The sequence below is a fragment of the Aeromonas sp. PI_26 genome (genome assembly GCF_027854445.1).
GTDB lineage: Bacteria > Pseudomonadota > Gammaproteobacteria > Enterobacterales > Aeromonadaceae > Aeromonas > Aeromonas veronii.
The window spans coordinates 57,672-173,014 of record NZ_JAJNOE010000004.1 but is presented as its reverse complement, the minus strand read 5'-3'; the positions used below and the strand labels follow the sequence as shown (position 1 = coordinate 173,014).

The 115,343-nt window shown below is 56.8% G+C and carries 96 protein-coding genes, 1 tRNA gene and 1 other RNA gene (1 of these 98 only partly in view); 39 read left to right on the top strand and 59 right to left on the bottom strand.

What is annotated here, in order from left to right; genetic code table 11:
- The 5 genes from hxsB to gcvT all read right to left on the bottom strand — a co-directional run.
- On the bottom strand, nucleotides 1–1,334 hold the 5' portion of the coding sequence (gene hxsB / locus LRL22_RS06860) for a His-Xaa-Ser system radical SAM maturase HxsB (protein WP_270905027.1). The gene continues 112 nt to the left of window position 1, outside the view; the window shows 1,334 of its 1,446 coding nt (coding positions 1–1,334); its start codon is at nucleotides 1,332–1,334; the stop codon falls past the left edge of the window.
- The gene (hxsD, locus tag LRL22_RS06855) at nucleotides 1,327–1,614 is read right to left on the bottom strand and encodes a His-Xaa-Ser system protein HxsD (RefSeq protein WP_270905026.1); all 288 of its coding nucleotides are present in this window, start codon (nucleotides 1,612–1,614) and stop codon (nucleotides 1,327–1,329) included. Before hxsD ends, hxsB begins: the two co-directional genes overlap by 8 nt.
- A gap of 322 nt (nucleotides 1,615–1,936) precedes the next feature.
- Complete coding sequence (gcvP, locus tag LRL22_RS06850) at nucleotides 1,937–4,813, bottom strand: aminomethyl-transferring glycine dehydrogenase (protein WP_270905025.1); 2,877 nt, start codon at nucleotides 4,811–4,813, stop codon at nucleotides 1,937–1,939.
- A gap of 298 nt (nucleotides 4,814–5,111) precedes the next feature.
- Complete coding sequence (gene gcvH / locus LRL22_RS06845) at nucleotides 5,112–5,501, bottom strand: glycine cleavage system protein GcvH (protein ID WP_270905024.1); 390 nt, start codon at nucleotides 5,499–5,501, stop codon at nucleotides 5,112–5,114.
- Between the two features lie 84 nt (nucleotides 5,502–5,585).
- Complete coding sequence (gene gcvT / locus LRL22_RS06840) at nucleotides 5,586–6,683, bottom strand: glycine cleavage system aminomethyltransferase GcvT (RefSeq protein WP_005346577.1); 1,098 nt, start codon at nucleotides 6,681–6,683, stop codon at nucleotides 5,586–5,588.
- Here gcvT and LRL22_RS06835 point away from each other — a divergent pair.
- Nucleotides 6,660–6,887, top strand: a complete 228-nt coding sequence (locus LRL22_RS06835; RefSeq protein ID WP_040067241.1) for a hypothetical protein — start codon at nucleotides 6,660–6,662, stop codon at nucleotides 6,885–6,887. The two genes, gcvT and LRL22_RS06835, sit on opposite strands and share 24 nt — an antisense overlap.
- Nucleotides 6,888–7,099: 212 nt before the next feature.
- On the opposite strand, the gene LRL22_RS06830 is transcribed toward LRL22_RS06835, so the two are convergent.
- From LRL22_RS06830 to LRL22_RS06820, 3 genes are all read right to left on the bottom strand, one after another.
- Nucleotides 7,100–8,368: an FAD-dependent 2-octaprenylphenol hydroxylase gene (locus tag LRL22_RS06830; RefSeq protein WP_270905065.1), complete on the bottom strand. Its 1,269-nt coding sequence runs from the start codon at nucleotides 8,366–8,368 to the stop codon at nucleotides 7,100–7,102.
- A 108-nt stretch (nucleotides 8,369–8,476) separates the two neighbouring features.
- Complete coding sequence (ubiH, locus tag LRL22_RS06825; protein WP_270905023.1) at nucleotides 8,477–9,727, bottom strand: 2-octaprenyl-6-methoxyphenyl hydroxylase; 1,251 nt, start codon at nucleotides 9,725–9,727, stop codon at nucleotides 8,477–8,479.
- Nucleotides 9,728–9,904: 177 nt separating this feature from the next.
- A complete protein-coding gene (locus tag LRL22_RS06820; RefSeq protein ID WP_033116025.1) occupies nucleotides 9,905–10,474 on the bottom strand; it encodes a UPF0149 family protein in 570 nt (189 codons plus the stop codon).
- 173 nt (nucleotides 10,475–10,647) lie between these two features.
- On the opposite strand from LRL22_RS06820, the gene zapA reads away from it, so the two are divergent.
- Together zapA and ssrS are read left to right on the top strand one after the other, a co-directional pair.
- Complete coding sequence (zapA, locus tag LRL22_RS06815; protein ID WP_041209342.1) at nucleotides 10,648–10,980, top strand: cell division protein ZapA; 333 nt, start codon at nucleotides 10,648–10,650, stop codon at nucleotides 10,978–10,980.
- Between the two features lie 16 nt (nucleotides 10,981–10,996).
- Nucleotides 10,997–11,178, top strand: a non-coding RNA gene (gene ssrS, locus LRL22_RS06810) — 6S RNA.
- Between the two features lie 165 nt (nucleotides 11,179–11,343).
- On the opposite strand, the gene LRL22_RS06805 is transcribed toward ssrS, so the two are convergent.
- Both LRL22_RS06805 and fdhD read right to left on the bottom strand, forming a co-directional pair.
- Nucleotides 11,344–13,635, bottom strand: coding sequence for an FdhF/YdeP family oxidoreductase (locus LRL22_RS06805; RefSeq protein WP_270905022.1), 2,292 nt, complete (start codon nucleotides 13,633–13,635; stop codon nucleotides 11,344–11,346).
- Complete coding sequence (gene fdhD / locus LRL22_RS06800) at nucleotides 13,622–14,419, bottom strand: formate dehydrogenase accessory sulfurtransferase FdhD (RefSeq protein WP_270905021.1); 798 nt, start codon at nucleotides 14,417–14,419, stop codon at nucleotides 13,622–13,624. Before fdhD ends, LRL22_RS06805 begins: the two co-directional genes overlap by 14 nt.
- Nucleotides 14,420–14,580: 161 nt before the next feature.
- On the opposite strand from fdhD, the gene LRL22_RS06795 reads away from it, so the two are divergent.
- Entirely contained in the window at nucleotides 14,581–15,489 is a 909-nt protein-coding gene (locus LRL22_RS06795; protein WP_270905020.1) for a LysR family transcriptional regulator, read from the top strand.
- Between the two features lie 84 nt (nucleotides 15,490–15,573).
- Here LRL22_RS06795 and emrD read toward each other — a convergent pair whose 3' ends face one another.
- From emrD to LRL22_RS06780, 3 genes are all read right to left on the bottom strand, one after another.
- On the bottom strand, nucleotides 15,574–16,770 hold the full coding sequence (emrD, locus tag LRL22_RS06790) for a multidrug efflux MFS transporter EmrD (RefSeq protein WP_042030002.1): 1,197 nt from the start codon (nucleotides 16,768–16,770) through the stop codon (nucleotides 15,574–15,576).
- Nucleotides 16,771–17,031: 261 nt separating this feature from the next.
- Nucleotides 17,032–17,694 carry a glutathione S-transferase family protein gene (locus LRL22_RS06785; RefSeq protein ID WP_005333923.1) on the bottom strand — a complete coding sequence of 221 codons (663 nt, stop codon included), beginning with the start codon at nucleotides 17,692–17,694 and terminating at the stop codon, nucleotides 17,032–17,034.
- Between the two features lie 168 nt (nucleotides 17,695–17,862).
- Nucleotides 17,863–18,318, bottom strand: a complete 456-nt coding sequence (locus LRL22_RS06780; RefSeq protein WP_058056647.1) for a hypothetical protein — start codon at nucleotides 18,316–18,318, stop codon at nucleotides 17,863–17,865.
- A gap of 199 nt (nucleotides 18,319–18,517) precedes the next feature.
- Between LRL22_RS06780 and suhB the strand changes: the two genes are divergently transcribed.
- On the top strand, nucleotides 18,518–19,321 hold the full coding sequence (gene suhB / locus LRL22_RS06775) for an inositol-1-monophosphatase (protein ID WP_005352992.1): 804 nt from the start codon (nucleotides 18,518–18,520) through the stop codon (nucleotides 19,319–19,321).
- Nucleotides 19,322–19,727: 406 nt separating this feature from the next.
- Here suhB and LRL22_RS06770 read toward each other — a convergent pair whose 3' ends face one another.
- Entirely contained in the window at nucleotides 19,728–21,359 is a 1,632-nt protein-coding gene (locus LRL22_RS06770; RefSeq protein ID WP_270905019.1) for a methyl-accepting chemotaxis protein, read from the bottom strand.
- A gap of 388 nt (nucleotides 21,360–21,747) precedes the next feature.
- Between LRL22_RS06770 and LRL22_RS06765 the strand changes: the two genes are divergently transcribed.
- The 8 genes from LRL22_RS06765 (at nucleotide 21,748) to asnB (ending at nucleotide 30,569) form a co-directional block, all read left to right on the top strand.
- Nucleotides 21,748–22,680, top strand: coding sequence for a ZIP family metal transporter (locus LRL22_RS06765; RefSeq protein WP_270905018.1), 933 nt, complete (start codon nucleotides 21,748–21,750; stop codon nucleotides 22,678–22,680).
- Between the two features lie 169 nt (nucleotides 22,681–22,849).
- Nucleotides 22,850–23,542, top strand: coding sequence for a 5'-methylthioadenosine/S-adenosylhomocysteine nucleosidase (mtnN, locus tag LRL22_RS06760; protein ID WP_270905017.1), 693 nt, complete (start codon nucleotides 22,850–22,852; stop codon nucleotides 23,540–23,542).
- Complete coding sequence (locus LRL22_RS06755) at nucleotides 23,539–24,501, top strand: cobalamin biosynthesis protein CobD/CbiB (RefSeq protein WP_270905016.1); 963 nt, start codon at nucleotides 23,539–23,541, stop codon at nucleotides 24,499–24,501. The genes mtnN and LRL22_RS06755 overlap by 4 nt, the downstream gene beginning before the upstream one ends.
- Nucleotides 24,494–25,315, top strand: coding sequence for a cobalamin-binding protein (locus LRL22_RS06750; protein WP_270905015.1), 822 nt, complete (start codon nucleotides 24,494–24,496; stop codon nucleotides 25,313–25,315). The genes LRL22_RS06755 and LRL22_RS06750 overlap by 8 nt, the downstream gene beginning before the upstream one ends.
- Nucleotides 25,316–25,459: 144 nt before the next feature.
- The gene (pseB, locus tag LRL22_RS06745) at nucleotides 25,460–26,464 is read left to right on the top strand and encodes a UDP-N-acetylglucosamine 4,6-dehydratase (inverting) (RefSeq protein ID WP_167572082.1); all 1,005 of its coding nucleotides are present in this window, start codon (nucleotides 25,460–25,462) and stop codon (nucleotides 26,462–26,464) included.
- Nucleotides 26,461–27,594 (top strand): UDP-4-amino-4,6-dideoxy-N-acetyl-beta-L-altrosamine transaminase, encoded by a 1,134-nt coding sequence (gene pseC, locus LRL22_RS06740; RefSeq protein WP_270905014.1) that lies wholly within the window; start codon nucleotides 26,461–26,463, stop codon nucleotides 27,592–27,594. The genes pseB and pseC overlap by 4 nt, the downstream gene beginning before the upstream one ends.
- 21 nt (nucleotides 27,595–27,615) lie before the next feature.
- On the top strand, nucleotides 27,616–28,539 hold the full coding sequence (locus tag LRL22_RS06735) for a class I SAM-dependent methyltransferase (protein WP_270905013.1): 924 nt from the start codon (nucleotides 27,616–27,618) through the stop codon (nucleotides 28,537–28,539).
- 164 nt (nucleotides 28,540–28,703) lie between these two features.
- Nucleotides 28,704–30,569: an asparagine synthase (glutamine-hydrolyzing) gene (gene asnB, locus LRL22_RS06730; RefSeq protein ID WP_270905012.1), complete on the top strand. Its 1,866-nt coding sequence runs from the start codon at nucleotides 28,704–28,706 to the stop codon at nucleotides 30,567–30,569.
- A gap of 108 nt (nucleotides 30,570–30,677) precedes the next feature.
- Here asnB and wecC read toward each other — a convergent pair whose 3' ends face one another.
- The 20 genes from wecC to LRL22_RS06645 all read right to left on the bottom strand — a co-directional run bounded on the left by wecC (nucleotide 30,678) and on the right by LRL22_RS06645 (nucleotide 49,063).
- Nucleotides 30,678–31,922: a UDP-N-acetyl-D-mannosamine dehydrogenase gene (wecC, locus tag LRL22_RS06725; protein WP_270905011.1), complete on the bottom strand. Its 1,245-nt coding sequence runs from the start codon at nucleotides 31,920–31,922 to the stop codon at nucleotides 30,678–30,680.
- An 85-nt stretch (nucleotides 31,923–32,007) separates the two neighbouring features.
- On the bottom strand, nucleotides 32,008–32,373 hold the full coding sequence (locus tag LRL22_RS20415; RefSeq protein WP_336296638.1) for a UDP-N-acetylglucosamine 2-epimerase: 366 nt from the start codon (nucleotides 32,371–32,373) through the stop codon (nucleotides 32,008–32,010).
- Nucleotides 32,324–32,509 (bottom strand): hypothetical protein, encoded by a 186-nt coding sequence (locus LRL22_RS20410; RefSeq protein ID WP_336296639.1) that lies wholly within the window; start codon nucleotides 32,507–32,509, stop codon nucleotides 32,324–32,326. Before LRL22_RS20410 ends, LRL22_RS20415 begins: the two co-directional genes overlap by 50 nt.
- 40 nt (nucleotides 32,510–32,549) lie before the next feature.
- A complete protein-coding gene (gene wecB / locus LRL22_RS20405) occupies nucleotides 32,550–33,134 on the bottom strand; it encodes a non-hydrolyzing UDP-N-acetylglucosamine 2-epimerase (protein WP_336296637.1) in 585 nt (194 codons plus the stop codon).
- Nucleotides 33,135–33,290: 156 nt separating this feature from the next.
- Entirely contained in the window at nucleotides 33,291–34,430 is a 1,140-nt protein-coding gene (gene rffA / locus LRL22_RS06715; protein WP_270905010.1) for a dTDP-4-amino-4,6-dideoxygalactose transaminase, read from the bottom strand.
- On the bottom strand, nucleotides 34,427–35,308 hold the full coding sequence (locus LRL22_RS06710; protein ID WP_270905009.1) for a methionyl-tRNA formyltransferase: 882 nt from the start codon (nucleotides 35,306–35,308) through the stop codon (nucleotides 34,427–34,429). Before LRL22_RS06710 ends, rffA begins: the two co-directional genes overlap by 4 nt.
- Nucleotides 35,309–35,500: 192 nt before the next feature.
- The gene (locus LRL22_RS06705) at nucleotides 35,501–36,478 is read right to left on the bottom strand and encodes a TDP-N-acetylfucosamine:lipid II N-acetylfucosaminyltransferase (RefSeq protein ID WP_270905008.1); all 978 of its coding nucleotides are present in this window, start codon (nucleotides 36,476–36,478) and stop codon (nucleotides 35,501–35,503) included.
- 402 nt (nucleotides 36,479–36,880) lie between these two features.
- Nucleotides 36,881–36,997: a methyltransferase domain-containing protein gene (locus tag LRL22_RS20440; RefSeq protein ID WP_219925286.1), complete on the bottom strand. Its 117-nt coding sequence runs from the start codon at nucleotides 36,995–36,997 to the stop codon at nucleotides 36,881–36,883.
- 42 nt (nucleotides 36,998–37,039) lie between these two features.
- Entirely contained in the window at nucleotides 37,040–37,267 is a 228-nt protein-coding gene (locus tag LRL22_RS06700) for a hypothetical protein (protein ID WP_270905007.1), read from the bottom strand.
- 94 nt (nucleotides 37,268–37,361) lie between these two features.
- Entirely contained in the window at nucleotides 37,362–39,059 is a 1,698-nt protein-coding gene (locus LRL22_RS06695; RefSeq protein WP_270905006.1) for an asparagine synthase-related protein, read from the bottom strand.
- A 26-nt stretch (nucleotides 39,060–39,085) separates the two neighbouring features.
- Complete coding sequence (locus LRL22_RS06690) at nucleotides 39,086–40,252, bottom strand: glycosyltransferase (protein WP_270905005.1); 1,167 nt, start codon at nucleotides 40,250–40,252, stop codon at nucleotides 39,086–39,088.
- Nucleotides 40,252–41,616 (bottom strand): glycosyltransferase family 2 protein, encoded by a 1,365-nt coding sequence (locus LRL22_RS06685; protein WP_270905004.1) that lies wholly within the window; start codon nucleotides 41,614–41,616, stop codon nucleotides 40,252–40,254. The genes LRL22_RS06690 and LRL22_RS06685 overlap by 1 nt, the downstream gene beginning before the upstream one ends.
- 43 nt (nucleotides 41,617–41,659) lie before the next feature.
- Complete coding sequence (glf, locus tag LRL22_RS06680) at nucleotides 41,660–42,820, bottom strand: UDP-galactopyranose mutase (protein WP_270905003.1); 1,161 nt, start codon at nucleotides 42,818–42,820, stop codon at nucleotides 41,660–41,662.
- A complete protein-coding gene (locus LRL22_RS06675; RefSeq protein WP_270905002.1) occupies nucleotides 42,817–43,788 on the bottom strand; it encodes a glycosyltransferase family 2 protein in 972 nt (323 codons plus the stop codon). The genes glf and LRL22_RS06675 overlap by 4 nt, the downstream gene beginning before the upstream one ends.
- 168 nt (nucleotides 43,789–43,956) lie before the next feature.
- Complete coding sequence (locus LRL22_RS06670) at nucleotides 43,957–45,162, bottom strand: acyl-CoA reductase (protein ID WP_270905001.1); 1,206 nt, start codon at nucleotides 45,160–45,162, stop codon at nucleotides 43,957–43,959.
- Nucleotides 45,141–46,196, bottom strand: a complete 1,056-nt coding sequence (locus LRL22_RS06665; protein WP_040067207.1) for a LuxE/PaaK family acyltransferase — start codon at nucleotides 46,194–46,196, stop codon at nucleotides 45,141–45,143. Before LRL22_RS06665 ends, LRL22_RS06670 begins: the two co-directional genes overlap by 22 nt.
- Nucleotides 46,193–47,551: an AMP-binding protein gene (locus LRL22_RS06660; protein WP_216950529.1), complete on the bottom strand. Its 1,359-nt coding sequence runs from the start codon at nucleotides 47,549–47,551 to the stop codon at nucleotides 46,193–46,195. The genes LRL22_RS06665 and LRL22_RS06660 overlap by 4 nt, the downstream gene beginning before the upstream one ends.
- Nucleotides 47,548–48,297 (bottom strand): SDR family NAD(P)-dependent oxidoreductase, encoded by a 750-nt coding sequence (locus LRL22_RS06655; protein WP_204383489.1) that lies wholly within the window; start codon nucleotides 48,295–48,297, stop codon nucleotides 47,548–47,550. The genes LRL22_RS06660 and LRL22_RS06655 overlap by 4 nt, the downstream gene beginning before the upstream one ends.
- Entirely contained in the window at nucleotides 48,297–48,530 is a 234-nt protein-coding gene (locus LRL22_RS06650) for an acyl carrier protein (RefSeq protein WP_120413983.1), read from the bottom strand. The genes LRL22_RS06655 and LRL22_RS06650 overlap by 1 nt, the downstream gene beginning before the upstream one ends.
- Complete coding sequence (locus tag LRL22_RS06645; RefSeq protein WP_270905000.1) at nucleotides 48,527–49,063, bottom strand: GNAT family N-acetyltransferase; 537 nt, start codon at nucleotides 49,061–49,063, stop codon at nucleotides 48,527–48,529. Before LRL22_RS06645 ends, LRL22_RS06650 begins: the two co-directional genes overlap by 4 nt.
- Nucleotides 49,064–49,226: 163 nt before the next feature.
- Between LRL22_RS06645 and pseF the strand changes: the two genes are divergently transcribed.
- The 5 genes from pseF to LRL22_RS06620 are packed head-to-tail and all read left to right on the top strand — an operon-like array spanning nucleotide 49,227 to nucleotide 53,748.
- Nucleotides 49,227–49,922: a pseudaminic acid cytidylyltransferase gene (gene pseF / locus LRL22_RS06640; protein WP_270904999.1), complete on the top strand. Its 696-nt coding sequence runs from the start codon at nucleotides 49,227–49,229 to the stop codon at nucleotides 49,920–49,922.
- Nucleotides 49,912–51,168, top strand: coding sequence for a UDP-2,4-diacetamido-2,4,6-trideoxy-beta-L-altropyranose hydrolase (gene pseG / locus LRL22_RS06635; RefSeq protein WP_216961998.1), 1,257 nt, complete (start codon nucleotides 49,912–49,914; stop codon nucleotides 51,166–51,168). The genes pseF and pseG overlap by 11 nt, the downstream gene beginning before the upstream one ends.
- Before the next feature lie 6 nt (nucleotides 51,169–51,174).
- Entirely contained in the window at nucleotides 51,175–52,221 is a 1,047-nt protein-coding gene (gene pseI / locus LRL22_RS06630; RefSeq protein WP_120413980.1) for a pseudaminic acid synthase, read from the top strand.
- Nucleotides 52,214–53,506 carry a motility associated factor glycosyltransferase family protein gene (locus tag LRL22_RS06625; RefSeq protein ID WP_216961994.1) on the top strand — a complete coding sequence of 431 codons (1,293 nt, stop codon included), beginning with the start codon at nucleotides 52,214–52,216 and terminating at the stop codon, nucleotides 53,504–53,506. Before pseI ends, LRL22_RS06625 begins: the two co-directional genes overlap by 8 nt.
- A complete protein-coding gene (locus tag LRL22_RS06620) occupies nucleotides 53,503–53,748 on the top strand; it encodes a hypothetical protein (RefSeq protein ID WP_021230845.1) in 246 nt (81 codons plus the stop codon). Before LRL22_RS06625 ends, LRL22_RS06620 begins: the two co-directional genes overlap by 4 nt.
- A gap of 177 nt (nucleotides 53,749–53,925) precedes the next feature.
- Here the strand turns inward: LRL22_RS06620 and LRL22_RS06615 are convergent, their stop codons facing one another.
- From LRL22_RS06615 to flaA, 7 genes are all read right to left on the bottom strand, one after another.
- Entirely contained in the window at nucleotides 53,926–56,007 is a 2,082-nt protein-coding gene (locus LRL22_RS06615; RefSeq protein ID WP_158109318.1) for a motility associated factor glycosyltransferase family protein, read from the bottom strand.
- A gap of 6 nt (nucleotides 56,008–56,013) precedes the next feature.
- Nucleotides 56,014–56,313 (bottom strand): hypothetical protein, encoded by a 300-nt coding sequence (locus tag LRL22_RS06610; RefSeq protein ID WP_019446038.1) that lies wholly within the window; start codon nucleotides 56,311–56,313, stop codon nucleotides 56,014–56,016.
- Nucleotides 56,310–56,732: a flagellar export chaperone FliS gene (gene fliS, locus LRL22_RS06605; RefSeq protein WP_019446039.1), complete on the bottom strand. Its 423-nt coding sequence runs from the start codon at nucleotides 56,730–56,732 to the stop codon at nucleotides 56,310–56,312. The genes LRL22_RS06610 and fliS overlap by 4 nt, the downstream gene beginning before the upstream one ends.
- 25 nt (nucleotides 56,733–56,757) lie before the next feature.
- On the bottom strand, nucleotides 56,758–58,167 hold the full coding sequence (gene fliD / locus LRL22_RS06600; RefSeq protein ID WP_158112304.1) for a flagellar filament capping protein FliD: 1,410 nt from the start codon (nucleotides 58,165–58,167) through the stop codon (nucleotides 56,758–56,760).
- A 27-nt stretch (nucleotides 58,168–58,194) separates the two neighbouring features.
- Nucleotides 58,195–58,635 carry a flagellar protein FlaG gene (locus tag LRL22_RS06595; protein ID WP_019446041.1) on the bottom strand — a complete coding sequence of 147 codons (441 nt, stop codon included), beginning with the start codon at nucleotides 58,633–58,635 and terminating at the stop codon, nucleotides 58,195–58,197.
- Between the two features lie 33 nt (nucleotides 58,636–58,668).
- The gene (gene flaB / locus LRL22_RS06590; protein WP_019446042.1) at nucleotides 58,669–59,580 is read right to left on the bottom strand and encodes a flagellin B; all 912 of its coding nucleotides are present in this window, start codon (nucleotides 59,578–59,580) and stop codon (nucleotides 58,669–58,671) included.
- Between the two features lie 583 nt (nucleotides 59,581–60,163).
- A complete protein-coding gene (gene flaA / locus LRL22_RS06585) occupies nucleotides 60,164–61,078 on the bottom strand; it encodes a flagellin A (protein ID WP_019446043.1) in 915 nt (304 codons plus the stop codon).
- Between the two features lie 373 nt (nucleotides 61,079–61,451).
- Between flaA and LRL22_RS06580 the strand changes: the two genes are divergently transcribed.
- Both LRL22_RS06580 and LRL22_RS06575 read left to right on the top strand, forming a co-directional pair.
- On the top strand, nucleotides 61,452–62,084 hold the full coding sequence (locus LRL22_RS06580; protein ID WP_219263700.1) for a trimeric intracellular cation channel family protein: 633 nt from the start codon (nucleotides 61,452–61,454) through the stop codon (nucleotides 62,082–62,084).
- Between the two features lie 100 nt (nucleotides 62,085–62,184).
- Entirely contained in the window at nucleotides 62,185–62,577 is a 393-nt protein-coding gene (locus tag LRL22_RS06575; protein ID WP_182963612.1) for a hypothetical protein, read from the top strand.
- Between the two features lie 75 nt (nucleotides 62,578–62,652).
- On the opposite strand, the gene thiI is transcribed toward LRL22_RS06575, so the two are convergent.
- Nucleotides 62,653–64,101, bottom strand: coding sequence for a tRNA uracil 4-sulfurtransferase ThiI (thiI, locus tag LRL22_RS06570; RefSeq protein WP_270904998.1), 1,449 nt, complete (start codon nucleotides 64,099–64,101; stop codon nucleotides 62,653–62,655).
- Nucleotides 64,102–64,278: 177 nt separating this feature from the next.
- Between thiI and LRL22_RS06565 the strand changes: the two genes are divergently transcribed.
- Nucleotides 64,279–65,244: a hypothetical protein gene (locus tag LRL22_RS06565; protein WP_270904997.1), complete on the top strand. Its 966-nt coding sequence runs from the start codon at nucleotides 64,279–64,281 to the stop codon at nucleotides 65,242–65,244.
- A gap of 426 nt (nucleotides 65,245–65,670) precedes the next feature.
- Here the strand turns inward: LRL22_RS06565 and pbpC are convergent, their stop codons facing one another.
- From pbpC to LRL22_RS06545, 4 genes are all read right to left on the bottom strand, one after another.
- Complete coding sequence (gene pbpC / locus LRL22_RS06560; protein WP_270904996.1) at nucleotides 65,671–68,103, bottom strand: penicillin-binding protein 1C; 2,433 nt, start codon at nucleotides 68,101–68,103, stop codon at nucleotides 65,671–65,673.
- Nucleotides 68,069–72,931: an alpha-2-macroglobulin family protein gene (locus LRL22_RS06555; protein ID WP_270904995.1), complete on the bottom strand. Its 4,863-nt coding sequence runs from the start codon at nucleotides 72,929–72,931 to the stop codon at nucleotides 68,069–68,071. The genes pbpC and LRL22_RS06555 overlap by 35 nt, the downstream gene beginning before the upstream one ends.
- Before the next feature lie 165 nt (nucleotides 72,932–73,096).
- Nucleotides 73,097–73,756, bottom strand: coding sequence for a DedA family protein (locus LRL22_RS06550; RefSeq protein WP_005353037.1), 660 nt, complete (start codon nucleotides 73,754–73,756; stop codon nucleotides 73,097–73,099).
- A gap of 215 nt (nucleotides 73,757–73,971) precedes the next feature.
- Complete coding sequence (locus LRL22_RS06545; protein ID WP_270904994.1) at nucleotides 73,972–75,660, bottom strand: FAD-dependent oxidoreductase; 1,689 nt, start codon at nucleotides 75,658–75,660, stop codon at nucleotides 73,972–73,974.
- A 135-nt stretch (nucleotides 75,661–75,795) separates the two neighbouring features.
- Between LRL22_RS06545 and LRL22_RS06540 the strand changes: the two genes are divergently transcribed.
- The 3 genes from LRL22_RS06540 (at nucleotide 75,796) to LRL22_RS06530 (ending at nucleotide 80,324) form a co-directional block, all read left to right on the top strand.
- Nucleotides 75,796–78,732 carry a sensor domain-containing phosphodiesterase gene (locus tag LRL22_RS06540; protein ID WP_270904993.1) on the top strand — a complete coding sequence of 979 codons (2,937 nt, stop codon included), beginning with the start codon at nucleotides 75,796–75,798 and terminating at the stop codon, nucleotides 78,730–78,732.
- Nucleotides 78,733–78,797: 65 nt separating this feature from the next.
- On the top strand, nucleotides 78,798–79,595 hold the full coding sequence (gene pflA, locus LRL22_RS06535; RefSeq protein WP_204382982.1) for a pyruvate formate lyase 1-activating protein: 798 nt from the start codon (nucleotides 78,798–78,800) through the stop codon (nucleotides 79,593–79,595).
- 87 nt (nucleotides 79,596–79,682) lie between these two features.
- Nucleotides 79,683–80,324, top strand: coding sequence for an energy-coupling factor ABC transporter permease (locus LRL22_RS06530; RefSeq protein WP_270904992.1), 642 nt, complete (start codon nucleotides 79,683–79,685; stop codon nucleotides 80,322–80,324).
- A gap of 82 nt (nucleotides 80,325–80,406) precedes the next feature.
- Here the strand turns inward: LRL22_RS06530 and LRL22_RS06525 are convergent, their stop codons facing one another.
- The gene (locus tag LRL22_RS06525; protein ID WP_019445491.1) at nucleotides 80,407–81,699 is read right to left on the bottom strand and encodes an NAD(P)/FAD-dependent oxidoreductase; all 1,293 of its coding nucleotides are present in this window, start codon (nucleotides 81,697–81,699) and stop codon (nucleotides 80,407–80,409) included.
- A 74-nt stretch (nucleotides 81,700–81,773) separates the two neighbouring features.
- Nucleotides 81,774–82,313: an alpha/beta hydrolase YcfP gene (gene ycfP / locus LRL22_RS06520; RefSeq protein ID WP_005334000.1), complete on the bottom strand. Its 540-nt coding sequence runs from the start codon at nucleotides 82,311–82,313 to the stop codon at nucleotides 81,774–81,776.
- 505 nt (nucleotides 82,314–82,818) lie between these two features.
- Between ycfP and LRL22_RS06515 the strand changes: the two genes are divergently transcribed.
- Complete coding sequence (locus tag LRL22_RS06515; protein ID WP_270904991.1) at nucleotides 82,819–84,225, top strand: nucleobase:cation symporter-2 family protein; 1,407 nt, start codon at nucleotides 82,819–82,821, stop codon at nucleotides 84,223–84,225.
- Between the two features lie 63 nt (nucleotides 84,226–84,288).
- Here LRL22_RS06515 and LRL22_RS06510 read toward each other — a convergent pair whose 3' ends face one another.
- Together LRL22_RS06510 and LRL22_RS06505 are read right to left on the bottom strand one after the other, a co-directional pair.
- Entirely contained in the window at nucleotides 84,289–86,085 is a 1,797-nt protein-coding gene (locus tag LRL22_RS06510) for a M3 family oligoendopeptidase (RefSeq protein WP_270904990.1), read from the bottom strand.
- Nucleotides 86,086–86,208: 123 nt separating this feature from the next.
- Nucleotides 86,209–87,129 (bottom strand): DUF808 domain-containing protein, encoded by a 921-nt coding sequence (locus LRL22_RS06505; protein WP_270904989.1) that lies wholly within the window; start codon nucleotides 87,127–87,129, stop codon nucleotides 86,209–86,211.
- Between the two features lie 251 nt (nucleotides 87,130–87,380).
- Between LRL22_RS06505 and LRL22_RS06500 the strand changes: the two genes are divergently transcribed.
- Nucleotides 87,381–87,983 (top strand): DUF924 family protein, encoded by a 603-nt coding sequence (locus LRL22_RS06500; protein WP_270904988.1) that lies wholly within the window; start codon nucleotides 87,381–87,383, stop codon nucleotides 87,981–87,983.
- Nucleotides 87,984–88,051: 68 nt separating this feature from the next.
- On the opposite strand, the gene LRL22_RS06495 is transcribed toward LRL22_RS06500, so the two are convergent.
- From LRL22_RS06495 to LRL22_RS06475, 5 genes are all read right to left on the bottom strand, one after another.
- Nucleotides 88,052–89,671, bottom strand: coding sequence for a methyl-accepting chemotaxis protein (locus LRL22_RS06495; protein WP_270904987.1), 1,620 nt, complete (start codon nucleotides 89,669–89,671; stop codon nucleotides 88,052–88,054).
- A gap of 104 nt (nucleotides 89,672–89,775) precedes the next feature.
- Complete coding sequence (locus LRL22_RS06490; RefSeq protein WP_043819404.1) at nucleotides 89,776–91,035, bottom strand: dicarboxylate/amino acid:cation symporter; 1,260 nt, start codon at nucleotides 91,033–91,035, stop codon at nucleotides 89,776–89,778.
- A gap of 204 nt (nucleotides 91,036–91,239) precedes the next feature.
- Nucleotides 91,240–91,671, bottom strand: a complete 432-nt coding sequence (locus tag LRL22_RS06485; protein WP_041202117.1) for a CC0125/CC1285 family lipoprotein — start codon at nucleotides 91,669–91,671, stop codon at nucleotides 91,240–91,242.
- 216 nt (nucleotides 91,672–91,887) lie between these two features.
- Nucleotides 91,888–91,964, bottom strand: a tRNA-Pro gene (locus LRL22_RS06480).
- Between the two features lie 112 nt (nucleotides 91,965–92,076).
- Nucleotides 92,077–93,420 carry a dihydroorotase gene (locus tag LRL22_RS06475; protein ID WP_042053202.1) on the bottom strand — a complete coding sequence of 448 codons (1,344 nt, stop codon included), beginning with the start codon at nucleotides 93,418–93,420 and terminating at the stop codon, nucleotides 92,077–92,079.
- 80 nt (nucleotides 93,421–93,500) lie between these two features.
- Here LRL22_RS06475 and LRL22_RS06470 point away from each other — a divergent pair, with 80 nt between their 5' ends.
- Nucleotides 93,501–94,376, top strand: a complete 876-nt coding sequence (locus tag LRL22_RS06470) for a 6-pyruvoyl trahydropterin synthase family protein (protein WP_043819396.1) — start codon at nucleotides 93,501–93,503, stop codon at nucleotides 94,374–94,376.
- Between the two features lie 71 nt (nucleotides 94,377–94,447).
- Here the strand turns inward: LRL22_RS06470 and LRL22_RS06465 are convergent, their stop codons facing one another.
- On the bottom strand, nucleotides 94,448–96,460 hold the full coding sequence (locus LRL22_RS06465; RefSeq protein ID WP_270904986.1) for a methyl-accepting chemotaxis protein: 2,013 nt from the start codon (nucleotides 96,458–96,460) through the stop codon (nucleotides 94,448–94,450).
- Nucleotides 96,461–96,712: 252 nt separating this feature from the next.
- Here LRL22_RS06465 and hinT point away from each other — a divergent pair, with 252 nt between their 5' ends.
- The 12 genes from hinT to tyrA all read left to right on the top strand — a co-directional run bounded on the left by hinT (nucleotide 96,713) and on the right by tyrA (nucleotide 109,164).
- On the top strand, nucleotides 96,713–97,063 hold the full coding sequence (gene hinT, locus LRL22_RS06460) for a purine nucleoside phosphoramidase (RefSeq protein ID WP_005334033.1): 351 nt from the start codon (nucleotides 96,713–96,715) through the stop codon (nucleotides 97,061–97,063).
- Nucleotides 97,063–98,499 (top strand): COG3014 family protein, encoded by a 1,437-nt coding sequence (locus LRL22_RS06455; protein WP_270904985.1) that lies wholly within the window; start codon nucleotides 97,063–97,065, stop codon nucleotides 98,497–98,499. Before hinT ends, LRL22_RS06455 begins: the two co-directional genes overlap by 1 nt.
- An 83-nt stretch (nucleotides 98,500–98,582) precedes the next feature.
- A complete protein-coding gene (locus tag LRL22_RS06450) occupies nucleotides 98,583–98,981 on the top strand; it encodes a YcfL family protein (RefSeq protein WP_005334038.1) in 399 nt (132 codons plus the stop codon).
- Entirely contained in the window at nucleotides 98,981–99,577 is a 597-nt protein-coding gene (lpoB, locus tag LRL22_RS06445) for a penicillin-binding protein activator LpoB (protein WP_005302153.1), read from the top strand. The genes LRL22_RS06450 and lpoB overlap by 1 nt, the downstream gene beginning before the upstream one ends.
- 10 nt (nucleotides 99,578–99,587) lie before the next feature.
- Entirely contained in the window at nucleotides 99,588–100,412 is an 825-nt protein-coding gene (locus LRL22_RS06440) for a phosphotransferase (protein WP_270904984.1), read from the top strand.
- A 3-nt stretch (nucleotides 100,413–100,415) separates the two neighbouring features.
- On the top strand, nucleotides 100,416–101,273 hold the full coding sequence (locus tag LRL22_RS06435) for a DUF6279 family lipoprotein (protein ID WP_005353080.1): 858 nt from the start codon (nucleotides 100,416–100,418) through the stop codon (nucleotides 101,271–101,273).
- Nucleotides 101,274–101,369: 96 nt separating this feature from the next.
- Nucleotides 101,370–101,804: a hypothetical protein gene (locus tag LRL22_RS06430; protein WP_043819384.1), complete on the top strand. Its 435-nt coding sequence runs from the start codon at nucleotides 101,370–101,372 to the stop codon at nucleotides 101,802–101,804.
- A gap of 158 nt (nucleotides 101,805–101,962) precedes the next feature.
- Nucleotides 101,963–103,765, top strand: a complete 1,803-nt coding sequence (secD, locus tag LRL22_RS06425; RefSeq protein ID WP_270904983.1) for a protein translocase subunit SecD — start codon at nucleotides 101,963–101,965, stop codon at nucleotides 103,763–103,765.
- 151 nt (nucleotides 103,766–103,916) lie between these two features.
- The gene (gene secF, locus LRL22_RS06420) at nucleotides 103,917–104,834 is read left to right on the top strand and encodes a protein translocase subunit SecF (protein WP_236302434.1); all 918 of its coding nucleotides are present in this window, start codon (nucleotides 103,917–103,919) and stop codon (nucleotides 104,832–104,834) included.
- Nucleotides 104,835–105,116: 282 nt separating this feature from the next.
- Nucleotides 105,117–106,418, top strand: coding sequence for a glucose-1-phosphate adenylyltransferase (gene glgC, locus LRL22_RS06415; protein WP_270904982.1), 1,302 nt, complete (start codon nucleotides 105,117–105,119; stop codon nucleotides 106,416–106,418).
- 409 nt (nucleotides 106,419–106,827) lie between these two features.
- Complete coding sequence (locus tag LRL22_RS06410; RefSeq protein WP_110302379.1) at nucleotides 106,828–107,901, top strand: 3-deoxy-7-phosphoheptulonate synthase; 1,074 nt, start codon at nucleotides 106,828–106,830, stop codon at nucleotides 107,899–107,901.
- 135 nt (nucleotides 107,902–108,036) lie between these two features.
- Nucleotides 108,037–109,164, top strand: a complete 1,128-nt coding sequence (gene tyrA / locus LRL22_RS06405) for a bifunctional chorismate mutase/prephenate dehydrogenase (RefSeq protein ID WP_110302380.1) — start codon at nucleotides 108,037–108,039, stop codon at nucleotides 109,162–109,164.
- A 160-nt stretch (nucleotides 109,165–109,324) separates the two neighbouring features.
- On the opposite strand, the gene LRL22_RS06400 is transcribed toward tyrA, so the two are convergent.
- The 3 genes from LRL22_RS06400 to carA all read right to left on the bottom strand — a co-directional run bounded on the left by LRL22_RS06400 (nucleotide 109,325) and on the right by carA (nucleotide 115,159).
- A complete protein-coding gene (locus LRL22_RS06400) occupies nucleotides 109,325–110,476 on the bottom strand; it encodes a DUF1615 domain-containing protein (RefSeq protein WP_100646200.1) in 1,152 nt (383 codons plus the stop codon).
- A gap of 301 nt (nucleotides 110,477–110,777) precedes the next feature.
- Nucleotides 110,778–114,002: a carbamoyl-phosphate synthase large subunit gene (gene carB, locus LRL22_RS06395; protein ID WP_005337626.1), complete on the bottom strand. Its 3,225-nt coding sequence runs from the start codon at nucleotides 114,000–114,002 to the stop codon at nucleotides 110,778–110,780.
- A gap of 20 nt (nucleotides 114,003–114,022) precedes the next feature.
- Nucleotides 114,023–115,159: a glutamine-hydrolyzing carbamoyl-phosphate synthase small subunit gene (carA, locus tag LRL22_RS06390; RefSeq protein ID WP_005337628.1), complete on the bottom strand. Its 1,137-nt coding sequence runs from the start codon at nucleotides 115,157–115,159 to the stop codon at nucleotides 114,023–114,025.
- Between the last annotated feature and the right edge of the window lie 184 nt (nucleotides 115,160–115,343).

The window sequence follows — 115,343 nt, the reverse complement described above, 5'->3', positions numbered from 1 at the left end:
CCACACATATCCCCTGTACGGGAATAGTTTTGAATGGGGTTGGATCCGCAGTAGGGAAGGTAAGCGCAATAGGCACAGGCTGGCAGAGATTCAGCAACCCCGCTCAGCAAAATCCCAGCCATCACATCAGATGAAATCAGCTCAACATAGGGGGTATCTACCGAGCCCAAACAGAACTTATTGTCACCCATGTCATAGAGCATTCTGGCTTCATCTGAGGGGTAAACGTAGCCGTTGTAGTGATAGACCAGCACCCCAGTACCATCTCCACATGGAGAACGCAGATCAACATAACCTACTGCACGCCCAGTTAGCATATTATTCAATGCCAAAGAAGCAGTAACTTCATCGAGGTAGTAGCCAGAGTTATTGATATCGATGATATATTTCAGACTTTTTTTGTAAAATTCAAAATACTCACTTGATGTATAGCTGACTTTGCTTTCCTTTTTGACGGCAAAGCCATACATATTAAGTGGGCGCAAGAAGATGGAATGAAAGCCATGCTTTACATACTCATCAACAATTTCTTCGTGAAATGGCAGACTATCTTTGGTGATTGTAGTCATAGCAGCAATAGCATCATCACCAATGGCGTCTCTCACTTTCCGAATACCCGCAAGGGTACTTTGATAGCTATTACCACAAGTAGATGGCCGATTTTTATTATGCAGCCATTCTGGACCATCTAATGATGTAGATATCTGTATTTTATTAATCTTGATGAAATCAATCATCTCGTCTGTGATACATTGAAGGCTAGTCGCAATCACAAATACAATGCTCTTGCCATGAAAATGGTTTTTCTCGTGGGTGTAATCAACGACACTTTTAATTACATCGAAAGCTAGAAGAGGCTCACCGCCCTGAAATTCAATGGTGATATATTTGTTAGGTGATTCAAATACCCGATCTACCGCATGCCTAGCCGACTCTTGTGACATATCATATTGTGATGAGATAATTGATTTCCTGCTCGCTTGACAATACTCGCAGGAATTCCCACATCTCAGCGTCACCACAAATATATGCAGACCAGGCCCACCGCCCAAGAAGGATTTGCGCTGCCTGTATTTAGCAGATAAGCTTCGTAGCGCATAAGAATCTTCTGAGCCTGATAAGAAGCTTTTTCTTTTTAACTCATTATAAAGCGCAGTATCAGTTGGTAACTTACCTGCAACTAAATCTTGTAACTCGGAATATTTAACAAAGGAATATTCGCCCACCATATTGACGATTAATGTATCATCATTATTCAGCCGCTCAAAATTGAATGGTAGTAGTGAATAATTTTTGTCCGTGAAGCATTCTTTATTTCTAATTTTATTATTCATCTGACTGCACACCCCATGCCTCACGCAGCGCAGCACAAACTAAAGCATCTTTCACTACTTTTGTTTTCTCCTCAATCACCACCCGTAGCTCATGATCAACTAGCGCATTTTTAAATTCAGCCTCAAAACTGCGTGATACCGGTGTGGCATCTAATTTAGAAATGGTAATGGAATACATTCCATCATTCATTTTAATATCGAATTGAAAATCACCCGCAAAACCATAACAAGTCCGCAACAATGCATCTTTACTAAAAATGGGATCAATAACTAGATTCATGACAACGCTCAAGAAATATACGATGAGGGCAAATTTTATATTTTTATACCACAGCTAGAGGATAGTTAACTGAAAACTTGGGGTTCAGTTGGAAATATCTGACCATTACTTGCGATAGCTCAATATTTTGATGGATTTCCTATGGCCAAGCATCACACATAACGCATTACATATTGAGTCTTTATCCCTCCCTTGTTTATTTTCTATCTAGACAAATACGCAGATATGCCAAATCACTCACAACATTGCTCAGCAATACAAAAGAAAAATGCCCTGCGTTTGCAGAGCATTTTTAGTTTACCGCTTACGCTCAGTACGCCACTTACTTGGCGTAATCCTCAGTCGGGATACAGGCACAGAACAGGTTGCGATCGCCGTAGACGTCGTCGATGCGGTTCACAGAGGGCCACAACTTGGCGGCGCGCACGGCGTCCGACGGGAAGACCGCCTCGGCGCGGCTGTAGCCACGGGACCACTCTGCATCCATCACGTCATCCTGAGTGTGCGGCGCATGGACCAGCGGGTTGTCGGCGAGGCTCCACAGCCCCTCCTGCACCTTGGCAATCTCGGCGCGGATGGACGTCATCGCCTCGACGAAGCGATCCAGCTCGCGCTTGGATTCCGACTCGGTCGGCTCGACCATCAGGGTGCCCGCCACCGGAAAGCTCATGGTCGGTGCGTGGAAGCCGTAGTCCATCAGCCGCTTGGCTACGTCCATCTCGCTGATGCCGGAAGCCTCCTTGAGCGGGCGGATATCCAGAATACACTCGTGGGCCACCCGACCGTTTCGGCCGGAATAGAGCACCGGGAAGGATTCACCCAGCTTCTTGGCCAGATAGTTGGCGTTGAGGATGGCTACCTGAGTGGATTTTTTGAGCCCCTCATCACCCAGCATGGCGATATACATCCAGCTGATGGGCAGGATGCTGGCCGAGCCGAACGGTGCAGCCGACACGGCGCCATTGTCACGGCTCTCCTTGTCGGTCTTGACCACTGCGTGGCCAGCCACGAACGGTGCCAGATGCTTCTTCACGCCGATGGGGCCCATGCCCGGGCCGCCACCACCGTGAGGAATGGCGAAGGTCTTGTGCAGGTTGAGGTGAGAGACGTCCGCCCCGATAAAGCCCGGTGCCGTCAACCCGACTTGCGCGTTCATATTGGCACCGTCCAGGTAGACCTGACCACCGTGCTGGTGAACGATGTCGCACACCTCCTTGATGGTCTCCTCATACACCCCGTGGGTGGAGGGGTAGGTCACCATCAGACAGGAGAGTTGATCCCCCGCCTCAGCCGCCTTGGCCCGCAGGTCGTTGAGATCCACGTTGCCGGACTTGTCACAGGCGGTGACGATCACCTTGAGCCCCGCCATCTGGGCAGAGGCCGGGTTGGTGCCGTGGGCAGAAGCCGGGATCAGGCAGATGTCGCGATGCCCTTCGCCGCGGGACTCGTGGTACTTCTTGATGGCCAAGAGACCAGCGTACTCGCCCTGCGCACCGGAGTTGGGCTGCATGCAAACCGCATCGTAACCGGTCACCTTCACCAACCAATTTTCGAGGTCGGCCAGCAGCAACTGGTAGCCCTTGGCCTGGGCCAGCGGGGCGAACGGGTGCAACTTGCCAAACTCGGGCCAGGTCACCGGGATCATCTCGGCGGTGGCGTTGAGCTTCATGGTGCAGGAGCCGAGCGAAATCATGGCGTAGTTAAGGGCCAGATCTTTCGCTTCGAGACGGTGGATATAACGCAGCATCTCGGTTTCAGAGTGGTACTTGTTGAACACCTCGTGGGTCAGCACGGCATCGCTGCGCAGCAGATCCTGCGGGATGGCGTGATAGGCCTGAGCCGCCTTGTCGAGGGCCTCGATATCCAGTCCATGGCCTTGACCGAGGAAGAGATCAAACAGCTCGACCACATCGCCGCGGGTGGTGGTTTCAGAGAGGGAGATCCCTACCGCACCGTCGAGATCGGCGCGCAGGTTGATGCCATTGGCTTCAGCCTTGGCAATAAGTGCTGCTTTATCTGCCGTCAGCACGGTCAGAGTATCGAACCAGCTGGCATGCTTGAGGGCGACCCCCTTGGCCTTGAGGCCGAGCGCCAGAATGGTGGTGAGACGGTGCACGCGGGAGGCGATGGTTTTCAGCCCTACCGGGCCGTGGTAGACGGCGTAGAAGCTCGCCATGTTAGCCAGCAGCACCTGTGCGGTACAGATATTGGAGTTGGCCTTCTCGCGGCGGATATGCTGCTCGCGGGTCTGCATCGCCATGCGCAGTGCAGCCTTGCCGCGGGCATCCTTGGAGACACCGATGATGCGACCCGGCATGGAGCGCTTGTAGGCATCGCGGGTAGCGAAGAAGGCGGCGTGGGGGCCACCGTAACCCATGGGCACACCAAAGCGCTGGGCGGAGCCCAACACCACGTCGGCGCCCAGCTCGCCCGGGGACTTGAGCAGCAGCAGGGAGAGCAGATCGGCGCTGACGCAGGCCAGCCCTTTCTGGGCCTGTACCGCGGCAATCAGGGCGCGCAGATCTTTCACCTCACCTGTGGTGGTGGGGTACTGGAACAGGGCACCAAACACCTCTTCGCTCACTGCATCGCTCGCGGCACCAACCGCCACGTCGAAACCGAAGTGAACCGCGCGCTCCTTGACCACGTCGATCACCTGCGGGTGCACATCATCGGCCACGAAGAAGAGGTTGGATTTGGACTTGGCCATCCGCTTGGCCAGCGCCATCGCCTCGGCAGCGGCAGTCGCTTCATCCAGCAGGGAGGCGCTTGCCAGATCCATGCCGGTCAGATCCAGCGTCAGCTGCTGGAAGTTGAGCAGGGCTTCGAGACGGCCCTGTGCCAGCTCGGGCTGATAGGGGGTGTAGGCGGTATACCAACCCGGATTTTCCAGCACATTGCGCAAAATGACGTGGGGCACATGGGTATCGTGATAACCCATGCCGATGTAGCTCTTGGCAATCTTGTTCTGAGCGGCATAGCCCTTGAGCTTGGCCAGCGCCTCCACTTCGGTCATGCCGGCACCGATCCCCAGCGGACCCGGCAGGCGAATGGCGGCGGGCACGGTCTGTTCAATCAAATCGTCCAGGCTTTCGGCCCCAACGGTCGCCAGCAGCTGGCGCAGCTCTTCCTCGCCCGGGCCGATATGGCGGCGGACAAAATCGGTTTTTTGCTCGAGTTCAAACAGTGACTGGGTCATTTCCCTATTTCCTGATAAATAAGTCCTGGCATGACATCCTGATAACCAAGACCTGATGTTCCTGATCGTCGGTTGATACCGACTCCACTGATGTTCTGGGTCCCGCAGACAGGGTGCGGCACCGGATGCTGCGGCAGCATCAAGAGGGGATCGCCTTGTTGCGAACCGGCCCGTTTGCCCTGGCAAAAGCAGGCAAGCAAACGGCAGGCGCGGACGATTTCACCCTTCCACCGGCTGGCGCTTGCCCGGCTAGCGGTCATACAAAGGGGCCCTGCTGTGTTAGCAGGGCCCGGGGGCATTACTCTTCGTCCACCACGTTCTGGTAGCCTTCGGCATCCAGCAGGCTGGCCAGCTCGCTCTCGTCATCGAGCTTGATGCGGAACAGCCAGCCAGCGCTGTAGGGGTCGGAGTTGACCAGCTCGGGGCTCCCTTCCAGCTCTTCGTTGACGGCAATGATCTCGCCGCTCACCGGGCTGTAGATATCGGAGGCCGCCTTGACCGACTCGGCCACGGCGCAGTCGTCACCGGCGCTGACCTGCTTGCCCACTTCCGGCAGCTCGACAAACACCATGTCACCCAGCAGCTCCTGGGCGTGCTCGGTGATACCGACCACGGCCTCGCCGTTGGCTTCAACACGGATCCACTCGTGGGAAGTGGCATATTTCAGTTCGCTCGGGATATGGCTCATTTGTGCTTCCTTTGATCTTTGAGTCGCGTTTAAAAACGAATATGAAAAGGGATGGGGGAGGCACTGCCCTCCCCCAAAACGGTATTAAACCAGCTTCTGGCCGTTACGGACGAAAGCGGGCTTGGTGACCTTCACGGTGACCAGCTTTTTGCGGATCTCCACCTCGGCCAATTCACCGATATCGCGGGGCACCCGCGCCAGGGCAATACTGTAGCCCAGGGTGGGGGAGAATGAGCCGGAGGTGATCACACCTTCCCGCTTCTCACCGTTTGCCGCGGTGAAGGTGACCGGCATACCGGCACGCAGCACCCCTTTCTCTTCCATCACCAGACCCACCAGCTTGGGCTGGTTGCCCGCCGCTTTCTGTGCTTCCAGCACGTCGCGGCCGATGAAGTTGCGATCGCTCGGCTCCCAGGCGATGGTCCAGGCCATGTTGGCGGCCAGCGGAGAGACTGACTCGTCCATATCCTGACCGTAGAGGTTCATCCCCGCTTCGAGGCGCAGGGTATCGCGGGCACCGAGGCCGCACGGGGCGACGCCGTTATCCAGCAGTGCCTGCCACAGCTCGCAGGCTTTCTCTTGCGGCACCACGATTTCATAACCATCTTCGCCGGTGTAGCCGGTAGTGGCGATAAAGAGATCGCCAGCCTGCACGCCGAAGAAGGGTTTCATCCCCACTACGGCAGTGCGCTGGGCGGCGCTCAGCACGGCTGCGGCCTTGACCTTGGCGTTGGGGCCCTGCACCGCGATCATCGCCAGCTCGGGACGCTCGGTCACTGTGATGTCGAAATCGATGGCGTGATGGCGGATCCAGGCCAGATCCTTCTCGCGGGTAGCGGAGTTGACCACCAGCCGGTAGAAGGTATCGGTGAGGTAATAGGTAATGAGGTCATCGATCACGCCGCCTTCCGGATTGAGCATGCCGCTGTAGAGGGCCTTGCCGGGGGCAGTGAGTTTGGCCACATCGTTGGCCAGCAGGTGTTGCAGAAAGGCTTTGACCCGTTCGCCGGTCAAATCGACGATGGTCATGTGGGAGACATCGAACATACCGGCATCGCTGCGCACCGCGTGGTGCTCTTCCAGCTGGGAGCCGTAGTTGATGGGCATTTCCCAACCGTGGAAGTCCACCATCTTGGCGCCGGCTTCCAGGTGTTTGGGATGCAGTACAGTAGTCTGGATCATCGCATTCTTTCCTTAGCAAAAAGCCTTTTCGCTTTGGCGACCACCCTTGCGACCCGCGCCACCGCTCTGACTGCACAGCGTGCAGCAAAAAGCGACCGGATCCAAAAGTGTGTGCTCGCTCCTGCCCTTGCCAGGCAAGAGGGATTCCTTGAACGGAGCGGATTATATGATAAGCAGGCGAGCGTGCCGCTCAAAAAAAACTAATCCCCTCCTGTAAAACTGACTCCAGACACTAAGATAAATGCAGTGATAAAAACAGCCATAAGCCGACTCAGGCGAGATTAAATTTTGATTTTTACCGTTTCGTCACAATTTGCAGAAAAACGTTTCGCTCCAGAGCAAAATTAAAGGCTGACACCCAGAACGGGTCATCAGCCTTGTCGGATTACTTTTGTTGTCAAAAAGCGCGAGTAATATTAGTTTTTTTCACCCTTGGCCTGCATGGCACTGCCCTTGGTCGCCGCAACTGCCCAGTCAGGACGGGCCAATGCGGGCAACTCTCCCTCCAGCCCCATGGCTGCGCGGATTACCCCCTCCTTGAACGGCGTCAGCAGGTTGGCCGCGCGCAATCCCACGCCCCGCACCAGCTTCTTGAGCGGGTTGGCCCCGCTGAACAGCCGCTTGAGCCCCTCCATCGCAGCGAGCATGCGAGCCGCTTCGCTCTTGCGCCAGCGCTCGTAGCTTCGCAGGTTGGCAAGCAGACCGATATCCTCGCCCGTGGCATGGTTTTGCAGGATCTGCTCGGCCAGCGCGGCCGCATCCAGCAGGCCGAGGTTGACCCCCTGCCCTGCCAGCGGGTGGATGGTGTGAGCGGCATCACCCACCAGCACCAGCCGCTCGCGGGCAAAATCGCGGGCATAGCGGGCGGTGAGCGGAATCGCGCTGCGCGGCCCTTCCACCTTGCACAGACCGAGGCGGGCATCGAAGGCGGTGGTGAGCTGGCGGTTGAACTGCTCGTCGTCACAGGCGCAGAGCGCCTCGGCACGAGCCGCAGGCAGCGACCAGACGATGGAGCAGAAGTTCTCCTGCCACAGGGGCAAAAAGGCGAGCGGGCCATCCGGGGTGAAGATCTGGCGTGCCACCGCCTCGTGGGGCTCGGCACAGCGCACCGTTGCCACCAGCGCGTGGTGACCATAATCCCAGCTGGTGAGCGGAATATCGGCCTGACGGCGCACCCAGGAGTGGGCACCATCGGCAGCCACCACCAGCTTGGCCGAGATGGCCTGACCATCTTCAAGGAGCAACAAGGCGCCCGCCGGGCCGCTCTGCAGACTCTTGGCTCTGGCGGGGGTCAGCAGCTGGATATTGCTGGCACCTTCAATGGCTTCGAGCAGTGCCAGCTGGATCACCCGGTTCTCGACAATATGGCCGAGGTTGGCCTGACGCAGGCTGGCGGCATCGAAGTCGATATGGCCGAAACTGTCCTGCTCCCACACCGCCATCTTGTCGTAGGCCTGCAGGCGACGCGCTTCAATACCGTCCCAGGCGCCAACATGGCGCAGGATCTGCTGGCTGGCGAGGCTCAGGGCGCTGACCCGATTGTCGGCCACCTCCCCCAGCTGCGGGTCGGGTAGTTGTCCCTCGACCACCACCACCTTGAGGACACTCTCCTTGAGGGCGGCAGCGAGCCCGAGGCCCACCATGCCACCACCGACAATCACCACATCGACACTTTGCATCTGCATCATCTCATCCTTTCATGGCTGGCCATCGGCCAGCAGAGGGAGGCAGCCAGGCCTCCCCGTTTGCAACTGTTGGACTCTTTGCTGGGCTCTTTGTTGAACTCTGGCGATTTATTGCCGCCGATTATTGCTACAGAGATCGGCGACGAACCCCAGAGTTCGCGCAGCGAGCGGCGCCTTGAGACAAGGCAGGCGCCCCATCAGGGAGAGCGCCAGATTGCGGCCCGCCACCAGCGGATCGTGGCTGTTGGAGAAGAGCTGAGCCAGCGAGGAGGTGAGCCAGACGGTCTGCTCCTGATCGCGCTGACGCTGCTGCCAGTAACCGCTCAGCACCTTGAAGCAGCCGATATCCTCCCCCTCTGCCAGCGACTTGGCCACCGCCCCGGTGAGCAGGTCGAGATCCCGCATGCCGAGGTTGAAACCTTGTCCGGCAATGGGGTGCAGGGCATGCGCTGCATTGCCCACCAGCACGGTACGTTGGGCCAGCGGGTAGTCACAGGCGGTCAGGATCAGCGGATAAACGTTGCGCACGCCACATCGCTCAAAGCGACCGAGTCGCCAGCCAAAGGCCTGCTGCAAGCGGGCAAGGAAGACGGCATCATCGAGCGCCATCAACTCATCGACCTCGTCCCGTCTGACACTCCACACCAGCGAAGAGAGGCCGCCCTGCATCGGCAGCAGCGCCAGCGGCCCGCTCTCGGTAAAGCGTTCGAATGCACGGCCCGCCGGATCCTGCTGGGTTTTAACAGTGGCGATGATGGCGCTCTGCTCATAGTCGTGACGGCTCACCGGCAGCGTTAACTGCTGGCGCACGAAGGAGTTGCCCCCGTCCGCCGCCACCAGCAGTCGGGTATCAATCTGTTCACCGCTCTCGAGGGTGAGAGTCACCCCCTCCTCCCGTGGCGCTACCTCGCGCAATTTGGCCGGACAGATCACCTTGATGTGCGAAATGGCGGCCATCGCCCGCTGCAACTCACTGCCCGCCGCCGCCAACTCGATCACCTGACCGAGCGCAGGCAGCCCATACTCCGCCGCCGAGAGACGGGTCTGACCGCTGTGGCCGCGATCCGAGACATGGATCTGGGTAATGGGGGCACAATGGGGCGCAAACAGGGGCCAGAGTCCGCGCCGTTCGAGGGCTTCGCTGGTACCGGCCGATAGCGCAATGGCGCGCGCATCAAAACCGGGGTGAGCAGGGGTTGCGGATGGTTGCGCCTCGGGGGCACTCGCCTCCAGCAGCAGGATGTCGAGGGGCGAGCCGTCCGGCTTGCGCAGGGCCGCCAGCGAGAGGGCCAGCACGGCACCACTCATTCCACCACCGACCAGCGTCACATCGACCTGTCGCACATCAGATTGGGGCATAAGCAGAGAGGGAGAAGTGAAAAACGTGGCCTCATGCTACCACAAAGGCGACCGGCGGATGTGCGCTAGAGGGCAAAAAAGCGGTTATGGCTCACAGGGTTAGCCAGAATATGGCCGACAAAAAGAGCGCCTGTTGGCGCTCTTGCAAAAGGAGGCTGGCTTGCCTGCAACAATCTATCAGTGCAGGGTCGGCGGTGCGCTCGGGGTATCGGGGCGCTTGCCAAACTCTTCAAAGGCCATCATGACCCCCAACTTGACGTGTTCGTAGAGCACCAGGAAGGAGGCTTCGTTCTCGTCATCTTCCTGATCGAACTCGGCAGAGACCTGAGTGATGCTGGCGATATCCTGGATCATCTCCTGCAGCTCTTCCGACGCGCGGGAGAGCTCCTGCTGCACCACGCCGAAACCGGCCAGAAACGCCTGGGACCAGTCAACCAGCGCATCGATCCGCTCATCGAGGGGGGCATCATCGCTTGGCAACAGCAGTTCAACCCCTTTTTGAGCCATCAGGCTCTCGACCACATTGTGATAAAGATCGGTCATCACCTGGCGCACCGGGGCCGGCAGACCGAAACCGTCGTTCACCAAATCGTTGAAATGGGGGACCCAGCTCTTCTCATCCAGTGCCACACCACCACACACCAGACCGCAGATCACACCATGGGCCTCGACTGCACTGGCCATCAGCTCATGCTGCTCCATGATGTCGGCCACAGCCGCATATTTAAGGGGGTTTGTTTTGCTCATAGAGGATCCGCTCAAAGTTCAGGCAAATTTGCAGAATTAATGGTCAGGATCCTAGCATTCTCCCTCTTGCAGAGCCAGCAAGGCCTTGAAACTTATGCATCTGCGCTATATAGTCCCGCCCAGTTGTCCACGTGGATAAAGGCGGAAATCAGCTCCGCCGTATTGAGGAAGGCATGAGCACAGAGGCCGTAGAAATCGTCATTTTGGGACGTCCCTACAAGGTATCCTGTCCCTTGGGACAGCAGGATGCCCTGCGCCAGGCCGCCGAGCAGCTGACCGACAAGTTGATCGACCTGCGTCAACGCTCCAAAGTCTCCAGCAACGAGCAATTGGCGGTCATGGCGGCGCTTAATTTCTGCCATGAGCTCTGCCTTGAAAAAGAGAAGAACCACCAATACTCTGAGACCATGGACAAGCGGATCAAGATGCTGCAGCGCACCATCGAAGCGGCCCTGATCGAGCACGGACAATATGGTGATTCCAGCGAAGAGGGGCAACAGCCCTAATCGCAAACCGTTTTAAAATTCCCTGGGATGTTTGTCAGCCGGTTCAAGTCCCCGAGCCGATATTCATACCAAACAGGGGATCTGCCTTCTGGCTATTGCGCATGCTCGGCACGACCGAGAAGCCTGCGGTCAGATCCGATCCCCGCCTTGAACCGACGGTTCAAGGGCCCAAACCGGCAACGGCATCTCGGGGTACCAACAGCAAAAGCCCGTCACCAGCGTGACGGGCTTTTTCTTTGCCTGATGATCAACGCCCCCTACCCCTTTCAGAGCTGAAAAAATGCCCCGGATGAAAAGCTCACCCGGGGCATCACCGCATTCACAGTGCATGCTGTGTTAGCGCAGCCAGTCGCGTTAGCGCGTCTATTTGACCAGCAACAAATTCTCCTGCTGGCGGGAGGCCGTCACCAGCACCGGGATGGACTTGGAGGTAGGGGTAAACGACCCGACCCCGATACTGTCGATGGGCACTAGCGGGTTCGTCTCCGGATAGTAGGCCGCGATGTTGCCACGCGGGATCTCGTAGATCACCACCACAAAACCGGTCACGTAGCGCTCGCGCCCATCGTTGCAGATGGCCGCCATGTCGACCCGATCCCCTTCGGCAAAGCCAAGCTGGCGAGCATCCGCCTCGTTCATGAACACCACGTTGCGCTGGCCCTTGATGCCGCGATAGCGGTCATCCATGCCGTAGATAGTAGTGTTGTACTGATCGTGAGAGCGCAGGCTCTGCAGCAGCAGTACCGGCTGATCCGCCATCTGTTCGGCATGGCGAGTACACTCCGGCAACACTGATTGCGGCAGGGTGCTGGCACGAAACTCGGCGCAGCCGCTGGCGGTATTCCAGGTCAGCAGCGCCGCAGAGTTATCGAGATGAAAACCGCACGGCTGCTGGATGCGGGCATTGAAATCGGCAAAGCCGGCGATGGTCTGCTCGATAAGATCGCGAATACGAGCATAGTCATCGCGCAGAGCTAGCCAGTCGACCCGCTCGCTGCCCACGGTGGCATGAGCCATCCGCGCGACTATGTCGGTCTCGGAGAGGCAGAGCGGCGATACCGGCTCGGCTGCGCCGGTCGAGGCGTGCACCATGCTGAAGGTGTCCTCCACCGTGATCTTCTGGTTGCCGCTGCGCTGGATATCGAGCTCGGTACGGCCGAGACAGGGCAGGATCAGCGCCGCCTTGCCCACCTGCAGATGGCTGCGGTTGAGCTTGGTACTGATCTGCACATTGAGCTCGGCTTTTTTCATCGCCCCGTAGGTGAAGTCGGTGTCGGGCGCAGCTGCAGCCAGGTTGCCGCCCAGGCAGATGAGCACCTTGCTCTTGCCTTCGTCCAACGCCTTGAGCGCTTCGTACACGTTGTGGCCACGGGCCCGCGGCAGGCTCACCTGCAGGTGACGCTCGAGCCGGTCGATAAAGGAGGCGGTGGGTTTTTCGTTGATCCCCATGGTGCGGTTGCCCTGCACGTTGCTGTGGCCCCGTACCGGACAGAGTCCCGCACCCGGCTTGCCAATCTGGCCGCGCATCAGGTGCAGGTTGACGATTTCACGGATGGTATCGACCGAGTGCAGATGCTGGGTCACCCCCATAGCCCAGCAACTGATGATGCGCTGGCTGGCGGCAAAGACCCGGGCGGCCTGCACGATCTCGGCGCGGGTCAGGCCGGATTGCTGCTCGATCGCCGCCCAGTCGGTGGCACGCACCTGCGCCTCATACTCGGCAAAGTGGTGGGTGTGGCGGGCGATAAAGTCGCGATCCACCGCCTCTGGCGCCTCTTCCAGGATGTACTTGGCCATGCCGCGGATGGCGGCCATGTCGCCACCCAGTTTCGGCGTCAGATATTGGTGGCTGATGGTGGTGGCCGCCGGGGTCAGCAGTTCAAGCGGGCTCTGCGGGCTGGCGAAGCGCTCGAGGGCCACCTCTTTCAAGTTGTTGAAGCTGACGATCTTGCAGCCGCCGCGCGCTGCCTGGCGCAGGGCATTCATCATGCGCGGGTGGTTGGTACCCGGATTCTGGCCATAGACGAACACCGCATCCGCCTGATCGAAATCATCCAGCACCACAGTCCCCTTGCCGATACCGACCGACTGGATCAGCGCTACCCCGCTCGCCTCATGGCACATGTTGGAGCAGTCGGGGAAGTTGTTGGTGCCAAACAGGCGACCAAACAGCTGATAGAGGTAGGAAGCTTCGTTGCTGGCACGCCCCGAGGTGTAGAACTCCACCTCATCCGGGCTATTCAGCCCCTTGAGGGTGTCGGCAATCATCGCAAAGGCATCGTCCCAGCTCACCGGCTCATAGTGATCGGTCGCCAGGTTGTAGCGCATCGGCTCGGTCAGCCGCCCCTGATACTCGAGCCAGTAGTCGCTCTGGGTGACCAGCTGGCGCACCGAGTGGGCGGCGAAAAACTCGGCCCCCACCGTCTTGCCGGTGGACTCCCAGGCCACCGCCTTGGCGCCGTTCTCACAAAACTGGAAGGTGCCGTGGTCGTTGTCACCCCAGGCACACCCCGGGCAGTCGAAACCGTCGGTCTGGTTGACCCGCAGCAGGTTCTTGATGTTCTGACGGGTCTTCTGGCTGCGCAGCACCTGTTTCATGGTGGATTGCAGGGACGAAAAACCGCCGGCTTTGGCGGGCTTTTCAATATGACTCATGGCACTCTCCGATGGGATCCGCCGGGCGATAGCTCGAATAGCTGACCGGGGGATCAAACTTGGGAATATGAACGACGTTGAGGTTGTATTTGAGGGCCAGCCTGACCGCCAGCTGGCTGGGCGATGCCAGGCAGATGAGGTGACGGGCACCAAAGCGGGCGGCTTTTTGCACCAGCTCGCTGCCGCAGCGGCTGGTCACCACCAGGGTGTCGCACGCACTGTGCTGACGCAGCAGCAGGCCGATCAGCTTGTCGAGGGCATTGTGGCGCCCGATATCTTCCCGGCAATGCAGGATCCGGCCCTCGGCATCCAGCGCCAGCGCTGCATGCAGGGCGCCGTGCTGCTGACCCTTGAGCTGCCACTGGGCGATCTGCGCACGCAGCCCCGCCAGCAAGGCCCCATCCAGCGGCGGCGTCAGCGGCAACACCGGCAATGCGGGCAGCGCCTGCTCCACCGCCGCTACGCCGCAGATGCCGCAGCCGGTCACCCCGGTCAGCCGACGCTTGTTCTCAGCCAAAGCAGCCAGGGAGCGGTTGGCAATGGTCACATCCAGCACAATACCCTGTTCGGCTGGCGCGACCTGGATGTCGTGGACTTCGTGGTTATGCCGGATGATCCCCTCGCCAAACAGAAAGCCGACGGCAAAGTCGTCGAGATCGTCCGGGGTCGCCATCATCACCGCGTGGTTGATGCCATTGATGTTGATGGCGACGGCTACCTCTTCTACCAGATGATCCAGTGACGGCAAGTTGGCGGGGGTTGCGACGGGAGAATGGGCAGGCATGCAGGTTGGCCTAAAAATGCAAACTGCATTCAAGTTTAGAGAGGCGACTGACGCAAAACCAATGAAATAAATCTATATCCTGATAGAGTTGCTCTATCAAAGATGTTTTTTCAATTGATTAATTTTTCAATAGCCGGTTCCACTGCCTCCACTACAACCAGATGAATATCAAGCAACTTCACTACTTTCACGAACTGGCCAAACACCGGCATTTTGCCAAAGCGGCCAAAGCCTGCCACATCACCCAACCGACCCTCTCGGCCAGCATTACTGCCCTGGAAAAGAGTGTCGGCACCGATCTGGTGGTACGCACCAGCCAGTTTGTCGCCCTGACCGAGGCTGGCGAGCTGGTACGCCAGTATGCCGAACGGATGTTGCTGGAGCAGGAGGCGCTCAAGCAGGAGCTGGCCCTGTTTCAGGGCGAGCTATCCGGTACCCTGCGCATCGGCATCGTGCCCCAGTCCAATCTCGACATCATGCCGTTTATCGCCCGTTGCAAGCAGCGCTATCCCGATATCGTCATTCGCCTGTCGGTGCTCAGCAACGAAGCCCTGCTATCACAGCTGGAGCTGCATCAGTGCGATATCGGACTGGGATTTGATGAACCGGTTGGCGGAGCTGGCCGACGCGCCTTTCATGTCTACCCGCAAGGCACCAATCAGATGGCGGTGCTGATGAACCGTGACGAAGCGGATCAGTACCCGCGCAACAGCGACATTGCGCTTGCTGAACTTCAGCAACAGCCGTTGGTGCTGCCCAGCCGCACCATGCAATTTCGTCAGTATCTGGATCGCGCCGCCGAGCAGGGGGGAACCTCGCTCAACGTGGTACTGGAGACCGACTCGTTGTTCCATCTGGTCAGCGCCGTACGCCACCGGCTGGGCTGGGCCATCGTCAGCGCCGGCCTCGCCCGCTCTGCCAGCAAACTCTCGGATCTCGTTTGCCTGCCACTCGCTCCGCTGGAGAATATCGGCCATACCGCCTTTCTGACCCGCCAGCAGAGCATCACCCCCGCCATGCGTGCCTTTCTTGAGCTGGTGGCCGAGGGTGAACCGGCAAACGCGCCTTGACGCAGGCCGAGCGGCAAACCTCATCCGGTTCTGGTAAAGAAAAAGCCCGCCAGAAGGCGGGCTTTCAGAGAGCAAGCGCGGGCATCAAATCGCCATCTGCTCGTGCGGCGAGCCATGGTGGCGCAGCCAGACAAAGCTCAGTGCCACGATCAGCACCATCAGGGTCATGATGGCCCCCAGGGTCACCTGCCCGGTCATCGGGAAACCGGCCGCCAGCAGGGTCACCACACCGGCTCCCAGATTCTGCATCCCGCCGAGAATGGCACCCGCGGTGCCGGCCTGACCCGGGAAGGGCTCGATGGCACAGGAGGTGGCGGTCGGGTAGAGAATACCGCTACCGATGAAGTAGACGGCCGCACCACCGACCAGCGAGGCGGCACTCACCACCCCGAACAGCCCCGGCACCAGAATGATGAGAGAACCGAGCGCCAGAAAGGCGATGCCAAGACGCATCAGTTTGCCCTGAGTCAAACGGAAGCTCAGCTTGGCAGAGAGCCAGGCCCCGAACAGATAGCCGGGCAGCGGCAGCACGAACAGCACGCTCACGGTACGGGCGCTCAGTTTCAGCACATCGCCGAGCAGCACACCAGCCGCCGCTTCAAATACCGCGAGTCCCGCAAAGGTCGCCATCAGGCAGAGCAGGTTGCCCTGAAACTTGGGGTTGCCCAGCACATGGCGATAGGCAGCACCGACGCGCAGTGGCTGACGGGCAGCAGCAGGCAGCGTCTCACCAAACCAGGCCATGATCGCCAGAGTGGCTACGGCACCAAAACCGAACAGGAACCAGTAACCGGCACGCCAGTTGAACAGCTCGGTCAGCCAGCCACCCAGCACCGGGGCCAGCAGCGGGGAGAAGATCACCCCCATGCTCACCAGACTATTGGCGCGGTTGAGCTCGGCGCCATTGTAGCGATCGCGCATCACGGTACGGCTCATGGCGCCACCGGCACCGGTACCCAGCCCCTGAACAAAGCTGCCCACCAGCAGGGCGGCGAAATGGGGGATGACCTGAATGATCAGGGTGCCCACCAGAAACACCATCATGCCGACGATCAGCACCGGACGACGACCGATGCGATCCGACAGCGGCCCGTAGACAAACTGGGAGAGGCCATAGGGGATCAGGTAACAGGCCATCACCGCCTGCAACTGGCCCGAGGCCACATTGAAGTCCCCCGCCATCATGGGAATGGAGGGGACATAGAGGGTCTGGGTCATCTGGCCCACAGCGACCATCAGAATGGTCAGTAAAAACAACGGATAAAAACTGTGCCGATCCATATCAGTCCCAAAAAATCGAAAAAAAGCTGCCGCCCTCTGGCACAAAATGGCCCAGAGGAATCTGATCACAGAGGCTGTGATGCAATCAAAAACAGTGTTGGAAACAGTAGGCGGGGAGCCCGCCAGACCACCGCACAGGACGTTTGGAGGTATGGGGGCATCATAGTGATTCAGCTCACAAAAAACGAACGAATCTTTATAATCGGCTTGCCTTAGTTTTTCTAATATTACGGGGCAGCACGCCCCGTCGGCAGTTAAAAATCAACGTGTTACCATCTGTTGTGCCTGCTTGATCAGCTCATCGGGCTGCTCCTTGCGCGGCGGTATGGTGATCCCCTTCTGGCAGGCAGGTTTCTCTGCCATGCGATCCATCCAGGCTTGCAGATGGGGTAACCCCTCGATGGAGATACCGCTCCAGTCATAAATACGCACCCAGGGCCAGGTGGCGATATCGGCGATGCTGTACTCGTCCGCCAGATATTCGTGATGGGCCAGATGGCTGTCGAGCACCTCGAACAGACGGCGCCCCTCCTTCTGGTAACGTTCGATGGCGGCGGGGATCTTCTCGGGGAAATAGCGGTAGAAGACGTTAGCCTGCCCCATCATGGGCCCTACCCCGCCCATCTGGAACATCAACCACTGAATGGCCTGAGAGCGGCGTTTGGGATCAGCGGGCAGCAACTTGCCCGCTTTCTCCGCCAGATAGATGAGGATGGCGCCCGACTCGAATACGGCGAAATCGTCGTTATCCCGATCGACGATAGCCGGAATACGGCCATTTGGGTTGATGGCGAGAAACTCGGGCTTCTTCTGATCCAGTGCTGAGAGATCGAGAGGAATGACCCGATAAGGCAATCCCAGCTCTTCGAGGGCGATCGCCACTTTGAAACCATTGGGGGTCGCGGCGGTGTAAAAGTCGATCATGATTCACTCCTTGTTGGTCATAGCCAGATTGCACGGTTGGAACAGGGTGCAACACCATAGCCGCCTCATCTTGCAACAAGTGACCGGCTCCAGACCATTAAAAAGCGGCGCACCGTAGGCCAAACAAGGCCACGGTGCGCCGCTGGTGCGCTCTGGCAATGGTAGATATTAGTTGATCATGGCAACCGGCTTGCGCTGGCGCAGCATGATCAGGCGGGAAAGCAGCGGGAAGTAGGACTCCAGCTTGCGCAACAGCACCCGGCTGCAGGCAGGCTCGGCCAGCTCCGACTCATCCAGCACGATGCCGTTTGAGACAAAATAGAAACGGGGGTCACGCACATCCGGCCCGCAGACCGTCAGCTCCTTGTCTCCCTTGCGGATCAACAGCGGCAAGACCGGCAAACCGATCGTCTCATCCTCTCCCCGGGCAAATCCGGCATCCTGCCAGGGCGCATCGCCGTCGATCAGTAGGATCGCCGCCTCCGTCTTGGCCGGTTGCCACTGGGCCAGGGGGGTCACGGTGATGTGGGCAAAGTGATCACCATACTCGGGTGATGACCGCAAGATGGCCAACAGTCCCTCGCTGGCAGTAGACACATTTTGACTCACTAATGACAAATTCATGGTTCACATCCCTATGCTCATGACAGCCTGTATCCGGCTGCTGGGATAAGACTAGCGCAGATCTGGTCTATATTGGAGCCGTCAAATCTGGCAGTGGTAATCAATTGGTCGTAGGGGGATAACAGTTGCCATCGCACAAAATACTGGTATCATACCGCGTCCTTTTATCCCCCGTTCTTTAACATCCAGTGGTGAACCTATGCATCCGATGCTGAATATCGCCGTGCGCGCTGCGCGCAACGCCGGTCAAGTTGTAGTAAAAGCCTTCTCCCAGCCTGAGAACATTGAGGCTATCCAAAAAGGCAGCAATGACTTCGTGACCAACGTTGACCGTGAAGCCGAAGCGGCCATCATTCACACCATCAAAAAATCTTACCCGGAGCACAGCATTGTTGCTGAAGAGTCTGGTGAGATTGCCGGTACCAATCCGGACTACCAATGGATCATTGACCCACTGGATGGCACGACCAACCTTGTAAAAGGCATTCCGCACTTTGCCGTTTCCATCGCCCTGCGTGTGAAAGGCAAAACCGAACAAGCCGTTGTTTACGATCCCATCCGTGACGAACTGTTTACTGCTACCCGTGGTAGCGGCGCCCAGCTAAACGGCTACCGTATCCGTGTCGGGAAAGCCAAAGAGCTGGCTGGCACCGTACTGGCCACAGGTTTCCCCTATAAGCAAAAGCACCACATCGAGTCCTACCTGAAGATGTTCCAGAGCATGTTCATCGAATGTGCCGACATCCGTCGCTCCGGCTCTGCCGCACTGGATCTGGCCTACGTGGCTGCCGGTCGCGTCGACGGTTTCTGGGAAATCGGCCTGAAACCCTGGGACACCGCTGCCGGTGAACTGCTGGCCAAAGAAGCTGGCGCCATCGTCACCGACTTCGTAGGTGGTCACAACTACGAAAACTCCGGCAACATCGTGGTTGCCAACCCGCGCGTCCTGAAAGAGATGCTGGGCAAGATCCGTGAAGAGCTGCCGGAGTCCTTGGCGAAATAAGCCAGCCTTCGAGCAGACAGATAACAAAACCGGTGCAAGCCGGTTTTTTTATTGCTGCGATATGCCCTGTTCGGGCATTCCAACCAACTGCTTATGCTCTTCTTCCCCGTAGCGCACACCCCAACCGCTCGCCCCGTTCCCCACCCCCAAAACCGTTCGTCGCCCTTCTCTCGTTAACAAATACGCTTTAACCAACCTTCTTGAATATCACCGCGCACAGGCCGGGATAATCATCTGCCCCCTGTTTGTTGCCCTGACCTTCATCCCCTTGCGAAGAACCCCGACCATCTGGCCTCGTCCCTATCGCCAGATACAAAAACACCCGGGACATGGCCGGGTGTCGTGAGGGCATGTAAAGCGCCCCGACTTTTATGAATGAAGAAGTCGGCGTACGCCAGCCCCTTTATCAGGCAAGGCGGAAGCGACCGATGGTCTGCTTCAAACCCACCGCCAGCTGGCTCAGCTCCAGACAGGCACGGGCAGTATGATCCGCCCCCTGCGCCACCTCATTGGCGGATTCGTTGATCCGCTCAACATTGCGACCCAGCTCATCAGACACCGCATCCTGCTCACCACAGGCGCTGGCAATCTGGATCGCCATGTCGGCAATCTGGGCTACCGCCTCTTCAATCTGCTGAATGCCGTTGCTGGTCTGCTCGCTCTGATCCACACACTGGCGGATCATGTCACAGCTCAGCCCTGTCACCTCTTTCGCCTGATTGGCACGCGCCTGCAGGGTTTCGATGATGGCCACGATCTCGCCGGTCGAGGCCTGGGTACGACCCGCCAGGGTGCGCACCTCGTCGGCCACCACGGCAAAGCCACGGCCTTGCTCGCCAGCGCGGGCTGCTTCGATGGCCGCATTGAGGGCCAGCAGATTGGTCTGCTCGGCGATGCCGCGGATCACATCCACCACTACGTTGATCTGGGCAGATTCGCGCTCCAGCTCGGTCACCAGCGTACCGGCCTGCTCAATCTCTTCAGCCACACGGGTGATGGCCACCAGCGAACGCTGCACATCCTGGTTGCCTTTGCGGGCCAAAGTATTAGCTGCACTGGCAGACTCAGAGGTGTGCTCTGTATTGCCCGCCACATCAGCAACGGTCGCCTTCATCTGGGTCATGGCCGTCGCCACCAGCGAAATCTCTTGCTGCTGGCTCTGAATACCCTTGGCAGACTGTTCGGAAACCGCACTCACTTCGTCAATCGCTGCACCCAACTGGGTAACCGCAGCCACTACCTCTTCAATCAGACCGCGCAGGTTGTCCTGCATCTTGAGAGAGGCTTTGGCCAGCATGCCCAGCTCGTCGCGGCCAATATGCTGACGCTCCAGCTGATGAGTCAGATCGCCGGCTGCAATGGCGTTGGCCTGAGCCACTACCGCTTGCAGCGGCAGGCAGATCTGGCGGGTCAGGAACCAGGTCATGGCCACCATGAAAATCAACAGAGCACCGATGCTCACCATGGCGAAGGTGGTCACCATGCTGACGCTGCCAAGCAAGCTGCTGCGGTTTTCTTTGACGAAACCGAGGTTCACCTGGATCAGCGAGTTGACCGCCTGCTCCAGTGCCCCGAAGAGCGGGTTGGAAGCAAACAGCTGGGTTTTGGCCTGCTCGTGCTGACCCTGCACCAGCAGCATATCAAACTCGTTTACCGAACGTTGATAAGTGAGCCACTGTTGTTTGGCTTGGTTAAACACTTGGCGCTCGTTGTCGGCACCCACAGTCGCCTCGTAGGCACGAAATGCCTCGTCAACTTTGCGAATATTCTCCTGAATACGGCCACGACGGGCCTGCAAGTCGGCGGCATCATCCACCATCAGCAGGGCAAACTGGGCCCGACGTACATAAGAGACGTCGTAGAGCAGGGTTTCGACCGAGAGCACGCTCGGCAAAGTGGAGTCGGTAAAATTCAGCACCCGATCGCGCACGCCGCGCAATTCATTGGAGAGAAAAACACCGAAGACAACGTTGACTGCGGCAATAACCGCAAAAACCACGGCAATCTTTTTGCCGATGGAGAGATTCTTGTAAAACATGATTGGCTGTTGATCCTCAACTGCTGACAAGCAGGTAAACAGTAGCGATCACATCCGTATGAGCTGATCCCGGCCATTCCTGACGGGAGATGGAAGGTTGCGAAAGCGGGGGGAAGGACGATTTCGCGAGGCGCGCACTCTATCACAATATCGCCTAATCCTTCACCGGATTTCACCAAATGAATGCAAGCTGGTTTCCTTCACAACCCGACATTCATCACAAAATATTTATAGCGACCAAATCATTTCAAATAGTTAACCGATAAATGCAATCGAGGCAGTGGCATGGACAAGAGACCATCAACTCGTTGTAATGACCAACATGACCCGATGGCGGAGCGCCATCCCCCTTCGTTGTAACCATTTGCTGTAACAAGAGGCCCTGTTTATGGATAACAGCTCGTATCTGCCTGCTTCAACCTGGCCTGCCCAGCTGCGTGAACAACTGCAGGCGCGGCCACTCACCGCCCTCGGTCTCTTTATCGCGCTGGCTGCCGTCTTGCTGCTGCTGTTGCAGAGTCTCATCATGCTCGCTACCGGCGAGGTGACCAGCGGCGTGCGCTATGGCCTGATCGGTGGTGCCGCCGGGTTTGCCGCCACCGCCATCGGCGCCCTGCCCGCCCTGTTTCTGCGCTCGGTACCGCAAAAGGTAGAGGACACCATGCTGGGCTTTGCCGCCGGTATGATGCTGGCGGCCAGTGCCTTCTCCCTGCTGCTGCCGGGGCTGGAGGCCGCCGAGGGGATTGCCGGCAACGGCTTTAGCGCCGCCGCCGTGGTGGTGGTCGGCATGACCCTCGGGGTGCTGTTGATGCTGGGGCTGGATCAGTTCACCCCGCACGAGCATGACAAAACCGGCCCCTGCGGCCCCGGCCATGAGAGCTGCTCCCGGGTCTGGCTGTTCGTCTTTGCCATCGCCCTGCACAATCTGCCGGAGGGGATGGCCATCGGGGTGAGCTTCTCGCAGGGGGATATGTCGGTGGGGCTGCCGCTCACCACCGCCATCGCACTGCAGGATATTCCGGAAGGACTGGCGGTGGCACTGGCCATGTGCGCCGCCGGTTTTCGCCCCTCGGTGGCGGTGCTGGTTGCCATCGCCAGCGGCCTGCTCGAACCGGTTGGCGCCCTGCTCGGGGTGGGACTCTCCAGCGGCCTTGCCATCGCCTACCCCATCGGACTTGGGCTCGCCGCCGGCGCCATGCTGTTTGTGGTCTCGCACGAGGTGATCCCGGAGACCCACCGCAACGGTCACCAGACCTATGCTACCCTCGGCCTGATGGCGGGCTTTGCCCTGATGATGACCCTCGACACCGCGCTCGGCTAAAGGCTCTCTCTCCTCTCTCATCAATGCTTTTTGTCGCCTGCGGCGCTCCCATATGGAGCGCCGCGTTTCATCTCTCCTTTCGCTTGTGCCTCTCGGCGCCGACGCCATCTTTTGTTATGATCTACAGCAACTTAAATTCAGCCACACGGCTATCAAGACGAGGTCAGCAATGAAAGTAGGTATTATCGGCGCCATGGAGCAAGAAGTGGCCCTGCTGCGCAGCCAGATGAGCAACCCCACCACCCTGCAACTGGGCGGCTGCGAGTTCTATCAAGGGAGGCTGGCAGGCAAAGAGGTGATCCTGACCCGCTCCGGTATCGGTAAGGTCGCCGCCAGCGTGGCCACCAGCCTGCTGCTGGAAAAATTCGCCCCCGACTGCGTCATCAATACCGGCTCTGCGGGCGGCTTTGCCCAGGACCTGCACATCGGTGATGTGGTGATCGCCAGCGAGATGCGTTTCCACGATGTCGATGTGACCGCCTTTGGTTACGAGATGGGCCAGATGGCGCAGCAACCCGCCGCCTTCCCCTGCGACGAGAATCTCATCGCGGTCGCTCAGGATTGCATCGCCGAGCAGGGCAAGCACCAGACCAAGGTTGGCCTTATCTGTACCGGCGATCAGTTCATGTGCAAACCGGACGCCATCGCCAAGGCTCGCGCCAACTTCCCGCAGATGCTGGCGGTCGAGATGGAAGGTGCTGCCATCGGTCAGGTGTGCCACATGTTCAAAGTGCCCTATCTGGTGGTACGCGCCATGTCCGATATCGCCGGCAAGGAGCAGGTTGAATCCTTCGATGCCTTCATCGAAGTGGCCGGCAAGCACTCCGCCGAAGTGATCATCAAGATGCTCGGCAAGCTGTGATCGAAATCAGCTCGCTTGATTTGATGGCCGACGCCTTCCTCTCGACGACGGCGGCCATTCTGGTAGGTGCTGCCCTGCTGGAGGCGGTGATCCCGTGGCCATCCCATCTGCGTCTTTCGGCCGTGACGCCCCTGCTGACCAGGCTGGGGCACAAGGTACACAGACCCGATGGTTCACCCGGCCAGCAAATGCAGGCCGGCCTGCTGGCAATGCTGGTAGTCTGGGTGCCCTGCGCCGCCGGGCTCTGGTCGTTGCGCAATCTGGCCTTGAGCGAGCCGCTGTTTGACCTGCTGTTTCTGCTGTTGATGATCGAATCTCGTCCACTGCGCGAACTCGCCCATGCCACCCGATCGCTCGCCACGCAGGAGACCCTGCCGCTGGCGAGATTGCAGGCCACTCCCTGGCTCAAGCGGGAGACAGGCAAACTCTCGGCCATGGGGCTCGCCAAAGCGGTGACGGAGAGCTGCGCCCTGCGTATGGTCGGCCAATGGGCTGGCCCGCTGCTGGGATATGCTTTGGCTGGCGTACAGGGCGCCCTGCTCTGGCGGCTGGTGCAGCTGATGAATCAGTGCTGGAGTCGCAAAGATCCCGCCTTCGACCACTTTGGTCGCGCCGCCAGCGCGCTCTATCAGGGGCTCAATGCCTCCGTCATTTTGCTGCTGGGGCTGCCACTGCTGGCAAGCCGTCTCAAACAGGCCGCACAGCTGCTGCGAAGTGGCGCGCTCTGGCCCTATCCCGCCATGGGGATGCTGCTCACTCTGCTGGTAGACAAGTGCCGGATCCGTCTTGGTGGCCCTCGCTACTATCAGGGGGCTCTCCAGCGCTGGCCAGTCATCGGCACTGGTGCTGAGCCAGATAGCGAGACACCGCGCAAGGTGCTCAACATTCTGCAAGGGTGCGGCTGGGGCTGGTTGATACTGGCGCTGGTTGTCACGGTAGCGGGGTTATTTCATGGGTAGAGTGTTGCGCTTGCCTGTCTGGCTGCCCTGCGTGCTGCTGGCCTGGTTGCCCGGTGCCCTGCTGGCCGCCACGCCGACCCGGGTGGTGAGTGTTGTTCCCCACCTGACCGAACTGCTCTACGAGATTGGCGCCGGCGACAAACTGGTGGCCATCGACGATGCCTCCGACTATCCCCCCGAGGTCAAAACCAAGCCAAAGATAGCGAATTATCGCAGTATCAACGTCGAGGCAGTGCTGGCGCAAAAGCCGGATCTCATTCTCGGCTGGCACTCGGCTCAATCACGGATGCTGGCCCCGCTGGCACAGCTCGGGATCCCGGTTTTCTACTCTGAGCCCACCGATTTTGCCTCGCTGGCGACCGAGATGCGGGCGCTGGGCAAATTACTGGGGGTGGAAAAGAGCGCCAACGAAGCCGCCGATCGCTATCTGGCACGCCTGCATTCCCTGCAACAGCGCTATGGCCAACCAACCGGCGTCAAAGTGTTCTACCAGCTCTGGTACCCGCCGCTCACCAGCGTGAGCGGTAACGCCTGGCCTGCTCAGGCCATCGAGCTCTGCGGTGGAGTCAACGTCATGAGCAATGCCAGAACACCCTATCCTCAGGTGAATATTGAACAGGTCATCAGGGCCAACCCCGCTCTGATCCTGGCTGGGAGTCAAGATCCTGACGCCCTGCGTCACTGGCAGCAGTGGCCAAACCTTGATGCGGTGAAACATCACCGACTGATGCTGGTCAACTCCGATGAGCTGCACCGATTCACCCCAAGAGCCCTCAATGCAGTGGAAGATATATGTAGGGCGATCAGAAAGTAACAAAAGCCAAAGAGACCAAGACCTGAGTGATGCCCTTGGCTTTAAAACCGTTTTTATGAATTGATCACACTCTTTACAGAAAAAGCTGGTACTTTATTTGCTAGCATATGATTCATCTACTGTTTTTGAGACGAGATGCCCACAATGTTCAACGATAAAACGCTACTCATAACTGGTGGCACTGGCTCGTTTGGCCAGCGATTGGTCAAGACAGTACTGGAACGTTATAAACCCAAACGCCTTATCATCTATTCTCGCGACGAGCTGAAGCAGTTCGAGATGCAGCAAGAGTTCAACGACCCCTGCATGCGCTATTTCATTGGGGATGTCAGAGACGCCAACCGCCTTACTATGGCAATGCGCGGTGTGGATTACGTGGTTCATGCAGCAGCACTCAAGCAAGTGCCCGCCGCTGAATACAACCCCATGGAGTGCATCAAAACCAATATCCATGGTGCTGAGAACGTCATCCAGGCAGCCTTGCTCAATCAAGTCAAAAAGGTTATCGCCCTCTCCACTGACAAAGCCGCCAATCCGATCAATCTCTATGGCGCCACCAAGCTCGCATCAGACAAACTCTTCGTGGCGGCCAACAACATTGCGGGGCAAGACCCCACCCGTTTTGCAGTCGTTCGGTACGGCAACGTCGTTGGTTCCCGCGGTTCTGTTGTTCCCTTCTTCCAAAAGCTGATTGATCAGGGTATTGATGCCTTGCCCATCACCCATGAAGAGATGACTCGTTTCTGGATCACCTTGCAACAAGGGGTGGATTTCGTCCTGGATAATTTTGGGCGGATGAAGGGGGGGGAAATATTCGTTCCCAAATTGCCATCTGTTCGCATCACAGATTTGGCCAGTGCCATGGCACCAAACCTGCCACACAAGATCATCGGCATTCGTCCGGGAGAGAAGCTCCATGAAGTGATGTGTCCTGCCGATGACTCTTATCACACCTTTGAATTTGATGACTTCTTCGTGATCGGCCCAACAATCAACTTCAATAATCGCAACAACGACTTCTCCAAGACAGCTGCGGGCGAAAAAGGAAAGATGGTCGAGCAGGGATTTGAATACAACTCTCGAAGCAACCCTGACTTTTTCTCCATTGAACAGCTGCAGAAGATGAACCAGAGCAAGGTAGCAGAATGATCCCCTACGGCCGTCAATCTATCAGCCAGGCAGATATCGATGCTGTCGTGGAAGTTCTCAAGTCCGACTTCCTGACCCAAGGGCCGGTCGTTCCCCGCTTCGAGCAAGCGGTTGCCGACTACTGTGGAGCTAAATTCGGGGTGGCGGTCAATTCAGGTACTGCTGCACTCCATATCGCCTGTATGGCGCTGGGCGTCGGCCACGGGGATTGGGTCTGGACATCGCCCATCAGCTTTGTGGCATCGGCCAATTGCGCTCTCTATTGCGGGGCACAAGTCGATTTCGTCGACATTGAACCCGATACAGGGAACATGTGCGCAGTGGAACTGGAGAGGAAGCTGATTGCCGCCAAGGCGGAAGGGAAACTACCCAAGGTGGTCATACCGGTGCACTTTGCCGGCCTCCCCTGCGATATGAAAGAGATCCATCGGTTGGGGCAAGAATATGGCTTTCGGATCATCGAAGATGCCTGTCACGCCCTAGGGGCTCGCTATCACGATGAACCCACCGGCAACGGCCGCTACAGCGACATCACCGTCTTCAGCTTCCACCCGGTGAAGATCATCACCACCGGTGAAGGGGGGATGGCCATGACCAACAGCCCTGCGCTTGCCAAGACGATGCGCATGCTCCGCAGCCACGGCATCACCCGTGAACCGGAAGACTTTATCAATGAGCCGGATGGCCCTTGGTACTATGAGCAGCAGATGCTCGGCTTCAACTACCGCATGACGGATATTCAGGCAGCACTGGGATTGAGCCAGATACAGAATCTGGAAAGCTGGATCGCCAAGCGAGGCGAGATTGCCCGTCGTTACTTTGAAACTTTGTCTCCTGAGCGTCTGCGCCGTTACTTCGGCGAAGAACGACGCAGCGCATTTCACCTGTATGTACATCATGTGGCACCCGAACAACGCTTTAACCTATTCCAGCTACTACGGGATCATGGGATTGGGGCCAACGTGCACTATATGCCAATCTACAAGCAGTCTTGGTATCAGCACAAACAGCAAACATCATTGCCGCAGGCCGAACAGTTCTATGCCAGTGCCATCACCTTGCCGCTTTTTCCAAGCTTGAGCTCTGCCCAGCAAGACCTCATTCACGCCCATTTGTTGTCAATGATCTGATCTCGATCCGCGGAGCGCCTTATGCACATTCTGATCTACGGAACCTCGACCCAAGCGCTGCATTTCTTACCGGCCTTGGCATTGAACTATACGCTCCTTGGCTTTGTCGATAGTGACCCAGCCAAACAGGGCTCGTACTGGATGAACAAGCCGGTATATCACCCCAGTCAGCTTTCAGGCGTCCAATTCGACAAAATCTTGATCGCCAGCTCTTTTGTCAGCGAGATCAACCAGACGCTGGTAAGTTATGGAATCGAGCCGGGCACCCCCGTCGTAGAGTGTGACGAGATACTGCAGACCAGTCGCGAATATGAGAATGCCCTGCAAGCAGAGCGTTCCAAACGCGAGGATATGCTGCCGAAGATCCCCCTGCTGCAGCAGCATATCGAGGGCACAACCTTGTTGACCAATCGATTGGCTCTGCTCGAGAAGTTACCCACCCAGGGCGTCGTAGCCGAACTGGGCGTGGCGGCGGGTGATTTTAGTCGCCAGATCATGGATATCTGTGCTCCGGCGCAGCTACATCTGGTGGACATATGGGGTTCGGATCGCTACGGCGAAGAGTTGTACCTGAGTGTGAACAACCATTTTCAGCAGCAACGACAGCGCGGAGAGGTGACCATTCACCGCAAACCTTCGCTGGAGGCACTGGAGAGTTTCCCGGATCAGACCTTCGATTGGGTATATATCGATACCACCCACAGTTATGAATTAACCCGAGATGAGCTCCGAGCCTGTGCCAGAAAAGTAAAATCAACCGGCATTATTGCCGGACATGACTATATGCAGGGCAATTGGCGCACTCAATATCGCTATGGCGTCATCGAAGCGGTGCATGAGTTTTGCGTGGAATATAACTACCGAGTGCTTTATTTGACGATGGATATCGCTGAGTGCCTGAGTTTTGCATTGATTAAGAATAACGATGACGGATTAGCACAATAATACCTGTCCGGGCGGTCGTATTCTGCCTGAGGTGTCGTTCAGTGATTGTTGAACGCATCAGGCTCGATAACCTCACAGGATCGTGCGAGCCTACGAACCACAGCCAAGGGTATTTCAGGGATGCTTTTTAAAAAGCAGACGTAACGGAATCAGGCGGAAATCATATGTGTGGAATTTACTGCAAACTCTATAAATCAGAAGATGTTCAGCCAAATACGCGTTATGAAGATAAAACGACGTTATTAAAGCACCGAGGCCCGGATTGCCAGCAAGTCGTCTATCGAAAAAATGTCGTAATGGGACACACCAGACTCGCCATCCTCGACACACGTAACGCCGCGGCACAACCCTATAAAAATGACCGCGCCATGCTGGTTTTTAATGGCGAAATTTATAATTACAGGGAATTAGCCACACAATATCTTACAGATATCGAATTGCAAACCACCTCTGATACCGAGGTGTTGTTTGAGCTGCTAAATAGAATGGGAACCAGCGCGATTGCCAAACTGGATGGTATGTTTGCGTTTGCATATATGAATTTTGTAACGCAAGAACTGATTGTCGCTCGCGATATCAGTGGAATTAAACCGCTGTATTATATCGAAACCGACGATGCCATCGAAATTGCTTCCGAAATCAAAAGCCTTGATTATGTAATCTCGCGGGAAAAATTAAAGGATCAAATCCGGGTAGGAGCGTTTCAAGATAGCAACCTGCCGCATCAGAATGTCACGATCCTCGAGGGCGGTACCCAGCTCACTTATTCGTGCTACCAAGCCAAGTCTCAATTAAGTGCCTTTGCCAATCCATTATTTTTTATCGATAACAGTGTCTTTCAACGGCGCAAAACGCAATCCCTTTCCAGCCTTGTGGATGAGCTGGAAAAGCTGGTGGTTAACAATGTTAACTCCCATCTGGTCAGCGATGCGCCGCTGGCTACCCTCTGTAGCGGCGGAGTGGACTCTAGCCTGATCTCCGCCATTGCATCCCAAGCGGCGCCACTCGACCTCTATCATGCCGGCGTGGATGGCGGCGGCGGGGAAGAAGAATATGCCGAGATGGTATCCAAACATCTGGGCAAGAATATTATTTACGAAAAAATGACGGCCGAAAAATATTGGTCTGCTTTTCCATACCTGACCTATATTTCTGATTTACCCATTTATCATCCCAACGATGTCAGCCTGCACTGCATCGCCAGCAAAGCTCACTGCAATGGCATAAAGGTCATGTTATCGGGTGAAGGCGCAGATGAATTATTTGGCGGTTATTCGTGGCATCAACGCCAGATGAAGCAATATCGACTGGCCAGAATATTTGCTAGCAAAAAATCGCTGCTAACGCGGCTTTCAGGTGATTACGCGAAAACATTGCGTAGTGGGTTTGAACAATTCACCCTGAAAGATATCACAAATTACATGCCGCTGGGTCTAGGCTATTTTGATATGTCTAATGACCTGATAATGCGATCTTTCCTGTTCGAGAGCCAAGATTTCTCCAATTGGAAACGCCTAGCGATTATTCATGAAAAATATAATACTCTGATAACCTCTGAGTTCGAAAAACATATGCTGAGCGCGATCCACTTTAACTATTATGGTCATCTAGGTAGCATATTACATAGAACTGATAGAATATTGATGGCCAACTCAATTGAAGGCCGGGTACCATTTCTAACCAAAGACATCATTGACTTTTCGATGAATATACCTCTCAATCTAAAAATTCATCGACGCTTCCGAAAAGACGGTAAATATTTATTAAAAAAACTGGCTGAACGTTATCTACCAGATAGCGTCATTTACCGCCCCAAAGCTGGTTTTCCGGTCCCTATGGATGAATATATTCAGCCAATTGAACGAATATTCGAGAATGGCTATGCTATGGAATTTACCGGGATGTCTCTTCGTATGCTAAAAGACTTTTATGCGGCCAATCCATTATTGAAATTCCGCTTATTGGCACTAGAAGTATATGGTCGGATTTTTGTCCGGCATGAAGATTATCGACATATTCATATTGAATAAATAAAAAGGCCTTGATAGGTCAACAAACTATCATGGCCTTCTGCCTTCTAATCACAGAAAGTAAGAGATAAAAAATAACAAAGATGTTCATTCTTTATCGCCCCCCCCTCAACAAAACTTCATATACCTGACCTGCTTTACACACGTAGTAGCCACATCGGAGAATTGGTTATGTTTCACCAACTGCACGACCACATCGGCCTGGTCGAGCGCCTGCTCCAACGTCACCAACTGGACATTCTTTAGGCCAGATAACTCGAGCGGCAATGCGAAAATATGCGGTTCAACCACCAGAATTTCATTCTGGGTACAACGAGCCAGAATACGCGTGATGTTCAAGGCCGGACTTTCACGCAAATCATCGATGTTCGGCTTGAAGGACAAGCCCAGACAGGCAATCCGGCGGCTGGACTGTTCAGGTAACGCCTTCTCGATTTGCTCAACCACATAGAGAGGTTTGTAATCATTCACCAGTCTGGCCTGCTGGATCAGTTTCGCCAGATCCGGATTCTGATTGACGAGAAACCAAGGATCTACCGCGATGCAATGGCCGCCAACACCGCAGCCGGGTTGCAAAATATTCACCCGCGGATGGCGATTTGCCAAAGAGATCAACTCCCACACATCGATCCCCTGCCGGTCGCAAATCAGCGATAGTTCATTGGCAAAGGCAATATTGACATCACGAAAGGAGTTTTCCGCCAGCTTGCTCATCTCAGCAGTGCGCGCTGATGTGGCAATGCACTCTCCATTTTTCACAAAAAGACGATAAAACGCCATGGCTGCTTCAGTACTAGCGGCATCCAAGCCACCGATGATTCGATCATTATCAACCAATTCACGAACTACATGACCAGGCAAAACCCTCTCAGGACAATAAGCCACCAACACATCAGGACATGCCCCCGGCTTGACCGTGTGCGGAAACGTCAAGTCGGGACGCGACTCAGCCAACCAGGAGGCTATCAGCTCGGTCGTTCCAACCGGTGAGGTGGACTCCAGGATCACCAGATTGCCCGGTTCAAGACAGGGCGCCAGACTCTCCGCCGCCTCCCGAATAAAGCGCAGATCCGGCTCGCGATTCTCACCTTTAAACGGCGTCGGTACCGCCACCAGAAAGACATCGGCAGGCTGCGGGGTGGAATGAGCACTCAAGTAGCCAGCTTCCACCGCCGTGCGTACCAGATCCTCGAGCCCGGGTTCAACAATATGAATTTTGCCATGGTTGATCGTATCCACCGCATGGGCATTCACATCGAAACCGAGTACCCGAATTCCGTTACTGGCAATGATCGCCGCCGTGGGCAGGCCAATATAGCCCAGTCCGATGATGGATACGCTGTTAAATTTCATACTGCTACGGCTCCAGATACTTCGATGCGGCCATGACCGCTGTGTTGTTTTAAGAGAGTGAAGACACCTAGCGAATCTCATGCCATCAAGCGCAACCCAGTACGGCCTCGACAATCCGCTCGCTGGTTTTGCCATCGCCATAGGGATTCATGGCCAGACTCATGGCCTGATAGGCTGGTTCGTTATCCAGCAGCTGGCAGGTTTTGGCCACAATTGCGTGCTCGTCAGTGCCCACCAGATAGACGGTGCCGGCCGAGACCGCTGTTGGCCGCTCGGTGGTATCACGCATGCACAGGACCGGCTTTCCTAAGGTAGGAGCCTCCTCCTGAATGCCACCCGAGTCGGTCAAAATCAGATAGCTGCATTTCATCAGATAGACAAAGGCAAGATAATCCTGCGGTTCAATCAGGAAGATATTGGCCACCGCCCCCCAGATTGCGCTGTACCACATCCAGCACATTGGGATTGAGATGGACCGGATACATAATCGGCACATCATCTCTGGTTGCCAGCTGCCTCAAGGCGCGACAAATCAGCTCGAAACTTTCCCCGTGATTTTCCCGACGGAGGCTTGTCACCAGCAACATCCGCTTGCGGCCATCGAGGAACGCAAACCGCTGACTCAGGCTAAGCTGCAATGCCGTGTCCTATCTTATCGGAGATCTCCAGCAAAGCATCGATTACGGAATTACCGGTGACGAAGATGTTTTGTGCTGGAATATTCTCACGCAACAGATTCTGACGGCTGCTCTCGATGGGCGTGTAGTGCTGGTCCGCAATGCCGCCAGTCAAGCGGCGCATTCCCTCTTCCGGCCAGGGAGAAGAGAGATTGCCAGTCCGTAACCCAGCTTCGACATGCCCGACCGGGATACGATGATAATAAGCGCACAGAGTGGTAGCAAAGGACGTCACCGTATCCCCGTGAACCAACACTCGAGTGGGTTGAAAAGCGGCAAAAACCGGCTTGAGGCCGACGAGAATGGCCGCAGTAACATCATTGAGATCCTGACCCGGGGTCATGATATCCAGATCGAATTCGGGTCGAATATCAAACAGGGCGAGCACTTGATCCAGCATCTGGCGATGCTGCCCGGTAACACAGACAGCGATCTCAACACCGAGATGACTGCGGAACGCCTTGACAACAGGAGCCATCCCGATGGGCACCCAACGAGTCCCAATCGCGATCAGCACGCGCTGAGCTGAAGACATCGTTTACTCCAAACAAGCTGCCAACAGTCGCTAGCGTATAAGAACCTGCAAATGAATGGCGCGATTAGGCTCCGCTTTTAATGCCATGAGAACAAATTAATCGCCGCCAACAGCCGACATGGAACGAAAATGATTTCGGTGCCGCGAAACCGGCCACTAGCCGGCTTGATTGAGACAGCTGATAATTTGCGCACAGACAAAATCGACTTCATCATTCGACAAATCGAAATACATCGGCAAACGAACGATTGAATCGGTGAAATGATCCGCATTGGGCAGTGAACGACCATCATGCAGTCCCTGAAAATAAGAGCTGCGATGCAAAGATTGGTAATGAAAAACGGCTTTAATCCCGGCTAATTCCAGATATTGAATTAACTGACTACGCTGTTGAAGGCTGGCACAGTCCAGGTAAAACATGTGCGCATTGTTGGTGGCATAGTCAGGGATTGATGGCAATTTAATCCCATAAGCGCCGACCACGGGTGTCAATGCCTGCAGATAGCGATGCCATATTTCAAGCCGACGTCTTTGGATTGCGTCCAACTGCTCCAACTGCGCATACAGATAGGCGGCAATGATATCGGAGGGTAAAAAAGATGAGCCAATATCGACCCAACCGTATTTATCAACCTCGCCACGAAAGAACGAGCTACGGTTAGTTCCCTTCTCGCGAATTATCTCAGCACGCTGTATATACTGCTTATTATTGATAACCAGTAGACCACCTTCACCGGAAATAATGTTTTTGGTCTCGTGGAATGAAAATGTAGATAGACAACCGATGCTGCCCAATGGGCGTGATTTATAAAACGAGTCGATCGCTTGGGCTGCATCCTCAACGACTGGGATCTTATATCGCCCAGCCACTGACATGATCGCATCCATATCACAGGCCACACCGGCATAGTGAACAACCACGATCGCGCGTGTTCTGGGAGTAATCAGCGCTTCAATTTGCTTCGGGTCAATGTTCGGATGTTCGGGATAAGAATCCGCAAAGACAATTTTGGCTCCACGCAGGACAAACGCATTGACCGTGGAAACAAATGTATAACTTGGTGCAATCACCTCATCACCAGATTTAATATTGAGCAAAATCGCAGCCATTTCCAAGGCATCGGTACAGGAAGTGGTCAGCAGTACTTTGCCAAAGTCATAACGCGACTCCAAATAATTGTGACATTTACGAGTGAACACACCATCACCCGATATCTTGCCGCTGGCAACTGATTCAGCAATATAGACCAACTCACGGCCATGCAAATAGGGTTTGTTAAATGGCACCATATTCATTTGAATCTCGTTCTGAGTTTTGTAATCACCATTAAATCACCATCGTTTGTCTCTAAACAATCTAATCGCAGAAGGCCTTTACCACAAACAACAACTGGCATATTACCATCAAAATAAATTATCTTCCCAGGTGCTCGGTTTTCAATGATGAGATCTTTAACTAAAGTAGCACTTTTCACTCTAATTAACTCACCATTAACACTTGTAGATGCACCAAGATAGGGATATCCAACGCTGTTTACTAGCAACTGTATTTGTTCAGCATCCATACTCCAATTAATGGCGTAATCATCACTGTCTCTCCATAAACTATACGTAGCCAACGCTTCGTCCTGAGGTGTACCTTTTAATTCATTCCTAATGAATAAGTCGTATATTGTTTTTGCGACAACATAATAAGCGTCACCAACTTTACCAATGGCATTCTCAATTAAAATCGGATACTCGACAGGTATTTTTAATTGATGGATTATATCACCACAATCATATTTATCAGCCGCACTTAATGCTGTCACCCCTATAAAACGATCTTTATTCAATAAAGCCGTAACCAAAGGGTTAAATCCTCTATATCTAGGCAACAATGAGTCATGAAACACTATTAGCGCTGACGATGGCATGTCATAAATCATCCGTTGCCATCCTGCAGCTATAGCAAGCCCAAAATCATTATCACCATCAGACATATCATACGAATATTGAATCCCTTCCTTTTTACAAAATAATTCAATCTCTCCCGAAAAATCATTTTTAACATGAACATCTTTGCCTATAACAACAAAAACATCATCAGTTTTTTCCTTTACCCCTTGTATTGCCCTCAATCCTTTTAACCCTGCAGCCAGAATTTTTACTTTATTTGATGAGGCTAAATACATATGAAAAACCTTTTATAAAACTCAGTTCATCAGACTAAAAACGACTTTCACAGACACAGAAAGCACATGATCACTAACATAACGTTGCATTATCTCAAGCGAGCCATCCAATTAATCATCATCGATTGTTACCTCTAAATTAAGATTCATATTATAATTCACCCCAATCGACTATAGATGACACTTGGAAAGCTAGCCATTAAAAATCGCACGCCAATCATTAACCAACTGATTAACAGTAAAATAATCGTGTATGATTTTAGCATTCTGTGATTGATAGCCAATGCTTAGTAAAGCCGCATTAATCTGCTCAACTGAAAAAACATCAACCCCCATACAAATAAAAAACTGTCTTGATGTAGTCTCTGCATGCATAGCTACCGGGATACCTCGTCCAAGTAGAGAAATAATATTTCCCATACCATGCTGACGCCAAGAAGGCATAATCGCAAAATCAATTCCATTCAAAAAATGTTCATACTTTTCTCTTGAGAAGAAATCCAGCATTGGATTAAACCGTTCCCCGAGGATCGCATCACCAATAGCGATCACCTCTGTCACATAGTCAGAATTTTTAGGGTAAGCCAAAGGAGAAAAAACAGTCACATTTTTAATATCTGCAAAGTATTTAATCCAGTACGCATGATTATTTTCTACAACGCCGGAGTGCCCAAGCATGACATTCAGTGACTGAGCGTCGCCGTCACAATCGCTATGAGGGTCATACATCGGCCCACAATAAACATTACTTGGGTAAAAGAAACAAGAATAACTATTGCCACGAGCCATATATCTTTTCCTGACAATTTCAATATCTCCAGGAACATATGATATTAACCCAGCTACATTATTTATGACTTTTCTATGGTTAAGTGAATATTGGTCATAATAATAAAAATCCCCCCCCCACATTACCCAGAAAGATTTGTCAAGCCAGCTTTTATTTTGCACGAGAAGATCATTCACCTTTTGCCGCCATAGACCGTGCAGTATTATTTTTTCCGCCACATAAAAATAGGAGGCAAGGGTTACAAAATCTTCATCACGATACAAAAACTCGACTGGGTGATGAGGTTGCAAACCATATTGATACTTAGGACTGGTGATAAAAACAAACCGATGCTGCCTGATATCAAAATGCTCAATCATGAAATCAATGAATGGTGGCATAAATTTTTCCATTATCATGACATGCAAAATCATAACTTACCTCACAACATTTTGATGACCAGATACATGTCTTCGCACCGACGGAATGATTTTAACCATTTACAAAACCTAAAGCAGTTCCTCACGAAGAACTCGGGCAAATGATATTTATCAACAACTAACTTCACATTTTTATTATGATGACATTTTCTGACATCGCTCACTTCCAACCCTAGATATTTCTCACTAATATAGTGATGTGATTTTTTTACTTGTTATTAAATTAAGTGTCTTTAATCCTGTTGTTGGCCTATTGATAACCTTCAGAAAGAATTTTGCCATCAGCTAGTTCAACCTTGGCAAAAGCGGTAACAAATAATGAGGTTCAAAAAGGCCACAATAGTATGGTGCTTGAATTATAATTCAACCACCTGGCTTGGCCACCCGTATCAATTCATCAATACAAGCGGCAACATCCTGAACATGCTCAAGTGTCTGATATGTAGTCACTACATCGAACGTATTGTCCTCGAAGTACAGTTTTTCATCAAGACCATATTTAATTCTATCTTTAAACTCAGATTAATTTTGCTCTTCTTCAATTCGCATCTTGATACATTCAAGTTTCCAGCTTTCTGGTTCAACACCGCAAACATTATACCCCAGATTCAAACTACGAAAGAAAAATGAACCGACTCCGGCGGCCATGCCAAGAATACAACCATGAACATCCCCAAAATGTTCTAGATCACGCCAACGTCCATTGAGATCATTTTCAAAATCAGACCAGGAATTAATGACATCATCCAAGTATTTTTCGTTCCTAAGGCAAAAATTGATTAACGACTCTTCGTAAAAATGCTCTCTGAGGAATTGTTCGTTCTTACTTGACATGATTTAGTAGCTATTCTGGATACTGGAAGATGTTTTGCAAGAATAATTCAATTGTTACGGCTCGAAGTATTTTATTGCTTCGATTCAGATTTTTCTTCAAATGTGGCACAAGATACATTTCATGCCAATCTTCATCAATGAAATTCCGATATAAAGCGGTTGGTGAATTTAGTATCCTATCGATCTTGACAGCGATATCAGGCTCTCTTATCCAGCTAATATAATCGGTATAGTTCTCAGTGGCACACAAAGGCATTACAACCTCTGGATTATTATTTATTGTTCTACCTGTTTTTTGCCACGGAATAGTCTTATAAAACTCAGGAAATTGATTAAGCAACATCGTTGAATATAGTTTATTTTCAAGTCGATACTCATCATTAATGCTGAATACAAACTCGATCAGCTCATTATCTAAAAATGGCTTTTTATGTTCCAGCCAGGGCGATGAAGCCAAAGTTCCCATATTGGTAAACCGTCTGACCCGATTCATCAAGAGATTTGGCTCAACATGCGGAATATCATAGAACGATGATTCAATATCGGCTAAATGAACATATTGTCCATAATATTTTTCCGCAATACCTTTATTGATTCGTTGGTTAGTGGTGTCAGTATGCAAAAAACTTGGACCCAAAATGGCATCACCAGAATAACCATTTATAACAAAACGCCCCTGCTTGGTAATATCATCAACAAATTCACAGCCATGCATATGTTGCATATCCAATAGACCATCGGTCAACAAAATTGTCGGAATTCTTTTTTCAAACCAATTATCCGGTGTGAGCTCATGGATCACATGTGGCCACTTGACTATATCTGTTACCTGCTGCGCCAACACTATATCTGCGCAAGCTTTCGTCCCGAAGGTATAACAGCGACCTTGATAGTCAGGATGTGCACGGTGTGTTGCCGCTAATAGCATCCTTGAATCCAGTCCACCACTGATTGGAAATACCAAAGACTCTGTTAAGTCCACTCGGCGTCCAACAGCTCGTTCGACAATTTCACCTAAAGCATCCACAGCATCATCGAATGATAGATTACGCTGTTTTATATCAGCCCAGGACCAATAGTGGTAGCTGTGCAGTTTATCGGCATCTATGTCGTAAGTCAGCAGTGTGGCTGGGGGTAATAAGCTTACTCCTTCGAAATAGCTAATATCACCGACCAGATACCCCAAGTCCATAAAACAGGATAGCGCTTGTGTATTTAGTTCTTTTTCAAAAAAAACCATTGGCAGAAATGCTTTTATTTCACTTGCCCATGCAAAATAGCCATTTTTATGGTAAAAAAATAGGCCTCGCATACCATTTCTATCCGATATCAGGACTAGCTTTTTTTTATGACGATCATATAGCACAGCACAAAATATTCCATCAAGGCTGGCAAGCATCTCGGCAAGAACCTGATTTTGGTAGCCCCAAATTAGAGCATGATTTAGATCATGAAATTGTCGCTGATAATGATGAGCCGTCTCTGCCAGGTTATATATGCAACCCTCAACCCAGATGTTCAGCCAACCTGATTCGTCTTGATGCGTCATTTTTTCATAGAATGCAAAGCACCTGACGGCTGCTAGTCTCTCATCCTGATATTCATGCTCAACAGTAACTGGGTATAGTTTTTCTTGCATACGAATAATACGACTTAACTCGTCTGTATTTGTATGGTGTTTTTTTATATGACCGAACAATCCAGGCATAATGGGCTCATTATTGGCAATAGATGTTATTTAAAATTACCGTTACTCAGCTGATTCTGAATTTCATTTATAATATTTTCTGTTTGCATCTGCCAAGTGAAATTGGACTTAGCATATTTTACTAACTGGGTAGACAGATCATCCTGCACCTGCGCTATATATTGCTCATAGATAGTGATCAAATTGATAGGGCTTTCATCTGCTGACTGACGCCAGGCTCCTTCCAGTTGAGCGTCACTGAAACTGTCCTGGAGGCTATAAATAAATGGCAGACCATAAAACATGAATTCACGATGCTTTAGCGCCTCTGCATAGGTAATACCTGTGCGGTGACAACCTAATGTTCCGAGGCCCAAGTGCACACTTGCATAACGATTGGCAAGAAGCTGCGGCTCCAAAGCTCCGGTAAACGTCACATACTTGGCGACCCCCAATTCTTGGGCCTGTTGCGCTAATTGTGCAGATGCAGGCCCCTGACCAACAAGGAATAATTGCAGATCGACATCCGGGTAGGCTTTGACGAAATTGGGTATCAGCGGTAATAGGCGGTCATAACCATGCCAGCGCGCCAGATAGCCGACCCCCAGCAGATGGAATGCTTTGCGGATATCCTGCTTTGGCTCTGGCGCTTGTGGTTCAACCCAAGTGGCCCCGTTACCCATCTTGCAGAGAGGTCTACCTTGCAATGTGGCTCCTGGCGCGACTCGGCTGGGGGTAAAGAATCCGGCTACAAGCGGGGCCAATTGCAGAAAAAATACCTGATCTGTATTGGCCACTAATACTGGTAGTTCATTCTGATATTCCAGCGTGTACATCTCAATAAACAAGGGCACAGCCATCTCGCGCAGTCGACGAGCCAATTGTACTAGTTCATCGTTATGCATCGGGTTGTAACGGACGTAGGCCCACTCGAACGAGCGTGCCATCACCTGCTGCCCAGCAATCCACTCAGCAACATGTACAAAGAAGTCCCCGGGGGCAACCGCAGTCGTGATGATTTCACGCTGGACTTCGCTCCCCGCCTCGAACACCAAGCGTACTATGTTCGGGCCATCGCCGCAGATCATATGTACCCGTTTGTGATTTAGACTAAAACCCTGCGCCTGAGCCAGCACCTTGCGCATAACGCCCAGGTGCCCACGTGTTTTAAGATTCACGTTATAGATAGCTAAAATTGATCCATACCCCGCCATTATGCCTCCGAAGCATAAAATGCATCTACTGACTGACGTGCCGACTCCAATTCAGTGGCGATCTGCAATGCCGTTACCCCGTCGATAGTCTGTGGTAGCAGATTCCAGAATAGATCGGTTAACAGCTCGTCATGTGCCACCTCAGTTGAGGTAACATCAAACAGGTGAGGAACCACGATCAGACGAATTGCAGTGGTCGACTCAGACAGAGGCACAGTGTTAACGCACTCGGGCCAGTCCCGGATACTCTTCGACAAGGTCTCATACAGTGCAGGAGCCAGCACAAAACGGTGACTCTTTACATTAAATTGACCACAACTGACGATAAAACGACACAAGCTATTGTGTTGTCTTGCTGTGGACATATCAGACCTTGCCACGGCGCTCATATCTAGCAGGTAAACTCCGGGTGGTACCATGACCTGCAGCAACTTTTGCTTGCCACTACCGCGCTCAGGAAAGGCTACCCCCTGATAACGCCCACCGATACCAGTGGCCGCATCTTGTAAACCTCGTTGCATGGCAACAAGCAATTCGTCCATAGCATTCAAATGCTGGAAGGTGATATTGCGTGCCAAGCTGCGCTGTAAATAATGTTTGACCTGATGGGGAGGATAGCGAACAGGATGCTTTGCGAAGAAACTCAGCTTGTTACGCCAGTAGTAGTAACGAGGTAATGTATTAGTCGCATTAGCACCACCTCCCTTGTGCAAAGCCTGTAGTCTTGGCTGTGCGACTACACGCCAACCAGCATCCTTGACTCGTACACACCAATCAATGTCATCCCAATAAAGGAAAAAGTCCTCATCAAATACACCCACCCGTTCGATGATTTCAGCTTTTGTCATCAGACAACAAGCGGGCACATAATCACAATCCACCGGTTCCATCGCTATCGAGGAATAGGATTCACCCGCAAAATTAAGGTGAAAACTAAAGGTAGCATCCTTTAAAGATACGTTGGAGCCGACCTCCTGTACCACCTCCGGATTATCCATTTTACATATTGCTGGTCCGATAACACCTATATCTTTGTTGTTAGCCAGTAAATCCATCATCCCAACTAGGGTGTTTGGTAGTACGACAGCATCATTATCTAGTAGCGCAATATAACGATACCCCATTTTTTGGGCTTGGCGCATACCATGAGCAAATCCCCCAGAGCCACCAACGTTTTCTTTTAATATTTCAAGTCTAATATTAGGATAGTATTGACGGATCAATGTTGCAGAGTCATCTGTTGATGCGTTATCTACAACAAAAATATCCGCCAGTTCACCCGCTGTATTTTGTACTGATTCGATCGCCCCGAGCACATAATTTTGCTTATTAAAATTACAGATAACCACACAGATTGGTTTCATTTTATTTCTCACCGGCTAACACTTATCTATCAAATACTAAAAGCTAGTATGCCGTGCATATTTTATAGAAAAAATTTAATGCATTGCTCACCGCATCATCCATATCGAAATAGCGATACTCGGCAAGGCGGCCCAAAGCAAGCAGTTGCGGGAACTGGGCCAATTCATCGCGGCAAGCCTGATACTGCTGTTTAGCTGAATCGGTAAACAGCGGGTAGTAAGGCTCTAGCCCCTGGTCCGGCTGATAGTCACAGGGATATTCATAAACGATGCTGGTACCGGGATGTACCTGCCTGCTGAAATGCTTGAACTCGGTGATCCGCGTGAAGGCTTCTTCATTCGGATAATTGACGGTAGTGACCGGTTGAAATTGTTCCTGCGCCAGATGGCGATGCTCAAAACGCAGTGAACGGTATGGCAGGTAATTCCCCTCTGCCGGCAACAGATGATCCAGCATCCCGGTATAGACCAAGGGGCCGTCAAACGGCTCGCCATCCAGCAGCACCCGCTTCTGCTGCCAATCCAGCCTGACGTGCTGTGCCATTGGGGTCGACAGCTTCACGTCAATCAAGGGGTGCGCAAGTATGCGCTCAAAGATGGCGGTATAGCCTGCGGCCGGCACCGCCTGCCAGGGGTCAGTGAAATAGCGATCATCCCGACTCACCACCACGGGCACTCGCGCCGTCACCTCGGGGGAGATCTGGTCTGGCGCAACCCCCCACTGTTTGCTGGTGTAGTTAACAAAGGCTTTCTGATAGATGAAATCAGCCAATTCAACCAGCAGGGGATGCGCCTCTTTGCGTAGCTCTAGGATCGGTACTCTGGCCCCATCACCAAACCGGGTGCGCAGGGCATCAATCATGGTGGCAGCTTTGTCGGCCTGGAAGCAACGTTCGATGCTGGTCAGGTTGAACGGGATCGGCACCAACTGCCCGTCAATGCGTGACAACACACGATGCTCATAAGGCAGCCACTCGGTAAACTGCGACAAGTAGTCCCACACCTCCTTGTTGTCGGTATGGAAGAGGTGTGGCCCATAGCGATGGACCAATACACCATGCTCATCATACTCGTCAAAGCAGTTGCCACCGATATGATCGCGCTGCTCCAGCACAAGTACCTTCCAACCGAGCTGGCTGGCCATTCGCTCAGCCATGACGGCACCGGAAAGCCCGGCGCCAATGATTATCGCCTGATAACTCATGCCGCCTCTCCAAACAATTGTTGCATGACCCGAGCAGGATGAGCTCGCTGCACCCACGCCAGTTGATGTCGCTCATCGAAGAACCAGCCTGGCGCCAGCTTCGCTACCTCGGTAACTGACTGTTCGATAAGCTGCGTGAAGCGGGCAACGTCATACTGCCGCAGAAAGTAGAGTGCGGCAGAGTAATAGTGATGGGCACGCCCCTGGGCAATGGCCACGGGATCCGCCCCAAACGCAGCGGCGTTATCACAGGCGCGCAGCAGATCGCGCAGCGACTGCTCACGACGTTCTGCCGATTTGCGGGTCTGTCCACCAAAGCTCTGGGTATGGAAGCGATAGCGGCCCAATAATTCGGGGATAAAATCCAGCGTCCCCGGATTGTGGGAGAGGTTCAAGATGTGCCAGGGATAATCGAGGATGATCTTGCACCCCTCATCGATGGCATTTTCCATCCCTTCATAACGGCGAAACATTATGGAACTGGCATTGACGAACACCCCGAAGCGGATCAATGCCTCCCGTGTCATCACGGATTCAAGATAGCGGGCATTGTAATAATCGCGGGTGAATAGCTTGATCCGTGCGCCAGTTTCATCATCAAACATCTCCGCTTCGTGGTAGCAAAGCGTGCAGTCAGTGTGCAAATCAAGATAATCGGCCTGGCTCTGCAGCTTGCCCGGCAGAGCAAGATCATCCCCGTCGACATAGGCGATGTATTCAGCGGTAGCCTCTCTCAGCAAGCGTTTCTGGGTCTTGGCCAACCCCATATTCTGCGCATTCTGTAGTGCCTTGAGTTGCGGCCACTGCTGTGCCAGCCGATGCATAATGGCCCAGGAGTCATCGCTCGAGCCGTCATCAATGGCAATGACCTCAAAATCGAAATTGGTTTGCTGTTCCAGCAGACTAAGCAGACAGGGCTCGATAAAGCGCCCTAGGTTATACACCGGCACCAGTACGCTGACTTTCATAGAGAATCCAGAAGTAGAGTAAAAAAGAAGCGAATTAGAGAATTCGGACAAGGCTACCGCACGGTCTCTGTCAACCCTTCCTGCCCTTCATGGCAATATTTACTGCAAGAGCCGTGCCTGACCAAGCTAATTCATTGATATGACTTGATTTATGTGACCTGGAATCCACTATTCAATACGGTCAAGCTGACGGCTGCAGGCCACCAGCATGTCGATGCCATCCCAGAGCCATTCGAATGCCAGCGCTTGTCCCGGACTTGCCACCCTATCGATACGGCAGCAAGGCGACAGCAGTAGCGCATACTCAAGCCGCATTTTATCTGGCCCAACCCAGACACAGGTCTGCATATCCCAAGGTTGTAACAGCAACTCATCAAGAGTATCGGCAACGAATTCTGCAACTGTACCTCCTCCGATGTGTTCAAGCCGCAAAGAGGCGGTGGGAGTCAATAAGGTGACGCCAGCAAAGGTCTCCTGCTGCATCTGACCATCGAGAGCGGCATTTTGTTGACAATTGATGAGGCGTTCCATCATCAGGGCAGGGCTGCTTGCAAAGGGGGCAAAGACGGCTTCGAGCAAACGACGTCGCAACACACTATCGGGAGCGCCCAACCAGCAAATCGTGGTGGGCGAGGCGCAGGCTTGCTGATTGAAGCGAGTAAAGTCTTGTTGCAAAGCCGCAACCAATTGCCGCCATGCGGCCGCATCCAGGTTGGCGAGCCATTGGCTATCCAACACCGCCATGGAGCGGCGATCCGGAAACACGATTTCCTGAGCGCGGGGTGAAAGCGGAATAGCCCTTACCCGACCGATGGTTTCATCACCGCCCCAAATGATGCGAAGGCGGCACCGGGCCGACAGCCAGGCGGTGACCCGTTCGTCATGGTCATACCGGATAAAACGGGTACGCGAGGCAATCTCTTGCCACTCGGGCAGAGAGAAAAGCTCGTTCAGGATGGTCAGCATGGCCTCTTGCACCGGGTCGATGCGCGATGAGAGGCGAACCACGGAACCATTGCCCATCAGTAGCGCCATGATCCAGGAGTAGAACGCGACGGTCGGCACGTTGGAGGGGACCAGATGAAAAACCATCCCCAGCGGAGCGCGTCCTGCCATGCGTTTGCGCTGTACCTCAATCTGGCGAGGCCGCAACCAAAAACCAAAGGCGGCTAAATCCGGATTCGCTCGTCCCTCCTGCTGCAGACGTGCAGAGAGCGCGGCCACAAAGTCACCTATTACGGGCGCAAAGCTTGGCTGCGGGCGAGTAACAAAACCTTGCCAGTCAATGACGGGAGCCACGAAAGCGACCTCGGGCCCAGCTTGCCATATGGCATCTTCTGCATCTGACCGGATCACTGGAAAGTGTCGCTGCATCCCCTCACCTCGGCGCCTTGCTGACGCCCTGATACATGAAAATAACGGCCGAGACGTCCGCAGGGGCAATCATCCTCACCCAGCAGCACACCGAGATCCTCGCTGAGCAAACTGTGGCCTGGATAACTTTGGGGAATGGCAGAGATCACCTGCAACAAGCCTGGCTTGCCGATCCCGAGCGGTCGATGGGTCAGCGGATCCCGCACCAGCAGATCGGCAAAGAGGGGAGCATGAAGATGGCCCTGCTCGCACTCAACAAATACCGACCCCACCTGCTCCACCATGCCATAGAAGTTGTACACCCGACTCAGCCCCAGCTGTTCATGGCAGCGCTGCTTGAAGGCAGGATTATCCACCGCGAGGTGTTGCAGCTTCTTCCAGCCACCGCTGTGAAAAAGCGTGCCCTGCGTCAGCGGCAGTTGCAGACCTCGCTCACGCAGCGGTTCCAGCAGACATTGCCAGACCATGAAGGTAAAGCCGAACAACAGGACCGGCTGGCCCGCATATTTGTCACAAAACGCCTCGATGACCGGCCAGTTGGGCCGCATCTGCTCGTCGAGGGCATAGGTATGGTCTCGCCCAAGGAAGGAGAGCCCCAGCGCACCGGCGCCGCGGGCGGAAAAACCGCTGCGGTTTTGAATCAGGGCGGGTTGCTCCACCAGCAGCATGGGCAGCCGCTGCTTGCCGACGAACTCTTGCAGGATCTTCACCAGCACCTTGCTCTGCAACGCGGCGGTATCCCGATCCAGCACGATCCGTGACGGCGTTCCGGTAGTGCCAGAGGAGGTGAGCACCTTGAATACCTCTTCTTGCGGCACGCTCTGCCATTGGGCCAATTTGAACAGGCGGGCGGCCAGATAAGGAAGCTCTTGATAGGTCGAGGCCTGACCCCAGCCAAACGCCGACAGAATATTGGCAAAAGCTGGACACCCCTGCGCATGGCGCTGCGTCAATTCATTCAGGCGAGCAAGGAGCAACCCACTTTTTTCATGTTGAGACAGCCCGAAAACCGGCGCATCAAACAGCCTGTTCATAGCTGCTCCAGTTGTGTTAACAGGGCCGGATAATCGATCTTCATATTGCTGCGTCGTGGCAAATGATGCCGATAAATGCGAACGCTTGATGGCGGCACCATCAGCCAGCGGGCCAGCTCCAGCTGCAGTGCGTCACTGGGGCACGCGTCTGCCTCGATGGCCACCAGCAGGCAATCATCACGGCCGGTCGCAGCGCAGGAATAGCCCCTCCCCTGCAACCAGGTTTCCACTTCAGCCAAGCTCACCCGTTTGCCAAACAGCTTCAGGAAACGGTTGAGTCGTCCGGTCAGATAGAATCGGCCCGACTCATCACAACGAGCCAGATCGCCGGTAAAGAGCGCATCCATATCACGCCCCCGAGCCAGATCTTCAGGGCGCTCCGCATAGCCCAACATCACATTTGGCCCTTGGTAAACCAGCTCTCCCTCCCCGTCGGGAAAGCCGGACTCATGACGAAGAGAGAGGCACCCGCCCGGTACGGCACGGCCGATCGCATCCGGAGCAACAATCACTTCATCGTGAGCCAACCAGGCGATGCGCGGCGCCGCTTCGGTCTGACCATACATCACGAAAAAACGGCGTCCCAGCGCAGCTGCCTGTTCGGCAAATTGCTTTGCCAGTGCCGGCTCAAGCCGTCCTCCGGCCTGGGTCAGCGTCATCAGGCTGGGATAGCGGGTCCAGTCAAAACGCAAGCGGTTAAGCATCTGAAAGGTAAACGGGACCCCCGCCACGCTAGTGACCTGATGACGATTTACCTCATCCCAGAATTGGCGCTCAAGGGGACTGGCAGTGCATGAAACCAGAGAGGCGCCAACCAAAAGATGGCTGTTAAGTACCGACATCCCGAAGGAGTAAAAAAGTGGCAACGAGGTGATGGCTCGCTCACCCCCGTTCAGCGCCAGATATTCGGCGATGGCCGCGGCATTGGCATCAAGATTGGTTCGCGACAATCGCACCCATTTGCAGGAGCCGGTACTGCCCGATGTCGGCAGCAGCAAGGCCAACTCAGGGTGAAACGAGGGCGCATCGCCAAGATGCGCAACTGCCCCATCCTCCAACACCCGCAGACTGACACCAAAGCGCTGGCACTGCTCATGGTGCAACTGGGCATCCTGTGCAGGATCGGCCAACATGATGGCGTGGCCATCACGCAGGGCCAGCAAGTAGTGAAGCAGATGCAGGGTGGACGTCACAAATGGCAGGTAGACCAAATGACGACCGACGGGATAGGTGGTAGCCAACTGCGCCACACGCCGAGCCAGCTCACCATAACTGAGCCACCCCTCTTGCGGGTCTCGCCAGGCGGGCTCGTCATTACTTTCAACCAGATGCGTCAACAAATCAGGCTGGCTCAAATCACCATCCCCCCATCGACCCCAATCACCTGCCCGGTCACATAGCTCGACAAGTCGGATGCGAGAAACAGGGCCACCTTGGCCACTTCTTCTGGCGTACCAATCCGCCCCATTGCGATGCTGGCCACCCGCTCGGCAAACTTATCTTGCGGGATGGCGTGGGCCATATCGGTATCGATAAAACCGGGAGCAATCGCATTGACCCGGATCTGGCTGGCGGCCAGCTCCTTGGCCAGTGACTGGGTAATGCCAATCACCGCCGCCTTGCTGCCGGCATAGCAGCTGAGCCCAGCAGTCCCCACTTGCCCCATCAGGGAGGCGAGATTGATGATGCTGCCGCCACCACTGCGCGGCATCAGGCGGGCGGCATACTGGCTGCAATAGATCACACTAAAGGTATTGTTGCTGAATGTCTTTTGCAGATGGGTCTGGTTCGCCATCCCCAATAACGCCTCTTCCAGCATGCCGGCATTGTTGACCAGCACGTCCAGCTGGCGAGTCTGAGCAAACAGCTGCTGAAAGGCCTGCTTGACCGCCGACGGATCAGCCACATCAAAGCAGAGAGGCTGGCAAGGCACGCCAAACTCGGAACCAATCGCGGTCGCCAGCAGGCTCATCGTTACCTCATCACGGCCTCCCAGCCACAGTTCAGCCCCCTGAGAGGCAAACTGGCGGGCGATGGCAAGCCCGATGCCACGCCCGGCACCGGTGATCAACACCCGCTTGCCCTGCAACAGTCCCTGCATCAGAAAGCGACCCCGTATTTGGCCAGGATCTCCCGCGCCTTGACGACCGAACTCATGTCGATAATGTCATCGGTGTCGAGCAATACACCGTAGTTATCCTCCAACTGGGCGATCAGCCCCATGTGGGCGACGGAATCCCACTGCGGGATGCTGTTGTAAGCCAGCCCATCGCTGACGCTGCCGATATCAATACCCAAAGCCTCGGCAAAAACCTGTTCCAATGCGATTGTCATCTGAAAAATCTCCGTAGCCGCTCACGGGCGGTATAGTAATTCGCCGGCAGCAGTTCCAATGCAAAAAATCCGTTATCTTGTCCTATCTGGCGGTAACCCAGTTGTTCATTCAAGCGCAGGGCCGAGCGATTGTTCTCCCGAACCAGGGTGCGGATACAACCGATGTGCAGCTCATCAAAACCCTGATCAAGCTGGGTTAAAGCAGCAGCAACGGCCAACATGGGATGCCGCACGCCTGAGTTGCCCAGATAGAGTCCCGCATCGGCAATCACCTGACCCTGCAGCTTGCCCTGGCACTCACCTTTCAGATTGACGTAACCCGCTCGCACGCCCTTGCACCAGAGCACCCAGTGCTGCTGATCCTGTCGTTCACGGGTGGCGACAAACCATTGGCGCTGTTGCCGTGGTGAGATATGCGTCTGGGATACCATCTGCATTCGCACCTCATCCTTATTGCGCCAACGTCGCAAGGCAGGAAGATCCCACGGCTCTATCGGGCGTAACTCAACGCCATAGCTCATCTTAAACGCCATCCACTTTCATGACCTGTCTCTCTTATCGACCACACTGCTGCCATTCCGTAGCAAAAATCGATAATACAAGCAGAAAAACCAGTATAATATCAAAAATAATCAAAGAGTTGTCATCGATTATCCTGGCTTTGGCCAGTCATTGATCCAGCAGAGAGAACCCATCATGGCCATCGCCATTATCCCAGCCCGGGGTGGCAGCAAACGCATTCCACGCAAGAATATCCGTCCCTTCTGCGGCCAACCCATGCTCGCCTATGCCATCCTGGCGGCGCAAAAATCTGGCTGTTTCAGCAAGGTGGTGGTCTCCACCGATGGTGAGGAGATTGCCAAGGTTGCTCGTCAACTGGGCGCGGATGTGCCATTTCTGCGGCCAGCCAACCTCGCCGATGATCACACAGGTACCACCCCTGTGGTGATCGACACCATCCAGCGACTCGACCAGCTCGGCATCCAGGCAGAGCACTACTGCTGCATCTATGCCACAGTGCCGCTGATCCAGGCGGCCGACCTGCGCGCCGCCCACGATCGCCTGCTCGCCAGCAAGGCCCCCTTCGTCTACATGGTGGCTGAATTCGGCTTTCCTATCCAGCGCGCCGTGCGCATGGATGAGCAGGGCCGGGTCACTCCCTTCTGGCCGGAGCAGATGGCGAAACGCTCTCAGGATCTGGAGCCTGCCTATCAGGATGCCGGCCAGTTCTATTGGGGGACGCGGGCTGCCTGGTTGGGCGGGATCAGCCCCGTCGGTGGAGAGGGGATCGGCCATATTCTGCCAAGACACAGGGTGGTCGATATCGATACGCCGGAAGATTGGCATCTGGCTGAACTGCTTTATCAGGTGCTGGGTCAAGATGGTGTTTAAGGTTGCCTTCCGGCTCGATGCCGGGGCAGAGATCGGGTTGGGCCATCTGATGCGCTGTCTGGCCATTGCCGATCGGCTGAAAACGGCTGGCGCCGAGTGCCACTTTCTCTGCCATCAGCTACCGGCCCACCTGTTGCCACTGCTGCAATCCCACCAGCATTACCCTCTTTGCGCTCTGGACGACGCAGGCCCCTTGCCCATCTTGCGTCCGGAGTGGCTGGTGTGTGATCACTACCAGATTGATCGACAGATCGAGCAGACACTGGCAATGCACTGTGGTCAGTTGCTGGTGATCGACGATCTGGCCGATCGCCCTCATCATGGTCAGTTGCTGCTGGATCAGGGGCCACTGCGCAGCGCCGCCGATTACCAGTCACTCGTCCCTGCCGACTGTCGGCTGCTGCTGGGCACCGACTATGCCCTGCTGCGCCCCGCCTATCGCCAGCTTGCACGCCAAAAGGTCAGCCGGTGGCAACGTGGCCTCATCTGCTTTGGCGGCGCTGATCCGGCCGGAGCCTGTCTCACGACCCTCAACAGCCTGACGCGGCTGCCCTGGGCCCGCACCATCCGCTGGACCTTGGTGGCGGGCGGCGCCAATCCGTTCTGGCCCGAGCTGGAGCAGAGAGTGGCCGAACTGACCGACCTCGACCTAGTGCTGCTGCGCCAGAGCGACCAAATGGCGCAACTGATGCAACAACACGACTTCGCCATTGGCGCTGCGGGCGGCATGACCTGGGAGCGAGCCTGTCTCGGCCTGCCGACCCTGGCGGTGCCCATCGTCGACAATCAGCAGTTCAACGACCAGGTGATCGCCCGCTTCCAGTTGGCCGAGCGGCTGACTCTGAGCGAGCTGGCCGAGCCTGAGCTGCTGCTGCAAGCCCTGCAACGACTTGAATGGCAAGCAGATGACTATCGACGCCGCGGCCAGCAACAGGTGGATGGGCTGGGGCTGGATCGGCTCACCGCCTGGTTGCTGCAACAATCGGATTATCAACTGTTGCCATATGGCCATCAGTGGCAACTACGCCATGACGACCAACTGCTACTCACCCTGACGCTGAACGGCCAGCGGCTGACATGGCAAGCCACCCGGTCACTTCAGCCCACGGAGTGGCAAGAGCTGGCACATCGCTTGCAGATAATTTTCTCCCCATTTCCCCTCTATCTTGCCGAGCCACCGCAGATAGCGCCCCCTGCCCCTTGGCAACCGGCGCCGCAAGGCTGGCAACTTGGCATAGGAATCTGAACACAGATGCAGATCGATCATCGCTCCATCAACCAGGAACAGGCTCCCTATGTGATTGCCGAACTGTCGGCCAACCACAATGGCAATCTGGACCGCGCCCTGGCCATTATGACCGCCGCCAAAGCAGCGGGTGCCAGCGCCGTCAAGCTGCAAACCTACCGCCCGGATACCATCACCCTCAAAAGTGATCGACCGGAATTTCAGATCCACGGCGGTTTGTGGGATGGCCACAGCCTCTATGACCTTTATGAGTGGGCGCACACTCCCTGGGAGTGGCACCAGGCGCTGTTTGCCAAAGGGCGCGAGCTGGGGCTGACGGTCTTTAGCAGCCCGTTCGATTTCAGTGCGGTGGACTTGCTTGAATCACTGGACTGCCCGGCCTACAAAATCGCCTCCTTCGAGCTGGTGGATCTGCCCCTCATTCGCTATACCGCCCAGACCGGCAAGCCGCTTATCATGTCCACCGGCATGGCGGACGAGGCCGAGATCGCCGCCGCGGTCGAGATGGCACTCAAGCACGGCAACGGCCAGCTGGCGCTGCTGCACTGCGTCAGCGGCTATCCGGCGCCGGCGGCCGAATATAACCTGCGTACCATCCCCATGTTGCGCCAGCGCTTCGGGGTCGAGGTGGGGCTCTCCGATCACACCCTGGGGTCGGCCACAGCCATCGCCGCTACCGCGCTCGGGGCCACCCTTATCGAGAAACACTTCACCCTGGCCCGCGCCGACGGCGGGCCGGATTGCGCCTTCTCAATGGAACCGGCCGAACTCACCGAGCTGGTAACCTCGGTCAATACCGCCCATGCCGCCCTCGGAGTGGCCGATTACCATCTCACAGCCAGTGAACAGGGTAACCGCGCTTTTCGCCGCTCCCTCTATCTGGTCAAGGAGATGGCAGCTGGCGAGGTGCTCACCGCAGAGCACATCAAATCGGTGCGCCCCGCCCTCGGCCTGCCCCCGGCCGATTACGATCGGCTCATCGGCAAGCAGGTCAACCGCGACATGGCAGCCAATCAGCCTCTCAACTGGGATTGGATTGCACAAGATGAATGAAGATCTGCTGCGCCATCATCTGGCGATAATCGAACAGCGTTGGCCACAGCTTGCTGCCCACCTCACGGTGACACAGCTGGGCGATCTGCAGGTGGAGTTGTGTGAAGGCCTCAGCAGCACACTGCTGGTCAATGGCATCCAGCTCACCAGCCGGCACGATCGGGTGAAGGAGGCCGAACTGCAAGCGGCAACTCTTCCCGATGTACCCGTGCTGCACCTTTATGGCACCGGACTCGGCGATCTGCAGAAGGTGTTGCTGACACGCCCCCGGTTAGAAACCCTCCATGTCCATATCATGCACCACAATCTCTTCACTCTGGTGCTGGCCTTGCTCGAGCACGACGAGTGGCTGCAAGACCCCCGGGTAGAGCTGAGCCTCGCGGCCGATGAACAGGAGATTGTCCTCCCCTTCTTCGCCCTCCCCAGCGAACTGGAGCTGGCCGAAGATGCGGCCTGCCGCATTCGTGGTCGACTGGTGAGCGAAGTGATGGCGACTTACACCAAGCAACGCTTCGTCCCGGACTTGCCGCGCATTACCGGGCGACTGACCGAGAATCTTCCACTTGTGGGTGAAGATGGCGATGTTGCCACGCTTTTTGGCTCACACCCGGATGCTACTGCACTGGTCATCGCCAGCGGTCCCAGCCTGCAACACCACCTCCCTCGCCTTGCAGGCTTGTTGCAGCAACATCCCGAGTGGAAGGTACTCTGTGTCGATACTGCGCTCGCCCCTCTGCGACAATACGGCATCAGTGTGGATCTGGTCGTAACTATCGACGACGCTCTGACTCCGGATCGACTGGCAAGCCAAGGGCTCACTTCGGTTCCTCTGGTATATGCCCCCATGGTGCCCCATGAGACGCTTGCAAGTTGGCAAGGGCCGCGTTTTACCGCCTACTCCATCAGCCCCGTGTATGAGCAACTTCGTCACACTCATCCCAAAGGGTTACTCCATCAAGGAGGCAGCGTGATCCATCCCACCGTCGATCTCGCCGTCAAGATGGGTTGTAGAGAGATCATTCTGCTCGGCTGTGACTTCGCCTTCCCCGGTGGCCAGACCCATACCGGCTGGGATGATGGTGCTTTGGGTCCTGTTGCCAGCCAGGCCCTCAGCTGGGTACTGGATGGCCATGGTCAGCGCGTCAGCACCAACCCCAATTTCACCACCTATCAGATCGAGCTTGAGCGCTATATGGCAAGCCACCCGGAAGTCAAATTCTGGAACAGCAGCCGCGACGGTGCGGCCCTGCTCGGTTGTGACTATCATCCGGAGCTGATGCCATGACCATCACAGAGCAGTGCATTGCACTGGCACACCATTTTCGCCTTGGCCTTCATGTTGAAAGTGCGCTGCAGCTACCGGCTCTGGTAGAGCAGGCATTGCATGCTCTACCTCCGGAGCACCAAGGCGATGCCGTGACCATAGTGAGTGCCCTGCTGGCTTGCCAGGAGCGCCATGACTGGTTGGGATTGGCAGACTGGCTTGAAGTTGAGTTCGCGACTCTTCTTACAACGCCAGAAAAATAATAATGCTGAGCGGGTGAAACGAAAGGAATTTCATATGCGAGCATGATAAAAAACTTGCTCGCAGTAACACCCCAAACGCATGTCACGTTTGGGGCCACAGTTTCTAAATGATAGCTGATAAGTGATTTAGAACACCACATGTATAACGTGACAATAGATACACGTTATAACACACCACTACTTAAATATATTGAGACCTATAAAATAGGCTGTATCATGTCGTTCCAATGCTCCAGCATAAATATGTTTGGCATCAGTAAAAAACCGCTCCAATATAGTGATTGTAGAGTTTAACTTTTCTGTCAGCACATCATCAGAGTCATTGATATGAGCCATCATCAAACTGATGATATTGGCATAAAAATAATTTATTGATCCTATCAACACACGGTAAAGATGACTATCACGACTCATGAACAAATACAGCAGATAATCATGATGGCGTTGCATCATCGATTGAATTGCGTTGTGTTCACGAGGAACTGCTTTCCAATCATCAAGCAGTTTATTAACTACATCATTAAAAAACGGCACGTTAATGGCAGATTGGAAATCAATACTGGCTACATTAAATGGTTTGAAACAACGTGACAGCAAATCATCAATGAAGGCTCGCTTATTAAAATCTGGCCAAGTGGGGTTGATATGCTCAACCCGACGAGGTTCGGCACCAGCAACATAAGCACCATCACTACTATTGACACAACGTATTTCAGGATTATTTTCCAAAACCTGAGCCATATTGTGAATAGAGAGACCAAATAAATGATTGATACGGACTTCACCACCAAAGTTACCACGAGCTGGAAATGTCTCGTTCAGATCCTGATGGTATTTTGCCTCCTGCTTTTCATTATAATACAGGCTCAAACTAGAATGATGCTTATCAGCAAACTTATACCCATTGTCAATCCCAAACAGATAGATATCCTTAAAGCCAAGCAACGCTGCGTAATTAAGACCGGTATTCCCAACAAATGGATTAGAGTATTCAATTGAATCAAATTCAAACTGCTTACCAAAGTGAGTGGTCAGCAGTTTATACATGGGCTCATTGGGTTTAAATGCCAACCCGGTTTTGCGGAAAAATGTCTTGCACTCAGGATGAATCACATCCACGCTTAAAAAAACACTATCCTTGAGAAACTCCCCTGCATCCAAAATATGCAAAAAATCTGCTGAACTTTTGGTACGCTCAACAGCAACATAAATATCTGGCTTGATTCCAGCTTTATAAAGTGCACTGACTGCAGTGCCACAGGCAATGATAATAGCCTGACGTTGATGATCTCGAATAAAATCAATGCTCTGATCTAACGATGGCCCGTTTCCAACAACAAATACAGGTATAGTCTCAGATGAAGACGTATCACGTTGGCGCAGAAGAAATGGTGTGCCATCTTGCAGATGACTATGGCTATGAGCTAGAGCAAAGACATTATCATCAAAAAAACCCCAACCCGTACGCAGCAGATAGAACTCATTTTCAACCTGGTTAATAAGCGAATGCAACTTTGGCGAATGATAATGGCAGAATGAAAAATATGCTGCAGACCAGAATGCCCCTTTACGATGAAGCGCTTCCATCATATCGGCTGCTAATAATTTTTCGTCAACTCCTATAAATAAATGCAAGCTTAATGACTCTTGCTCCATATAATCCAGCAAAGAGCACCAATCAAAACAATATAAAGATGCATAAAACATATCAAGATCTGGTTCAAAGGCGAACAAATTCTTGACTTTGCATCGCTCGTATAAATAGCCCAGTTGATAACCCAAACCTATTCCATACATCAAGGATAATGGGATATCCATTGATAGTGCACTCTTGAGTGATAACCCTTCGAGCGTTGATTGTTGTTTAAGCTTGGATATTTCGTTGTTATATTTTATATGTATTTGGTCATCAAAATACCATTGTGGTGCAAAATCAATACATTGCAAAATACTTTGTTCAATTACTTCATTAATTTGTGATTCAGCATCTGCGAATGGATCGTCACCGTATAACGAAACTTGCTCATCAAGCCACAATATATTAGGGATACCATTTTCATTGCAAAAAAAACGGAATGGCCGTACTGGTTGATATGATTCAAAAAAATCATATATACTTGGCATGAATTTTTTAAAGGCATCCATGTTCATTGCAAAACGAACAGGCAATACCTCCAACATAGCAATTTCCTGTTGCTTTTGCCTCTCAAGGCGCACAAGTTCACTCTCGATATTTGTAATTTCTTGTTTAATATCCATGTATGCCTAACCTGCGTTCAGCTTGTACATATCAGATGCTCGACCTGCTTTTGAAAATTTCCACAAAGCTGCTTCTGTCTGATTCTTTGCATGTTCTATCAGCTCATGTAGGGTTTGAAACTGCACCAATGCTTGTTGGTGATCCATGTCAAGAACCACATGTGGAGGGATATTCTGGAAAACAGCATCAAGGAGAATGAGATAATGGTCGATCAACTGTTCAGCCGTTTGCACATCCTCCTGTTCGAACAAGGTCAGTAACTCTTGACCTGCTGCGATTAATTCTGGCAAACGGTTATTGCTCATTCGGTTCCGCCCACTTTTTGTTGAGCCAAGGCCTTATCTCGCTCCTCGACAGGAATAGCATCCCAACCGCTTTTAACTGTCAGCATCAGATTCATAACCTCATCGACAGCTGTGATATCCATATCACGGCTGGCATCCATCATCCTAGCTTTCATGTAGTCATAAAGCGCAGAAAGGTCTTCGGGAACCTTACCATAAGAGAGATCAAGTGAATCTTGCAGCCCGTTGATAATGGCCATTGCTTTAGAGATAGACTGGGATTTTTGCTCAAAATCTCGACGTTCGATAGCACCACGAGCCTGAGCCAAGCGCTCCAGGCAACCTTGCATCAAAAGTTGAATCACGCGGTAAGGATCGGCTACTGCCAATTCGGATTGCAGATTCTGGGTGGTATAGGCCTTTATATTTTTATGATACATATGAAACACCACTCATGACTTCACATTAACTATTGTTTGTATTTAGCATACTTAAATATGAGGCAGATTTATTCATCTTGGCCAACATAGCATCCAGACTTCCGTAACGGGCCCGCAAGGTCTCTTCATACTTGGTCAGCTGAGTGGCAACATCTGACTCCTTACGACCCACTTCGCGCAGATCGGAATTCAAAGAGTCTTCCCGTTTCGCCAACAAACCACCGGTCTTGGAGTAGGTTTCCAGCTGGCTGGCCAGCTGACCGGCGATCCCATCCTTACCGCCAAAAACTGCCACTACCTGATCGAAATTCTTGTCGATGGCCTCGTTGAACTTGGTATCGTCGATAGACAATACCCCTTTGTTATCCATCTTTATGCCCATCTGAAAAATCGTTTTATAAGTAGAGGAGTTTTTCGAAGGCTCGGTGATGATGCCATTCATCATATTGACTACGGCACGCGTCGTTGCATCGCCCGCCAGAGCCCCACCATCATTCTTGCTCTTCCCTTCAACGATCGTATTACGCTTGCCGAGCTCATTGCTCTTCTTCACCAGCGCGTTGTAACCGTCGACAAAGCCTTTGACCATGTCCTTTATGCCAGCCTTGTCGGTGGTCACGTCAACCTTGTTAGAGCTGTAGGTCTTGACCGGATTACCGCTGGCATCGGTAGAGGTTGTGCTATCCGACTCCCGCAACACGGTCAGTTTAAGTCCGACAATGGTGCCATCGAAGGTATTGGATGAACTGGTCAGAGTATTTCCATCAACGGTGATCTTGGCATCTTGAGCATCTTGGCGCTTGGTCAGTTTGGATACGAGATTATCGGTCAGGTCGGTAGTACTGCCAGTGATCTGCAGATCCTTGCCGCTGCCGCTTACCCCGGAATCGATCATCAGCTTGGATTTACCATCGGAGGTATTGACTATATTGACGCTCAAACCGAAATTGTCGGCGTCATTGTTGATGCGTTTACGGATGGACTGTAGTGAATCCCCTGCTTTCACATCGACATCGAAGGTCTTGTCACCAGCCTTGAAGGTCAGCTTCCCATCCTCAGTGATAAGGGGAGTCGTCGATGAGTCGAAAGTACCGTCAAATTTACTGGTCTTCGCCAATTGTTCGACGCTGATATCATATTGCCCGTTGGAAGCCCCCGCCTTGCTCTCCACCTTGAGAACGGGTTTGTCCTTGTCTTGGGTAATATTAATCGAGCGTTTGTTGAACGCATCATCTTTGGACATGGCCTGAAGTGTCGTCACAAACGAGGCGATGGCCGACTTCAACTGTCCAACCCCGGAGAGAGTGATCTGGGCATTGGTCTTTTTGGTGGTGATGGGCTGCATCAGTTGCGCCTTCTTGGCATTGACGCTCGCGGCAATGACAGACTCCAAGTCCAGCTGTGAACCCGCACCAGCAGACGTAATCGTGGCCATTCTCACTCTCCTCGTAAAACTTGCGTATTAAATCTCTTTATCAAGCAATAATCCGACTCTTGAGCCACCACCTATAACATCAACTTCACGCAGATCCTTGAGCCGCTTGCTGATAGCCAGCAACTCTTCACTTGGGATCTGGCGGATCATTGACTTGGTATTGGCGTCCATCACCTTGATAACAACTTGCTCGAGATCCTTTTCGACGCTGAAGTTGACGGTCCATCCCTGCAACTTGCTGAACTCCTGCAAGTTTTGTACCTCTTTTTCAATATCCTTATCTGAGACATCGGATTTGCGAACCTTCTCTTTGGCTCGCTCCTCTTGTTGTTTTTCCACATCCTGTGTCATCACCCGCTGCTCTTCCGCCATGCCAGATAGCACTTGAGCGGCCGATTGGCCGCTCTTGCTACTTGACTGAAGAGAAGAAGGAGTGACCGATGAGGGAATTCCAATGTCATTGGCCATATCGTCGCTCCTTTTCTATCTCATCACTACCCGTTAACCCAACAGGGACAGCGCAGATTGCGGTCTTTGGTTAGCTTGCGCCAGGATACTTGAAGCAGCCTGCTGCAGGATGTTCTGCTTGGTCAGGTTGGCGGTTTCTGTCGCAAAGTCCGCATCACGAATACGCGAACGTGCTGCACTCAAGTTCTCGGACACGTTGGACTGGTTGCGAATGGTCGAGTCGAAACGGTTCTGGACCGCACCAAGCTCTGCACGTTTGCTATCAACCGCCTTGATCATGTAGTCGAGGTTGGCCATAGCAGACTGGGCACCACTGGCTGTTTTGATACTGTTCATGTTGGCAACAGTTACAGCAGTTGTCGCAGCGGTTACCTTGTACGGCTCTTTACTACCAGTAGAACCGGCGGCGATGGTGGCACTGCCTTTTGATGCGCCAGCAATACCGCTAATGGTAAAGGCACTGGTCATCTTGAAGGTAATGGTCTGGGTAGCATCCGCACCGACCTGGAATGAGCCCTTATATTTACCGTCCAGCAACTTCTGACCACCGAACGTGGTATCACTGGAGATGCGATCGATCTCGGTTGTCAGTTGATCGTACTCTTGCTGCAATGCAACGCGGTCATCCGTATTGTTGGAACCGTTGGCTGATTGCTGCGCCAGAGTCCGCATCCGCTGCAACATGGAGGTTATTTCATCCATGGCCCCTTCTGCGGTCTGGGCTACAGAAATACCATCGTTTGCGTTGCGATTACCCTGGTTCAAGCCGTTAACCTGTGAAGTCAAACGGTTGGAGATCTGCAAGCCAGCAGCATCGTCTTTGGCGGTGTTGATGCGAAGACCGGATGCCAATCTGGTATAGGAGGTATCCAGAGACTTGTTGGTATTCATCAAGTTACGCTGGGCGTTCAATGATGAAATGTTGGTGTTGATATACATGGCCATAAAATATTCTCCCGAAGAACATGCGACTGCAGGTTGCGTCGTCTAAACAACACGACGTCCCACCGTTTGAAGAGCAGGTTGAACATGCCTGTCTCTTCAGGCGGGTGTCTGTTTGAACGAACAGGCCACCCGCAGTAGTGCAAACGTTGGATTCCGAACACCCCTCGATTGCTTCACTTTATTTAACGGCAGCGCAGATACAAGCTTTAGGAAAATTGTTGCCTAAAGCGGCAAGTTTTCTCCGGCAAGCGGCAACAGAACATGAATTGAGCAGCATCACCATGCAAATCACCGCTGATGATGACCTCGTTTACGGGATAAGATGCGTTGGCACGATTCATGCTTTGAACTGACAGAGTGACGTCAATTTGGCGACACAATAAAAAGAGGCCGGTAAACCGGCCTAAAGATGAGCATATGCTCAGGAGAATATGACCAAGCGTGACAGAACTGAACAGCTGGACAACACTTGGCATTACTAGTAGAGATTATATCTCTCCCGATAGAACAGAGTGCGACCCGAACACCCCTTTGTTCCATCTCTTGACCAGGGCGGCCTGAACAACCGCCCTGTTTTCTTTTGTTAGCCTTGCAACAGTGACAGTGCAGACTGCGGGCGCTGGTTTGCCTGAGACAGAATGGTCGATGCGGCTTGCTGCAGAATGTTCTGCTTGGTCAGGTTGGCGGTCTCGGTCGCGAAATCTGCATCGCGGATCCGTGAACGCGCAGCACTGACGTTTTCAGAGACGTTCGCCTGGTTGCGAATGGTTGAATCAAACCGGTTCTGCACTGCACCCAATTCCGCTCGCTTGCTGTCTACAACTTTAATCATGTAGTCGAGGTTGGCCATAGCAGACTGGGCCGAACTCGCCAACTTGATGCTATTCATGTTTGCCACAGTCACTGCGCTGGTTGAGGCCGTTACTTTGAAAGGCTCTTTGCTACCAGTTGAACCGGCAGAGATTGTTGCATTGCCCTTGGCAGCCGAAGCCATACCTGCGATGGTAAACGCAGTGGTCATTCTGAAAGTAATGGTTTGAGCCGCATCGGCACCAACCTGGAAAGAGCCGACATAACCACCGTTAAGCAGTTGCTTACCACCGAATGTGGTATCTTTTGCCACACGATCAATTTCGGTCATCAGCTGGTCATACTCTTGCTGCAACGCGGTACGGTCATCAGTGTTGTTGGAGCCGTTGGCTGATTGTTGAGCCAGGGTACGCATACGCTGCAGCATGGAGGTCACCTCATCCATTGCACCTTCCGCAGTTTGCGCTACCGAAATACCATCGTTGGCGTTGCGGTTACCCTGATTCAAACCGTTCACCTGAGACGTCAAACGGTTGGCGATTTGCAGACCCGCGGCATCATCTTTGGCGCTGTTGATACGCAAGCCGGATGCCAGTCGAGTGTAGGAAGTATCCAGTGATTTGGTCGTATTCATCAGGTTACGCTGCGCGTTGAGCGATGAAACGTTAGTGTTGATATAAAGGCCCATGACTATTCTCCTAAGCTATTAAATTTACTCTTCTATTCGCTCAGGCTTTATTATTTTCCGTGCCCGATGCGTCTTATTTAACGGCTCGTTTTTGGATGTCTTTAGCATTTTTTTCAACGCTTCATCGCATTAACGCCGCTTACCTTATATATCGGCGGGTCGGGGGGATACTTAAGGAAAAAATCGGGCCAAAACCAGTGACAAACTCAACATTCTGAAGCTCGCCAACGGCAGGGGGCAAACGAGACACTACCGTTCGTGCTGCGAGAAAAAATCCGTCCCGACTCTCAATTTTGTCGAGCACTGTTGGCGATTGGACTCACCAGCCCCTAAAATCGCGGCCCCATCAACAATTTGGCGTGAGTTGTTCTCCATGCAGACACTGGTTGAGCAGATTGTTTACATCAGCGACATGTTTGGTACTGCGGTATTCGCGTTTTCAGGGGTATTGGTGGCTGGCCGACTCAGAATGGACGGGTTTGGCGTCATGGTTTTGGCGGCGGTCACTGCCATCGGCGGCGGCACCATCCGTGACATGATCCTGGGAGCCACCCCTGTATTCTGGGTGCGCGACCCGCTCTATATCTGGGTGGTCATCGCGACGGCGCTGATCGGTATGTGGATGGTCAAACTGCCCCGCAGGATGCCCTGGTATGTACTGCCGGTGGCGGATGCCTTCGGACTGGCCCTCTTTACCGTTATCGGTGCCCAGAAGGCCCTCAACTTCGGCACCCCGGGGCTGATTGCCGTGATCATGGGCACCATGACCGGGGTAGCCGGTGGCATGATCCGCGATGTACTGGCGCGGGAGGTCCCCATGGTGCTGCAAAAAGAGATCTATGCCACCGCCTGTATCCTCGGCGGCATTCTCTACACGCTGGCACTGGAGGCCGATATGGATCGGGTCACCGCCATGCTTATCTGCATGAGCGCCGTATTTGGCCTGCGGGTAGCTGCTATCTACTGGCATCTTTCGCTACCGACCTTCTCCCTGCAACGCAATTGAGAGCAGGCCCACAGCGTCATCATGTCGCTGTGGGCCACGCGTTGAACCAAATAGGCTTTTCTGTTGTCATAGAAGCAGTCGTTGTTAGCCGGAACTTCTCATGCGCAAAATCGGTATGCTTACCACCCTTATCCTGGCGAACGTGACGGCAGCCCACGCCGAAGCACAAGTGGTATTTGGACGACTGGCCTCGGCGCCGGTGCAGCAGTTCAACCAGCAGATACGCCAGGCAAGCCATCAACAGCAAAACTGGGTTAATGACTACCGTGAGGTAGCTTTACGATTCGTCGGTCATGGTGACATACCCAGCCGCATCCATGCCCAGCAGCTGGACAATGATCTGGTGCTCTCGGTCGCCCTCGACGGCAGCAAGAGCGACATGATCTACATCCTGACCCTCTATCGCAGCAACAACCTGTGGCAGATGCGGGAGGCGGAAATGGGCTGGCGTTGTCAGGGGCAAGACTCCTTCACTCCGGTTCCCTGTCCCTGATAGTCAGGGCTCACTCTGTGAAATAAAAAAATCCGGCACATTGGCCGGATTTTTTTATTGAAGGTAAAAACACGCTTACGGGCGGTACACCTTGACGTTGTCAAAGCCCTTCTCTTTCAGATAGAGCGCCTGCAGCTTGCTCATCACACCGCGATCGCAGTAGAGCAGGTAGGTCTTCTCTTTGGGCAGATCGCCAAAGGCGGTGGCCAGCTTGAAGAAGGGGATATGCAGTACTTCACGACCTTCCACCACCAGCGGCTTCTCGTCGTGTTCGTCGGCAGAGCGGATATCCAGGATCACCTCGTCAGCGCCCAGCACCTGAGTCGTTTCCACCTCTTGCACTTCAGCGGCAGTCTCTTCACCGATACGGCGGATATCGAGGTAACGGGCCTCGGAGACCACCTTGTCCAGAATGGCGAAGTCGAAGTTGCCCTCTTCCTCTTCAATGCGCGCCAGATCAGCCTTCACTGTCGGCTTTTTGGAGATGACGCCGCAATATTCCGGCATGGTCTCGGCAAACTCCAGGGTGCCGATACGGCGGGCTTCACTGATGATATCCGGCTTGTCCCAAGTAATGAGCGGGCGCAGGATCACCTTGTCGGTCACCCGGTCGATCACGTTCAGGTTGGTGAGAGTCTGGCTGGATACCTGGCCCACACACTCACCGGTCACCAGCGCCGGGATCTGGAACTCATCGGCCACCTTGGCGGCAGCACGCATCATCATCCGCTTGAGCACCACGCCCATCTGACCGTTGTCGATCTTCTCGAGGATCTCGGCAACCACCGGCTCGAAGTCCACAGCGGTGAAACGTACCCGGTGGGAGGAGCCGAAACGGTTCCACAGGTGGTAGGCCACCTGCTTGACGCCGATCTCGTGGGCCGCACCGCCCAGATTGAAGAAGCAGTAGTGCACCCGGCAGCCGCGCTTGATGAACTGGAACGAAGCCACACCGGAGTCAAAACCGCCGGAGAGCAGACTCAGCACATCTTCCTGGGTCGCGATGGGCATGCCGCTCAAGCCCTGATGGATGGCGCTGACGATAAAGAGCTCCTCACCGTCGATCTCGAGGTTGATCTTCACATCCGGGTTCTTGAGGCGCACACCATTGCTTTCGCAGTGCTGATTCAATCCACCGCCCACGTAACGCTCAACCTCGAGGGAGGAGAACTCATGCTTGCCGTGGCGCTTGGCGCGCACGCAGAAGGTTTTGCCCTTGAGCTGGTCGCCCCATACGGCTTTCACCTGCTCGAAGATGTCGTGCAGATCGGTAAACTTGCTGGCTTGTACCTCGAGGAAGGCCTGAATGCCCGGAATACAGGCCAAAGCTTCGATAGCCTGCTCACGGAACTGGTCATTGCGGGAGCTCACAATCAGCTTGTCCCAATCCATCCGTACGCGGGCATCGTCGTCGAAGCGGCGCAGGACATTGCGGATATTGCCCTGCAGGATCTTGATAAAGCGCTGGCGAACCGACTTGCTCTTGATGGTGATTTCCGGGAACAGCTTGATAATGAACTTCATGGTAATGACTCGGGTGACCTTGATTTAAGGGCGCGAATTATATCAGAACTTTGTGGCCAGCGCCTACTGGATGAGCGTTTGCTCACATTACCCCACGCAGTGTTTGCCGTGCAGCGCTAATCTTGCGTATATTCCCGACCCTGCGCCTCGCCAGATTTTTGACAACAGACTGATCCGATGAAGACCTATATCTACTACCCCGGCATGGAGGTACGCGACGAGCTTTGGCTCAAATTTGCCTTGCTCTATCTGGAGCGGCTTGCCTTTGTCTTCACCGTCAGCGAAAAGAGCGGTCTCACCGCCCTGCTCGATACCCTTCAACAGCAGACCGATCTGCTGGCCGAGCGGCCCGATGCCGCCTTCTTTGCCGCCATTACCCCGCAACTGGAGAACCAGATAAGCGGCCTGGTGGCCCCCGATTTCGTCCGCCACAAGGTGTTTGGCAACAAGGAGCTGATTGGTCGCTGGCGTCAGGAGGCCAACCACGACTGCTTCTGCCCGGATCAGGCGGGGCTGGAGCGGCTGCACGGCTTTTGCCTTACTCACGGCTTTGCGACCCGGGATGAAGGGGGGATCAGAATGGCGCGGCGCTTTGCCAACCTGATCTCCATGCGCCTTGCCCGTGAGTGGGCACTCGCCAATGACGGGGCGCTCATTACCGATCACGACTATCTCGACCGCCTGCTCCATCTGCTCGAATCCCGCTACCACAATCGCGGCGGTCAGGATTGCTTCCACCTCGAAATCCCGTTGCAAGTGCCCACTCACCTGGCCGATATTCCGTTTGCAGAGCTGATTGCCCTGCGCGGGCGCAGCGGCTTTCGCCAACAGCTGGCCGAATTTCATCTGGCCATCGACAACCTGCTCACCATGCTGGGTAGCGGCTATGCCGACCCGGCGGCCCTGACCCGCTTTGAACAGGCTCAGCAAGGGCTCAATCAACTGCTCGGGCCCGAGACCCTCAGCATGCCACTCACCACCCTGGTCAGCACCAGCCTGCCCGCCGTAGCCATGCTCCACCAGTTAAAGGCGAGCCACCCCGAAAGCAACCTTATCTTCCATCCCATCAAGAAGAGCCACTTTCACCAGCGCAAGAGCCAGCACTTCTTCACCCGGCTCGGCCATCTGCGCCAACCGGGCTGAATGGGCGGAATGAAAAAGGGGTTGGCATTTGCCAACCCCTCTCGTTATCTGCGGCCTACCAATCATCACCACGATGATTGGCCCGCTCTTGCGCCTTCCTGCGCGCCTCCATCGCCCTGTCACGGCGGATATTGGAAGGGGTACAGGCAAACTGTTTCTGATAGCAACGCGCAAAACTCTCGGAAGCGGGTTCGAAAGGTGAATAGAACCCGGTACGTTCAGGAGAAACATGGTGATCACCATGATTGGTTGTGGCACAACCCGAACTCATCAGCACCAGCAAGGGACACAGAACACGCAGCAAAAGAGAACTCCCGATTGGATTTGAATGAACTCGTAATTATTCACAAATTAATTCATCCAATCAAATATTGATGCATTTCAAATGGTTAATTACATTCACCTCAATGGCTGTCGGCAAAACGATCAACGGGAGATGGTGCCGGCATCACTGTCAGGATGCACCACGCGAAACTCGATACGATCGCTGTTGCCCGCCTCGTCCACCACCACCAGCTGGTATCGACCCGCCTCGCTCAGCACCTGATCGCCATCCCAGCGCAGCCGCTGGCCGTTGAGAAACCAGGCCGGCTTGCCGACACCGCCCAGCACCTTGGGCTGCAACCGATAGCGCTGGCTGCGGATAAGGTTGTCCTCCCCCAGCGCCACGATGCGAATGGGGGCCTGCAGCTCGGCGCTCTGCCCCTCCCCTGCACAACTGCTGGCGAGCAGCGACTGCCGCCGCTCGCCGGGGGACCGCCAAGGCTCCAACGACAACGGCCAGAGTGCCCGAAAACCGGATTGTGCCGCATCGGGGCAACGGGTCAGCGTCGGCTTGCCTTCAGCAGTGAGTGCAACTTGCCGCAGCGGCGAGGGCCAGTCCATGGGATCCGGCAAGGTGGGAGGATCGCGCCCTTCCAGCAACCAGGCGCTCTGGCGCTGCAAACAGGCTTCAGGCAGGGTCGCGCTCATTTTGCGCCCCAGCGGCCAGCAGATCTCGGCCTCACTCACCGTGTTGGGTTGTGCCGGCAAGGGGCTGTTGTCAGCCAGCCGCGAGTAGACCGAGAGCAGCAGCGGCACCGCCGCGCTCTGGCCATAAAAACCGGGCATGGGGGTGCCGTCGGGGCGCCCAAGCCAGACGCCGATGGTCCAGCGACCGGAGACTCCCATCGCCCAGCTGTCGCGATAGCCGTAGCTGGTGCCGGTCTTCCAGGCCAGCCTGTTGACCCGGCCAGTCGCCTCGCTGGCAAAGGGCTGATCAGCCCGTCCCTGCGCGCTCAATATTTGCCAGATGATCCAGGCCGCGCCCGGACTCAGCAAGGGGCGCGACACCGCCTGCTGCCCCGCCAGCCAGACCGGCATCGCCACCTGCCCCTGCCGGGTCAGCGCGCTGTAGAGCGCCACCAGCTGCTCCAGCCGGATCCCCGCCGCCCCCAGCGCGATGGCAGGATTGGGTTTGTCGGAGAGCGCCAGCCGCACTCCGGCGTTGTCGAGGCGACTGACCAGTTTGTCGGGCCCGAGCGCCTCCAGCACCTGCACCGCCGGCACGTTGAGGGATTGCTGCAGTGCCTGAGCGAGCGTCACCGGCCCCTGAAAGGCGCCGGAAAAGTTGGCGGGTCTGTAATCCGAGCCCAGCCTCGGTGCATCGGAAAGCAAGGAGGCCGAGTGCACCAGCCCCTCATCCATCGCCAGACCGTAGATAAAGGGCTTGAGGGTCGAGCCGGGGGAGCGGATCGCCTGCACCATGTCCAGATAACCGTGACGGCGCAAATTGCCATACTCGGCGCTGCCCACATAGGCGCGCACCGCCATGGTTTTGTTATCTACCAAGAGCAACGCCGCTGAGGTCTGCTCAGGGAAGCGACGGATATAGCTCGCCACCCGCCCCTCCAGCCAGCGCTGCAGATCGCCGTCGATGGTGGTGTGAACCAGCGCCCCGGCCTGATTGTCCGCGGCGAGACGGGCAAAGAGCGGCGCCTCCATCGGCGTGAAGTGACCGCGAGCCAGCACCGGCTCGATGCGTCCCTCCAGCCACACCTGTTCGGGCCAGACGCCTTGCGCTACCAGTCGCTGCATCACCTTGTCACGGGCGGTGCGGGCCCGCTCGGGATGGCGGTCCGGCCGGTTGCGGCTGGGGGCCTGCGGCAACACCGCTAACAGCGCCGCCTCGGCATAGGTCAGCTTGGCGGCGCTCTTGCCAAGGTAGGCAAAACTTGCCGCCTGCACCCCCTCCAGATTGCCGCCAAACGGCGCCCGATTGAGGTAGACGGTGAGCAGGGTGCGCTTGTCATAGTGCCACTCCAGTTGCAGCGCACGCACCATCTGGCGCAGCTTGCCGGGCACGCTCCTGTGGTAGGGCTCGATAAGACGCGCCACCTGCATGGTAAGGGTCGAGCCGCCCGATACAGCCCGCCCATAGCGCAGCCACTGCCAGACCCCGCGCACCATGGCCACCGGATTGACCCCGGGATGACGCCAGAAGTAGCGATCCTCGTAGCCCAGCAGCGCCTCGATATAGCGGGGGGAGACCTGCTCCAGGGTCACGGGATAGCGCCACACGCCGCTGGTATCGGCAAAGGCGCGCAGCGGTCGCCCCTTCATGTCGAGCACCACCCGTGCGTAGGCAGGGTCGAGCGGTGGCGGCGGGAAGAGTCGATCCAGTGCCAGCAATGACAGGAGCAGTGCTACAACGCCCAGCACCGAGCAACGCAGCCAGCGTGGCAGGCGACCAAGCCAGCGCCAGCCAGCGTGGCCAGTGCGACCTAATTTCAGCCAGCCACGCTGGCAGAAAGTGAGCGGGCGAACCCGCTCAAGGGAGGGTTTGTTACTCAGAGATACGCACCTCGTGGATATCCTCACCCACAGCCCGCAGCTCGGGGCGGTACATATCCTCCACCTGGGTCGGCGGCACCTGATAGCGACCCGGCGTCACCGCCCGCATCAGGTAGACCAGTTGCTGGTTGCTCCCCTCGCTCAGATCCAGCGCCGCCGTGTAGCGGTCATCGCGAAACTCCTGATGCTTGAGATAGTCGTTCCACTCGCTCTGCCACGCCGGTTTCCCCTCAATGGAGAGCTCTTCCAGCTTGATGCTGTTGCCAAGGGCCGGGTTCTCCAGCTCGAAGCCAGCGGGCACCATCTCCACCAGCAGGGCATCGGGCACCGCCGATTCGCTACTGACGTTGAGCCGCACCACCACCAGATCGCCCACCTTCACCTTGGCGGGATCAAACGGCTGACCGTCGCTGTTGAACCAGCTGCGGGTCACGCTCATCCCCTTGCTGATCCGTGCCGGTGCCTGTTCGGGGTAACCTACCAGTGTGCGCTGTACATAGAGGGATCCCTTGCCCTCGTTGGTGACGGTGCTCGCGGCCAGTGCCTCGGGGGCACCCTGCTGCAGCGGAGCCGAACCGCTCAGGGATCCACTGCCAAGAGAGGAAGTTACCTTGGCCTGCCAGTCGGCGGCCGGATCGACGCGGGCGAGTCGCAGCAGGGCGAGCCGCTCCTGAGTGCTGAGCCACTGACGATGTGCCAGGGTATCGGCTACCTTGGCACTGAGGGCTGGCCAGCGCTCCGCAGCCAGCTTGTGCTGGCGCAGCAAGGAGAGCTCAAGGGCTTCATCGCGCAGCGGCGAGCCGTAATCCCCGAGATAGTCATCACCGCGCTCGGTCGCCAATGCCCGGCTGAGGGCCTTGGCGGCGTTCTGCTCATCCCCCATGGCCGAGAGTGCCAGCGAGAGGTGCAAGAGCGGCAAACCGGAGCGGGCGTGATCGGCCTGCTGCTCCCAGATAAGGCGCAGGGTAGCGAGCGGCGCCTTGCCCACCCGGGCCAGCACATAGGCGCTGTAAGCCTGATAGGCCAGCCGGCTGTGCTCGGGGGCACTGCTCCAGCGCTCGCCATACTGGCTGTCGGTGAGATAGCTCTGCAGCCGGTTCAGCGCCTGATTGAGCATCGCCTCCGGCACTGCATCGCCCGCCTCCTTGCGCGCCAGCAGGTAGTCGACGGCATAGGCGGTGAGCCACTGCTCCTCGTCGGAGCGACCATCCCACAGGCCAAAGCCGCCGCTGGGCAGTTGCAACCGCTGCAACCGTTGCAGCAGGGCGCGTTGCACATCCGCCTCACTCGCCGCTTTCTTGCCCTCTGCGGGTTTGCTCCAGGCGGCCCGCTCATCGGCCGTGGTCAGCAAGTAAGGCCAGGCACGGGACAGGGTCTGCTCCAGACAGGCATAGGGGTAATAGGCCAGCGCCTGCCACTGGGCTGCCGGATCCCAGGGGGGAGTGCCGGAGAGGCTGAGCAGCCCCTGCAGGTTGGCGCGATCCAGCCCGGCCAGCTCAGCTGGCGCAAAGCTCATCTGCTGGCCGGGAGCCAGCATCTGGTAACGCTGGCGAGTCTCGGCCGGCCAGGGGGAGCGCAGCGGCAGAGTCCAGTCGCGGCTGATGGCAAAATCCTTGCCGCTGGCAGCCAACTGCAGGCTTGCCACGCCGCTCGCCCCGGTAACGGTGAGCGGCAGGGTCAGCCACTGCTCCTCGCCATTTTTAAGGGAAAGGGTGCCGGGCAGCTCACCGTTTGCTTTCAGCCCGCCATTGAGGGTCCAGGCAAGGGAGAGGGTCTGATCCTCGCCGCTCATGTTGCGCAGCTGCACCAGCGCCCGGGTCTCATCCCCTCTGGCGCCAAAGCGCGGCCAGCCAATCTCGGCCACCAAGGGCGCCACCACCTTGACGGCGCGCTCGGCCTCCCCGACTTGCTGTTCGTTCCAGGCCAGCGCCATCAGCGCCAACTCGCCATTGAAGTTGGGCAGATCGAGCGGGATCACCGCCTTGCCCTGCTCGTCAAAACTCACCTCGCCGCTCCAGAGTGCAGCTATCTCGACCCGGCTCTCCAGCGCGCCGCCCTTTTTCAGCGGCGCCCGATCGCCCCCATAGTTGAGGCGGGCCAGCTTGCCATCCTGCGGCGGGATCACCTGGCCGTAGTTGTCGAACAAATCTTGGGCGAAGCGCTTGCGGCCAAAGAAGATCTCGAACGGGTCGAGGGGTTGATAATCGCTGATATTGAGCACGCCCCGATCCACCGCCGCCAGTACCACACGGCCTTGGCTATTGGGGGTGGAGGTTGCGGTCACTTCCAGCCGGGTAAGCGGCACCGCTTTATCCGGTGCGCTCAGGGTAAGCGGCAGACGACGCGCTTCCCGATCCAGGGTGAGCGGCACCAGTCCGACCGAGCGCAGGCTCTGCACACTCTTTTGGCTCACCGGCTTTGAGTCGCTGTCTGGCGCGGCGATCTGGGCCGAGATATGCAGATCGTGACGCTGCCACTCGGGGCTGATCGAGATCTCGAACTCGCCGCGGGCATCCTTGAGCTCGATGCGCTGCCACCAGCGCAGGCCGTCGCCATCTTCCACCAGCAGCAAGCCCTTGCCGGGTCGCGGCGCCACCACTGTCACTTTAGCCTTGTCACCCGCCTGATAGGCGCGCTTGTCGAGGGTGATGGCAATCTTGTCGGGCCGCGCCTGCTCGCCACCGCCGCCCCAGGCGTAACTGCCGATCTCCACCCGCAGGCTCGATTGATGGCCCTGACTGTTCTCCACCTCCAACCGATACCAGCCCGCCGCCAGTTGCAGCGTGAGCGGGGTCGGCCCCTTGCCATCCAGCTGCAGGGTCTGCTCCTGCTCCAGATAGGGCTGGCTGTTGAACTCGTACTTCCACCCCTCGCCATCGGCGTAGTGCCAGTAGTAGTCGCGGTACTCGTTGATAAGGCGCACCTTCACCGCCCCCGCCACCGGTTGGCCTTGCTCATCGAGGTTGAGGATCTGGAAGGGGAGCGGCTTGCCCCCTTCCACACGATCGGCCACGAAGTCGGCCTTGAGCGCCGGCCACTGACTGCCCGCGGGCCAGCCATACTGGGTGCGGCTGCGATTGACGGCGCGGCCACCGGGCTCGGCGAGCGACACCCGATAGGCCACCTCCAGCGGCCCGAGGGTTAGCACCCCATCGAGCTCATCAGTAAGCGAAAAAGTCCCCTGCCCCTGCGCATCGAGGGTGAGATTGAGGGGCTCGAGATCCTTGGCCTGCTCGGCGAGCAGCACATCCCCCAAAGTGAACTCCTGCCATTGGGTGAAAGGCATGGTAGCGCGGCTGATTTTTACCTCCGCCTTGGCCTTGGTTGCGCTCGCAGGGGCGCCGTAGAGATAGTCCCCTTGCAGCGGCAAAGTGAGAGCGGCGTCCAGATCCGTGACTTCCCCATCCGGCCCCTTGCCAAGCTGCAGTTTCAGCCGCTCCGGCAGAAACTCCTCCACCAGAAAAGGCCACTCGAAACGACTGCCGGCGGCGGTCTTGAGGTTGATGGTCCAGCGCCCGAGCGGTGCATCGTCCGGCAAACGCAGGCCGTAGTGGGCGGCGCCAAGATTGTCCGGCAGCAGCCGCTTCTGTTCGAGCAGCTGACCATCAGGCTGTTTCACCTCCAGTTCCACCGCCATCCCCGGCAGCAGCTGGCCATCCTGCCCCTTGAGCAGGATCTGACTGTCGAGCCGCTCGCCGGGACGATAGAGATCGCGCCCGCTGAACAGATACAACTGCTGGGCCTGCCAGGGCTGGGTGCCGAGATCGAAGGTGGAGAGATCGAGCGCCGCCCCATCGAGGCGCAGCACCGCCAGATGCTTGCCCTGTTCGGCCAGCAGCAGGCGAGCCCCCTGTACCTGGTCAAAGCGCCGGTGACCACGGTTGTCGGTCTGTTGCACCTGCAGCCGGTTGCCCTTCTCATCGAGCAGGGAGAGCTGCACATCCTTGAGCGGGTCAGCGCTGGCCAGGGAGCTCACGAACACCTCCAGCAGATCGCGGTAACGGCGGGCGCTGAGCCCCATGTCGCTCACCGCAAAATAGGTGGTCTCCTTGCGCCAATCGTAGTTGCCAAGGGGGGACATTACCGCAAAGTAGACGCCAGCCTCAGCCAGCTGCGGCTCTTTCACATTAATGAGGCGGGTCTCGCGCCGGTTGGCATCGAGCTCCAGCGCATAGCGGCCGCTGAACACCCGCTTGGCCCGCTTGGTGATCTGCTCAAGCTCCCAGTTACCCATGCCGGCACCGGGGCGATATTCCGCCAGAAAACGGGGCAGATATTCCGCGTCGACCCGAAAGAAATCGATATTGACCTCATCCACGTTGACCGCGCTGATGGGCAAGCGAAGTTCCTGACGCAGCGGCAATACCATGCCACTGGCGGTAAAGGAGGCCCCCGCCTCCAGCGGGCGAGTCTTGAGGGTCCAGCTCTGGGGGGATGGGCCCAGCCCCGCCTTGAGGCTCACTTCATAGCTTTTATCGGGTTGAACGTTCGGAAAATAGAGGGTGCGACCATCGTCGGCGAGGATCCACTCCCCCTGCACCTGCTTGCCCCCCTCGCTGACCGAAAGCCAGCTCTGCCAGTTTGCCTTGGGCGCCAAGGAGCCGGAGAAGACCAGCGCCAGTGCCGGCGCATCGCGATATTGACGGGCATTGGCCTGCACTACAGAAGTTGGCACCCCGGCCTCCTGCTGCGCTGTGGATTCTGTGGTCGGTACTTGGCTGGTGGGCTTGTCAGGGCCGCAGCCAGACAGCAAACCGACCACCCCGCAAAGCAGCAGGGTTGACCAGCGGCGGTGCAGAGCGCCGGTTCCAACGGTAGAGCGGTGAAAAGCAGAGGGAGAGTCGAAGAGGCGCATAGGTTCCATCCCGAGTTGGAGCGCTGCAAACACAGCGTGGCTGGAAACAGGATAAGGCATCCTGCTCACCCGACACAAAGCTCATTACCCGAATGGGCACAATTCCGCCCCCCTGCAGCACGAGAACCCCCTTGCCGACTGATCCAGTGCGGCAAGGGTTGTCATCTAGTCGTGGCTGGTCTCGTTTTTCGCTCCGCCTTTGAACCAGCGAAACAGGATGGCCATGACGGCCGCCAGAAACAGCACCAGCGAGGTAATCAGCAGGGCCCGGGTCAACAGTTCGCTGTGGTGGAGGAAGAAGGGGGTATTCATCGCCAGCTTGCCCACCAAACTGAGGCAGAGCGCCCACATAAAGGCACTGGCAAAGCTGGCCACGCACATCCGCAGCACGCTCAGGCGGCCAATCCCCATCAGCATGGGGGTCAGTACCCGCACGAACGGGATAAAACGGGAGGAGAACATCGCCAGAAAACCGTACTTTTTCAGCAGCCGGGTCGCCTTGGGCAGGCTGTCGGGAGGCAACATCCGCTCGATATGATCCATAAAGCGGGTGCGCTGCAGGGCCCGTCCCTGCCAGTAGGCGAGCACAGAACCTATGCCAGCAGCCAACGGCAGATAGACAAGAGTCACTTCAGGGCCAAACACCCCCATGCCAACCAACCCACCGGCCAGCAGTACCAGGCTGTCCCCCGGCAGGGGCAGGAAGACGAATGCGGACTCCAGCAGCAGTACCAGCATCAGGCAACTGATCAGCAGGGGTACCGCCTGCATCTGAACCAGGGCGTCAAAATCCTGATGCCAAATGGCCATCAGCATATCCAGCATGTCACTCTCCCTACTACACGGTTCATCATGAACGAGGCAGGGGTTATAGCACCCATCCCCTGAACAAAACGTTAATTTTGTCCGGCACAGAAAATAAAGTGTGTCGAAATATTGCAGCAACGAGGGGAATGCAAGAAGGGCGAAAAGCAGAAACAAAAAGCCCCTCATCTTGCACGCACAAGGGAGAGGGGCAAACAGGCACAGAAATAAAACGGTTACTCGGCGGTGGCCATCTGCCAGGTTTTGAAGCCGCCGGAGAGGTTCTTCACTTTAAAGCCGTGCTGGCTCAGCAGGCGACAGGCGACATGGCCGCGCAGCCCGACCTGACAGCTGATAAGCAGCTCTTTCTCTTTGGGCAACTCATGGAGGCGACCACGCAACTCGTCAAGGGGGATATGCAGCGCCCCCGGAATGCTGCCCAGCTTGTCAAGCTCCGGGCCATTGCGCACATCCACCACCAGCTGATGGGGGTTACGAGCCTGCACCTCGGCCACGTGGCAGAGCAGGGTGTCCCCCTTCAGGTGGTTGCTTGCCACGAAGCCGGCCATATTGATCACATCCTTGGCCGAGCCGAACGGCGGCGCATAGGTGAGCTCCAGATCCTGCAGGTCAAACACGGTGAGACCGGCGCGCTGGGCCACCGCCAGCACATCGATGCGCTTGTCGATGCCATCCTTGCCGATGGCCTGGGCGCCATAAATCTTGCCGTCCGGGGCAAACAGCAGCTTGAGGCTGACCGGATGTGCGCCCGGGTAGTAACCGGCGTGGCTGCCCGGATGGACATAAACCTTCTCGAACGGCAATCCCAGTTGCACCAGTCGCTTCTCGTTGAGGCCGGTGCTGGCCACCGCCAGATCGAACAGCTTGCAGATGGCGGTCCCTTGCGTCTTCTTGTAGGTTTCGCTTCGGCCCAGCATGTTGTCGGCGGCGATGCGCCCCTGCCGGTTGGCGGGGCCCGCCAGCGGGATCAGCACAGATTCGCCGGTGACGAAGTCTATCTCTTCCACCGCATCCCCCACCGCGTAGATGAAGGGATCCGAGGTACGCATCCCGGCATCGACCTTGATGCCGCCCCGTGGGCCCAGCTCCAGCCCCGCCTTGGCAGCGAGCAGGGTTTCCGGCTTGACGCCGATGGCGAGGATCAAGAGACCGGTATCAAGATGGGAGCCGTCATTGAGGGTCAGGCGCAGGCCGCCACTTTTGGCAGTCGGCACGGCGGAGGTTTTCTCGGCAGGCAGATCCAGACTCTCGATGGCGGTGAGGCCGGTGCGCAGGCGCAGGTCGATCCCCTCTTCCCGGATGCGGGCATGGAGCATGTTTGCCATCTCCTTGTCCACCGGGGCCATCACCTGATCGGCCAGCTCCAGCAGGGTGACATCCAGCTTGCGCTGGTGCAGCGCCTCCATCATCTCCAGCCCGATAAAGCCGCCGCCCACCACAGTGACGTGGCGCGGCTGATCGTGGTGCAGGGCCGCCAGAATGCGATCCATGTCCGGGATGTTGCGCAGGGTATAGACATGGGGGCTGTCGATGCCGGGGAAGGGAGGACGGATCGGCGCAGCTCCCGGGCTCAGCAGCAGCACATCGTAATGCTCGCGCTGCTCTTCACCGGTTTGCAGGTTGCGCACCAGCAAGGTCTTGCCCGCCTTGTCGATCTCAATCACATCGTGGAAGACCCGCACATCGACGTTGAAACGGCGCTTGAAACTCTGGGGAGTCTGCAGCAGCAAGGCATCCCGATTGGGGATATCGCCCCCGATGTGGTAGGGCAGACCGCAGTTGGCGAAGCTGACAAACTCGCCCCGCTCGAACATCACGATCTCCGCCTCTTCGCTCAGCCGGCGTGCTCTGGCGGCCGCCGATGCGCCCCCCGCAACCCCACCGATAATCAGGATCCGTTTCATCCGCAAGACTCCTCCTAGAAGATAATGGCCGATAAATTAGCAACAGCTAATTTAGATTTCAATGAAATTTTGTTTCACACCATTTTGCAGTATTCTTGCAACCCCGACGGTTGCTTAACAGGATGTTGTTTGTTCATGTCGTCTACCGCACTCAGTCATCTACCTCCTGCCCTCCAGACGCCGCTTTTTTTTCGTCTGGATCTGCGCAGTCAACGGCTGGTCGCCCTGACCGACGTGATGCAAACCCCGCTCTACTGGCTCGACGAGCCGCGTGCCCCCTGGCCTGCCCAGCTGCCCGATGCCCTGCGCCAGCCCATCGAACAACTGCTGGCCAACGGCCATGGCGGCAAGATCACCGTGCGCTTTGCCAGCCAGCTCTGGCACATCGCCCTCGCTCACGAGCAGGATGGCTTCTGGCTCATCTGTCTGCAGAACCTTCGCCAGGAGCCCATCGCCGATCTGGCATTGCAACTGCCGCGCCTCAGCCAGATGGCGAGCCAGCAACAGTATGCGCCCCTGCTCGAGGCCCTTAAAGAGAGTTTGGGGGCCGATCGGCTCATCCTCTGGCACTATCAGGCCAACGGCGATCTCGGCAGCGAGCAACTCACCCCGGTGTTCACCCTGGGGGTCGAAGCGCTCTACCCCATTCGTGGTGACAGCCGCTATATCCGCGCCCTGCGTACCCGCAAAGCGTTGAGTTTCTCGGAGGCCGCCCACCAGCCGATGCTGAGCAATCACCTCTATCTGACCAGTGCCGGTGTGCGCTCACGCCTTGATGGTGCCCTGCTGGAGCAGGACAAGCTGTTCGGGGTGCTGAGTCTGGAGTATCTCGATCCCACCCCGCTTAGCGAGGAGATGTTGCAACTGGTGCGCAGCAGCGCCCAGCTGCTCGGCCACTGGCAACCGCAACCGGAAGAGCACCGCGCCGAGCTGGCCCTCCCGCCCGAACTGCACCAGCAGACCGGCATCGACTACTGCAAGACGCTGGTAAGCTGGGCCATGAGCGCCAGCGGTGCCCGGGTGGGCTGGATCGGCGAGTTCCAACCCCGCGGTCAGGATCTCTGGATCATCCCCCGCTGCGTCATCAACGAGGAGATCTGCTCCACCCTCAAGCCCATCCAGCTCGACCCCGGCCCCGCTCAGGAGCTGTTCCAGCATGGTCAGGCCATCTATGTGGAAGATCTGCCCGTGCGCTATCCCAAGGCGACCCGGCTGCTGGCCCTCAACGCCAGCGCCTACATCGGCATTCCACTCCATGGCCAGAGCGGCGCCCCCATTGGCCAGATCACCCTGCTGCTTGATACCCCCCTCGAGGAGCCCGAACAGCTTCTGGATCTATTGAGCAGCCAGCACGAGCGGGCCGCCATCGAGCTCAAGCGCCTCGCCACCGACGATGCCCTGCGGCTGGCTGAGGTAGCCTTTAATACCCACGATGGGCTGATCGTGATGGATCACAACGGCATCATCCTCAAGGTCAACCACTCCTTCAGCCGGATCACCGGATTTGGCGAGGTAGAGGTGATCGGTCACTCCATTCGCAAGCTGCGCCCCACCTACTACGGGGATCATCTCAAGGAAGATGTCAGCCGCACCGTCAACGAGCAGGAGTTCTGGCTCGGGGAAGAGCGCTGCCTGCACAAGGATGGTCACCTCTTTCCGGTGCGCTTGATGGTGAACGGCGTCAAGGATGAGCAGGGGGAGCTCAGCCACTTTATCTGCAGCTTCTACGACATCACCCAGGAACAAGAGGCAGCCAGACATATCGAGCAGCTCGCCTACTACGACGATCTCTGCGGTCTGCACAACCGCCGCAGCCTCAACCATATTTTGCAGCAGACCCTGAGCGCCCCCAACGGCCAGTGGGGCGCCCTGCTGCTGGTGGATCTCGACAACTTCAAGTCGATCAACGACTCCCTCGGTCATGCCTGCGGCGATCTGCTGCTGCAGGCCGTGGTGCAGCGTTTCAGGGAGCTGCCCCAGGACAATCTGGTGCAGGCGCGCATCTCGGGGGATGAGTTTGCCCTGCTCTTTACCCAGCTCGGACAAGGCGAGGTCACCGCCAAAATTCTGGCAGAGCACTTCGCCCGCGAGCTGATGGGGCTGTTTCGCACCCCGTTCGACATTGGTGATCACAAACTGCACTGCAGCGCCTCGGTGGGGATCAGCCTCTTCTCCGGCAACGAGACGGATCATCTGGTCCTGATGCAACAGGCCGACACCGCGACCCACATGGCCAAGCGCGCCGGTCAGGGCCACTACGTCTTCTTTACCGAGGCGATGGCCCAGCACGAGAAAAATCGGCTGACCCTCACCAATGAGCTGCGCGATGCCCTGCGTCATCACGAGCTGCAGCTCCACTATCAACCGCAATACCGGGTCGACAATGGCTCGCTGTCGGGTATCGAGGCGCTGCTGCGCTGGCAGCGCAGCGACGGCACCATGGTGCCACCCGGGGAGTTTATCCCCATCGCCGAAGAGACCAGCCTGATCCTCGAAATCGGTTACTGGGTGATGAAGACCGCCTGCGCCCAATACAGCTTCTGGCTCAACCGTGGCCTGCAGATCCCCCATCTGTCGGTCAACGTCAGTGCCCGCCAGTTCCACACCCAGGGCTTCGTACAACAGGTGGAGTACATCTTGCGCGACACCGGTGTGCCCCCTTCCCGCCTGCTGCTGGAGGTGACCGAATCGGTAGTCTTGGAGAATCGGCAGGAGAGTATCGCCAGAATGCGCCAGCTCAAGGAGCTCGGCATCCTCATCTCCATCGACGACTTCGGCACAGGCTACTCGTCGCTGGCCTATCTGCGGGATCTGCCCGCCGATGAGGTAAAGCTGGACAGAAGCTTCATTCAGACCCTGGTACACAGCGAACAGGACAGAGCCATCGTCAAGGCGATACTCGATCTGGCCCAGGTCTTTCGTTTTACCGTCACCGCCGAAGGGGTGGAAGAGGAGGCGCAGCTGGCCATCCTCAAAGCGCTGGGATGCCAGCATTATCAAGGGTTTCTCACCAGTCGGCCGCTCACCGTCAAGGGGCTGGAGCAGCTGCTTGGCAGCCGGGCGCCGGACTAAAGGTGTAGGATCAATAGGGGTTTATGTAATAAAATAACGGCCTGCTCGAATCGTTGGAGTTGTTTATGTCTGTCATTAATCGGATCCCTGCCGTTGAAATCAGCCAGCCAGCCGGAGCTCACGGCACCGTTGGCCGGATCCATTCCGTCGAAACCTGCGGCACTGTCGATGGCCCGGGAATACGCTTTATCGTATTCATGCAAGGCTGCCTGATGCGCTGCAAGTACTGCCACAACCGCGATACCTGGGATACCGAAGGTGGCCGCGAAGTGACCGTACCGGAGTTGATGAGTGACATCACCAGCTATCGCCACTTCATGAATGCCTCCGGCGGTGGCGTGACAGCGTCCGGCGGTGAAGCCATGCTGCAACCGGCTTTCATTACCGAACTCTTTACCGCCTGCAAAGAGAAAGGGATCCACACCTGTCTCGACACCAACGGCTTCGTCCGTCATCTCGACGAACAGGTGGACAAGCTGCTCGACCAGACCGATCTGGTGCTGCTCGACATCAAACAGATCAATGACGAGAAACACATTCCGCTGACTCACGTCAGCAACAGATACACCCTGGAGTTTGCCCGCTATCTGGCGGCCAAAGGCAAGACCATGTGGATCCGCTACGTGGTGGTACCGACCTGGAGCGATGACGACGAGAGCGCCGAAGGGCTGGGCCAGTTCATCGCCGAGCTGGGCGAGAGCGTGGAGAAGGTGGAGCTGCTCCCCTACCATGAGCTGGGCAAACACAAGTGGGATGTGCTGGGTGACCCGTACGAGCTGAGCGGGATAAAGCCCCCCAGCAAGGAGACCATGGAACGGGTCAAGGACATCCTCGGCAAGTACCACAACAACGTCAAATATTGATGGTAAAAGCAGGCTGACTCGTCAGCCTGCTCTGCTATGGGCGGTCGGGAAGGCCGCCCGGACTCTACTGCATGAATGGACGACAAGATGAGTGAAGGACAACTCGCCGCCCTCCTGACCTGGCTGGTACTGCTGGTCTTCAGCCTGCGCCGCTCTCTGTGGCAAACCCTCCATGATAACCCCCTCTATCAACACCTGTTGCTGGGCAGTGCCATCGCGCTGGTGCCGCTCTGGTATCTAAGGGCCGGTCTGCATGAGGGGCTGGAGGTCCATTTTCTCGGGCTCACCACCCTCACCCTGCTGCTTGGCTGGCGGCTGGCACTGCTCGCCCCTTGCCTGACCCTGCTGGTGCTCGGTTACTTCGGTGTCACCAATCTGGCTGATTTTGGCTGGCAGGCACTGGTTGGCATCGCCCTGCCGGTAGCCACCAGCTGGCTGCTGTTTCTGGCCAGCTGGGCCTGGCTGCCGCGCCATCTCTTTGTCTATATCTTCGTTGCCGCCTTTCTCGGCGGCGCCATCACCATCTCGGTCAAGGTGGCCGCCAGTGCGTTGCTGATGGGGCTGAGCGACAGCTACCCCTGGCACACCATCACGGCAGATTACCTCTCCATCTGGCCACTGCTGCTGTTCCCCGAAGCTCTGCTCAACGGCATGGCGATGACGGTGCTGGCCATCTACCGCCCCCACTGGGTAAACACCTTCTTCGATCGCACCTATCTGGGCACATAACTCCTTTTCCCCTATCTGCGCGCATAAAAAGGAGAGGCCATGGCCTCTCCTTTTGCTATTCCGAATTGTGACAAATCCCGGCTTAGTGCAGCTTCAGGGTCGGACGCAGCACACGGTTGATGCGACCCACCAGCATGATGAGGCCGGTCTTGACGTAGCCATGCAGGGCGATCTGGTGCATCCGGTAGAGGGAGATGTAAACCAGACGGGCAATGTAGCCCTCAACCATCATGGAGCCGCGCATCAGGTTGCCCATCAGGCTGCCCACGGTGGAGAAGCGGCTGAGGGAGACCAGCGAACCGTGGTCGTGGTAGAGGTAGGGCTTCATCTCGCCGCCGTTCATCTTGGCCAAAATGTTCTTGAATGCCTGGCTGGCCATCTGGTGGGCAGACTGGGCGCGCGGCGGCACAAACTTGCCATCCGGCTGCGGACAGGCGGCGCAGTCACCGATAACGAAGATGTTCTCGTCACGGGTAGTCTGCAGGGTCTCTTTCACCACCAGCTGGTTGATGCGGTTGGTCTCAAGACCAGCGATATCCTTCATGAAGTCAGGTGCCTTGATACCGGCCGCCCACACCATCAGGTCAGCTTCAATCAGCTCGCCATCCTTGGTGTGCAGACCGTCGCTGGTCGCTTCGGTGATCATGGTGGCGGTACGCACGTCCACACCCAGCTTGACCAGTTCCTGATGAGCGGCGCCGCTGATGCGCTCCGGCAGAGCCGGCAGAATGCGCGGGCCCGCTTCCACCAGGGTCACCTTCAGGCTATCGGTGGTGAGGTTCTTGAAGCCGTAGGCGTAGAGCTGCTCAACCGCATTGTAGAGCTCGGCAGAGAGCTCGACGCCGGTTGCGCCGCCGCCGACGATCGCAATCTTCACTTTGTCGCCCGGCTTATATTCGGTGGCGAACTGCAGGAAGCGGTTCATCATGCTGTTGTGGAAACGGTGCGCCTGGGAGGGGCTATCGAGGAAAATACAGTGATCCTTGATGCCCTTGGTGTTGAAGTCGTTGGAGACAGAACCGATGGCCATCACCAGATAGTCGTAGGGCAGCTCGCGCTCGTTGACCACGATGTCGCCATTGTCGTCGTGGATCGGGGCCAGCACGATGCGTTTATCGTCACGCTTGATGTCGGTCAGGGTGCCGAGCTGGAAGTCGAAACCGTGGTTCTTGGCGTGAGACTGGTAGCTCAGAGCATCGATGCCCGCGTCCATGGAGCCGGTGGCCACTTCGTGCAGCAGGGGTTTCCACAGGTGGGTGCGGTTGCGATCGACCAGAGTGATCTTGGCCTTGTTCTTCTTGCCAAGCTTGCGACCCAGACTAGTGGCCAGCTCCAGGCCACCGGCGCCGCCGCCTACAACGACAATATTCATCATGATGATTTTCCTCGGTTCCTCAAAACGAAAGGGAGCCATTGGCTCCCTAAAACGAAATCGGTCGACGTGATGGATCAGGCTTCTTTGAAGGCCTTCATCCGCTGCAGATGATGCGAGATATTTTTGAACTTATGAGTCTCGCGCTCATCCCACACGATGTCGTAATAGTTCTTCAATTCACGTTCAGTGTCCCGATTATCGCGCACTTCATCCTGAACGGAAAGGATACACAGGCAGTTTCCTGAATTTTTCTTACGAAATTCAGTTACACACTTGGTACCGATATCGTCATATTCTTCCGGCCGGTCGATCTTGCCCTGCATGTTCTCTTCCGGATGGAGGTTGGGGTTGAAGATCACCTGGCGAATGCCGCACAGAAAGCCGATCCGCTCGCTCCAGTAGCCACCAAGACCCACGCCGCAGATCAGCGGTTTGGGATCGGTACTCATATCGAGCTGTTTTTTCACTTCCTTGAGCAGATGGCTCATATCATGACGGGGGTGAACCGTGCTGTAGTGCACGAAACGCACATCATCATCAATAAACTGCAACTGCAGCACTTTCTCGTGATTGCCTGGGCTGGTGGCATCAAAGCCATGCAGATAGATGATCATGGATAAGACCTCAGGATCTGTGTCGGTTTTATCGAAACTACCCCAGCGGCGGCCCCGTGCGCCACCAAAACATCCAACTTTCTTGCTTTGGATCACGCCCCCGCCCCCGATTGCGACCTGCGGCCCGCGAGCGCCGTCACATGCAGAGGGGCGCATTGCGAGCAACCCTCTGGTGCCTGGCTATCAAAGTGAGATCGCCAGACCGATAATGATAAACCCCTTACCAATCTGAGATGCCCTCACCTCCTTCCCCTGCCAGCAGCCGGGCACTTATCTGGCCGGTATGTGACTCATCCCGCAAAAACAAGGCGTTATCGCCAAACGTTTTCTCTCGTGAGTGGCGTTGTGCATGTTTTGTGCACTGACCCGTGCTGCACCGGATCCCTCTCACTACTGCCGAGGGATCTGGCTCCTCTGTCAATACACGAGATCAATGACCGGGAAAGCTGCTGCTTTCACTATCTTGCCTGTAGCAGTTGCGCGGGCTTCAAGGAGTGATCTGTTCATGAACGAGACCAATCCCCCCTCCCCCCGACTAGGTGCGCGCAAGCGCCCGGTGGATGAAGTGGAGCGCATGCTCCCCATGGGCCAACTCTTTACCCTCGGCCTGCAACATGTGCTGGTGATGTACGCCGGCGCCGTGGCGGTGCCATTGGTGATTGGCGGCAGTCTGGGGCTGCCCAAGGATCAAATCTCCTACCTTATCAGTTCGGACCTCTTCTGTTGCGGCATTGTCACCCTGCTGCAATGTGTCGGGATTGGCCGCTTTGCCGGGATCCGGCTGCCGGTCATCATGTCGGTCACCTTTGCCGCCGTGATGCCGATGCTGGCCATCGGAGCCAACCCGGATCTGGGGCTGACGGGCATCTTCGGCGCCACCATCGCCGCCGGTATCATCTCGACCCTGCTGGTGCCGCTGATAGGTCGGCTGATGCCGCTCTTCCCCACCGTCGTCACCGGGGTGGTTATCACCTCCATCGGGATCAGCATTATGCAGGTGGGGATCGACTGGATGGCGGGGGGCAAGGGCAATCCGGAATATGGCAGCCTGCGCTATATCGGCACCAGCTTTCTGGTGCTCGTCTTTATCCTGCTGGTGACCCGCTTCACCAAGGGCTTTTTCAGCAATATCTCGGTGCTGCTCGGGATCATCTTCGGTTTCGTGGTGGCCATCGCCATGGGCGAAGTGAGCCTCGATGGCCTCGGCGAGGCAGCCTGGTTTGCCCCCATAGTGCCCTTCGCCTTCGGCTGGCCTACCTTCGATCCCATCTCCATCGCCACCCTGACGGTGATCATGCTCATCACCTTTATCGAGTCGATGGGGATGTTTCTGGCCCTTGGCGACATCGTCGGCCATCCGGCCAGGCGCGGTGATATCGTACGCGGGCTGCGGGTGGATGGCATCGGCACCATTATTGGTGGGATATTCAACAGTTTCCCCCACACCTCCTTCTCCCAGAATATCGGTCTGGTGAGCGTGACCGGGGTATCGAGTCGCTGGGTCTGCGTGATGTCGGGGGGGATCCTGCTCGCCTTTGGCCTCATCCCCAAGATGTCGGTGCTGGTCGCCTCCATCCCGCCCTTCGTACTGGGGGGCGCCGGTATCGTGATGTTCGGTATGGTGCTGGCCACCGGTATTCGCATCCTGGCGCGCACCGATTACAACAGCAACCGCCACAACCTCTATATCGTCGCCATCAGTCTCGGAATTGGCATGATCCCGACGGTCTCCGGGAATTTCTTCCAGCAGCTGCCGGCGCAACTACAACCGCTTTTTCATAGCGGTATCCTGCTGGCCACCATCAGTTCGGTGCTGCTCAACCTCTTCTTCAACGGCTATCAGCCGGATCTGAGTCACCAGACCCGTCCTCTGTTCGTTGGTCCCATCAAACCGCAGCAAGAGCAGGCATAACAAATAGGCCCCCGGACAGCGAGACTGTCCGGGGGCCTGTTGTTCATATCACCGCTGACCCAATCAGGCAGGCAACTGCTCGAAGCGCTCTACCGCCTGCGCTACTTGTGCCAGACTCCCCTGCCAGAAGGCGGCCTCACGGATATCCTGCCCCAGATGCTTGGCTACCAGATCTTCGGCGCTCATCCGGCCGGTATCGCGCAACAAGGCGCGATACGCCTCGGCCACGCCCTCTTCCCCCGCCGCCTTGCGGCTCATCAACTGCTGATAGACCCCGAGGCTGAACAGATAACCGAACAGATAGGGATAGTTGTAAAAGCCCAGCCCCGCGATGGAGAAGTGCGCCTTGGCCGCCCAGAACATGGGGTGATAGCGGGTCAGGCTCCCCTCATACCAGCGTCCCCACGCCTCGTCGGTCAACGCCTTGAGCCGCTCTGCCGACACATAACCCTGCGCCCGCTCGGCCACCAGCGCCCGCTCGAAATCGAAGCGGGCCGGGATATTGACCAGGAAGGTGGCTGCGCCATCGGCCTCCGCCCAAGCAATGGTCAGCTGCTCTTCCGGGCTTTGCGCCTGCTCGAACAGGGCGCTTCGCACCAGGGTTTCGGCAAAGATGGAGGCGGTCTCCGCCAGCGTCATGGGGTAGCTGCGCTGACTCATCGGCAGATCGCGGATCACCCAGTTGTGCCAAGCGTGACCCAGCTCATGGGCCAGCGTAATGACATTGTCCATAGTGCCGGCATAGGTGACGAAGACCCGCGGCTCGACCGGTTCGGCAAACTTGGTGCAATAGGCGCCGGTGCGGCGATTTGGCGTGGGCGCCGCATCAATCCACCCCTTCTCGGCCATCATGCGGGCAAACGCCCCCATCTCGGGATCGAAACGGCTAAAGGCATCGGCAATCAACTCGATCGCCTCATCAAAAGGAATGTCACGGCTGCTGGAAGCTGGCGGCGGCGCAAAGAGATCCTCCGGCCCCAGATCGTCGAGACCAAGTCGCTCGGCCATCAGCTCCAGCGCCCGCTGACCCAACCCACGGGCTCGCCAGGTTTCGCTCATCAGGGCATCGAGGGTGGCACGCTCGATATGGCTCTGATGGCAGGAGAGATCCAGCGCATCGAGCAAACGGGTGTTGCCACGCTGGCGGGCCAGCTCCAGCCGCCAGCCGTTAAGGGCATTGAGTATCGCGGCGACCGTCTCCTGCTCCCCTTCCCAACCGGCGCTGATGGCATCAAAGGCTTCTAAACGCAGCGCACGTATCGGGCTGGAGAGCAGATTGCTCGCCTCCGCCAGCCCCATCTCGCGGCCATCAATGGTTAACCGGATCTTGCCCACCAGATCGTTGTAGAGGTTGCCCCAGGCGTGCAGGCCATCGGTGCCCAGACCGATCACCAGTTGCTCCGCCTCCACCGGCAGGCGCTGATCCTGCAAACGACGCTCGTGGCGCAGGCGGTACGCCTCCTCACCGAGCAGCGGATCACTCATCAGCGCGGCGAATTTCTCTTCCGGCAACGCCAGCATCAGATCTTCCACCGGCGCGAGCGTCTTGAACAGATCGGCATTAAGGGCGCGGGCACGGGACGCCAGCTGTTTGGCCTGCGGATCCCGCGCATCCTGACTGCCGCGGCACGCGGCCAGAATGGCGACGTTCCAGCCGATATGGCGAATATCACGGGCGCGCAGCCGCACTTCCCGCAAGAAATCCAGCAGCGCTGCGTCATCATCGCGCACCCCGTCCAGACCTGCCATATAGCTGGCCAGCTCTTCCAGCGCGTGGCGGGCTGCGCGCATGTCCGCTTCCAGCTCAGTGCTGTCGAGGCCCGGGTAGATATGGTCGTTATTCCACTGTTGTTGATACATAGCTTCTCGCAAAGGCCTTTATCGGGAGGCGCAACAGACCTGCGGGCAGCAAGTCAGAGACCGAGCGTCCCGCTGACCAAAAAATGAAGAGAGGAAAAAAGAGAACATGGCCCGCAAGCTCGCTTATCCCTTGGCCGGGGCAAGACGGCTCACCAGCGTCATCACGGCAACCAGCAGCAGACCCGCCACCACACCGGCCACGGCGTTGAGCAGAGTCGGCGTCACCGCCGCCAGTACGGCCCCTACTGTGGGCAGGGTGGCGACAACAGCGGCTGCGCCTTCAATCAGGTGATGGGCAAAGGGCCAGCCATGCACCAGAATGCCACCGCCCACCATGAACATGGCGATGGTACCGACCAGTGCCAGCAGGTGCATCAGACGGGGCGCCGTCACTAGCAACCCCTGCCCCACCGCGCGGCGCAGAGCGCTGCCATCAGGCTTTTGCAGCAGATGCAGACCGATGTCATCGAGCTTGACGATCAGCCCCACCAACCCGTAGACCCCGATGGTCATCAGCAGGGCGATGCCCGCCACTACCGAGAGCTGCAGCGCGAGGCTTGCCCCCTGCACCGTGCCAAGGGCGATGACGATGATCTCGGCAGAGAGAATAAAATCGGTGCGGATCGCTCCCTTCACCTTCTGCTGCTCGAAGGCCACCAGATCATCGGGAATAGAAGCAGTGTGTGCCTCCCCCTCACTCGCCTCATGGGGCAGGAACTTGTGGGTCAGCTTCTCGGCCCCCTCAAAGCAGAGATAGGCGCCTCCCAGCATCAAGAGTGGCGTGATAAGCCAGGGCACCAGCGCACTGATGGCGATGGCGGCGGGCACCAGAATCAGCTTGTTGCGAAATGAGCCCTTGGCCACCGCCCACACCACCGGCAGCTCCCGCTCGGCACGCACCCCGGAAACCTGCTCCGCGTTGAGGGCCAGATCATCCCCCAACACCCCGGCGGTCTTCTTCGCCGCCATCTTGGTCATCAGCGCCACGTCATCGAGCACGCTGGCGATATCGTCGAGCAGGGCCAACAAACTGGTTCCAGCCATATCAGAGATTCCTTATATCAGTGAGAACAACCCCGGGAGAGAGATGTACGTCCCGATAACCACCAGGGTCAACAGGACCACCTCGTGGCGATCTCAGGCCATCATCGGCCGAGCCAAGAATCCGGCTCTCACCATCGGGGGGTTACGTCTTTCGGGCAAAAGATGGCACAGTGTAACGAGAAGTCGCCGTTTCGGCAGCACCCCTGAGCCATTTGTTCCTGGTTCCCTCTGAATCACCTCAAGGAGTTCCCATGCAACCCTGGCAACCTCTGCTCGCTCTCTGGTTTGGCGACGAAGCCGATGACGTCCTGCGGGCCACACGGCAAGCCCCCCTCTGGTGGGGAAAAAGCAGCGAAACGGATGCCCTGCTGGCCAGCCGCTTTGGCGAGCTGGCAGAGGCCGCAGCCAAGGGCAGCCTCGCCCACTGGGCCGATCTCCCCAGCGGTCGGCTGGCGCTGATCCTGCTGCTCGACCAACTGCCCCGCAATATCCATCGCGGCACGCCTGCGGCCTTTGCCCAGGATCCGCTGGCAAGGGATCTCTGCCTGAAAGGGCTGTCCATCGGGGCTGACAAATCCCTCTCGCAACTGGAGCGGGTCTTCTTCTATCTGCCGCTGGAACATGCCGAATCCCGCGAACAACAGGCCAGAAGTGTGGCGCTGTTCGAGGCACTCGCTGCCGAGCAGGCTGGCACACCGGCGCAGGCGGCCTTTGCCGGATTTGCCGACTTTGCCCGCCGCCATCAGGTGATCATCGAACGCTTTGGCCGCTTCCCCCACCGCAACGACATACTCGGTCGCACCAGCACACCGGAAGAGGCGGCATTTTTGCAGCAACCGGGCTCAGGCTTCTAAGCAAGCCATATAAAAAAATCCCCGCCAGCTGGCTGGCGGGGATAGCGTATGGATAACAACTCTCGGCGTTACTGAATGCGATAGCGGGATATCTGCTGGTGGATGCTCTCGGTGGTGACATTGAGCTCCTCGGCTGCGGCTGAGGTCTCCTCCGCTGTGCTGCTGGTTTGCTGCACGACCTGAGCAATCTGCTCTACCTGATGAGCGATCGACTCGGCGGCCGAACTCTGCTCGCGGATGGCATTGGTGATCTCGCCCACCTGCTCCATCACCCGGTGCGACGCACTGCGGATCTCGGCAATAATGGCCCCACTCTCTGTCGCCATAGTGACCCCCTGGCTCACCTTCTCCTCCACCAGATGCATGCGGGAGACCGTATTGTTCGACTCCTGCTGGATCGCCTCTACCGTGGCGGAGATCTCCTGGGTGGATTGGGCTGTGCGCTCAGCCAGTTTGCGCACTTCATCTGCCACCACCGCAAAGCCACGGCCGGACTCCCCGGCCCTCGCCGCTTCAATGGCCGCGTTCAAGGCCAGCAAGTTGGTCTGCCCCGCCACATCACGGATCACGTTGACCACACCGCCAATGCGCGAAATGCCCTCACCCAGCGCAATGACCTCGGCCGAGGCCTGCCGAATGGAGTCGGCGATCTCGTTGATGGCATGAACGGTGCGCTCGATGGTCCGGCCCCCCTCGGTCGCCAGTTGCCCCGACTCGTTGGTGATGCGGCTCGTCTCCTGAGTGCGCTGGGAGATATCTGTGATGCTGACCGTCATCTCTTCCACACCGGCGGCTATCAGACTGGTGGCATCATTGGCCTGATTAGCCGAGCTGGCCAAGTGTTGCGCTGCCTGAGAGAGGGATTCGGCAGTGCTCTTGATCTGCAAGCTGCCGACGGAAAATTCGGTAAATGTCTGTTGCAGCGTATCGAGCAGCCGGTTGACCGCATTGAGGGTCAGGCCAATCTCATCCTGCTGTTTCACATCAGCTCTCAGGGTAAAGTTGAGGTCGCGCTGGATCCGGGTCAGGGTATCCATGGCGGTGCGAAGGGGATTGGCCACCTGATTGAACAACCAGACAAACAGCACCATCGTCAGCACGGTGGCACCACCGGCGATCAACAACAGGGTTTGCAGGCTGTTGTCGTAGTTCTCCTGACCCTGCTTCTTGAGCGCCAGTCCCAAATCCATATTGAAGTTGACGTGAAGCTCGATTGCCTTGGCAAACTGCTTGAACAGTCCGTATGCCTCTCCCGCCAACATGTCTCTGGCTTCATCATTCTTGTTTTGGCGGGAGAGCTGCAGAACCTTGTCTATCTCCTGATAATATTGCGCGACAATACGTTGATCATCGTCAGTCAGGCGCCGATCTTCATCATTGGAGAGCATCTCTGCCTTATATTTGTCGAGCAGCGAATTGATCTGTCCCCGTATCTCGGTGATACCCGTTTCAATCTGCTGCATCCTGCTTGAGTCGGTATTGAGCACATGTGTTTGTACCAGCGAGTGCAATTCATAGAAATCGGCCTGCACTTCCTTAATCAGCGAAATACTGGGCACCGTATTGTCCGTCACATAGCTCAAATCACGGTTGCCTGCCCCAAGGCGATTGATACTGAACCAGCTGAGAAAAATGAGCGTCAGCATCACCAGCAGCGCTATCAGTTGCAGTCGACGAGCAATATTCATAACCGTACACTCCAGATGGAAACTATCTAGCAGTGTAGACGAGCCATAAACAACAACGGCCCGCATTGGCGGGCCGTTGTTGTTTATTTTTCATGGCGTTGTGATCAGGCTTTGGCTGGCTCACTCTCGCCCAGCGCAACGGTTTCACCCAGACTGTCTTCGGTCTTGGCGACCACGCTGGCGGCGATGGCGTTGCCCAACACGTTGGTGGCAGAGCGGCCCATGTCGAGGAAGTGGTCGATCCCCAGCAGCAGCAGAATGCCCGCTTCCGGAATATGGAACTGGTTCAGGGTGGCGGCAATCACCACAAGAGAGGCGCGCGGTACCCCGGCCATCCCCTTGGAGGTGACCATCAGCAGCAGTAGCATGGTGATCTGCTGGGCCATGGAGAGCTCGATGCCATACGCCTGGGCAATGAACATCACCGCGAAGGTGCAGTACATCATGGAACCGTCGAGGTTGAAGGAGTAACCCATCGGCAGCACGAAGCTGGCGATGCGCTTGTCACAGCCGAACTTCTCCAGACGATCCAGGGTCTTCGGATAGGCCGCTTCGGAGCTGGCGGTCGAGAAGGCCAGCAGGATGGGTTCACGGATCATCGCCAGCAGCTTGATGACACGGCCACGCAGGAAGACGCTGCCCATGGCGATCAGCAGCAGCCAGAGGCAGGCCAGCGCGATGTAGAACTGGGCCATAAAGCTGCCGTAGGTAACCAGAATACCCAGCCCCTCTTTGGCCACCATGGCGGCGATGGCGCCAAACACCGCGAATGGCGCAAAGTTCATCACATAACCGGTCACTTTCAGCATGATCTCGGCGGCGCTGGCCATCAGCACCACTACCGGCTTGGCCAGATCGCCGAGCGCGGCGGCAGCCAGACCGAAGAAGAGGGAGAAGACCACGATCTGCAGGATCTCGTTGGTGGCCATCGCCTCGACCACGCTCTTGGGGATGGCGTGGGTCACAAAATCTTTCAGGGTAATGGCACCGGCAGCAATGCCCGAGCTGGCGGTGTCATTGGGCAGGGAGAGCGAGAGACCCACACCCGGCTGCATCAGGGTCACCATCACCAGACCCAGGCTCAGGGACATCAGGGAGGCCAGCATGAACCAGCCGAGGGTCTTGGCACCGATACGCCCCACGGTGCGGGTGTCGCCCATCTTGGCGATACCGACCACCAGGGTAGTGAAGACCAGGGGAGCGATGATCATCTTGATCAGGCGCAGGAAGATATCGGTCAGGATCGTGATGTTACTGGCGAAATCCGCAGCCTGATCTGCGGCAAACATCCGATAGCCCTGGCCGGTGAGGATGCCAAACATCATGGAGATGAGGATGGCGACCGTCAGTTTATTCATTTTCATGGGGGAGTCCCGGTTTTGATTGGTGCAAGCCGTAAACAGTGGCGTGGGAGCCACTACAGTCCGTTTTTGTGATCCGAGCCGTTGATTCCTGGCGGCTGGTATGCTGGGAGAATGCCTAAAAGCAGGGGGTAAATCTAGAGGCTTTATCCAGAATTTTATCCTGCTATTAGGTGTATGTGATATGGATCTTGCAAACCACCAATATTAATCACTGTTTATTTTGATTTCGGCGAGATATTTCGCATTCAGAGTTCGCTCATCGAGTGCCCGCGGCAACAGGCGAAAAGTGAGCAGCGCCGAGATGGTATGCTGCACCTGCATCTGGGCCATAAAGAGATCCGGTTCATCCTCGTCAAAGCCAAAGATCGGCTGTGATGGGGTCACCCTGACGGCATCACGGTTAATGGTCAGCTCATCGACCTTAAGCCAGGAGTAACCCTCTGCCAGTGCCAGCTCCCCTGCCCGCTTGAGCACATATTTGCGGGCGGTCTCCCTGTCCACCAGATCGTTGCCGACAAACTCCAGCTGCCACTTGTCCGGGCCAAGCCGGGTCTGGGAAAAACCGGTCTGGCCGTTCCAGAATGACTTTTCACTCTCGTAAGGGGTGGCGCAGCCCACCAGCAGCAGGGTGAGCATCAGCAGACAACAGGGTTTAGATACGGATGCAGACACGAGAGGCCTCGACAGGCAAATGAGCAACAGAGTTGTTACTACACCATAAAGCGCGGTGGCTGCACAATCTGCTCACGCCAGCAGCGACCAGCGTGCATCACCACAGGCTTCACGCCTGTGCGGCAAATCGCAGGCAAAAGAAAAGGCCTTGTCGTTTGACAAGGCCTTTACCGGGGAATTTGGTCGGTGTGAGAGGATTCGAACCTCCGACCCTCTACACCCCATGCAGATGCGCTACCTGGCTGCGCTACACACCGACGGAGTCAGCTCGGCTGACGGGGGCAGAGTTTATGGGGATGACCCTGCCCTGTCAACAGGGAAACGCCGTCAATTCCTCGGCCACGGTGCGTTCGCCTGCTTTACGAACAATCAGCGGTTAAAGGTCAGCCGCTTGCCCAGGATCTGGTCAGTCACCTGCCCGTTTTGCCAGGCGATCTGGCCGTTCACCAGCGTCATCTCCACCGTGCTGTGGAAGCGGTAGCCGTTGAAGGGCGACCAGCCACAGTGGTAGAGGATGTTGTCATCGTTGACCACATAGGGCTTGCCCAGATCCAGCAGCACCAGATCGGCGAAGTAGCCCTCGCGGATATAACCGCGATCCTGCACCTGGAAGCGCTCGGCCACCGCATGGGAGGTCTTCTTGACGATAGTCTCCAGGGTAAACACGCCGTTGTGGTAGAGCTCCAGCAGCGCCTGCAAAGAGTGCTGCACCAACGGCACACCGGACGGCGCCTTGAAGTAGCTGTTCTGCTTCTCTTCCCAGGTGTGGGGCGCGTGGTCGGTGGCGATGATGTCGAGCACATCGTTGCGTACCGCATCCAGCAGCGCCTGCTGGTCGGCGGCACTCTTCACCGCAGGGTTGCACTTGATCAGGCTGCCCTGGGTCTCGTAATCGGCATCATTGAAGAAGAGGTGGTGCACACACACCTCGGCGGTGATGTTCTTGTCCTTCAGCTCGCTCAGGTCATGGCTGGCGGTAAACAGCGACAGCTCCTTGGCCGAGGTCAGATGCAGCACATGCAGCTTGGCACCGTATTTTTTCGCCAGCGCCACCGCCATGCTGGAGGATTTGTAGCACGCCTCGTCGCTGCGAATGCGGCCGTGCTCGCCCATAGGCACATTCTCGCCCCACTTGGCCCGTGCCGCCTCTTCCGCCTTGGCGATGGTCGGGGTGTCTTCGCAGTGGGTCACGATCATCACCGGACTTTCGCGGAAGATGGCCGCCAGGGTCTCCTGATTGTCCACCAGCATGTTGCCGGTCGAGGAGCCCATAAACACCTTGACCCCGCAGGACTGCTTGGGGTCGAGACGCTTGATCTCTTCAAGGTTGTCGTTGGTGGCGCCGAGATAGAAGCTGTAGTTGGCGACGGAGGAGTTGGCGGCGATCTGGTATTTGGCTTCGAGAGCGTCGAGGGTGGTGGTCTGGGGATTGACGTTGGGCATTTCCATGAAACTGGTGGTGCCACCGGCGACGGCGGCGCGGGATTCGCTGGCGATAGTCCCCTTGTGGGTCAATCCCGGCTCCCGGAAGTGGACCTGATCATCGATCATTCCGGGGATGAGATGGCGACCTGCGGCATCGATAACCAGCGCATCGGGCGCCTCGATATCCGGGGCGATGCGGGCAATCCGTTCCCCCTCGATCAACACATCGGAGGCATAGATGCGGCCTTCGTTGACCAGGGTGGCATTCTTGATAAGCAGTTTGTTCATGGGGGGTTCCAGTTCCTTTGCCGATAATCGCGGGTCATAATAGCGCAAAACTGCCCTTTCTCTGTAGCAAGGCCTGACTGATGAAGTTATTTGTAAGAGATTTGACCGTGATCGACTCCAGCTACCTCTGCGAACGCCGCGGCATGGTGGGCGAGAGCTGGCTGGTAGATATCGAAATGAGCGGTGAGCTCAACGAAATGAGCATGCTGCTGGACTTTGGCCGGGTAAAGAAGCTGATCAAGTCGATCATCGATGAAGAGGTGGACCACAAGCTGCTGGTGCCGACCGAGTGCCCGCTGATCCACGTCGAGACACTGGATGGTGACGAAAGCACAGTGGATCTGCTGCGCCCGGGTCGCTCCATCCATCTGCGCTGCCCATCCCAGGGCTTTGCCTTTATCCCTGCCCCGCAAGTTGATAAAGAGTCGGTAACCCGCTACCTGCTGGCGGTACTGGCCAAACGGCTGCCGGGCAATATCAAGGATCTCTCCCTGACTCTACGTCAGGAGGCGATCACCGGCGCCTTCTACCACTACAGCCATGGCCTGAAAAAGCACGATGGCAACTGCCAGCGTATCGCCCACGGCCACCGCTCTCCCATCGAGATCCACGTCGATGGCGAGCGCGACCAGGAGCTTGAGCTCAACTGGGCCGAACGCTGGGGCGATATCTACCTCGGCACCGAGGAGGACAAGGTGGCGCTGACCGAGCTCGCTTTGAGCCCCCGCGCCAATGCCCAGCTTGGCGAGCATCACTGCGGCTTCAAATATGTGGCGCCGCAAGGGCTGTTCCAGCTGGCCATCCCCAGCGCCGAGGTGGAGATGATCGACACCGACACCACGGTTGAGCTGCTGGCCTGCTATATCGCCCGCGAAGTGAAGAAGATGGTGGGCGACAAGTTCGTCAAGATTGTCGCCTATGAAGGGGTCGGCAAGGGCGCGATTGCCTACGCCTGATCCCCTTGTCGCAACCGCAATAAAGAGAAGGCCCCGCATCTGCGGGGCCTTGTTGTTTCAACTCTCGACCATCAGGCGCTCAGGCGGAAGCGCTTGACCAGGCTCTCCTGCTGCTCGGCGAGGGAGTCCAGCTGCTGGCTGGTCTCGGCTACCCGCTCGATCCCCTGATAGTTGAGATCCGAGATATCGGAGATGCGGTTGAGGTTGGTGGCGATATCGGCGCTGGTGGCCTGTTGCTGCTCGGCGGCAGAGGCGATCTGGCTCGACATGTCGCTGATCAGCACCACAATCCCCTGCACCTCCTCCATGGCGTTGTTGGCGTGAGAGCTCTGATCCACGCAGCTGTCCATCTCGCGGGAGCACTCCTGCATCACGGTCACCGCCTTGGCGACTCCCTGCTGCAGGTTCTCGATCATGGTCTGGATCTCGCTGGTGGATTGCGCGGTGCGGCCCGCCAGACTGCGCACCTCATCGGCCACCACCGCAAATCCACGCCCCTGCTCGCCGGCCCGCGCCGCTTCAATGGCAGCGTTGAGGGCCAGCAGGTTGGTCTGCTCGGCAATGCCGCGAATGACATCGAGGATGTTGCCGATCTGGCTGCTCATGGCGCTCACATCACCAATCACCTTGCCGGTCTGTTGCAGCTTGCCCGCCAGTTGATGAGTGGTGGTGATATTGCCTGCCATCACCTTGCGCCCCATCTCGGAGGCCTTCTCCACATCCTGCACCCGCTCCAGGGTCTGGTTGGCAGCCTGAGCCACCTCCCGCACCGAGGCCTCCATCTGGGTCATGGCGGCGGCGACCGAGGCGGTCTCCTGCCGCTGTTTCTCCAGATCCGCCCGCACTGATTCGGTGGTGTGGCGGTTGCCGTGGGCGGCATCGTTAAGCTGGGCAGATGCTTGTGAAAGCTGTGCCAGCACCTCCCCCATCTGGGCAATCAACAGGTTGATCTGGCTGCCCAGCTGGCCGAATTCGTTCTTGCTCTGAAAACCGATGCGCTGGGTCATGTCGCCCTGGGTTACTTCGGTCAGCACCCGCAGCAACTCCCTGAGCGGACGGCGAATGGCCTTGCCCAGGGTATAAGCCACCAGCATGGCAATCAGGATGGCGACTACGATGCTGGTTCCCTGGGTCAGGGTGCTCTGGCTCTGTGTGACTTTGGCGTGCTGAATACTTTGACTCATCAGCTGCTGACTCTGGCCGGTGATCCGCTCAAGCTGGTTCTGGATCTCGACGATGAGAGCGCTCGCCTGCTTGCTCTTCTCCCGCATCTGCTCCTGCTGCTTCATCAGCGCCAGATACTGGGAGAGCACGCCTTCGCTTGCGGTGGTGTCGCGCACGAAGCCGTGAACATAGTGGCCCATGTCGTTCTCGAAGTTCTTCAGCTCCCCCTGCAGATCCTTGATGGTGCTGTTGAACCCCTCGATCTGCATCTTGTTGCGCTTGAGCGCCCCTTCAATGGGATCCGGAATGGTCTGGTTGAGGGCGTCCATGGTGGAGAGTTCGATGGCGGAGAGCTTGGTGGTCAGGGTCTCGGAGAGCATCTTGATGAAGCTGTCGTCGATGGTGACCATCATGTCACCCAGACTCTTCTTGAACTGGGGCAGACTGACCTGAAACTGCCCCTTGGCCAGATTGACCTTGTGCAGCCGGGTGAGCAGCGCCTCGTGTTCGCCGGGCAGGGTATCGGTCAGTTGCAGATAGCTGTCGACCTGCTGGCTGAGGCTGCTCATCTCCCCTTGCAGTTCGGGGTGGTGGGCCACCTGCTGGCGCAAGACGTCGAGGCTCTTGCCCACCGCAGCCTTGGCCTGTTTCAGTTCGGCCACTTCGGCTGGCAGCTGTTTGGGGTCCTGCTCGGTGAGCACATCCCCCAGCCACTTGTTGGCGCTGAGCAGGGTGATCTGGGTCTGGCTGCTGGCAATCACCAGCGGCATAGACTGCTGGGTAACCTGCTCCAGTGCGTTCCCCAGGGTCTCCTGACTACGAAATGTGAGCAGTGAACTGGCCACCATCACGGCCACCAGGATCGCGAAGCCAAGGTAGACTCGCTGCAAGATGGAGAGATCCGACATTGTTTGTTTCATTATTGTCCCGCTGTATATGCAAAAGTCCCTTGCCTGAGTACCCCGTCCTTTTGATACCCTGCAGACCACCCTGAACAGGCGCTGCAGATGACGTCCCTCTGGCTATCGGTATTTTTAACAATAACTGAAGGGAATGGGACATCAGCTGTGTCAAATGTCGGCTTGTGTCACACTTGGCGTGCTGCTCGCCCCCCTTTCGGGAGCCGCTTGGGGTTCTAGTTCAATTTTCTGTTTCATATAAGGGAGTTAGCCATGGCGCAAGAAACCATTTTCAGCAAAATCATCCGTAAAGAGATCCCCGCCGACATCCTTTATCAAGACGATCTGGTCACCGCATTCCGGGATATCCAGCCCAAGGCCAAAACCCATATTCTGATCATCCCCAATGTGCTGATCCCCACCGTCAATGACGTGGAAGCCGAACATGAACTGGCCCTTGGCCGGATGTTCACCGTGGCCCGCAAACTGGCCGCCGAGGCTGGCATCGCCGAAGATGGCTACCGCCTCATCATGAACTGCAACCGCCACGGCGGGCAGGAGGTCTACCATATCCACATGCATCTGGTCGGTGGCCAGCCGCTGGGACCGCTGCTCAGCCTGTAATGAATCGCCACGCCTCAACCTGCCGCAGCGCCCTGTTGCTCTGCGGCGCCCTGCTGTTGCTGGGAGGCTGCGCCTCCCGCTGGCAGGATATGTTCGTCTCCTACTCCGATCAGATGGTGCCCCTGCGCAACCAGCTGCTGCTGGGCCATGCCGCCGAGGCGCTGCCCGAAGTGCGCGACTCCACCCTTGGGGATGACACCTTTGTGCTGGATCGGCTCGAACAGGGGCGCATTGCCTGGCTCGCCGGTCAGGATGCGGGCAGCAAGCAGGCGTTCACCGCCGCCGACAGCCGCCTTCAGTGGGAAGACAATCAGGCCGAATACCGGCTGAGCCACGGTCTGGATCAGGTGGGCAGTCTGCTCACCAACGATCAGTCGATGGCCTATCGTACTCCCGATTACGAACGCACCATGCTGCATCACTATCTGGCCCTCAACTATCTGCAACGGGGTGATGCCGATGGCGCCCTGGTAGAGGTGCGCCGGGCCAATCAGGTGCAGGAGCAGGCGCTTAAACGGCGAGCCGATGAGGTGCGCAAGGCGAAGGATGAGAGCGAAGAGGCCGAGGCTGAAGGTGAGATGCGCCAGCTGATGTCGCGCGGCGCACCGGATCTCGATCGGTTGATCGGCAAGGTCAAAAACGGTTTTCAGAACGCCTACACCTTCTATTTTTCCGCCGTGCTCTATGAGGCGGCCGGGGATCTCAACGATGCCTGGGTCGACTATCAGCGCGGCTACCAGATAGCGCCGGACAACCGCAGCCTGCAAGATGCCTTGCTGCGTCTGGCGCGGCTGCGTGGCTCACCGGACGAGATCCGCGAGACCGAGAAAAAGATAGGCCGCAAAGCACCGCCGCTTGCAAAAGATCAAGGCCAACTGGTGGTGCTGTTTGAAGATGGTTTGATCCCGGCGCGGCGCGAACTGTTCCTGCCGCTCCCCATCTCCACCTCCCGCGGCGATTTTCGCACCTTTACCGTCGCCATCCCCTATTACGATAATCGGGCCAGCGACACCGGCCCGCTGACGGTGGAAGTCGGCAAGCGGGCCTGGCAGACCAGCGAGCTGGTCAGGCTGGAAGCGCTGGCCGCCAAAGATCTGCAGGAGCGGCTGCCCGGCATGCTGACCCGCCAGGCGCTGCGGCTGGTGGCCAAGGAGCAGATGCGCCGCACCGCCGCCAAAGAGGGGGGCGATGTGGGCAATATTCTGGTGGGGATCTTCAACACCCTCTCGGAGCGGGCCGATACCCGCAGCTGGCTGACACTGCCGGCGCAGGCATCAAGCTGGCAGGGGATGGTGCCGGCGGGTGAGGTGAACCTCACTCTGGGAGCGGGTGCCGCCCAGCGTCAGTTGCCGCTGACTATTCATAGCGGCCGCACCACCCTGGTCTGGGTACAGCGCCTCGGCGCCGGTCTGACCACCCGGGTGATGCCGCTCTGAGCAGATGGCGAAGAGATATGAGCAAGACAATTAACCGGGCAGGCTCACACGCGGCCCCACTCACCCCGATTAAGGAGAGCAAGATGAAAGCATACGGGTTGGCCCTCGGGCTCGCGCTGCTGCTGACCGGCTGCGCCACCAACACCTCCGGCGTGGCGCTCTATGGCCCGGCGGGCGGTGCCCCCACGCTGGAGCAGCATCAAAACGTCAACGTCACCCTGACCGAGCTGAGCCGCCGCCAGCAAAATGGCCTGCTGCAGGTCAATGTGGCCGCCGCCAGCACCCAGCGCGGCGATAACAAGCTGCAATATATCTTCTATTGGTATGATGAGGCCGGTCAGGAGGTCGCCAGCGATGGCCGCGGCTGGACCCCCATCAAGCTGCATGGCTATCAGACCCGCACCCTCTCGGCCCTGGCGCCCAGCCCGGCGGCGCAGGGTTACCGGATTTACGTACGCGAAGTGATTGAGGAATCCTACTGATGAAAATGAATCATGCCCTGCTGATATTGACCGGCGCCTTGCTCTTGGGCGGCTGCTCCAGCACCACCGTCAGCTATGGCGATCCCACTGAAACCGAAACCGTTACCGTCGATTACGGCTCAAGCGATCTGCAGGCCATCGCCGACAAGATGGCGGACTCCATGCTCGCCTCCCCTGCCACCAGCGAGATCACCGCAGGCGGTCGTCCGGTGATGTTTATGGACTCTATCCGCAACAAGACCTCCGAGCACATCGATACCGAAGCCATCACCGATACCATCCGCACCAAGTTGCTGCGGGCCGGCAAGTTCCGCTTCGTCGACATGAGCAAGGTGGCCGCCGTCAAGCAGCAGCTCGAATACCAGCAGAGCAGCGGCATGGTGGATCCTGCCTCCATGGTACGTCTGGGCAAGCAGACCGGTGCCCGCTACATGGTCTATGGCAACCTCGCCAGCATCGTCAAAGACAATGGCAAGGTGAAGGATGTCTACTACCAGATGACCATGAACCTGATGGATCTGCAAAACGGCGAACTGCTGTGGGCCGATCAGAAAGAGATCCGCAAACAGGCGAAGAAATCCACCTTTGGCTGGTAACAGGCTCCTGGTGACAGGCAACTGTGATCCGCTACTGGCCAGCCTGCCCGCCCCCTGGCGGGAGGGGCAGCTGGAACCACTCGGGTTAGGCCTGACCAACTGCAACTATCGACTGCGCCTCCCCTCGGGGCGCAGTTACTTTTTGCGTCAGGGCCACTCCGACCCGGTGCGCCTTGGCATCGACCGTCCCACCGAGTGGCAGCTTTATCAGGGGGCGATGGCAGAAGGGTTGGCGCTGCCCTGCCACTATGGCGATCCCGCCAGCGGTCTGATGCTGCTCGAATGGTGCGATGAGCCAAACTGGGTACACGCGGCGCCACCGACAGCCGATCAGCCCCGCCTGCTGGCGGAGGTGCTGCGCAAGCTCCATCGCCTGCCGCTGCCTGAGGTGGTGATGGCGGTGCGAGCCCACGCCGCGGGCTATCGCGCCCGACTGGCACACATTCCCTCCTGGCTGCCCGCCCTGGAGCGGGGCTTGCTCGCCAGCAGTGAGCCAAATGATTGCTGGCGCCCTTGCCACCATGATCTCAATCCGGCTAACTTGTTGGGAAGCAAACCCTGGGTCATCGACTGGGAGTATGGCGCGGCAGGTCACCCCGGCTTTGAGCTCGCCAGCATCCAGCGCACCCATGAGTGGCCCGCCGAGCGGCGCGACGAGCTGGAAGCGCACTATCTGCAGGCCGTGCCGCGCCACCAGTGGCCCGATTTTCAGAGCGAGGCATTTTTACCCTGGGTCGACTATATCGGCCTGCTCTGGGCCCTGCTGATGGCAGAGCAACAGCCCTCACTCGACTATGACACCCTGATCGCCATCAACCGGCAACGACTGGAGTAACAGATGATAAACAAGGTGCGCTGGCACAAGCCGAAAACCTGGGGTCTGCTGCTGATCGGCCTGCTGCTGACCGGCTGCTCCACCCGGGTGATCTACTACTGGCTCGATACCGCCATCATCTGGCAGCTGGATGACTACTTTGCCCTCTCCTATTCGCAGAAGGATCTGCTCAGCCGCGAAGTGAAGGGGCTGATGGCCTGGCACCGCCAGCACGAGCTGCCGCGCTACGCCAAGGATCTCGATGCACTGGCCAAGGCGGTGGCCAGCCCCATGACGCCGGAGCAGATCTCGACCAACCTAGATGCGGTGCAGCAGAGTCTGACCCGCACGCTGGAAAACACTATCCCCCGCGCGGTCAGGCTGGCGCGCACCCTGACCGATGAGCAGGTGGCCCGCTTTATGACCGATCGGGTCAAGCGGCAACAGGAGCGGCAAAAGGACTTTGCCACTGAGCCCAAAGAGCAGATGCTGGCAGAGTTTCGCGACAAGATGAACAAGCGGCTCGAGTTCTGGATTGGCGAGGTGAAACCGGCACAGGCACCACTGGTGGCCCAGTGGGCCGAATGGCAATACGAGCTGATGCCCCCCTGGCTCGAGTTTCAGGAGTCCTGGACCCAGGAGCTGGACAGGCTGATGAAGCAGCGCCAGAGTCCCGACTTTACCCGCGAGCTGACTGACCTGCTGGCCGAGGGGGATGGGCTGATGGATGGCCGCTTTACCGGCTATACCGAACAGTCGCGCCAGCGTACCGTCAACTGGCTGAGCGCCATGAGCCAGTCGCTGGATATCTCCCAGCGGGCTCATCTCTACTCCCTGCTCAAGGGTTATGCCCGCGACTTCAAGCAGATGAGCGGCAGCTGACAGCCAGCACCGAATGGTGCCATGTGCCCGGGGCAACCTTGTTCAAACCGGGCGCTTATGGTAGTTTGCCCTTCCTATTTATCGGGAATTAACTTTTTGCGCCTTATCGACAAAGTAAAACTGGTGCTGGTAACTCTGGTTATCGCCCTCACCCTGCTTTGTTCCATCGCCCGAATGGAAGGCCCGCTGCTACCCGCATCTCCCCAGAGTGAACAGCAGCAGACTCAGGTGTTCAATCAGCTTAGCGACAGCGATGATGGCATCATCAAGTTTGTCGGCAGCCATCAGAATCACCTGCTGCGTCTCGAACAATCCCTGCGCAGTGACAACCAGCCCAAGAGTGTGGTCTACGAGCTGATCCAGAGCTGGTCGGCCCAAGCCATCCTGCTGTTGCTGCTCGGCTGGCTGATGCTGGCCCCCGAGCTCTATCACAAACAGAGTTTTCGCGATCGCTTTGGCGCGATCCACCGGCGCCATCTGCAGCGCCAACATCTGCAATACCGCTTCACCCAGAGCTATCTGAACGCCTGACCCCGGAGGGGCTGGCACATCCACTGTTTGCTCATCTCCTCTTCCTGACGGATCCGGCGGCTGCCTGATCCGCATCTGATACATCCCATTTTTTGCGCCTTGCCGAGCCTTGTTGCTATCGGCCCAGGCACCATTCTCCTGACAGAGGCTTGTTTGCCATGAGAAAGAGCAATCGCACCGTTCTCAACCGCATGAGCAAGTGGCAGTACGCACTGCTGTTGTTGATGCTGTTGACCTTTACCTTTTACTCCCTGCCCACCTTTTTCGGTGAGCAGCCCTCCCTCGGCCTGCACGGACAGCAGCGCCTGACCGCTCAGCAGCAGATGTTGCTGAGCGACAAACACCTGACCCCGCTCAAGGTGATCGAGCAACCTGAGCGGGTCGAGCTGGTCTTTGCCAGCCAGGGCGATCAGCAGCGCGCCAAGCAGTTGCTGGAGCAGCAAGGGGTCGATAGTGCCGCCCTCACCCTGGAGTTTCACTCCAACGCGCCAGCCTGGATCACCCGCCTCGGCGCCGATCCCATCAAGCTGGGACTGGACCTGCGTGGTGGCTCCCAGCTGCTTATCGGTGTGGACGTGGACTTTGTCATCGACAATCAGACCAAGAATCTGGTGGATACCCTGCGCACCCGCTTCCGTGAAGCCAACCTGCGCGGCGCCAGCGTCACGCGCAGCGCACAGGGCGCCGTAGCCGTCACCCTGCCGGAGGTCGCCGAACAGGAGAGCTGGCTCGCCATCATCAAGGAGAGTGCCGGTACCCGTCAGGATCAGTGGAAGCTGACCCGCTCCGGCAATGATCTGAAACTGGTGCTGAGCGAGGCGGAGCGTACCCTGCTGGTCAACAACGCCGTGACCCAAAACCTGTCGATCCTGAAAAAACGGATCAATGAGCTCGGCATCGTCGAGGCATCGGTGGTGCGTCAGGGGCAGGATGGCATCCGTATCGAACTGCCCGGGGTACATAACCCCAAGCAGGCAAAAGAGGTGATCGGGGCCACCGCCTCGCTGGCCTTCTACGAGGCCAAAGCCGACAGCCACTTCTACATCGCCGATCGCAACGGTCAGGCCGTCGGCATGGCGCGCAAGCCGGTACTCACCGGCGAGCACATCGTCGATGCCCGCGCCAACATGGGCGAAATGGGTCAACCGCAGGTCAATATCGTGCTCGACACCCTGGGTGGCAGCAAGATGAACCAGTTCAGCCGCCAGCATGTGGGCAAGCCGATGGCGACCGTCTTCACCGAGTACAAGACCAACGCTCAGGGCAAACTGCGCGCCCAGAGCGAGGTGATCAACGTCGCCACCATCCAGACCGCCCTTGGCAACCAGTTCCGCATCACCGGCATTGGCAGTCTGCCGGAAGCGCAAGAGCTGGCCATGCTGCTGCGTGCCGGCGCCCTCACCGCCCCTCTCAAGATCCTGGAAGAACGCAGTATTGGCCCGACGCTGGGGATGCAGAATATCGAGGCGGGCTTCACCGCGCTGGCCTTCGGTATGGCAGGCATGATGCTGTTCATGATGGCCTGGTACCGCAAATTCGGCTGGGTTGCCATCACGGCGCTGGTCGCCAACCTGTTGATGCAGGTCGGCATGCTGGCGGTGCTGCCGGGCGCAGTGCTGACCCTGCCGGGGATCGCCGGTTTGGTACTGACGGTGGGCATGGCGGTGGATACTCATGTGCTGATCTTCGAGCGGATCAGGGACCGTCTGCGAGAAGGGGGCTCACTGGCCAACGCCATCGACTTTGGCTATCGCTCGGCCTTCCACACCATTTTCGATGCCAACATCACTACGCTTATCTGCGCTGTGGTGCTCTACTCCATCGGCTCCGGGCCACTGCAGGGCTTCTCTATCACCCTCATTCTGGGTCTGCTCTCCAGCATGATCACCGGGATCTGGGGAACGCGCGCCATCATCAATCCTCTGTGGGGACGCAGCAGCGAGCGCACGCTGAAAGTGTAACGGGACAGTTGTCCCTCTGATGAGCAGCTTTGGCTGCGCCATCGGCTATGGATATGGCCGGAGCGGCCAAAGCAGAACACTATTTTCCCGGCGTGTCGCGACACGTCGTGATGGGCCAACAGCCTGATGCTGGCTGGCCAAGGAGAGAATTATGTTGAGAATGATCGTTGCCATGGGGCTGACCCGTTGGCGCTATATCGGCCTGTGGGCTTCCATCCTGCTGACCGTGGCCAGCGTCGCCATCTTGCTGGTGAACGGCCTCACTCTGGGGCTCGATTTTACCGGCGGGATCCTGCTGGAGTTTCATATCCAGACCCTGAAAGAGGCCCATGAGCTCAATGCCATGCTGGCCTCCCCGCTGGCGGGAGCCGTTGAGCTGAGTTCGGCCGGTATTCCCGGCGAGTGGCTGATCAAGCTGCCCCCCCACGAACTGCCCTGGCCCGCGGCAGATCTCGCCACCATGCTGACCCAGCAGTTGGGGATGCCGGTCGAGTTGCTGCGCACCACCATCGTCGGCCCTCAGGTGGGTGCCGAGCTGTTCCAGCAGGGGATGCTGGCGGTGCTGGTCGCTTCGCTGGCGATGTCGGCCTATCTGGCGTTTCGTTTCGAGTGGCGTCAGGCCATCGGAATCCTGCTCTCGGTAGTCCATGACGCCATCGTGGCACTGGGACTGCTGTCACTCTTTCAGATCGAATTCGATCTGAACATCATCGCCGGTTTGATGGCGGTAATCGGCTACTCCCTCAACGACAGCATCGTCATCTCGGACAGGCTGCGGGATCTGCTGAGCTCGCGTACCCAGATGGGCATCCACGAGTGCTCCGATGTGGCCATCAAGGCGACCTTCAGTCGCACCATGATCACCTCGGGCACCACCCTGTTTACCGTGGGCGCTCTGTTGCTGTTTGGCGGTGACGCTCTCTACGGCTTCTCCTTCACCCTGTTTGCCGGGATCCTGGTGGGCACCGTCTCCTCCATTACCGTCGCCTCGACCGTGCAGGAGCTGCTTGGGCTCACCCCGCAGGCCTACCAGAAGAAGAGCGAGGAGCCACTGGCCAACGCAGCCTGAACCTTGTTAATCAGACCCGGCTCACCGGGTCTCAACAAACCGGGCCCCTGCCAACCATTGGCAGGGGCTTTTTCATCCCTCCTCTCTCGCCGCCCATTTTGTCGTTCGACTCGCCTCAATTGACAACTGACCATATTGAAAGCAATGACGGATCAACCCGTCATTTTTAATAACAAAAAGGTCATTTTATTACGTCAGAAACCATAAAATGTGACTGAAAGCACTTTCTTGAGGGCTCAAAGGAGGCAACATTGTAGTGATTTATCTACAAAGGGATATGAGATGTTGTTACAACCTGCCAATACAGCAAAATCCAGACAGTTGCTGAACGAGACCATGGCTTTGGTACTCGCAGGAGGGCGGGGTAGTCGCCTCAAACAGTTAACCGACAACCGTGCAAAACCTGCCGTTCATTTCGGCGGCAAATTCCGCATCATCGATTTCGTGCTCTCCAACTGCATCAACTCCGGCATCCGTCGGGTCGGTGTCGTGACCCAGTACAAATCCCACAGCCTGTTGCGCCATCTCCAATCGGGCTGGTCTTTCCTGCGCTACCAGATGAACGAGTTTATCGATCTGCTCCCTGCCCAGCAGCGGGTGGATGAGGTGAACTGGTATCGGGGTACCGCCGATGCGGTCTACCAGAATCTGGATATCATCCGCGATCACGCCCCCAAATATGTGGTGGTGCTGGCAGGCGACCACATCTACAAGATGGATTACGCCGCCATGCTGCTCGACCACGTCAATATGGGCGCCAAGGTGACCGTTGCCTGCATCGACGTGCCACGCAGTGAAGCAAGCGCCTTCGGAGTGATGGCGGTGGATGATGATCGCAAGATCAATGCCTTCGTCGAAAAGCCTGCCAACCCGCCCGCCATGCCGGGCAAGGCCGACACCGCGCTGGCCTCAATGGGCGTCTATATCTTCGATGCGGAGTATCTCTATCAGCTGCTGGAAGAGGACATTGCCAACGAGCAATCCCATCACGATTTCGGCATGGACGTGATCCCCCGCGTGGTGAAAGAGGGCACCGCATTCGCTCACCCGTTTGGCATGTCCTGTGTCGGCTGCTGTCCGGATCGCCGCCCCTACTGGCGCGATGTGGGCACCGTGGACTCCTTCTGGGAGGCCAATATGGATCTCGCTTCCGTCACGCCTGAGCTCGATATCTACGATCAGGACTGGCCCATCTGGACCAGTCAGAACATGACTCCTCCCGCCAAGTTCGTGCAGGACCGAAACGGCCAGCACGGCATGACCATCAACTCCATGTTTGCCGGGGGCACCATCGTCAGTGGCTCTTTCATCCTGAGTTCGGTGCTCTTTACCAATGTGCGGGTCGACTCCTTCTGCACTCTGGATCAGGCCGTTATCTTCCCGGGTGTGGAGATTGGTGCCGGTTGCCGACTGCGCCGGGTGGTGATCGACAAGGGGTGCAAACTGCCGGAAGGCACAGTGATAGGTGAAAACGCCGATGAAGATGCACGTCGCTTCCACCGCTCCGAGCAGGGCATAGTGCTGGTCACCCAGGGGATGCTCACTCGCCTGAACAAAGAGCTGCAGGGAAAACAAAAGCGCTGATCCGCAGCCAGACGGGATCCCCCTTCCTACCGCAAAGGGAGCCATTATGGCTCCCTCTTTCTATGGCTGACCAGATAGCCACCTCACACCATCATTGCCATCGCGTTGCAGTCTCCCAGAGATACCATTTACTGTGGGTAAACAGCTGTGCAACGCAGCATTCACGCCCTCAAATCGTAAACATTAAATTACACAAAAACCATTATTCCTCCGAAAAAACCTCTGTATTATTCCTGTTCGCGCTATATAGCAGCTCCTTTATCTGACTTTTTAGCGGTAAACCCACTAGTTTCACTTGATTGTTTGTTTTTCCTTGGTAAGGTGAGGGCGGTTGCGTAACAAAGCAGGTACCAGTGTAAATATATAGGTACAACCGCTTTTGGCTTAATACAGTAGAGAGTATGAAATCATGCAAAGAGACCCCCTGAACAACATCCATATCCAGTCCGAACAAGTGATGATCACGCCTGCCCAGCTCAAGGAGAAGTTACCCATCTCCGACAAGGCGCTGGCATTCGTGCAAGGGGCCCGCAATACCATCGCCGACATCATTCACCGCCGCGATCACCGGCTGTTGGTGATCTGTGGTCCCTGCTCCATCCACGATATGGACGCCGCCAAAGAGTACGCAACCAGACTCAAAGCGCTGCATGATGCCTACCAGGACTCTCTCTACATTGTCATGCGGGTCTACTTTGAGAAGCCTCGCACCACAGTCGGCTGGAAAGGCTTTATCAACGACCCCAATCTGGATGGCACCTTCGATGTGGAGCTGGGGCTGCACCGTGCCCGCGAGCTGCTCTGCTGGCTGGCGGAGCTGGAGTTGCCGCTTGCCACCGAAGCGCTCGACCCCATCAGCCCGCAATACCTGGCCGAGCTCTTCTCCTGGTCAGCCATCGGCGCCCGCACCACCGAATCCCAGACCCACAGGGAGATGGCGTCCGGCCTCTCCATGCCGGTCGGCTTCAAGAATGGCACCGACGGCAACCTGGGGACTGCCATCAATGCGTTGCAGGCGGCCTCCTCCCCTCACGCCTTTATGGGGATCAACCAGCAGGGCCAGGTTGCACTGCTGCAGACCCAGGGCAACCCGGATGGCCACGTGATCCTGCGCGGCGGCAAACATCCCAACTACGACTCGGTCAACGTGTCGCTGGCGGAAGAGGCACTGGAAAAGGCGGGCCTGCTGCCCGGTCTGGTGGTGGATTGCAGTCACGGCAACTCCAGCAAGGATCACCGCTTGCAGCCCAAGGTGGCCGACAACGTCATCCACCAGATCCAGGAGGGCAACCGCTCCATCATCGGGGTGATGCTCGAATCCAACCTGTTCGAGGGAAACCAGTCCAGCGAGCAGCCCAAGGAGCAGATGCACTACGGGGTCTCCATCACTGATGCCTGCATCGACTGGGATACCACCGCCACCCTGCTGGCCCGCTGCCACAACCAGCTGGCTGACCCCCTCAAGGGCAGAACTGCACGGTAAGCCGTGGTATCTTGTCGTAACCTATTGAACAATCTGGGTATCACCGCTGGTGGCATCAAACCGCTCATGCCGTGATACCTTGTTGCATCTTGATTTTCAGGGCGCCGCCGCTCGCGGCGCCAGCAGGGACTGGATATGGCTGAAGAGTTGAATGTACTCAGGGATAAGATAGATGCGGTGGACAAGCAGCTGATCGATCTGCTGGCCGCCCGTCTGGCCCTGGTGGGAGAAGTGGGTGAAGTAAAAAGCCGCCACGGCCTGCCCATCTATGCACCGGATCGGGAGGCGAGCATGCTGGCCCGCCGTCGTGCCGAGGCCGAGCAGTTGGGAGTGCCCGGCGATCTCATCGAAGACGTGCTGCGCCGGGTGATGCGTGAATCTTATGCCAGCGAGAAAGATACAGGCTTCAAATGCATAAAGCCGGATCTTGGCAAGGTGGTCATCATAGGCGGTCAGGGCCAGCTTGGTCGGCTGTTCGGTCATATGTTCAGCCTCTCAGGCTATCGGGTCGAGACGCTGGAACAAGCCGACTGGCCGCGCGCTGACGAGATCCTCGCCGGAGCCGGTCTGGTGATGGTGGCGGTGCCCATCGATATCACCTGCCAGATCATCGACCGCCTCGGCAACCTGCCCGCCCACTGCCTGCTGGTGGATGTCACCAGCGTGAAAGCGGCACCGCTCGAACATATGCTGGCAGTACACAAAGGGCCTGTGCTGGGACTGCACCCCATGTTCGGGCCGGATGTGGCGAGTCTCGCCAAGCAGGTGATCGTCTGCTGCCAGGGTCGTGACCCCGCCGCCAGCCAATGGCTGCTGGATCAGATGACCATCTGGGGCGCCCGCTTGCAACAGGTGGAAGCCAAGGCCCACGATGAGGCGATGACCCTCATTCAGGCACTGCGTCACTTCGCCACCTTTGCCTATGGCTGGCACCTCTCCCGGGAGCAGGCCAATCTGGATCGCCTGCTGAGTTTGAGCTCCCCCATCTACCGGCTGGAGCTCGCCATGGTGGGGCGGCTGTTTGCCCAAGATCCCCACCTCTATGCCGACATCATTTTGTCGTCACCGCAGAATCTGGCGATGATCCGTCGCTACTACCAAAACTTCGGCGAAGCGCTGGGGCTGCTGGAGCGAGGAGACAGGGACGGTTTCATCGAGGCCTTCTCGCAAGTCTCCGGTTTCTTCGGCGAACATGCCGACCAGTTCCTGCGTGAAAGCCGCATGCTACTGGCCCAGGCCAACGACCGCCGCCAACACGGCTGATCCTGCAACAGTAGTAACAACTCATGCCACTCGGAAGGAGCCGCCACCGTTCATAACTGGATGCGAGCCAAAGATCTCCATTGGAAGGGGCGATTAAGCGTGCGGGTTGTCATTAACAATGGCAACCCGCTTTGCAACTAGTCTCGAAGCAAACCCAGTCCTACCTAATCGTCGCCATCTGCCGCACGCAGCGTTGCTCCCTGTCATCCACCCGCTTGGCAAACCAGGCGGTGGTGAGGTTGCGGGTGATTTTTGGGCTCTTTAGCTGTATGCCGGGCAGGATGGCGCGGGGCAGTCGCTTGCCCGCTTGCTTGTCGGCCAGGGTAAAGATGCGATGGTAGAGATCGGTCTCGGCAAATTCGGCGGTATCCCCTTTACGCAGGCTCTGGTGGATCGCCTGCTTGCTCATATTGACCCGGTTGGCGAGGGTGTAGACGGCCAGTTCGGTATTGCCCGGCAGATCCGAGTCATAGCGGATCAGATCCCCGTCCAGCGCCAGAGTTTTGCCACTCAAACGGCTGACGGCGGCTTGAAAAGCGGCATTGCGGCTGGCGTACCAGCCGGCGTTGAAGTCGGCAAAACGGTAGAGGGTATCCGGGTAGTCGACGGGATAACCGAAGATATGCTTGGTGCCAAACCAGATGCCGCCGCGACGGGTAAAGACTTCGTGGCGGATGGAATCCTTGATTGGATAGGGGTAGCCACGGGCGTTGGCCTCGGCAAAGGCGATGCTCACCTGCATCGGGCCGCCGGTATGCACCGGGTTGAGATTGCCAAACAGCGTCTTGCCCATCGGCAGCATGCTGATCATGTCTTCGAAGATTTCACTCATCTCCCGCTCGGTACGCAACTTGTCGATCCGCTCGGCGTAGCTCTTGCCGGTGGGCGAGTTGATGGAGAGTGCGGCCCGCACCATAAACTCGGGGATCAGCAGCTTGGCTGCCCGCGAGTTGATCTCTTTCCAGGCGATCTTGCCAAGGCCCGGCACCACGGGGTCGGCCTGATAGGTGGCTTCCTGCTCCGCCACCGCCAGCACGCTACAGACATTGTGATCATTGACCGTCACCCCCTGGGTGGTGAGCGCCGTCACCACGTCGTTGGCCCACCCCTGTTTGTCCGGCACCTGACGGGGCAAGAAGCGCACGATGCGGCTCTTCATATCCGCCGGTTTGCGCGGCTGCATGGCAGGCGGCGTTTTGGGGTTGCTCACGCTCGCCTCTTTGGCAGGCGCGGAGGCGGGATCACTGGCACAACCGGCCAGCAACAAGGCAGCGCAGAAGGCAAGAAGACGACAGGAAGGCAAAGCGGTCATAAGCATGTCCATTTTTTGTAGGCCCTACAGGCAGCGCCGCTGGCACTGCACTGACAAGCAAAGTGGGGCCATTGTAGAGGATTGCCTGCTGCAGTTGAAACCCGCGCTCGCAGCATCCCCTCCCCTTGCCAGCTTTTACCATCCCACGCGCCATCCGTTGTCTGCGATGCGGAACTCATGACCTTCCTAAATGGCTCACCCGCTCCGAACCGAACGCTTAGCGACAGATAAAAAGAAACCCCCACCATCGCTGGCGGGGGTTGGTCGTCTGGCAAATCGGGCTGATGCCCGCTGCAAACGCTTAGCGGTTTTTCACCTTCTGGTGCAGCTCCTGCACCGAGTTGACGTTAGCGGTGGCATCCACGCTGATGGCCATGCAGGTGGCAAACGCCTCATTCATGGTGGTGGTATACGCCACCTTGTTCTGCAAGGCGGCGCGACGCAGCTGCTTGGAGTCCTGGATCGCCACCCGCCCTTCGGCGGTGTTGACGATGTAGGTGTACTCGCCATTCTTGATGCGGTCGAGAATGTGCGGGCGACCTTCGTGAACCTTGTTGACCAAGCGCGGGTTGATGCTCGCTTCACCCAGCGCGACCGCGGTGCCGTGAGTAGCATCCAGCTCGTAGCCCAGCTCCAGCAGCTTGGCAGCCAAGTCAACCACCTGCGCCTTGTCGCTGTGACGCACTGACAAGAGGGCTCGACCCTCTTTCGGTACGGCGTGGTTGGCACCCAGCTGCGCCTTGGCATAGGCCTCGGCAAAGCTGCTGCCAACCCCCATAACCTCACCGGTAGAGCGCATCTCTGGCCCCAGCAGCGGGTCAACCCCCGGGAACTTGGCGAACGGCAGTACCACCTCTTTCACCGAGTAGTAGGGCGGGATGATCTCTTTGGTGAAGCCCTGTTCTTGCAGCGACTGACCGGCCATCACACGGGCGGCAATCTTGGCCAGCGGAGCACCGGTCGCCTTGGAGACAAACGGCACGGTACGGGCGGCACGCGGGTTCACCTCGATGAGGTAGATGTCATCGCCCTTGACCGCGAACTGCACGTTCATCAGGCCGATAACGCCGAGCTCCAGCGCCAGCTTGCGCACCTGCTCGCGGATCTCGTCCTGAATCTTCTTGGACAAGGTATAGGGAGGCAGGGAGCAACCGGAGTCACCGGAGTGGATACCGGCCTGCTCGATGTGCTCCATGATGCCGCCGATGACTACATCGGTGCCGTCGCAGATGGCATCCACGTCCAGCTCGGTCGCATCGTCCAGGAAGCGGTCCAGCAGTACCGGCGATTCGTTGGAGACGCTCACCGCCTCGGCGAAGTAGCGACGCAGATCCTGCTCGTCATAGACGATTTCCATGGCGCGGCCACCCAGCACGTAGGAGGGGCGAACCACCAGCGGGTAGGTAATGCGCTCGGCCAGCAGCACGGCCTGTTCCAGCGCGGTGACGGTGCCGTTTTCCGGCTGCTTGAGGCCGAGGCGCTCGACGGCAGACTGGAAGCGCTCGCGGTCTTCGGCGCGGTCGATGGCATCCGGGCTGGTACCGATAATCGGCACGCCGTTGGCTTCCAGTGCACGGGCCAGTTTCAGCGGGGTCTGGCCACCGTACTGAACAATCACGCCCTTGGGTTTTTCGATGCGTACGATTTCCAGCACATCTTCCAGGGTCACCGGCTCGAAGTAGAGACGATCCGAGGTGTCGTAATCGGTAGAGACGGTCTCCGGGTTGCAGTTGACCATGATGGTCTCGTAACCATCTTCGCGCAGGGCCAGCGCCGCGTGCACGCAGCAGTAGTCGAACTCGATACCCTGACCGATACGGTTCGGGCCACCGCCGATGATCATGATCTTGTCGCGGTTGCTCGGGGCCGCTTCGCACTCCTCGTCATAGCTGGAGTACATGTAGGCTGTGTTGGTAGCGAACTCGGCGGCGCAGGTATCGACCCGCTTGTAGACCGGGAAGATGTTGTGGCGGGCGCGCAGTTTGCGAACTTCCCCTTCGGCCACACCGAGGATCTTGGCCAGACGGGCATCGGCAAAGCCTTTGCGCTTGAGGGCGCGCAGGAAGTCGGCATCGAGACCGGCCATGCCGCGCTCTTTCACCTCTTCCTCCAGCTTCACCAGGTCTTCAATCTGTACCAGGAACCAGGGGTCAATCTTGGTCAGCTTGAAGATGCCATCCATGGAGAGACCGGCGCGGAACGCATCGGCGATGTAGAAGATACGGTCGCTACCTGCATCCTGCAGCTCGTGACGGATGCGGGTCAGGGAGTCCGGGGCATTGAGGTCAACCATGGGGTCGAAGCCGGTTTTGCCGGTCTCGAGGCTGCGCAGGGCCTTGTGCAGGGACTCCTGGAAGTTACGGCCGATAGCCATCACTTCACCGACCGACTTCATCTGGGTCGTCAGACGGTCGTTGGCACCGGCGAATTTTTCGAAGTTGAAGCGCGGCACCTTGGTGACCACGTAGTCGATGGCCGGCTCGAAGGAGGCCGGAGTACGGCCGCCGGTGATGTCGTTCATCAGCTCGTCTAGGGTGTAACCGATGGCGAGTTTGGCTGCGATCTTGGCGATGGGGAAACCGGTCGCCTTGGAGGCCAGCGCGGAGGAGCGCGACACCCGCGGGTTCATCTCGATGATGACCATGCGGCCATCTTTCGGGTTGATACCGAACTGGACGTTGGAGCCGCCGGTCTCGACGCCGATCTCGCGCAGCACCGCCATGGAGGCGTTGCGCATCAGCTGGTACTCCTTGTCGGTCAGCGTCTGGGCTGGCGCGACCGTGATGGAGTCACCGGTGTGGATACCCATGGGGTCGAAGTTTTCGATGGCGCAGACGATGATGCAGTTGTCGTTGCGATCCCGCACCACCTCCATCTCGTACTCTTTCCAGCCGATCAGCGACTCGTCGATGAGCAGCTCTTTGGTCGGCGACAAGTCCAGACCGCGCTCGCAGATCTCGACGAACTCTTCGGTGTTGTAGGCGATGCCGCCACCGGAGCCACCCATGGTGAAGGAGGGACGGATGATGCAGGGGAAGCCGACCATCTGCTGCACGCCCCACGCCTCTTCCATATTGTGGGCGATGCCGGCACGCGGGCACTCCAGGCCAATGCTGCGCATCGCCTTGTCAAAACGGGAGCGGTCTTCGGCCTTGTCGATGGCGTCGGCGGTGGCACCGATCATCTCGACACCGAACTCGGCCAGCACGCCGTGCTTCTCCAGTGCCAGTGCGCAGTTAAGCGCAGTCTGGCCACCCATGGTGGGCAGGATGGCGTCCGGGCGCTCTTTCTTGATGATTTCGCGCACCACTTCCCAGGTGATGGGCTCGATGTAGGTGGCGTCAGCCATCTCCGGGTCGGTCATGATGGTGGCCGGATTGGAGTTGACCAGAATGACGCGGTAGCCCTCCTCGCGCAGGGCTTTGCACGCCTGGGCGCCGGAGTAGTCAAATTCGCAGGCTTGGCCGATGACGATGGGGCCGGCGCCGAGGATCAGGATGCTCTGAAGGTCGTTACGTTTTGGCATGAAACTCTTTCCTCTATTTCTTAGGCGCGATACTGCTTAATCAATTCAATAAAGTGGTCAAAAAGACCGGCACAGTCGTGCGGGCCCGGGCTCGCTTCGGGGTGCCCCTGGAAGCTGAAGGCCGGACGGTCGGTGCGATGGATACCTTGCAGGGAACCATCGAACAGGGAGACGTGGGTGGCGCGCAGGCAATCCGGCAGGCTGTTCTCGTCTACCGCAAAGCCGTGGTTCTGAGCGGTGATCATCACAGTGTTGTCATCGAGGCTCTTCACCGGATGGTTGGCGCCGTGGTGGCCAAACTTCATCTTGACGGTCTTGGCACCGGAGGCCAGACCCAGCAACTGGTGACCCAGACAGATGCCGAATACCGGCGTGTTGGTATTAAGGAAAGCCTTGATGGCCTCGATGGCGTAGTCGCACGGCTCGGGGTCGCCGGGGCCGTTGGAGAGGAAGATGCCATCCGGGTTCATCGCCAGTACCTCGGCGGCCGGGGTCTTGGCAGGCACCACGGTCAGGCGGCAGCCACGGTCAACCAGCATCCGCAGGATGTTGCGCTTGACGCCAAAGTCATAGGCTACCACGTGGTATTTCAGCTGGTCGGCATCCGGGGTGACGTGCCCCTTGCCAAGCTGCCAGCTCCCTTCGGTCCAGTTGTACGCCTCACCAACCGTCACCTCTTTGGCCAAGTCCATCCCCTTCAGACCGGGGAAGGCGCGGGCCTGTTCGAGGGCATAGGCTTCATCGACCTGTTTCCCGGCCAGAATGCAGCCAGCCTGAGCGCCTTTCTCGCGCAGGATGCGGGTCAGTTTACGGGTGTCGATGTCGGCGATGCCAACGATGTTGTGAGACTTGAGGTATTCGGAGAGGGATTGCTGATTGCGGAAATTGGAGGCAAGTATCGGAAGGTCCCGGATGATCAATCCCTGAGCATGGATCTGACTGGACTCTTCATCTTCGCTGTTGGTGCCGGTGTTGCCTATATGGGGGTAAGTGAGGGTGACTATCTGACGGGAATAAGAGGGATCGGTGAGGATTTCCTGATAGCCCGTCATCGACGTATTGAAAACCACTTCACCAACGGAACATCCCTCGGCGCCTATCGACACGCCTTTGAACACAGTTCCATCTTCCAGCACTAGCAATGCAGTGTGATTCAAGACAACCTCCAGTTATTTAGCTTTAAATTCAGCAATTTACCTGGGTGTTGCGGGCTCGGTTCCGGTCTTGGACAGGACTCGAACCCGGCAGATTTCTGGCAAATTGGGCGCATTCTACTTAAAAAAAGTGGCATTTCAACGTCTTTTCTCAGATGAAATGCATCTAAATTCAATAAAAAGGCAA

Excerpts from the sequence above, each read along its gene's own strand:
- hxsD (WP_270905026.1), bottom strand. The coding sequence starts at position 1,614 with ATGAATCTAGTTATTGATCCCATTTTTAGTAAAGATGCATTGTTGCGG.
- gcvP (WP_270905025.1), bottom strand. The coding sequence starts at position 4,813 with ATGACCCAGTCACTGTTTGAACTCGAGCAAAAAACCGATTTTGTCCGC.
- gcvH (WP_270905024.1), bottom strand. The coding sequence starts at position 5,501 with ATGAGCCATATCCCGAGCGAACTGAAATATGCCACTTCCCACGAGTGG.
- LRL22_RS06835 (WP_040067241.1), top strand. The coding sequence starts at position 6,660 with ATGCAGTACAGTAGTCTGGATCATCGCATTCTTTCCTTAGCAAAAAGC.
- gcvT (WP_005346577.1), bottom strand. The coding sequence starts at position 6,683 with ATGATCCAGACTACTGTACTGCATCCCAAACACCTGGAAGCCGGCGCC.
- LRL22_RS06830 (WP_270905065.1), bottom strand. The coding sequence starts at position 8,368 with ATGCAGATGCAAAGTGTCGATGTGGTGATTGTCGGTGGTGGCATGGTG.
- ubiH (WP_270905023.1), bottom strand. The coding sequence starts at position 9,727 with ATGCCCCAATCTGATGTGCGACAGGTCGATGTGACGCTGGTCGGTGGT.
- LRL22_RS06820 (WP_033116025.1), bottom strand. The coding sequence starts at position 10,474 with ATGAGCAAAACAAACCCCCTTAAATATGCGGCTGTGGCCGACATCATG.
- zapA (WP_041209342.1), top strand. The coding sequence starts at position 10,648 with ATGAGCACAGAGGCCGTAGAAATCGTCATTTTGGGACGTCCCTACAAG.
- LRL22_RS06805 (WP_270905022.1), bottom strand. The coding sequence starts at position 13,635 with ATGAGTCATATTGAAAAGCCCGCCAAAGCCGGCGGTTTTTCGTCCCTG.
- fdhD (WP_270905021.1), bottom strand. The coding sequence starts at position 14,419 with ATGCCTGCCCATTCTCCCGTCGCAACCCCCGCCAACTTGCCGTCACTG.
- LRL22_RS06795 (WP_270905020.1), top strand. The coding sequence starts at position 14,581 with ATGAATATCAAGCAACTTCACTACTTTCACGAACTGGCCAAACACCGG.
- emrD (WP_042030002.1), bottom strand. The coding sequence starts at position 16,770 with ATGGATCGGCACAGTTTTTATCCGTTGTTTTTACTGACCATTCTGATG.
- LRL22_RS06785 (WP_005333923.1), bottom strand. The coding sequence starts at position 17,694 with ATGATCGACTTTTACACCGCCGCGACCCCCAATGGTTTCAAAGTGGCG.
- LRL22_RS06780 (WP_058056647.1), bottom strand. The coding sequence starts at position 18,318 with ATGAATTTGTCATTAGTGAGTCAAAATGTGTCTACTGCCAGCGAGGGA.
- suhB (WP_005352992.1), top strand. The coding sequence starts at position 18,518 with ATGCATCCGATGCTGAATATCGCCGTGCGCGCTGCGCGCAACGCCGGT.
- LRL22_RS06770 (WP_270905019.1), bottom strand. The coding sequence starts at position 21,359 with ATGTTTTACAAGAATCTCTCCATCGGCAAAAAGATTGCCGTGGTTTTT.
- LRL22_RS06765 (WP_270905018.1), top strand. The coding sequence starts at position 21,748 with ATGGATAACAGCTCGTATCTGCCTGCTTCAACCTGGCCTGCCCAGCTG.
- mtnN (WP_270905017.1), top strand. The coding sequence starts at position 22,850 with ATGAAAGTAGGTATTATCGGCGCCATGGAGCAAGAAGTGGCCCTGCTG.
- LRL22_RS06750 (WP_270905015.1), top strand. The coding sequence starts at position 24,494 with ATGGGTAGAGTGTTGCGCTTGCCTGTCTGGCTGCCCTGCGTGCTGCTG.
- pseB (WP_167572082.1), top strand. The coding sequence starts at position 25,460 with ATGTTCAACGATAAAACGCTACTCATAACTGGTGGCACTGGCTCGTTT.
- pseC (WP_270905014.1), top strand. The coding sequence starts at position 26,461 with ATGATCCCCTACGGCCGTCAATCTATCAGCCAGGCAGATATCGATGCT.
- LRL22_RS06735 (WP_270905013.1), top strand. The coding sequence starts at position 27,616 with ATGCACATTCTGATCTACGGAACCTCGACCCAAGCGCTGCATTTCTTA.
- asnB (WP_270905012.1), top strand. The coding sequence starts at position 28,704 with ATGTGTGGAATTTACTGCAAACTCTATAAATCAGAAGATGTTCAGCCA.
- wecC (WP_270905011.1), bottom strand. The coding sequence starts at position 31,922 with ATGAAATTTAACAGCGTATCCATCATCGGACTGGGCTATATTGGCCTG.
- LRL22_RS20415 (WP_336296638.1), bottom strand. The coding sequence starts at position 32,373 with ATGTGGTACAGCGCAATCTGGGGGGCGGTGGCCAATATCTTCCTGATT.
- LRL22_RS20410 (WP_336296639.1), bottom strand. The coding sequence starts at position 32,509 with ATGTTGCTGGTGACAAGCCTCCGTCGGGAAAATCACGGGGAAAGTTTC.
- wecB (WP_336296637.1), bottom strand. The coding sequence starts at position 33,134 with ATGTCTTCAGCTCAGCGCGTGCTGATCGCGATTGGGACTCGTTGGGTG.
- rffA (WP_270905010.1), bottom strand. The coding sequence starts at position 34,430 with ATGAATATGGTGCCATTTAACAAACCCTATTTGCATGGCCGTGAGTTG.
- LRL22_RS06710 (WP_270905009.1), bottom strand. The coding sequence starts at position 35,308 with ATGTATTTAGCCTCATCAAATAAAGTAAAAATTCTGGCTGCAGGGTTA.
- LRL22_RS06705 (WP_270905008.1), bottom strand. The coding sequence starts at position 36,478 with ATGCCACCATTCATTGATTTCATGATTGAGCATTTTGATATCAGGCAG.
- LRL22_RS06695 (WP_270905006.1), bottom strand. The coding sequence starts at position 39,059 with ATGCCTGGATTGTTCGGTCATATAAAAAAACACCATACAAATACAGAC.
- LRL22_RS06690 (WP_270905005.1), bottom strand. The coding sequence starts at position 40,252 with ATGGCGGGGTATGGATCAATTTTAGCTATCTATAACGTGAATCTTAAA.
- LRL22_RS06685 (WP_270905004.1), bottom strand. The coding sequence starts at position 41,616 with ATGAAACCAATCTGTGTGGTTATCTGTAATTTTAATAAGCAAAATTAT.
- glf (WP_270905003.1), bottom strand. The coding sequence starts at position 42,820 with ATGAGTTATCAGGCGATAATCATTGGCGCCGGGCTTTCCGGTGCCGTC.
- LRL22_RS06675 (WP_270905002.1), bottom strand. The coding sequence starts at position 43,788 with ATGAAAGTCAGCGTACTGGTGCCGGTGTATAACCTAGGGCGCTTTATC.
- LRL22_RS06670 (WP_270905001.1), bottom strand. The coding sequence starts at position 45,162 with ATGCAGCGACACTTTCCAGTGATCCGGTCAGATGCAGAAGATGCCATA.
- LRL22_RS06665 (WP_040067207.1), bottom strand. The coding sequence starts at position 46,196 with ATGAACAGGCTGTTTGATGCGCCGGTTTTCGGGCTGTCTCAACATGAA.
- LRL22_RS06655 (WP_204383489.1), bottom strand. The coding sequence starts at position 48,297 with ATGCAGGGACTGTTGCAGGGCAAGCGGGTGTTGATCACCGGTGCCGGG.
- LRL22_RS06650 (WP_120413983.1), bottom strand. The coding sequence starts at position 48,530 with ATGACAATCGCATTGGAACAGGTTTTTGCCGAGGCTTTGGGTATTGAT.
- LRL22_RS06645 (WP_270905000.1), bottom strand. The coding sequence starts at position 49,063 with ATGGCGTTTAAGATGAGCTATGGCGTTGAGTTACGCCCGATAGAGCCG.
- pseF (WP_270904999.1), top strand. The coding sequence starts at position 49,227 with ATGGCCATCGCCATTATCCCAGCCCGGGGTGGCAGCAAACGCATTCCA.
- pseG (WP_216961998.1), top strand. The coding sequence starts at position 49,912 with ATGGTGTTTAAGGTTGCCTTCCGGCTCGATGCCGGGGCAGAGATCGGG.
- pseI (WP_120413980.1), top strand. The coding sequence starts at position 51,175 with ATGCAGATCGATCATCGCTCCATCAACCAGGAACAGGCTCCCTATGTG.
- LRL22_RS06625 (WP_216961994.1), top strand. The coding sequence starts at position 52,214 with ATGAATGAAGATCTGCTGCGCCATCATCTGGCGATAATCGAACAGCGT.
- LRL22_RS06620 (WP_021230845.1), top strand. The coding sequence starts at position 53,503 with ATGACCATCACAGAGCAGTGCATTGCACTGGCACACCATTTTCGCCTT.
- LRL22_RS06615 (WP_158109318.1), bottom strand. The coding sequence starts at position 56,007 with ATGGATATTAAACAAGAAATTACAAATATCGAGAGTGAACTTGTGCGC.
- LRL22_RS06610 (WP_019446038.1), bottom strand. The coding sequence starts at position 56,313 with ATGAGCAATAACCGTTTGCCAGAATTAATCGCAGCAGGTCAAGAGTTA.
- fliS (WP_019446039.1), bottom strand. The coding sequence starts at position 56,732 with ATGTATCATAAAAATATAAAGGCCTATACCACCCAGAATCTGCAATCC.
- fliD (WP_158112304.1), bottom strand. The coding sequence starts at position 58,167 with ATGGCCACGATTACGTCTGCTGGTGCGGGTTCACAGCTGGACTTGGAG.
- LRL22_RS06595 (WP_019446041.1), bottom strand. The coding sequence starts at position 58,635 with ATGGCCAATGACATTGGAATTCCCTCATCGGTCACTCCTTCTTCTCTT.
- flaB (WP_019446042.1), bottom strand. The coding sequence starts at position 59,580 with ATGGCCATGTATATCAACACCAACATTTCATCATTGAACGCCCAGCGT.
- flaA (WP_019446043.1), bottom strand. The coding sequence starts at position 61,078 with ATGGGCCTTTATATCAACACTAACGTTTCATCGCTCAACGCGCAGCGT.
- LRL22_RS06580 (WP_219263700.1), top strand. The coding sequence starts at position 61,452 with ATGCAGACACTGGTTGAGCAGATTGTTTACATCAGCGACATGTTTGGT.
- LRL22_RS06575 (WP_182963612.1), top strand. The coding sequence starts at position 62,185 with ATGCGCAAAATCGGTATGCTTACCACCCTTATCCTGGCGAACGTGACG.
- thiI (WP_270904998.1), bottom strand. The coding sequence starts at position 64,101 with ATGAAGTTCATTATCAAGCTGTTCCCGGAAATCACCATCAAGAGCAAG.
- LRL22_RS06565 (WP_270904997.1), top strand. The coding sequence starts at position 64,279 with ATGAAGACCTATATCTACTACCCCGGCATGGAGGTACGCGACGAGCTT.
- LRL22_RS06555 (WP_270904995.1), bottom strand. The coding sequence starts at position 72,931 with ATGCGCCTCTTCGACTCTCCCTCTGCTTTTCACCGCTCTACCGTTGGA.
- LRL22_RS06550 (WP_005353037.1), bottom strand. The coding sequence starts at position 73,756 with ATGCTGGATATGCTGATGGCCATTTGGCATCAGGATTTTGACGCCCTG.
- LRL22_RS06545 (WP_270904994.1), bottom strand. The coding sequence starts at position 75,660 with ATGAAACGGATCCTGATTATCGGTGGGGTTGCGGGGGGCGCATCGGCG.
- LRL22_RS06540 (WP_270904993.1), top strand. The coding sequence starts at position 75,796 with ATGTCGTCTACCGCACTCAGTCATCTACCTCCTGCCCTCCAGACGCCG.
- pflA (WP_204382982.1), top strand. The coding sequence starts at position 78,798 with ATGTCTGTCATTAATCGGATCCCTGCCGTTGAAATCAGCCAGCCAGCC.
- LRL22_RS06530 (WP_270904992.1), top strand. The coding sequence starts at position 79,683 with ATGAGTGAAGGACAACTCGCCGCCCTCCTGACCTGGCTGGTACTGCTG.
- LRL22_RS06525 (WP_019445491.1), bottom strand. The coding sequence starts at position 81,699 with ATGATGAATATTGTCGTTGTAGGCGGCGGCGCCGGTGGCCTGGAGCTG.
- ycfP (WP_005334000.1), bottom strand. The coding sequence starts at position 82,313 with ATGATCATCTATCTGCATGGCTTTGATGCCACCAGCCCAGGCAATCAC.
- LRL22_RS06515 (WP_270904991.1), top strand. The coding sequence starts at position 82,819 with ATGAACGAGACCAATCCCCCCTCCCCCCGACTAGGTGCGCGCAAGCGC.
- LRL22_RS06510 (WP_270904990.1), bottom strand. The coding sequence starts at position 86,085 with ATGTATCAACAACAGTGGAATAACGACCATATCTACCCGGGCCTCGAC.
- LRL22_RS06505 (WP_270904989.1), bottom strand. The coding sequence starts at position 87,129 with ATGGCTGGAACCAGTTTGTTGGCCCTGCTCGACGATATCGCCAGCGTG.
- LRL22_RS06500 (WP_270904988.1), top strand. The coding sequence starts at position 87,381 with ATGCAACCCTGGCAACCTCTGCTCGCTCTCTGGTTTGGCGACGAAGCC.
- LRL22_RS06495 (WP_270904987.1), bottom strand. The coding sequence starts at position 89,671 with ATGAATATTGCTCGTCGACTGCAACTGATAGCGCTGCTGGTGATGCTG.
- LRL22_RS06490 (WP_043819404.1), bottom strand. The coding sequence starts at position 91,035 with ATGAAAATGAATAAACTGACGGTCGCCATCCTCATCTCCATGATGTTT.
- LRL22_RS06485 (WP_041202117.1), bottom strand. The coding sequence starts at position 91,671 with ATGCTCACCCTGCTGCTGGTGGGCTGCGCCACCCCTTACGAGAGTGAA.
- LRL22_RS06475 (WP_042053202.1), bottom strand. The coding sequence starts at position 93,420 with ATGAACAAACTGCTTATCAAGAATGCCACCCTGGTCAACGAAGGCCGC.
- LRL22_RS06470 (WP_043819396.1), top strand. The coding sequence starts at position 93,501 with ATGAAGTTATTTGTAAGAGATTTGACCGTGATCGACTCCAGCTACCTC.
- LRL22_RS06465 (WP_270904986.1), bottom strand. The coding sequence starts at position 96,460 with ATGAAACAAACAATGTCGGATCTCTCCATCTTGCAGCGAGTCTACCTT.
- hinT (WP_005334033.1), top strand. The coding sequence starts at position 96,713 with ATGGCGCAAGAAACCATTTTCAGCAAAATCATCCGTAAAGAGATCCCC.
- LRL22_RS06455 (WP_270904985.1), top strand. The coding sequence starts at position 97,063 with ATGAATCGCCACGCCTCAACCTGCCGCAGCGCCCTGTTGCTCTGCGGC.
- LRL22_RS06450 (WP_005334038.1), top strand. The coding sequence starts at position 98,583 with ATGAAAGCATACGGGTTGGCCCTCGGGCTCGCGCTGCTGCTGACCGGC.
- lpoB (WP_005302153.1), top strand. The coding sequence starts at position 98,981 with ATGAAAATGAATCATGCCCTGCTGATATTGACCGGCGCCTTGCTCTTG.
- LRL22_RS06435 (WP_005353080.1), top strand. The coding sequence starts at position 100,416 with ATGATAAACAAGGTGCGCTGGCACAAGCCGAAAACCTGGGGTCTGCTG.
- secD (WP_270904983.1), top strand. The coding sequence starts at position 101,963 with ATGAGAAAGAGCAATCGCACCGTTCTCAACCGCATGAGCAAGTGGCAG.
- secF (WP_236302434.1), top strand. The coding sequence starts at position 103,917 with ATGTTGAGAATGATCGTTGCCATGGGGCTGACCCGTTGGCGCTATATC.
- glgC (WP_270904982.1), top strand. The coding sequence starts at position 105,117 with ATGTTGTTACAACCTGCCAATACAGCAAAATCCAGACAGTTGCTGAAC.
- LRL22_RS06410 (WP_110302379.1), top strand. The coding sequence starts at position 106,828 with ATGCAAAGAGACCCCCTGAACAACATCCATATCCAGTCCGAACAAGTG.
- tyrA (WP_110302380.1), top strand. The coding sequence starts at position 108,037 with ATGGCTGAAGAGTTGAATGTACTCAGGGATAAGATAGATGCGGTGGAC.
- LRL22_RS06400 (WP_100646200.1), bottom strand. The coding sequence starts at position 110,476 with ATGACCGCTTTGCCTTCCTGTCGTCTTCTTGCCTTCTGCGCTGCCTTG.
- carB (WP_005337626.1), bottom strand. The coding sequence starts at position 114,002 with ATGCCAAAACGTAACGACCTTCAGAGCATCCTGATCCTCGGCGCCGGC.